Source organism: Mycolicibacterium pulveris, from assembly GCF_010725725.1.
Taxonomy (GTDB): Bacteria; Actinomycetota; Actinomycetes; order Mycobacteriales; family Mycobacteriaceae; genus Mycobacterium; species Mycobacterium pulveris.
In genome coordinates, this window is the sequence record NZ_AP022599.1 from 1,812,732 (window position 1) to 1,928,074 (window position 115,343).

Genomic DNA, 115,343 nt, shown 5'->3' on the forward strand with positions numbered 1-115,343 from the left:
TGTTGTAGAAGCTGCGCCATCCGCCGGCGGTCGTCGAAAGCAGGTCATCGGCAAGGTACGCCGACATCGCCACTTGTGAATCGTCCTCGGATTCGACTTGCACCGAAGGTTCGCCAGGACGTTCCATCGCCGTCATAGCACCCAACTCCGCATGGATTCTCCGATCATTGTGTGGGCTCGGATGAACCGACGGAATCCGAATCCTTGAACTCCGGCATCTGAGCCGCCAGGTATTCGGCGAGCGACCCGATCGTCGGGTAGTCGAACACCGCGGTGGCACTGATGGTGACCGCGCCGCCGAACTGCGGCAACAACCGGTTGCTGAATTCGACCGCCATCAGCGAATCCGTGCCCAACTCGAGGAACCTGCTGGTGGCCGCCGGGGGCTGCGCAAGCCGAAGGAAGTTCTGTACCTCGTACCGCAGGTACTCGGTGAGGAAGTTCCCGCGTTCTTCTTCGGGCACGTCGTGCAGTTGCCGGAGCAACTCGCTGTCGCCGCGCGTCGCCGCGACCGTGCTGGGAAGCAGATGGTCGAGGATGAACGGTCGAGTCCCGCCCAGCCCCTTGGCCGCACGCTGCCAATTGGCCTTGAGAACGGTCACCTGCCCCGTTCCGTGGGCGACGATCTCGTTGAGCGCGTTGAGCGCGGCAGCGGGTTCCAACGGAATCAGCCCTTGCGCGCTGAGGTTGGCGCGCGCGGCGTGCGATGTCGCCATGCCGCCCTGCGCCCATGGCCCCCAGTTGACGCTGGTCGCGGGCAGTCCCTGCGCGCGACGCGCCGCGACGAGTCCGTCGAGCAGCGCGTTGGCCGTCACGTAGTTGGCCTGGCCCGGAGAACCCAGCACGCTGGCGGCCGACGAATACACGATGAAGAATTCCAGTTCGTCGCTGTTCGTCAACCGGTGCAGGTGGTGTGCCCCAAACGCCTTGGGCGCCAACACCGTCCGGAACCGCTCGACGTCCTGCTGAGTCAGCAACGCGTCGTCCAGCACACCCGCGCCGTGCACCACTCCCGCCAGCGGCGGGAGCTCCGCGCGGATCCGGTTCAGCAACTCCGCAACCTGGCCCTCATCGCCGACATCTGCGGTGAACGTGTGGATCTGGCACCGATACCGCTCCATGATGTCGGCAATGGCGCGTTGCGCCTCCGCGTCGGGCATCCGCCTGCTGGTCAACACGACGTGTCCTGCGCCGAGCTGGGCCAGGTGCGCCGCCGTGTGCAGGCCGAGCGCACCGACGCCGCCGGTGACCAGGTAGGTCCGATCGCCACGCGGCTGAAGAGGTGTCGGCATCTGCAGCACGATCTTGCCGATGTGCCGCGCCTGCTGCATGCGGCGGAACGCGACCTTGGCCTCCGTCAGCGGATAGACCTCGGCGGGAAGCGGCAGCAGCTCGCCGCGGCCCATGCTGTCGGCCAACTGGGCCAACAGGTCGCCCACCCGCTCGGGCTCTTGCTCGATTGTCGCGTCCAGCGCGACGATCTCGTAGGCGATGTCGGGGCGGACCGCGGCCATCTGCTCGGGAGACCAGATGTCGCGCTTGGCGATCTCGACGAACCGACCACCCTTGGCGGTAGCCCGCACTGTCGCTTCGATGAAACCCTCATTGGTGAGGCTGTTGAGCACCACGTCCACACCGGCACCGTCGGTGTCGGCGAGGATCTGATCCGCGAAGGCCGTCGTGCGCGAGTCGTAGACGTAATCCACGCCCATCTCGCGCAGCGTCGCCCGTTTGTAGGTGCTGGCGGTGGCGAAGACCGTCGCACCGGCCTGGCGGGCCAACTGGATCGCGGCGAGCCCCACGCCACCGCTGGCAGCGTGTATCAGCACACGCTCACCCGGGCGGATCTTCGCCCAGTCGAACGCCAGCCGCGTCGTCAGCGCCCCGGCGGGTATGGTCGCCGCTCCCACCGCGCTCACCCCGTCGGGCAACGGCGACAGGAACTCGGCCGGAATGTTGACCCGGGACGCGAACCCGCCCTGCATGAAGCCGAAGACGCGCTGACCGACCTCGAAGCCGGTGACGCCGTCACCCACCTCGGTGACGATGCCCGCCAGGTCGCCGCCGATCCGTCCCGGATCGCCCGGGTACAGGCCGAGCACGTTCAGCACGTCGCGGAAGTTGAGACCCGCGGCCTCGACGCGGATCTGCACCTGACCCGCCGGTGGCGGCGGCACGTCGATCTCCACCAGACGCAGGTTGTCGATGGCGCCGCGTTCGGTCGGCTCGAGAATGTAGTCGGTTCCGCGGGGCACCGACAGCGGGCCGCCACGCGCCCACGGCAGCACCCGGGGCACCAGGTACTTCCCTTGCCGCAGAGCCAGTTCGGGCTCTTCGACCGATGCGCCGATCAGACCTGGCAGCGTGCGCACGACGTCGTCGAGTTCGTCGAAGTCGACCAGTTTGCAGCGCAGCGCCGGTTGCTCGGTGATGATCGTCCGCCCGAGCCCCCACAGCGCCGACTGCACCGGGTCGACCGGCTCGCCGGATTCGGTGGCCACCGCTCGTTCGGTGACGATCCACAGCCCTCCGGTGAGTTTGACGTCCTCGTGCGCCTGCAGCGTGCGCACGACGGTGAGCAACTGATCGATCTCGCTCTCCAGCCGCGCGGCGAACTCACCGGCCGACTCCTCGGCGCCCGGTTGTCCCAAGCAGCGCCAGACGATGCCGCTGATCGGGGCCCCGCAGTCCTGAGCCTGGGCGATCAGCCGCTTCCAGGACTCTGGATCCGAAGCCGAATCCCGGTCCAGCACGACCGAACCCGCCAGCGCTGCCGACAGTTCGTCGAACCCGGCGACCACCCAGGTGCCGTCGGGTGTCCCGGCGGCATCGCTTTGCGCCGGCGACGGCATCTCCTGCCAGCCCATGGTGTAGAGGTTGCGGGTTGCATCGCCGCCGAGCCCACGCAGCAACGCTTCTCGGGGTGCGCGTTTCACCGCGAACTCGCGGATTTCGCCAAGCAGCCGACCGTCCCGGTCCACGAACTCCAGGTCGAAGACCTGCGTCTCGCTCTCGGCGCTGCCGGTCTGCCACTTCGCGCGGCAGTAGAACCGCTTCGGCATCTTCTCCCGGAGCACGACCCGCCCATACCGCAGCGGCAGGAACAGATCGGCCATGGGACCGCCCTCCTCCGTCGCTGCCAGCACCGCGGGGAATGCCGGGAAAGCCACCCCGGTGCACAGGTCGAGCAACACCGGATGGATCGGCTCGCTGCCGAGCTGCTCGGTGAGCTCCTCGCCGATCGTGACGTCGCCGATCGCTTCACCGTCACCGGCCCACAGCGATTTCAGCGAGGTCGCCCAGGTCGGGCCCCAGATCAGCTCCATGTCGGCGAAGGTGTCGAACAGCTGCTGCGGTCGGGTCCGCCGCAACCGTTCGCACGCGGCCTCGATGGTTTCTGACGAATCCGGCGCCGGCACGTCGTCGATGCTGGTGACGATCCGGCCGTCGGCGTTCAAGGCCCACTCGGCGTCGCGCTCACCGTAGGGCCGGCTGTGCACATGGAAAGTGGAACCACTTCCGTCCTCGAGCGGACGCAACGTCAACTGGACCTCGCGAGAGGCCTTCACGGGCAGAATGATCGGCTCGTAGAAGAAGACGTCACGCACCTGCGCGGGCACTCCGGCCGCGGCCAGCGCCATCGCGGCGTACGTTGCGCCCGGAACGACAACGGTGCCGTAGATGACGTGATGAGCCAACCACGGCTGCGTCTTGACCGACCAGCGGCCGGTGTAGACCGTCTCGCCGGACGCGAGATCCTTGACGCTGCCCAGAATTCCGGACTCGAATACGCCCTGGCCGTCGATGTCTCGGATGTCGACGGTCTTGGGCCAGAAACGCCGCCGCTGGAACGGATAGGTGGGCAGTTCGACCCTGCGGCGCGGCCGGTGATGCACCGCGGCGAAGTCGGGCCGATGGCCGGCGACATAGACCGCGGCCAGCGCCTCTGCCATCTGCCGCCGATCATCGGTGCCCTTGCGCAGGCAGGCGACGGCGCGCGGAGCGGGCGAGGACTCCGGCCAGGCCTGCACCGCGGCCCCGGTCAGGATCGGTTGCGGGCCGATCTCCATCAACACCGAGCACCCCAGCTGGGCCACTGTTTCGATGCTTTCGGCGAACTGCACCGGCTGCCGGGAATGGCGACGCCAATACTGCGCGTCCAGCGGGGTATCCGCCGTGAGTACCGCGCCGGTGCGATTGCACACCAACGGCAGCGTCGGGGTGGCGAACTCGAATCCTCTTGCGAAAGCCTCGAATTCGTCGAGTGCCGGCTCCAACAACACCGAATGGAAGGCGTGGCTGGTGTCCAGCCAGGTGCACCGGGTGCCGTCTTCACTCAGCTTGGCCACGATCTGTTCCAGATCCCCGGCCGGACCCGACAACACGGTGTTAGGGCCGTTGTAGGCGGCGACCGAGACCTGCGGGAAGTTCTCGGCGGCGCGCTCGACCTGCGTGGGGGCCGCGAAGACCGCCACCATCCGGCCGCCCTCGGGCAGCTCCCCGAACAGGCGGCCACGCTCGGCGATCAACCGCGCCCCGTCCTCGAGGCTGAACACGCCGGCCACGCACGCCGCCGCGTACTGACCCACGCTGTGCCCGAGGACCACGTCGGGCTCGATGCCCCACGATTGCCACAGCCGGGCCAGCCCCATTTCGACGGCGAACAGTGCCGGCTGAGCGAACGAGGTGTGGCCCAGCGACTTTCCAGCCTTGTCGCCGGCGTCGCCGTCGGTTTCGAACATCACCTCCAGCAACGGGCGCGGCAGCATCCCGTCGACGGCCTCCGCGCAACGGGTCACCGTTTCGGCGAACACCGGCTCGGTGTCGAACAGTTCGCGCGCCATCCCGGGGTACTGGCTGCCCTGTCCGGTGAACAGCCACGCTGTCTTCGGCGGGTCACCGCACTCGCCTCGGACCGCACCCGGCCCCAACCGGTTCTCGGCCAGTTCGGCCAGCAGTTCGCGCGCGTTCGACACCGAGTCCACCACCATCGCGGCCCGGTGCTCGAAGTGCGAACGCCCGGCACCGGCAGTGAAACTCAGGTCGGCGATGTCGACGTCCGGATGGCTGTCCAACCATTCGGCGTACCGCTGCGCCAACGCCGCCAACGCCTGCGGCGACCGCGCCGACAGCGGCAGCACACTCACCGATTCGTCACCGGTGGTCGGCTCGGAAACCGGTTCTGCCGCAGCAGACTTCGACGGTGCTTCTTCGATGATGACGTGGGCATTGGTACCGGAGAACCCGAACGAACTGGTCCCTGCGCGGCGCGGTCGGCCGTCGGCCTGCCACGGAATCGGTTTGTCGACCACCTGCACCGGCAGCGAGTCCCACGGGATGTTCGGCGACGGGTTCTGGAAGTGCAGGTTCTGCGGCAGCATTCCGTGCTGCAACGACAGCACGACCTTGATCAGCCCGGCGATGCCCGCCGCGGATTCGAGGTGGCCGACGTTGGTCTTCACCGATCCGATGAGCAGCGGACGGTTCGCATCCCGACCGTTGCCGTAGGCGGCCGCGGCGGCCTGCACCTCGATCGGGTCACCCAGCGAGGTGCCGGTGCCGTGCGCCTCGAGATAGTCGATGTCTCCGCCGACGAGACCGGCGCGAGCCAGCGTGGCGGTGATAAGCCGTTGCTGCGCACCACCGTTGGGCACGGTCAGGCCGCTGGAGGCGCCGTCCTGGTTGACGGCGCTGCCCCGGATGACCGCGCAGATCTGGTCCCCGTCGCGCTCGGCGTCGCTGAGTCGCTTGAGCACCAGGATGCCGCAGCCTTCACTGCGCGCGTAGCCGTTGGCGGCGGCGTCGAAGGTCTTGCACCGGCCGTCTGCCGACAGCATCCTGGCGCGCGAGGTCGCGACGATGGATGCCGGGCTGACCAGGACGTTCACCCCGCCGGCCAGCGCCATGTCGCAATCCCCGGAGTGCAGCGCTTGGCAGGCCTGATGCACGGCCACCAGCGATGCGCTGCACGCGGTGTCCACCGCCATCGCCGGGCCCTCGAGTCCGAGTGCATAAGCCACCCGGCCTGCGATGACGTTGAGCGCGTTGCCGGTGATGAAGTGGGCCTCGATGGTCTCCACCGAGTTGGCGTTGAGCAGCTGTGAGTACTCGTTGGCCGCCACCCCGACGAACACGCCGCTTCGGGTGCCGCGCAACGAATTCGGCGCGTATCCGGCTCGTTCCAGGCCCTCCCAGGCGATTTCGAGCATCAACCGCTGCTGGGGATCCATCCACACCGCTTCGCGCGGCGAGATGCCGAAGAACTCCGGATCGAATCCGTCGACGCTTTCCAGGTATCCGCCGTAACGGGTGTAGATCTTGCCCGCCGCTTCGGGATCCGGGTCGTAATACTCGTCGACGTCGAAGCGATCGTCCGGAATCTCCCGGATGGCGTCGACGCCGCCGGACAACAACTCCCAATACGCCTCGGGATCGGGCGCCCCCGGGAAGCGGCAGGCGACGGCGACGATCGCGATCGGTTCGTCGCTGCGCACCGGCGCCACCACGGCCGGTTGGACCGGCGCCGGGGCGCTGGGCGCCGGGGTGTCGATGCTGAGGACATCGCTGAGCAGGAAGTCCGCCACGTCGACGAGGCGTGGGTAGTCCATCGCAAGCGTCGAGGGCAACCCCTTGCCCACGGCCTGCTCGACCCGGCGCCGAAGTTCGACGGCCATCAGCGAATCCATGCCGACGTCGAAGAAGCCCGCCTCGTCGCGGATCTCGGAGGCGTCGATGCGGGTGACCTCGGCGACGACGTCGCGCAGGTAGTCGACGACGAGTTTCTTGCGCTGACCCGCCGGCGCCCGGGTGACCCGTTCGACCAGCTGGGTGCCCCCGGCGTCCGACGCCGCAGCCGGTGCCGACTCGGGCACCTCCTGCTGCAGCTGCGCGAAGAAGGACCGCTTGCCGGTCATCTGGTACACGGGCAGGAAGCTGGCCCAGTCGATCCGGGCCACCACCCCGTGTGAGGCGCCCTTGTTCGACGACACCATGAGCTCGGCCATCCCCGCCAACGCGTCGGCAGGCGACAACGGCCGGACACCGCGCTTGTCCAGTTCGGCGCGGGCAGCCTCGTCGGCCATGCCCGCGTTCAGCCACGGCCCGAAGTTGACGCTGATCCCGGGGACGCCGCGCTCACGTTGCTGCCAGGCCAGCCCGTCGAGGAAGGCGTTCGCCGCGCTGTAGGCGGTCTGACCACCGGCACCCCATACGCCGGCGATCGAGGAGGTGCTGAGGAAGAAGTCGAGCTTCATGCCCGTCGTCGCTTCGCTCAGATTCCAGGCGCCCCAGACCTTTCCGCCGAATACCCGGCCGACTTCGGCGTCGTCCAGGCTTTGCAGTGGGGTGGTGCTGATCTCGCCCGCGGCGTGTACGACGCCGGACAGCGCGGGCAGTTCGGCCCGCACGGCGGTCAGGACGCGAGCGACGTCGTGCGGGTTGGAGACATCGGCCGTGATGACCCGGACATCGCAGCCGGACTGTTCGCGTATCGCGTCGATCCGCTGCTGGGCGGCGTCGCTAGGAGCGCGTCGGCTCGTCAGCACCAGGTGCCGTGCGCCGTGTGCGGCCAGGTAGCCGGCGACTTCCAGGCCGATCGCGCCCAGACCGCCGGTGACCAGATACGTCGCGTCGGCACGGAGTTGCAGCGGCGTCGCGATGGGCTGCCCTGCCCGGCGGGTCAGTCGCGGGGCGTGGACCGCTTGGTCGCGAAGCGCGATCTGGTCTTCGCCGGACGGTGCTGCCTCCAGGTGGTCGATGAGCCGCGACCACTCGCCGTTGTCCGGGGTGCCCGTTGCCGGCAGATCCGCCAACCCGCCCCACAGCCGGGGATGTTCCAGCGCAGCGGCGCGGCCGAAGCCCCACAGCGCCGACTGCGCGGGCGATACCGTGTCCGTACCGGTAACGCGTTGTGCACCACGGGTTATCAGCCAGATCGGTGCGCGGAGTTCGGCCGCAGCGGCCGCGCGGAAGAGCCGTCGCGTCCCGCTGAGCACCTCGTGTTGCATCCGCAACAGCGACTGTGTCGATGCGGTGCCGTCCGCCTCGAGTGCCGCGAGGTTGAGGATGCGGGCCGTCGGCTCGTCGGCGACGGCGGTGCGCAAGGTGGCCGTGAGCCGCTCTTCGTCGGCGTCAGACATCGGCAGGCCGAGGATCTGATGCCGGTGGCCACGCGCGGTCAGCGCGTCGACCAGTGGCGCGGCCGTGGTGGGGTCAGCGCAGACGAGCAGCCAGGAGGCGGTCTCACCACGCACCGCGCCCGTGGCCGCGGCGAGCTTCTCCCAGCGGATCTCATAGCGGGAGTCGGTGATCGTCAGCGCCTTGCGCTGCTGATTATGTTGCGCGGCAAGCTGTTTCAGCAGTTCAACGGCCTGCTGGTTGCCCTCGGCACCGCCGAGCCGCGCGACGAGTTCCTCGATCCGGCCGTCCTCGAGAAGCTGGACGGTTTCGGTGCGCGCGGCTTGTGTCTCGTCGACGGTCTGGGTGGGCCGGACCCGCTGCTCACGGAACCAGTACTGACGATGCTGGAACGGATAGGTGGGCAGGTCGACCTTGCGCGCCGGGCCGACCAGCGCGGCGAAGTCCGGTCGATGGCCCGCGACGTACGCGTTGGCCAGCGCCTCGGTGATCTGCCGGTGGTCGGCGACGTTTCGGCGCAGCGAGGCGATCGCCCGCGGCGCGGTCGCCGGGTCCGGCCAGGCACGCATGGCCGCGGCGGTGAGAACCGGCTGTGGTCCGATCTCCAGCAGCATCGTGCACCGGAGATCGGCCAGGGTGCGCACGCTCTTGGCGAACTCGACCGGCTGGCGGGCATGGCGCCGCCAGTAGGCGCCGTCCAGTTTGGCGCTGCGGCCCAGGGCCGCGCCGGTGCGGTTGCAGATCAACGTCTTTCGTGGCGGGTTGAACTGGAACCGGTTCGCGTACGCTTCGAATTCGTCGAGGACCGGGTCCAGCAGCGCCGAGTGGAACGCATGGCTGGTGTCGAGCCAGTCGCACCGCACGCCGTCGGCGTCCAGCCGGGTCACCACAGACTCCAGGTCCTGCGCGGGTCCGGACAGCACGGTGTTGGCGCCGTTGTAGGCGGCGACCGACAAGCTCGGGAACTCGTCGGTGAAGCTCTCCACCCGTTCGGGGGCGGCGAAGACCGCGACCATCCGGCCGCCGTCGGGCAGGCTGCCGAACAGCCGGCCCCGCTCGGCCATCAGCCGCATTCCGTCTTCGAGGCTGAAGACGCCTGCGACACAGGCCGCCGTGTACTGGCCGACGCTGTGCCCGATCACCACGTCGGGCTCAAAGCCCCACGACTGCCAGAGCCGCGCCAGACCCATTTCCACCGCGAACAGTGCGGGCTGGGCATAGCTCGTCTGCCGCAGGGTGTCCTGGGCATCCGGGCCGTCACCGAAAATGACGTCCAGCAGCGGCTTTTCGAGCATGTCGGCAACCGCCGCCGCGCACTGGTCGACGGTCTCGGCGAACACCGGCTCGGTGGCGTACAGCTCTTTCGCCATGCCCGCGTACTGGCTGCCCTGACCGGTGAACAACCACGCGGTCTTCGGTTTGTCCGCGCATTCGCCGCGCACCAGGCCCGGCGCCGGGCGGTCTTCGGCCAGCGCCCGTAGGACTTCACGGGCGGACTCGGTCGAGTTCGCCACCAAGGCGGCGCGATGCTCGAGGTGCGAGCGCGCGACCCCTGCGGTGAAGCACACGTCGGCCAGCGAGGCTTCGGGGTGGTCGGCGAGCCAGGCGTCGTATCGCTGCGCAAGCTCCACCAGCGCGGCCGGGCTGCGCGCCGACAGCGGCAACACCGCGAAGCGTCGGTCGTCGTCCGGCGCCTGCGTGGCGGCCGCGGACGGGGCCGCCGCGACGGGGGCTTCCTCGAGGATGACGTGAGAGTTGGTCCCGGAGAAGCCAAAGGAACTGACCCCGGCGATACGCGGGCGGCCGTCCCGGCGCCACGGCACGTTCTCGTCCACCACCCGCACCGGGAGCCGATCCCACGGGATGTGCGGTGACGGGTTCTGGAAGTGCAGTTGCTTGGGCAGTTCCTCGTGCTCGAGCGAGAGGACCACCTTGATCAGACCGGCGATTCCGGCGGCCGCCTCCAGATGGCCGATGTTGGTTTTCACCGAGCCGATCAGCAGCGGGCGGTCAGCGTCGCGTCCGTCGCCGAGCACCGCACCGGCGGCCTGAACTTCGATCGGGTCACCCAACGAGGTCCCGGTGCCGTGCGCCTCGAGGTATCCGACATCGCAGGCGGCGACGCCGCCGTTGGCGAGGGCTTCGCTGATGACGCGTTGTTGGGCAACGCCGTTGGGCACCGTCAAACCACCCGAGGCGCCGTCCTGATTGATCGCGCTGCCCCGGATCACGGCCCTGATCCGGTCACCGTCACGGACCGCGTCGGCGAGGCGTTTGACGACGATGACACCGCAGCCCTCGCCGCGCACATAGCCGTCCGCGGACGCGTCGAAGGTCTTGCACTTGCCGTCGGGGGCCAGCATCTTCGCGCGCGCGAAGGACATCACGCTCTTGGGGCTGAGCAACACGTTCACGCCGCCGGCCAGGGCGACGTCGCATTCCCCGAGGCGCAGTGCCTGGCACGCCTGATGGACGGCCACCAGCGACGAGCTGCACGCGGTATCGACGCTGACCGCCGGGCCCTGAAGCCCCAGCCCGTAACTGATCCGGCCCGCGCCCGCGGCCGACGACGACCCGATCGCCTGATACGAGTCGATCTCGGCGTACGGGATCTCTTCCGAGATCAGCTGCAGGTAGTCGTGGGTTCCGATGCCCACGAACACACCGGTCTTGGTGTTCGCCAACGCCGACGGCGCGGTCCCGGAGTGCTCCACGGCCTGCCACGCCGTCTCCAGCAGCAACCGATGCTGCGGGTCGATGAGCATCGTCTCCCGCTTGGACAACCCAAAGAACTGCGCGTCAAAACCCGTCGCGTCGTCGATGAAGCCGGCCCGGCGGGTCACGATCTTGCCCGGCGCATCGGGATCGGGGTCATAGAATTCGTCGACGTCCCAGCGGTCGGCAGGCACCTCCGACACCGCATCGCGGCCGTCGTGCAGCACCTCCCAGAACTCGTCGGCGTTGGCGGCGCCCGGAACACGCAGCGCGTAGCCGACGATCGCGAACCTCTCGCTGTGGTGCGTGGCCGCGTTGTGGAGGTCCGTCATTTCCGATCACCGCCGGTGAGCGTGTTTTCGCGGTCAGGGTCCACGGCGATGCTCGTCGGTACCCGCTCCATCAGATCTGCGATGGTCATCACGGGGTCGTCCTCTCTACAGGGGTTTTCCGAAGGGTGTCGGCGCGGGTGAAGGTGTGCGGGCGTGCGCGCATCAGCTGCAGCGCGCTGTCGATAAGGCCCATCCGATCCTCGAACCCGGGTGCTCTAGTTCCATGTGTCCGCGATGGTCCGCGACAGGCTGCGTGGTTTTTCGTCGGCAAATGGGTAGCTACTCAACCCGGGTCTCTCCAGCTCCACTAATTGACGCTTCTGTCAGAATCTGTAACCTTACTGCTCCGGCGCGGACCCTGTCACGGGGTTGGCCGCGAACCCTTCAGCGAATGCCGGCGGCGGTGTGCGAGGTCCTCCAATCGATCGGCGGCGGCCGCTGCGCTCTGCGCCGGCGAGGTGATGCGAGTGGCCAGCTCACGGGCCCGTGCGACGTACTCCGGCGCGAGGATGCGGCGCAGATCTGCCACCAGGGATTCCTCGGTGGCGGTCGAGAAGCGTCGGGCGGTGCCCACCTTCAGGCGTTTGACCGCGGCTCCGTAGACCGCGTGAACCATGTCCCAGTAGAGGATCAGCTGAGGAACGCCGGCGCGCATCACAATCGGTGTGGTGCTCGAGCCGCCGTGGTGCACGACCGCGCGGCAAGCCGGGAAGACGGTCGAGTAGTTCAGCGTGCCGACGACCTTGACGTGATCGAACTCGGGGACATCCGCGAAGTCGGTCCCGGCGGCGCCGATCAACGCTCGCTCGCCGAGCCGCGCACAGGCTGAGGCGATCATGGCCAACGTGTCGCGCGGGGACTCGACCGGAATGCTGCCGAACCCGAAGAAGATCGGCGGCGTTCCCGCCGCGATCCATGACGCGACCTCGTCGTCGGCGTCGGTGGACAACTCGAGCGTGAGCGTGCCGACGAAGGGGCGCTGGTCCGCGAACTCCGACCATTCGGCGGCCAGCCCGGGGAAACAGGCCTCGTCGTAGGCCTGGATCTCCAGCGAGCCGCGTTCGGTGATCCGCCGCGGCGCGGAGCCTTTCACCGCAGGCAGGCCCAGTTCGCGGCGTTGGGCGTGCTCGACCTTCTTCATCACTCGCCAGGACAGCCACCAGAAGGCGGCCACCGCCGATCGCCGCATTCTCGCCGGCAGAAACCTCAGGACCTGGGCGTTGGGGCGCAGCGGGAAGTAGTGCAGCGTCGCCAGCGGGATGTCGTAGTACTCGGCGACGTTGGCCGCAGCGTCCTCGAAGTTGATGCCGGTGAAGATCAGGTCGGCCCCGTCGGCGATCGACCTCAGGGTCGTGCTCATTTCCTGCCAGCCCCGTAGCAGGGGGGCACCGATCTCGACCCGCGCCCTGATCATCGTCCGGAGCTTCCAGGGGGCGCCGAAGAAGCAGGTCCAAAAGTCGCGGTGGGCGTCGAGGATCGAGCGTGAGTTCGGGCCGAATCCGACGGCCTTGAGCCCCGCCGCCTCGGCGAAACTCACCAGGTCGGGCGGCACGGCCATCCACACCTCGTGGCCTCGTCCCACAAGTTCGCGTCCGACGGCGGCATTGGGTTCGACGTCGCCACGACTTCCCCAGCTCGCCAGCACAAATTTCATCGCAGGCCTAGGCCGTTACTTCGGGGAGGCGGTGCTGGCAGCGAGGAATTCGTTCAGATATCGGGCCGGCTTCAGGTTGAGCAGACGTCTGCGGTCGGCCTTGAGGTCTGCGTAGGTGAGCGCCTCGATCTCCTCCACCGAATACGACAGCGTCGATTCCGGAGACCCCTTCCGGAGGAACCCGACGCCCTGATCGCACTTGAGCACCCCCACCAAGAGATCGGGCCGGGTGCTGCGCAGTTGGACGATCGCCTTCCACACATCGCCGTTCCAGATCCCGATCAGCAGCGGCCCCTTCTGCTGGGCCATGAACTCCTCCCAGGAATCCGCCCGGCGACCGGCCAGCTCGAACGGCGGGTTGCAGTCGTGCAGGAAGATGACGCCGTCGTCCTTCAGGTAGCGCACGGTGTTTTCGACGTCGCGCACCACCTGCTCGTAAGTGTGCAGGCCGTCGATCAGCGCGACGTCCACGGGATGCCGTTCGAGCAGGGCGGTTTCGTTCGCGAAGAAGGCGTCGCTGGTCGTTTCGAAGTAGCGAGTGACGCGGCCCTTGGCGTCGGCGCGTTCGCGGACGCGGTCGGTGAGCCTGAAGGCCGGGTCGACCGCGATCTTCACATCGGCGCTGATCCGCTGGAACGCCTGTCCGCGTGAAACGCCGATCTCCAGATAGACAGGCTCCGACCGCATCGCGAGCGCCCGTTGCACGGCCCTGATCCGGTTCATCCCCGGCAGCGCGTCCGCGAACGCCACCAGCCCGTCGTTGAAGCCCACGCGACGATCCTGCCCACAAAGGAATTTATTGACAAGGGGGTAAATCCGCAGGCTGAAAACTGTCCGCGTCCGTCTGGGCTGCGGTAAGAATGGTCTGCTATGTCGCATTCCTTCGACATCGTGACCGAATCACCTGTCAGCGTTGAGCAAATCCATGCTGCGTTCGGCCGCGAGGACTACTGGCAGGCCCGCCTGGCCGACGGCGTCGGGACCACGCTGGATCTGCTTCGCGTCGACGACGACGGCGCGGTGAACGTGAGCATCACCCAACACCTGGGTCGCCAGGTGCTGCCGGGCGTGGTCGCCAAAGTGGTTCCCGCGGATCTGAAGCTCCGGTACCGCGAGACCTGGCGGCCCGTCGGTGACGGCAGCATGCGCGGGGTGGCCGAGGCCTCGGCGTCGGGCGGGTTGGGATCCAGCCGTGCCGAGAACTGGCTGGCCCCGTCCGGCGGCGCGTCGCAACTGCGCTCCGCGGTCAGGGTCGATGTCAAGATCCCATTGATGGGACGCCAACTGGAGAAGGCGATCGGCAGCAGCCTGGCCGACAGCATCCCCGCGGTGCTGCGCTTCACCACCACGTGGATCGAACGCACATGCATGAGCTAGGGCCGGTGCGATCGGCCGCAGAATCGGAAAGCGGGCAGGTGGGCACGGTAAACAGGCTCGCTGCGGACCGGACCACGATTCACAAGATCTGGAAAGCGTTTCTGGTCGGGATCGCGGTCGCCCTGGCCATCGCCTGCTACTTCGTGCCGGTCCTGCTCGTGGTGATCGGCGTGGCCATCCTGTCCGTTCTGATCGGGCGACTCGTGTACCGGGCCCGCGGCCGCTATGTCCCGACCCAGTACAGCAAGGACATCAGCGAATACGACGAGGAATATCGCACCTTCATCGAGAACTCGCTTTCGGACCTGCGCCGGCGCAGGATTCGCGGACACACGCTGCTGTGGGAGGCCTCGCGCCTGCCCAATCCACATGACGACGGCCGTGACGAGCTCCTGCTCGATCTGGGGGTGTGGATCGGCTGGTCGACCAGGCTGACGTCGGACTTCTGCGGGCGCAAGGTGTATGGCTTCGACACCTTCGAAGGCCTTGTCGAGGATTGGCTGATCGAAGGTCAACAGCTGATCAAGCGGGGCACCTTCGCACTGTCAGATCCGTTCGCGAAACGTGTGATGCGCGATACCCGGGTGAGCATGCAGGACGGCAAGCCCGTCGCGCTCGGCCGCCGAGTGGAGTTCATTCGGGGTAGCACCTATGACACATTGGAGCCGTTCCTGGCCGACCGGCCGACCGCGCCCATCAGGCTCTTCCACATGGATCTGGATTCCTACGAAAGTTGCCTGCACGCACTGGAGACGTGCAAGGACCGTTTCGTGGAGGGGTCGATCCTGGTCTTCGACGAATACCTGATCACCAACAGCGAGATGCGGGCGTTCTATGAGTTTCAGAAACGTTACGGCCTGCAGTGGCGCTACCGGGCGTGGGGTCTGGAGATCTGGGAGATGAACTTCGCGATGGTGACCGCGCGTTGGAAGCGCCTGGTCTACTACCTGGGCACCATCGCCCTCTATTGGCTTGATGGCCGCTTTCTGTGGAAGTTCTTCCGGCCGCGGTTCTGGCGGTTTTGGCTGGGCGCCCCGCTCGGCGACATTCTCTTCTTGCTCGGGGCCGCGGGGCAACGGCAGTCGGTCAGCCTCGAAATCACCGGGCTCGGAAAGCTCGCACGGAATCCTTAGCGCTGTCCTTTTGACTGTTCAACTCTGGAGCAGATCCACCGACGACGGCGACGCCGCACCGCGGCGACATGGGGCCTGGGTTGAAACCGCTCTAGCGGGTGCGACCGGGTGTAAGAATGCCTCGACTCAATTGACGTATCCGTAGAACGCGTAGGCAGGTGTCTTGTCCCAGGCAGAACGTCTTGGCGCTACCGAGGCACAGCAGAGTCCGCGCTCCGAACAGAACCGGTTCCGTCCCGATATCGAGGGCTTGCGTGCCGTCGCGGTGCTGGCCGTTGTCCTCTTCCACGCTGCCCTGCCAGGGTTCGGCGGCGGATACGTCGGCGTCGACGTGTTCTTCGTCATCTCGGGCTTCTTGATCACCGGGTTGTTGTGGCGTGAGCTGAGCACGACGGGAACCGTGCGGCTTCGCAGCTTCTACGGCGCACGGGCCCGCCGCTTGCTGCCGGCCTCCGCGGCGGTCGGGGTCGTCACCATGATCGCCTCGGCAATTCTGTTGCCGCCCTTGCAGGTTCGGCCGGCACTCAGTGACGGCATCGCCAGCGCGCTGTATGTCAGCAACTACCAGTTCGTGTTGCGAGGCGTCGACTACTTCGCCGACCGCATGTCGCCGTCGCCTTTCCTTCATTACTGGTCATTGGGTGTCGAGGAGCAGTTCTACCTCGTGTGGGCGCCGATGATCCTCGGCACGGCGTGGCTGGTCCGACTGGTACGCCGCCGCACTGGATCAGAGGCGGCTTCCTCACGACGCCCGTATCTGGTGCTCCTCGCGCTGGTCGCGGCGGTTTCGTTCGTGCTGTCGTTTCTCACGACGTACCTGGTGCCCGCTGCAGCGTTCTATTCGTTGCCGACCCGCGCCTGGCAGCTCGCCGTGGGCGGGCTGATCGCCCTGACGGCGGGCCATTGGCGTCGCGTGAAAGCGATACCCGCCGCGATCATGGGCTGGGCGGGGCTGGCCCTGATCCTGTTGGCCTGCACGTCGTTGAGCCCGACCACGTTGTATCCCGGTACCGCCGCCTTGCTGCCCACCCTGGGGGCCGCGCTGGTGATCGCCGCCGGCTGCGCGCGACCCGATGAGGGCTGCGGGCGCCTGCTTGGCTTGCCGTCGGTGCGCGCCATCGGCCGCATTTCCTACTCGTGGTACCTGTGGCACTGGCCGGTCCTGGTACTCGCCCCGTTCCTGCTGGGCCACCACCTCAGCCTGCCCGCCCGGTTGGCTGCTGCGCTGGTGTCCGCCGGGTTGGCGTGGCTCACCCTGCACTACCTCGAAAACCCACTACGGTTCGCTCCCAAGATCCGCACCTCACCCCGGCGCAGTCTCGGGCTGGGCGCGGCGGCCACCGTGATCGCAGTAGCCGTCGGCGTCGGCCTCCTCAGGGTGGTACCGATCCCGGTCGGCCAGGGCGTACCGGCGAAGCCGGTCACCCTCACCGCAGCCCTCGTCCCGGCAGGGTCCGACATCAGCGCGTATGACGCGGCGGTGCGGCACACCTTCGCCCAAGCACACGCGGCGGTCGCCGCCTCGACCGATCTGACGGCCGTTCCCTCGAATCTCACTCCGCCACTGGCCGAGGCGTGGGCCGACAAGGAGGCCATGTTGTTCGACGGCTGCCTGCGCGAACCGTTCCAAAGCGGGCAGCCAGAGTGCGCGATGGGCGACACCGCCTCGACGACGACGGTGGCCCTGGTCGGAGATTCCCACGCAGCAATGTGGACCACTGCATTTCAGCAAGTGGCCTTCGAGCGGAACTGGCGACTGGAACTACTCGCCAAGGGTGCCTGTCCATTGCTGGACTTACCGTTGACCAGTCCCTTGGGTCGGCTGGCCGACTATCTGGGTCGCTGTGGAGAGTGGCGCGCGCAGATCCTCGACCGGCTGGAAGCCGATCCCCCTCAACTGGTCGTATTGGGGCTGTGGCGCGGCTACGGGACAGAGGAGTCGCTGTCGGGGTACCGCGCATACGACACCGCCTGGACCGATGCGTTGACCCACTTGGTGCAACGTCTGCGTGCCACCGGTGCGCAGGTGCTGGTGCTGGGGCCGATCCCAAGTCCCGGCTTCGTGGTGCCGGTGTGTCTGTCCGGTTACCTCGATGACGTGCCGGCGTGCACGCCGGAGCGGTCATCGGCGGTCAACGAATCAGGGATCGCCGCGGAGGCCGCGGCCACGACCGCCGGCGACGCACAGTACGGCGACGTGACCGAGTTGTTCTGCACTACCGACCTATGCCCGGTCATCGTGGGTAACACCCTGGTCTATTTCGACTCGACGCATACGACGCTGGAGTACGCGAGGCTGCTCGCCCCGGCCGTCGGCGCACTCGCCGACCGGGCGCTCGCCGATGACTAGTTAGATCCCCGAAATGAACGCCTGGTGCGCGCCCGAATGCAAGAATGCTTCGACGAAATTGACGTACCCGTTTATACCCGAGTGGGTGCTCGTACCGCACCCAGCGCCTTTCGCGCTGGTCACGGTTTCATGACCAGGAGTCTCGACATGCCGAAGTCTGTCCTCATCACCGGCGGGGCCGGGTTCATCGGGTCAGCGCTCGCGCGCCGTCTCGTCGAGGACGGTTACGACGTCGGCGTCCTGGACGTTCTGCATCCTCAGGTGCACGGCGCGCACGCCACTCTCGACCTGCCGGCATCGGTGCGGTTCTTCAGCGGCGATGTCACCCATGCGCCCGACTGCGATGTCGTGCTGCGGCTGTTCAAACCTGCACAGGTCGTGCATCTGGCGGCCGAGACCGGCACGGCGCAGTCCCTGTCGGAGGCCAGCCGACACGGCTCGGTCAACGTGGTCGGCACCACCCAGTTGCTCGACGCGTTGAGCCGCTGCGGGTACGTACCCGACCAACTGGTACTGGCATCGTCACGGGCCGTCTACGGAGAAGGGGCCTGGCAAGCGGGCTCCCACATCTTCTATCCGCCGCCGCGCAGCCACGCCCAGCTCGCCGCAGGCAGCTGGGATCCCCCGAGCCCATCGGGCGAGCCCGCCGCGCCACTGGCGAGCAGCGCCGGTCGAACCGAGCCTCGGCCCACCAACATCTACGCCGCGACCAAGCTGGCCCAGGAGCACATCATGGCCGCCTGGGCGGCAGCCCACGACACCCGGCTCAGCGTGTTGCGCCTGCAGAACGTCTACGGCCCCGGCCAATCGCTGACGAACTCCTACACCGGAATAGTGGCGCTGTTCGCGCGTCTGGCACGCCAGCAGCAGATCTTGGAGGTCTACGAAGACGGCCGCATCGTGCGCGATTTCGTGTACATCGACGACGTGGTCGAGGCGCTGTTCTCGGCGATCGAGGAGCCCGCGGGCCAAGCACGCTGCGTCGACATCGGTTCGGGTGTTCCCACCACCATCCACGAACTCGCCCGACAACTGGCATCGATCTGCGACGCACCGGAGCCGGTCGTCGTACCGAAGTTCCGCGACGGTGACGTTCGCGCCGCCCGCTGCGACACCGAGCAGGCGATGAAGGAACTCAACTGGCGCCCGAAATGGTCGCTCGACGAGGGGACGCGGGCGCTGCTGGACTGGATCGGCACACTTGTCCCGAACGGACACCGCTAACGCTATGGTCAATATCCGTGATCGAGCTTGACGGCATAGCCAAGACGTTCGACGGGACGATACTCGCCCTGCAGGACGTCAGCTTTTCCGTTGCCGCAGGGTCGGTGTGCGCACTGCTCGGCCACAACGGCGCGGGCAAGACGACCACGATCAACATCCTGTCCACCTTGATGCGACCCACCTACGGCAAAGCCGTCGTCGCAGGGCACGACGTCGTCAAGGACCCCGCAGGGGTACGCGCATCGATCGCGACGACGGGCCAGGTCGCCGCCATCGACTGGCAGCTGAGCGGGCGGGAGAACCTGGTGATGTTCAGCCGGTTGCGTGGCATGCGCCGCAAGGCGGCGTACGCGCGAGCCGACGCCTTGATCGAACAATTCGATCTGGTCGATGCCGCCGACCGGAACGTGGTCACCTATTCCGGTGGCATGCGGCGCCGCATCGACATCGCCGCCGCCCTCGTGGTTCCGCCGAAAGTGCTCTTCCTCGACGAGCCGACGACCGGCCTGGACCCGCGTAGCCGCCGCGGCGTGTGGGACCTGGTGTCGTCGCTGGCCGCCGAGGGGGTGACGGTGCTGCTCACCACCCAGTATCTCGAGGAAGCCGACGTACTCAGCGATTCGATCGTCGTCATCGACCACGGTCGGGTCATCGCGACCGGAACCGCCGAGGACCTCAAGAGCCGCGTCGGTATCAGCTACTGCACGGTCAGCCCCGTCAACCCCGCCGACCTGACCAAAGTCCTCGCCGCGGTGGCAGACCTCGAGGATGCCCAGGCCGACGAGGAGGCCAATACCGTTACAGTGTTGGCGCCCAACGGGATCGGTACGCTCAGCGAGGTGTTCCGTCGAGTCGACCAGCTTGACGTCGAGCTCGCCGACATCTCACTGCGGAAGCCGTCCCTGGATGAGGTATTCCTACATCTCACAGGCAGTATGACCGCGTGACCGCTGTTGCCGTGCTCACCGAACGCATGGTGCGGGAGACACTGCGCAGCGATCTGCCGTTCGCGGTGTTGGCGCCCGCAGGCATCTTCGTCGTGTTCAATCTCGCGCTGCGCAACGTGATCGACACCGGTGGGATCGGCTACCCCCAGTACCTGTTGCCCGTCATCATCGTCCAGGTGACGCTGCTCGGTGCGCTGACAACCGTCGACCGTGCTGCCCGAGACCACCAGTCCGAACTGGGTCTTCGGTTCCGCACCATGCCCCTCTCCACGCTGACGCCGCTAACCGCCCGCATGCTGTACTGCCTTATCCGCGGCACGATCGCCCTCGTCGTCACGATCGGCATCGGATATGCCTTCGGTTTTCGAATGCTCGGCGGCCCAGGCCATCTCGTGGCCTTCACGATTTTTGTGCTGGCGTTGACGCTGGCGCTGTCGCTTGCCGCGGATGCGACCGGGGTGAGCATCTCGGGCGCTGCGATCGGCAGGTCCGGGGGGGCCAGCCAGGTCCTCCTCGTTCCGCAGATGATGCTCATCATGTTGTCGACGGGGATGGCGCCCGTCGATTCGTTTCCCGAGTGGCTGCACGGGTTCGTTCGATACCAACCGGTCTCGCAGGTCACCGACGCCTTGCGGGGACTAGCCGCGGGACAGGTGCCGATGGGCAGCGTGATGAGCAGCGTGGCATGGTGCCTCGGCATGCTTCTGGTCTTCGGGGTGATCGCGGTGCGAATGCAGAGGCGGACGCTATGACCACGGCGACACCCTTGCGAAGCTCGCTGCTCTCCGAAAGCCTGATTTTCGCGGGACAGCAATTCACCCATTGGCGGCGCGATCCGCTGGTGCCGATCCAAGCGCTGGTGTTTCCGACCTTCCTGCTGATCACCTATTACTTGCTGATCGGCAAGTCGGTCATGAGAATCACCGGGACGGACAGCCTTTACGGTTTGGTGCCCACCTGTGCGATCGCGGGGGCCTTCTCCGGGGCGATCGCGGTCGGGCTCACCCTCTCGTTCGAACGGGACATCGGCATGCTCAGCAGGTTGTGGGTGCTGCCCGTGAACCGCGCCAGCGCCCTGACCGGTCGACTCATCGCGGAAGCCGCGCGGACATTGGTGAGTACTGCCTTGATCACGGCGGTCGGTATCGGGTTGGGGCTTCGTTTCGAGGGCGGCCCGTTGGCCCTGCTCCTCTACCTGCTGGTGCCGGTGATGGTGGTGCTGGTCTTCGCGATGGCGGTGATCGCAGTCGCGGTACGCGCCAAGGACGGCACCGTGCTTATTTGGCTGGGTCTGCCCGCGATCACCGCGGTGTTCGCCAGCTCGGGCTCACCGCCCGTTGAATCGCTGCCCTCGTGGATGTGGCCGCTCATCCGATTCCAACCGATGGATCCGATCGTCGAGTCGATGCGGACACTTGCTCAAGGCGGCATTCCGTGGTGGCCCCTGCTGTGGGGCGTGGTCTGGACCGTCGGCCTCGGCGCGGTGATCGGGCCGCTGACCGTCCGCAACTACCGGATAGCCGCCGAGTCGGGCGGGGTCCGCGGTTGATTCAGCCGCGACGCGAGAGAGCGAAGCGCTCCGCCAGGTCGGCCGCCGCGGCGACGCTTTCGCCAGGTTTGGTCATCTTGGCCGCGAGCTGTTGGGCACGTGCGACGCAATCGGGGGCGAGGATGGTCCGGAGGTCTGCGACCAGAGTCTCCTCGGTGGTGGCCGAAAAGCGCCGCCCGGTGCCCACTTTCAGTTTCTTGAGTTGAGCTGCCCAGCAGGCTTGATCGGGCAGCATCCAGAGGATCATCGTCGGTCGCCCTGAGCGCAGCCCCGCGTTGGTGGTGCCCGAGCCACCGTGGTGAACGATCGCGCGGCACGCCGGAAAGATTTCCGCGTAGTTCACCGCGCCCACGATCTTGACGTGCTCGTACCGCGGGACGCTGCCGAAATCCGTCCAGCCCGCACCGATCACCGCCCGCTCGCCGAGCTGGGCGCAGGCGCCCGCGATCATCGCGATCGTGTCGGCCGCGGCAGAATCGAGCGGCATGCTGCCGAAGCCGAAGAAGATCGGCGGAGACCCTTGGGCGATCCATGACGCGATCTCGGCGTCGTCATCGGCAGGAAGCTGCATCGTCAGCGCTCCGACGAACGGCCGTTTGGGGATCTGCTGGTCATTCCAAGCGGCCCATTCGTCCGCGAGCCCGGGGTAACACACCGCGTCGTAGGCCTGAATTTCCATCGCATCCAGTGCGGCGATTCGCTTCGTCCAGTGACCGGTCGTCTTCGGCAAGCCGAGTGCCATGCGCTCGGCGTCGTCGTCGGCCTTGTGTCCGCGCCAAGTCAGCCATTCGGTCGCCGCCATTGTCGCGCGGCCCAGACGCGCCGGCAGAAACGGCACGAGAGAACCGTTGGTGCGAAGCGGGAAATGCTGCAGTGTGGCCAACGCCGTACCGCAACACTCGGCCACGTTGGACGCCACTTCCTCATAGTTCATCCCGGACAGCAGAAGATCGGCGCCCGTGGACAGCGTCAGCAGTGTCTCTCGAACCTGGTCTCGGCACTGGCTGAGGGGGCTCGCGAAATCGTTGAGCAACCTGTTCAGTTCCCGCAGTTGCCAGGGTTTGCTGAAGAACAGGTTCCAATAGTGATGGTGCGGCTCGATCACCGCGGCCAGCGGCGGTCCGAATGGGACCGCCTCGGCACCCGCGGATTCGGCGAAACCGACCAGCTCGGGCCCGACGACCAGGTGGACGGCGTGCCCGCGGCGCACGAGTTCGCGGGCAAGCGCGGCGTAAGGTTCAACTTCGCCGCGAGTCCCCCAGTTCGCCAACACGAACTTCATCAGGTGCGCTGACCCTGCCGGTCCCCGGCCTCCTCGAGGTACCACGGGTTGGCCCGTGCCCATTCGATGGTGCGGCGCAGCCCCTCTTCCAGGTCGACTTGCAGGCGCCACCCCAGCACGCGCTGCGCCTTGGTCGAGTCAGGCACGCGACGGGGGATGTCCTCATAGCGATCCCCGTAGCTCACGGCGGTGTCGAAGGCCTCGGTGCTCGACACCGAGTCGACCTTTGCGATCTTGATGGCCAGGTCGACCGCGTCACGCATGGTCGTTTCGGTCATGCTGCCGATGTTGAACGCCTCACCGATGCCCGCATCGCTGTCCGCGGCGAGCAGGGTGCCTGCCACCGCGTCATCGACATAGGTGAAGCATCGGGTCTGGTTTCCGCTGTCATACAGCAGCGGCTCACGACCGTTGAGAATGCGGTGAATGCTCTTGGAGATCACGAAGATCGGGTTCTGCCGCGGCCCGTATACGTTGAAGAAGCGCACCACCGTGACCGGCAACCCATAGGCGTCGTGCATCGCGAAGACCATGTGCTCGGCCATGGCCTTGCTGGTGCTGTAGCTCCAGCGCGCGGTCCTCGTCGAACCGACAACGCGGTCGTCATCCTCGGACCACGGTGTGTTCGGGTTCTTGCCGTACACCTCCGACGTGCTGGTGAACACGACGCGGGCCCCGTGCCGGTGGCTCAACTCCAACACGTTGCGGGTGCCGATCACGCTGACGTCGACGACCCGCAGCGGATCCTCGACATACTTGTTGACACCGACGACCGAGGCCAGATGGAACACCTTGTCGACGTCGGGGGTGATGGCCGCTTCCAGGGCGGTTCGGTCGGTGACGTCGCCCTGTACGAATCGGAAATTGGGGTGCCGGTCGAAGTCGATACTGGTGTCGCGGGTGTTCCTGGCGAAGTCGAAGACCGTGACCGTGTCACCGCGGTTCAGCAACGCGGTGACCAGGTGTGACCCGACGAAGCCGTAGCCTCCTGTCACCACGACATTGGACATGGTCTGCTCTCTCTGTTCGCTGCAGGTGCGGACGCCGCTCGTCGGCCGATTACCGGCCGACCCCCTTGTAGACGAAGCCGGCGGCGCGCACGGCCGCGGGGTCGAAGCTGTTCCGTCCGTCCAGGAACACGCATCCGGCGGTGGTCAGGTCGGCCAGCCGGGTCAGCGGGACCTGATGGAACTGGCGGTGTCCGGCAAGCACCACCAGGGCGTCGGCGTCCTTGACCGCGGATTCGATGTCGGGCGTCAGCGGGATTTTCGTCACCTCGTGGGCCTCCTCATCGGGAACCCACGGATCGTGGACCGAGAGCTGGCATCCGGATTCTTCGAGCATGGCGATGACGTATTTCGTCGGGGTGAGGCGGCAATCCCCGGTGTTGTTCTTGAACGCGATGCCCAGCACGGCGATCTTGCTCGCCTCGATCGTCTTGCCCTGTGCGGCGAGGAGTTCGGTGAGCAGCCCGTAGGTGTAGCCGGGCATGGTGTCGTTGACGGTCCTCGACGTCCGCGGGATGGCCAGGTCCAGCCCGACGGACTCGCCCAGGTGGTTGAGGAACCATGGATCCTTGGTCAGGCAGTAGCCGCCGACGCCCATGCTCGGCCGCAAGATGTTGACCGGCCCACCGCCTTTCGGCATGGTGTTGGCCGCCTCGATGACCTGAAGGGCGTCCATGCCGAGCTTGTCGCAGAGCTTGGCAAGCTCGTTGGCGAGTGCGACGTTGAGGTCCACCCAGAGGTTGTCGGCCAGCTTGACCATCTCGGCGGTTCGCGGGTCGTCGACGATGACCGAGTCCACTCCGAGGGCGTGTCGCCACAGCGTGGCGCAGGCGCGGGCGCTGCGCTCGTCGACAGCTCCGACCACGACGGGGATGGACGTCAGCTCGTGGATGGCTTGGCCTTCGGCGATCCGTTCAGGACAGAACGCCAGCCCGAAATCGACCCCGGCCCGAAGCCCGGAGGCCTCCTCGAGGATGGGCCGGACAAGGTTTTCGGTGGTGTCGGGCGGCACCGTGCTCTTGAGCACGACGAGATGGCCTTGGCGCAATTGCTCCCCGACGGCCCGCGCCGCGGCCTTGATGTCGTCGACGATGGGCTCGTAGTCCGGGCCCAGCGGGGTGCCGACGGTCACGATGACGAAGTCGTTGTCGGCGATGGCGCCGAAGTCCGCGGTCGCGCGAAGCCGTCCCATTCGGACGCTGTTGGCGACAAGCTCGTCGAGCCCCGGCTCCGGCACGGTGGTTTTGCCCAGGTTGATCTCGTCGACAACGTTCTGCCGCACGTCGATCCCGGTGACCGGCCAACCACGATCGGCCAGCACCGCACCGATCACCGTACCGATGTAGCCGAAGCCCACGATCGCGATGCCGGACCGCATGCCGCGCACCAAAAGGTCGATCTCAGCGTCGCTCCGTCCGAACGCACCTCTTGCCATTGCGGTACCAAGCCCTCCAATTGCCGTGCACGTCCGGTGTGTCAGCGAGCACCCCCCGGTCCCCGCTGACGGGCGCAGTCTAACTAACGCTCGCGTCAACCACCTGGAAACCCCCGGTTTGGGCGTCAGGTCCGATACCTCGTCCCTCGGCCGAGCCGGCAGAGTGCAGCCATGGGGTACGCGCAGGTGCCAGGAGCGAGGCATCGGCCGCTGGCGGGTGTGTCTGTGAACCTCAGCCGCAACGCTGGCCCGCTCGTGCTCGACGGGTGTCGATCCGGTTAGCGTCTCGCGCGCAGCCGAGCGAAATCCTCCACCAAATCAGCAGCGGTCGAGGCACTCTTTGAGGGTCTCGTGATACGCGGAGCGATCTGCCGTGCATGCTTGCGGTACCGAGGAGCAAGGACCCGGCGCAGGCCGGCGTACAGTGACTTCTCGGTAGTGGTCGAAAACCGCTGCCCGGCACCGACTTTCAATCGCTTGAGCTGCGCGGCGAAGAACGGCTGATCGGGCAACGTCCAGAGGATCAATTGGGGAACCCCCGCGCGTAGACACGCTGCCACGGTGCCCGAACCGCCATGGTGCACGACCGCGCGGCACATCGGGAAGATCGTCGCGTAGTTGACCTGGCCCACCACCTTGACGTGGTCGAACCGGGGCGCGGATGCGAAGTCGGTTCCGCCCGCACCGACCAGCGCGCGCTCACCCAGCCGCGCACAAGCGGTGGCGATCATTTCGACCGTTTCTGCCGGTGAGCCGATCGGAACGCTGCCGAACCCGAAGAAGATCGGCGGCGATCCAGCGGCGATCCACTGCGCCACCTCCTCGTCGGCGTCGGTCGGCGACTCGAGCGCCAACGCACCTACGAACGGCCGCGTCTCGTTCCATTCCGCCCACTCGACCGCCAACCCGGGAAAGCACACCCGATCGTAGGCCTGGATCTCCAGCGCACCACGGTCGGCGATGCGCCGCGGAGCGGGCGCGGTGGCCGGATCCAGGCCCAGCTCACGACGCTGCGCGTTCTCGTCATCCCGCGTCCCGCGCCAGGCCGCCCAGTCGTTCACCGTCATCACCATGCGGCTCACTGGCGGCGGCAGAATCGGCATGAGCTGACCGTGGGCGCGGCACGGAAAGTAGTGCAACGTGACCAGCGGCAGATCGAGAGCCTCGGCGACGTTGGCGGCGGGCTGTTCGAAAATCAGCCCGGTCAGGAGGACATCTGCCCCATCGGCGGCCGCCGCCAGCGACGTGGTCATGGCCGCCCAGCAATCGGCGGCGAACTGCTCGGTTTCGCGCGCCATGCTCCGGAGCTCCTTGAGCTTCCAGGGTGTGCGCGAGTAGCAGGTGAAGTACTTGCGTTGCAGATCCAGGATCGGCGCCGAATCCAGGCCGTAACCAATCGCCTCGAGCCCGGCCGAGGCGGCAAACCCGATCAGGTTGGGCGGGACGGCCATGCATACGTCGTGCCCCCGACGCTGCAACTCGCGGCCGACGACGACAGCGGGTTCGACGTCACCGCGCCCGCCATAGCTCGCCAGCACAAATCTCATCGTCGAATCGGCCTTTCAGTCCGTCTTGCGCGCACCGGCAGGAGCACCGGTCATTATTACCGCTTTTTGACGCACTCGTCAGCGTTCGTCGTCTGGGCTGCGCCCACGGTTGATAGGCTGCCGAATCGCCCAGACCCGACCCCGCCGAGCTGGGCCATGCCGCTGAGGAGTTCGGTCTTGGTAGACGGCGAGCTGAGTTCGCGCGAAGCCGAGCGCATCGTGTGGGACGCGATCGTCGTGGGCGCCGGCATGGGCGGCGGCATGTTCGGCTACTCGCTGGCCCGGTCGGGCCGGCGAGTGCTGTTCGTCGAAAAGGGCCGCTCGACGTTGCCCGGCACGCCGGGGACCATCCGGGCCGCCATGCCGGAGCTGGCCGAGCCGACGGCGGCTCGATCCCCCGAGGCCTACTACGCCGCGTTGGCGCGGGCCGGCCGCTCGACCGACGAGGTCGAAGACATCAGCGGCCGCTTCCCCAGACGGTTCGTGCCGTTCATCGGTAGCGGAACCGGGGGATCTTCGGCGCTCTACGGAATGGTCTGCGAACGGTTGTTCGTCGACGACTTCACGCCCCGACAACACTTCTCCGACCCCGGCGATTCCACGGTCCCGGAAGCGTGGCCGATCACCTACGACCAGATGGCGCCCTGGTATGCCGAGGCGGAGAAGCTGCTACGCGTACGCGGCCAAGCCGACCCGTTACGGCCGGAGGCCGCTGCGGTGGGATTGCCCGCCGCGCCGCCGTTCTCGGCCGACAACCGGCCGCTGGTCGACCATCTCTCAGGTCTGGGATTGCATCCCTATCACCTGCCGATGGCCTGCGACTACACCGACGGGTGCGCCACGTGTCAGACCTATCTCTGCGCACGGCCGTGCAAGAACGACGCCGCCCGCAACTGCGTGCTGCCTGCCGTGTCGAATCACGGCGCCGGCTTGTTGACGGAGTGCCGGGTGGTGGGCCTGGACGCCGACCGCACCCGGGTCCGACGGGTGATCTGCGAGCACCCGACGGGTCGCCTGACATTGACGGCGAAGGTGGTGGCGCTGGCCGCGGGTGCGCTGGCCACCCCGGTGCTGCTCCTGGGCTCCCGCTGCGGCGACTGGCCGCGAGGGTTGGCCAACGGGTCAGACATGGTGGGGCGCAACCTGATGCGCCATCTGCTCGATCCGATCGAGATCTGGCCGCGGCCCGACAGCACGATCACCGCCGCCAACAAGGAGATCGGCCTCAACGATTTCTACTTCTTCGAGGGCCAGAAGTACGGCACCGTTCAATCCTTCGGTGCGATACCCCCGATGGAATGGCTCATCAACCGGCCGGGCCCGCGAGGAACGGCCCTACGGCTCATGCTTCCAGCGGTGCGTCACGTTTACGAGAGGTTCTTCACCGGGGGGCTGATCCTCGCCTCGATGATGGAAGACCTGCCCTATTTGGACAATCGGGTGATGCTGCCGGAGAACCCGAGGCCCGACGGCCGCCAGCGAATGCGAATTCAATATCGACTGCGCGCTAACGATCTTCGCCGCCACGCGACCTTTCAGCAACTTTTCCAGGAGGCTGTGAAGCCGTTTCGCAAGCGGAGGTTGGGCAGCGGCAGAGACAACTCCAATATGGGACACGTCTGCGGCACCTGCCGATTCGGCACCGATCCGGCCACCAGCGTGCTGGACCCGCAGAACCGGGCGCACCAAGTCGAGAACCTCTACGTGGTGGACACGTCGTTCTTCCCCTCCAGTGCGGGCTTGAATCCCAGCCTGACCGTCGCGGCCAATGCCTTGCGGGTGGCCGCCCATGTGAACGGGACGCACTTCGCCAACTGACCCGGTTGAACGGAACCGGTCATTCGCGCCGAACCGGGCGGGGCTTGTCTCGGGCGGGCGACCGCTGGAACAAGGAGCCGGGCTAAATTATCAACATCGTCAAAATTTCGGAGAGGAGGAATACTATCCCTGCCATGACACGCCCCTCAACGCCGCGCGCTGACGCCGTCAGGCGGTTGATTACCGCGGACGCTGCGCTCGGTCCAGTCGTGCGGAACACCGTCCAAGGCATCAACAAGCGGCTCTATCCGTACTTGACCCGACGGGTCGACGACAACGTCTTCTTCCTCAATTGGGGTTACGAAGAAGACCCGGCGATGGCCATCCCGCTGGAGGCCTCGGATGAACCCCACCGATACCCGATTCAGCTGTACCACAGCACCGCCACCCAGGCCGGCGGCCTTGCCGGAAAGCAGGTGCTCGAGGTGGGCTGCGGGCATGGCGGCGGCGCCTCGTACCTCGCTCGCGCGCTAGGCCCGGCCTCCTATGTCGGGTTGGATCTCAACCCGAAGGGGATTGAGTTCTGCCGTCGGAACCATCAGGTGCCCGGCCTGGAGTTCGTCCAGGGCAACGCCGAGAGCCTGCCGTTTCCAGCGGAGTCGTTCGACGCGGTGATCAACGTCGAATCGTCGCATTGCTACCCACATTTCGACCGGTTCCTCGGGGAGGTCGAGCGGGTGCTGCGGCGTGGCGGCGCATTTCTGTACACCGACGTCCGACAGCGCTACGAGTGCCCGCGATGGGAAGAGGGGCTGGCCAGCGCGACCGGACTGCAGCTCGTCTCATGGCGGGAGATCAACACAGAGGTGCTGCGGGGCCTCGATCTCAATCCGACCCCGTGGGGTGGCCAGGTGATGGACAGCCTGGTGCCGAAATTCATGCGGCGGGTAGCCCGCCAAGGGGCGCCGGTCCGGGAGTCGTGGATCTACCGGAACCTGGAAAACGGGCGGATGTCTTACCGGATGTATTACTTCGTCAAGGGCTGATCCGGTCCTCGAAGGAAGCCCTGTGCCAGAGCCTCACGAGCCGCATGCTCGCATGGCCACGAGCGAGCTGGGCTAGAAACCACCGCTACCAATCGCCGCACCGTCCCTGCGTCGAGGATAGGAATCGTATGGCGAGCCAACAACAGTCCGCACCAAAGCGGTCGCCCCTGGCGACCAAGCTGCGGATTCTGAACCAGATTGCGTTTGACCGACGCAATACCCGCCTATTTTCCCAGCTGTTCTACCGCTCGACTGGGTCAGAGCCTGAAGAGTACGCCAAGTGGTACTTCAACAATCTGGTGTGGCAGGACACCACCTGGATGGGAATCGAGACGTACAAGTCGCCCTGCGATATGTGGAATTACCAGGAGATCTTGTTCAGCCTCAAGCCGTCTCTGGTGATCGAGTTCGGCACAGCTTTCGGCGGCTCCGCGATCTACTGGGCCAGCGTGATGAGACAGATCGGCAATCCGTTCAAGGTGCTCTCGGTCGATATCGACCACAAGTTGCTGAGGCCACAGGCACGGCGTGATCTGGACGTGGAATTCGTCGAAGCATCATCGGCATCACCGGAGGTTGCCGAACGTATTCGGCAACTCAGAAGCGAGTATCCCGGCAAGGTTTGGGCCATTCTGGACAGCGATCACTCGATGGATCATGTACTCGCCGAAATGAAACTCCTGCGACCGTTGCTGTCGAGGGGGGATTATCTCGTGGTTGAGGATTCGCTCCTCAATGGGCACCCGGTCGCGCCTGAATGGGGGCCCGGTCCATACGAAGCGATCGAAGCGTACGAGAAGGAATTCCCCGACGACTACACGCATGACAGCGCTCGGGAGAACAAGTTCGGCTGGTCGTTTGCGCCGTACGGATTCCTGATCCGCAACTGAAGACGGATTGAGACCTCTCTTGACTCGATCGCTGAAAAAGCGCGGCCTCAACAGTCCCCGTCGATATGAAGTAGGCGGCCTTGGCTCCGGCTGACGGCGTCAGCTCTACCCGAGAGCGGGAGGGTCGTGTCTCTGTTCAGAGCGCGTTCCGACCCGACATAGAGGGCTTACGCGCAGTCGCCGTGGTGGCAGTGGTCGCCTTCCATGCGTCGATCCCCGGCATGGGCGGCGGGTACGTCGGCGTCGACGTCTTCTTCGTCATTTCCGGTTTCCTGATCACCGGGCTCCTGTGGCGGGAAGTGAGCACCACCGGCTCCGTTCGACTACGTGCGTTCTACGGCGCACGGGCGCGTCGATTGCTGCCGGCCTCCGCCACGGTCGGCGTGATCACGATGGCCGCCTCAGCGGTTCTTCTTCCTCCGCTGCAGGCGACATCAGTTCTTTATGACGGCATCTTCAGCGCGCTGTACGTCAGCAACTATCGGTTCGTGCAGGATGGCGTCAACTACTTCGCCGCCGACGATTACCTATCGCCATCGCCATTTCTGCATTACTGGTCGCTCGGCGTTGAAGAGCAATTTTATTTCGTATGGGCACCCCTGTTCCTCGGCACGGCATGGCTCGTCCGACTCATGCTCCGAGCGCGGCGCGAGCCAACGCGCCACCGCGTATCAACGCAACGCCCGTATGTGGTCACCCTTGCCCTTGTCGCGGCCGTCTCCTTTGGAATCTCGATCGCACTCACCAACGTGGCTCCTGCCGCGGCCTTCTATTCCTTGCCCACTAGAGCCTGGCAGTTGGCGACCGGGGGTCTGGTGGCCCTGACCATCGTCCGGTGGCAGCGGTTATCCGCGAAGGGCGCCGCCGCCATGGGATGGGCCGGATTGACACTGACCCTGCTGGCCTGCACCCTCTTCAGTCCGACCACACCCTTTCCAGGCACCGCAGCATTGCTTCCCACCCTCGGTGCCGCGCTGGTCATCGGGGCCGGCTGCGCCGCCCCTTCGCAGGGCTGCGGACGCCTGCTGGGCCTTCCGTCGATGCGGGCTGTCGGCCGCATCTCCTACTCGTGGTACTTGTGGCACTGGCCGGTACTGATCTTCGCTCCGCTTATAGTGGGCCACCCACTGGGGCTGGGCGCTCGAGTGGCGGCCGCTCTGATCTCTGCGGGGCTGGCCTGGCTGACCCTCCGGTTCATCGAGAACCCACTGCGCTTCAACCCGGACATTCGCGATTCGCCGATGCGCAGCCTAGCCCTCGGAGGTGTCGCCACCGCGATCGCGGTGTGCGCTGGGCTGGCGCTTATGAAGACCGTTCCTGCTCCATTGGGACGGGGCGCCCCCGCGCCACCGCTGATTATCAAGGCAGCGCACATCCCCGCAGGATCCGGATCCGGTACGGACGCCTACGAGAGCGTGGTCAGCGAAGCGTTCTCCCAAGTACAGGATGCCGTCGCCGCTTCCGCCGGCCTCGAAGCCGTGCCGTCAAGCCTGGAACCGCCGCTTGTCAATGCCGCAGCCGAAGACAAAAGTGTGTACCTCAACGGCTGTATGCGCACGTTCTTTCAGACGGGGCACCCTGAATGCGCTTCGGGCGATACCTCCTCGACCACCACCGTCGCCCTGATCGGCGACTCGCATGCCGCGATGTGGTACCCGGCTTTACAACGGCTGGCCGAGGAGCGGCGCTGGCGACTTGAGACCTTGGCCAGGGCCGGCTGTCCGATACTGGATCTACCCGTGTACAGCCCTGTGCTGCGTCGGGAGTACACCGAATGCCACCAATGGCGTGACGACATCATCGCACGGCTACGTGGCGATGCCCCGCGGCTAGTCGTTCTCAGCAATTGGCGCGGTTATGGTTCGTCCGGTTGGGAGTCGGGTTTCGTTTCCTATGACTCGGCGTGGCTGGACAGCCTGACGCGGACCGTGCAGAGACTGCGTGACAATGGATCACAGGTGCTGGTGCTCGGTCCAATCCCCGACCCACAATCAGTGGTTCCCATATGTTTGTCCGGCCACCTCGACGACGCGACCGCATGTGCGCCTTCACGATTGACCGCGGTCAACGCTTCAGGTATCAGTGCGGAAGCCGCCGCTACCAATGCGGCCGGTGGGCAATATGCCGATCTCACCAACTTGTTTTGCGCCTCGGAACGATGCCCCGTGATCGTCGGCAACACGCTGGTCTACTTTGACCGGAACCACATGTCGCTCGAGTATTCGCGCGCGTTGGCCCCAGTAATCGGCGCCCTGATCGACCTCGCTTTAGCTCACAAGTGATGGCTGCTGGCGTCGCAGTTGGCGACCACGGCCATGGCACAACCGATACGGCTCATTCCAACTGCTCGACCCGTGAAACCTTACGTCTGAGACGCGATTTCAACGACATCGCAGGCTTCTCGACAAGGAACCAACTCAAGGCAGCCAACGGCAAGGTGATCGCAGCGGCGATGATCCCGAAGACGGGAGGCGCGAGAAAGCCAAGCCCGCCGATCACCAGTATTTGCTGCATCGGAAACGCGTAGATATAGACGCCATAGGACAGATCTGTCCGCAGCCGGAATCGGGGGTTGCGAATCAGAGCACCCGAAACGACAAGCGCGTACGCCAGCGAGAAGGCGGCAATCCACCGGTAATTCGGCAGCAGACTGGCCACGAGCACGATCGCCACGCTCAGCCCGACGTAAGACCATCGTGCGGGTATGACGTTGCGGACTTGATAGAGCAACGCACCGGCTAGGAACATGACCGCGAACCGTGCGGCCGCCCCTTGCGCTATCAGCATCTGCGTCGCCGCATCCAGGGGAGGGCGCTCGTCGGGGGGTGCTTCGACGATCGCGCTCATTGACGGCAGCCTGGTGGACCAGAGCACCGCCAACGCCAGCAGCATGGGGATCACCCACCGCCGCCGCAGCAGCCCGGTGATTCCAAGAATTGCAATTGCGATGTAGCACAACGCTTCCCAGTACAGAGTCCAAAGAGAACTATCCCATTCTCCCGGCATTGGAACATCCAGCGGCGTTCCAGAGATGTCGCTTTGTTTGATCAGGAGTGCGCAGTTGTTGACGACGTAGCCGATCGGCCCGGACGACAGCAGCAATTTGCCTGGCGAGCCACCCTGCATCGCGACGCCGATAGGTGCGATGACGAATGCGACAACGATCAGGCATACCCAGAATCCCGGAAGGATGCGGAGCCCTCGAGCGACGAAATATTCGCGAATCCTAGGTCTTTTGAACCAGCTCCAAGTGATGAGAAATCCGGAAATGGCAAAGAACCCGTCCACCCATACATCTCGCATCAGCTGGTGGGCCGGTTCAAACGATATCTGACGACCGGTGACAAGCCAGGAGTGCCACAGTATGACGCCCGTCGCCATCACCAATCGCCATGCATTCAGCGCGTTGTTGCGGGGGTCGAATTCGTCTACCAGCGTCCGCTTTCGCCGGCGACTGACGTGTTCGCCTTCGTTGTCACCGATGACCCTCGGGTCGGCGCTCAATTCCGAACCCCGTTCACTATGGCCGCCTTCCGCTGCTAACAAACACGGCTGGCGTGTACGAAGTTCTCGACGAGGTCGGTGGCGGTGATAGCGCTGTCTGCCGGCTTCGTCATTTGGGCCGCCAGCGCGCGTGCCCGGTTCCGGTAGTCCGGGGCCAGTATCAGTTGCAGATCCGCAACCAATTTCCGCTCCGTAATGGTCGAGAACCGCCGCCCGGTACCAACTTTCAAGCGCTTTAACTGAACGGTTCGCAACCATTGGTCGGGCAGCGTCCAGAGACCCACCTGCGGTACTCCGGTACGCAGGCACGCGGCGATGGTCCCGGCACCACTGTGATGGACCACCGCGCGGCAGGCGGGGAAGATCGTTGCGTAGTTCACTTGGCCCACCACTTTGACGTGTCCCGGACAGGTGGTCGCGCCGAAGTCGGTCGAGCCCGCGCCCACCAATGCCCGCGCACCCAGCTGCTCGCACACTGCGCTGATCATCGCGACCGTATCCGTTGGCGATCCAACCGGAACGCTGCCGAAGCCGAAAAAGATCGGCGGCGTTCCCTCGGCGATCCACGACAAGACCTCATCATCGGCGTCTGTCGGCGCCTCCAACGTCAGCGTGCCGACGAAGGGGCGTTGCTCGCCCCAATTCGCCCACTCAGCCGCCAGCCCCGGAACCACCACCTCGTCATACGCCTGGATTTCCAGGGAGCCACGGTGTGCGATCCTGTGCGGCCAGGGCTTTGTCGCCTTCGGCAGACCCAGCAATCCGCGCTGGATCTCCTCCACTTGTTTGACCGGACCCGCCCACGAAACCCACTCGTATCCCTTCATGACCGCACGACCCAACGGGGCCGGAATCAGAGGCAGGATCTTGCCGTTGGCGCGGGTCGGGAAGAAGTGCAGGGTCGCCAGCGGAATGTCGTAGTACTCAGCAACGTTGGCAGAGAACTGCTCGAAACCGAACCCGGCGACGATCGCGTCGGCCCCCTCCGCTAGGGAGGTGAGAGTCGAGAACGCTTCCTCCGTCCAGCACTGAGTCACGATCCGACCGATATCGCGCCCCAGCCTTTCGAGATCTCTTGATTTCCAAGGGTGTTGGAAGAAGCACGTCCAGTAGTCGCGTTGCGCGTCCATCATGACCTGCGAGTCCTGACCCCAGGGAATCGCCGTCAGCCCGGCCGCCTCCGCAAAGGCGATCACGTTAGGCGGGACCGCAATGCTCACGTCGTTGCCCCTTCGCAGCAACTCGCGGCCGACGACGATGGAAGGCTCGACATCGCCGCGAACGCCGTGGCATGCGAGCACAACTTTCATAGCGGATCAGCCTTTCGCCTCATGCGCGTAGGCAACGCCTGAGCAGGGTCATTATGGCGTCATTTTTGACGTTAGCGTAAGCGTTGTCAGACGAATCCCGGGCAGGAATCGTGCGGGCCAATCCAGCCCGGCGGCTGACGACATCGCGGCCCATCTCCTGCTTTCAACTCGGCTGCCGGATGGGCAGGCCCGCCGCGCGATAAACGGCGTCGATGACGGACATGTTCTCGACCGCGTCCTCCGGGGTCGTCCGTACCGGTTCCCCGCGCAGCACCGCTGAAGCAAAGGTGTCCAGCTGGTAGGAGTAGGTCGCTCGGCGGGGGAAGCGCTCAACGCGCCTGCCGTTGGCGGATCGGATCGACAGCACAGGGAAAAGGTGGGGTGCAGCGGGGCTGAGCACCCTCAGCCTGCCGGCATCGCCCACCACGCTGGCCGTCGCCCAGAACAGATGCCCCGACCACAGCGCGCAGCGGAGCCGGCCCGTGTGCCCGGCGGGGTAGCGCAGTTTTGCCGACATCGCGCGGTCGACACGCGGCTTCTGCAGCTTGGCTTGCGCTGACACGACCTGTGGGGTGGAGCCGCCGAAGGTGCGTGCGATATTGGCGACGTAGCTGCCGGCGTCCATCATCGCGCCACCAGCGAGCTCGTAGTTGTAGCAGTTGGCGTTGAAGGTCGGCAGCAACACGCAAAGGCTGACGTCGACGTGCTGCAGTGTGCCGAGCTCCCCAGAGGCGATGATCTCCTCTACGCGGCGAGTCAACGGATGGTGACGGAACTGGATGGCCTCCATCACCACTCGATCGGATTTCGCTGCCAGATCGGCGATTTCGCGGGCTTCGGCGGCATTGGCGGTGAACGGTTTCTCACACAGCACGTGCTTGCCCGCGGCGAGGGCCGCCTTGGTCCATTTGCCGTGCATGCTGGTCGGCACCAGCACGTAGATGGCGTCCAGATCAGGATCGTCGACCATCGCCTCGTAGCTGCCGTATGCCTTTGCGATGCCATACTTGGCCGCGAAGGCCTCCGCGCTCGGAACATCGCGCGACGCGGCAGCCGCGATCACGACCTCGGGGTTTCCCTTTGCCGGGTTGATGATCGTCGTCGGTGCAAAGCTCGAAGCGCCCAAGATCCCGATCCGTATCGGGCCCGCCTTGTCGGGCATGGCTTCACTCTCCTATGTCAAGCCGTGCAGTCTTGCTGACCGAGTCCGGCTACTGCGACCGGTCCGCCTTACGCGACCCAGAGAGCGCAGATCCCCGGTCGCCGTTGCCGCCGCCAGCAACGGTCGCGGCCGCGCTAGGCGATACTAGAAGACCTTCTAACTACTACGTCAGAAATTGACAATATCGTCAATAGCGTCGGCGCGGTAGCAGTGCCGGTCGACATCATGTGACCCGGCATTCCTCCCTCAGCATGGCTCGCGAACCGGAAGGCCCGCGGCGCGGTAGATCGAGTCGATGACGGTCATGTTCTCGACGGCGTCCTCCGGCGTGGTCGGCACCGGCTCGCCCCGCAGAACCGCCGCCGCGAAGGCATCCAGCTGGTAGGCGTAGGTCGGCCGGCGCGGAAATCGCTCCACCCGATTTCTGCCATCAGCGCGTACCGAGAACCGGTGGAAAACGTGGGGCAAAACCGGGTTGAGGACCCGCAGCTCGCCACGATCACCGACCACGTTGACGCTTATCCTCAGCAGGTCGGAGGACCACATCGAACAACGAAGCCGGCCGATGTGGCCCTCGGGAAATCGCAACTCGGCCGTCATCGCCCGGTCCACCAGGGGATCACGCAATTTGGCGTGCGCCGAAACAACCTCCGGCGTCGAACCGCCGAAGGTCCGCAGCATGTGCACCGCGTAGCAGCCGGCATCCATCGTCGCGCCCCCGGCCAGTGCGTAGTCGTAGCGGATGTTCGAAAACCGCGGCAGCGGAAAGCAAAATGCGACGTCTACGCGTCGCAGCGTGCCGAGCTCACCGGCGGCGATGATCTCCTCCGCACGCAGTGCGAAAGGGTGATAGCGATAATGGAATGCCTCCATCACCACCTGATCCGACTTCGCCGCCAGATCGGCGACCTCGCGGGCTTCAGCCGCATTCGCCGTGAACGGTTTCTCGCACAGCACATGCTTTCCCGCTTCCAGCGCAGCCCGAGTCCATCTGCCGTGCAACCCATTTGGCAAGGGGATGTACACCGCGTCGACATCCGGATCGGCGATCATCGCCTCGTAGCTGTCATGTACCCGGTTGATCCCGTGCTTGGTGGCGAACTCCTTGGCACGTTCGACATCGCGCGCGGCCACCGAGCCCACCACGACGTCGGGGTTGGCCTTCGCCGGGTTGATCAGCGCCGCCGGAGCGATCTGGGCCGCTCCGAGCACGCCGATCCGCACCTGTTCTTTCACTAGCCGTCGAACTCCAGCAGCGTCAAGGACGCAATCGTTGGCCAGTTGGCACCAACCCACCACCGCAGCAACCGATGGAGCGGCGACACCCGAGTCTTCGACAACAGCGTGTCGAACAACGGTCCGCGGCCGCGCGGCAACCGAACGTCGTGCACCGCACGAACCCCGGGCACACTGTCGGCCAACCTTGCGCGCTCACGCCCGGTGAGGCTGAACGGCGTCAGGGGCCAATCTCCACGCAAAATCTTCCACAGCCGTGGACGGCCGGCCAGCAACGCCTGCGACTTGGGCGGCAGGTCGAACATCAGCTGCCCCCCGGGGAAGCGGCGTGCACATTCTCCGATCAGGTCCAGGGCCTCACCGGGCTCCAGGTACGGCAGTAAGCCTTCGGCGGTGACGAACACGCCGTGCCGAGCATCCACCTGATCCATCCAGGTGAAATCCAATACCGACTGGGCGCATGCCGCCATCCGCGGCGAAGTCGGTAGCAGCCGCTTCCGTAACTCGATGATCGGCGGCAGGTCCACCGTCAGCCAACGAAATTCATCGCTGTCATCGGCGGCATCGACGCGCCAGAAGCTGGTCTGCATTCCTTCGCCGAGGGCGACCACGGTGGCCCTGGGGTGGTCCGAAAGATAGGCGTGAGCTGCACGGTCGAATGCCAGCGCACGCAACGCAAGGTCTTGGCGGTCGGCGGAAAGCTTGAATTTGCTGAAGTCGTACTCGATCGAGTCGACCACGCTGACGGCCAACGGGTCATCGATGATCGCATCGGCGCGGCGTGCTTCACTCGCACGGCACCACAACGTCACCAGCGCTGTATCGGGTAGTGGCATGACCTCAGTCATCGAACCGGTGATCTCTGCATAGCTCATCCACTCCACACGCTCAATTCGCCGAGCCTAGGCCGCCAACGTGGCCGTGATGAAGGGTACGTCAAGCACGCGATCGGTAGACCCGTTACGAATCATGGGTTGTGGGTTGTCACCTAGACTTTGGCCCGTGTGTGCCGCTGGGCTCTGGCGCCGGGTGAGGATCCGGCCTCGCGCGACCAAGGCACCGGCCAACCAGAGTGCGCGCCCCAGGGTTGTGATGATCTCGAACGTCGCCACTTTCGGCGGCGGCGGAGTCGTCGGATTTCGGGACATGCTGTTGGCGGTGCGAACAAAGCGGCCGGACGTGGATCTCGTCGCGGTCATCGGACAGAAGGGCGACGTCGCACAGCGCTGCGTCGACGACGGCATTGACACCAAGATCGCCTTGACGCCCTGGTGGGCCTTCGGCAAATGGTGGCGCTTGCGCGGCATCGAACCGCACGCGCTGATCGGCTGGCTGCCCTACACCGTGTTGCTTCTGCCGGGCATCGCGCAGGCACTGGTGTTCTTCATCCGACACCGTCCGACGGTAGTGCTCACCAACACCATGACCGTGCCGTCGCACGCCATCGCCGCCAAGATTCTCGGCATCCCGCATTACTGGATGGTCCGCGAATTCGGCCGAGACGACCATGGGCTGTGGTTTCTGTTCGGATATCGCACAACGATCCGCCTGGTCGGCCGGCTTTCGGAATCGGTGCTCTGCAACTCACACGCCGTCGAGCAGACAATGCTCGCGCTGGACCCCGCGATGACAACACATGTGCTCTACCCGGTCGTGGACACCGCGCTGGGCACACCACCGCAGCGGCATCCCCACGAGCGCATGCGCACGATCCTGGTCGGCTACTTCTCTGCGGCCAAGGGACAGCACCTGGCCGTCGAGGCCATTGCCAACGCCCGAAGCGCCGGTGTCGACATCGAGCTGACACTGGTGGGCGCCGGAAGCCACGAACCACTTCGCCGCCTTGCCCGCCGCCTGGGCGTCGACGACCTGGTGACCATCCACCCACCGACGCGCGATCTGGGCCCCTTCTGGGCGGCCGCGCACGTCGGCCTGATGTGCAGCCAGCGTGAAGCATTCGGCCGCGTGACCGTCGAGGCGATGAGAGCCGGCCTGCCGGTGTGCGGAACCAACTCCGGCGGCACCCCAGAGATCATCAAACCCGGCGTGGGCGGGTTGCTCAGCCCGCCGGGAGACGCGCACGCTCTCGCCGTCAACCTGATGACCCTCGAGGCTGACGAAGACCTGCGCCGCAGCCTGGCTATCGGTGCCCTAGAAACGTCGCAACGCTTTGAACGCGACCATCACGACAGCGAACTCGTCGCCATCCTCGGCTTGTCTTGATCGGCGGCGTCCCGACGGGCACCGCGGTCACCGACGAAGTCCTGATCGGTATCCGTCGACTCAGTCGACCTGCCGGCAACGGATGCGGACCGCAAGGCAGGGCTGGGATCGACATCGGTCGTCGACGAGGCCTTCGCATCAGCGTCATCCGGAAAGGTGTCATCCGCGAAACGTGAGTCGGGAGACCCGGTATTTTCGCTGTCCGATGACGACTCCACCGATTCGGTTTCGTCAGTCGACTCCGTGATCTCCGCGTCGGCATCGCCCGCCGATTCAGACGACGTCGGCTCCCCGGTGACCATGTCGGCTGCATCGATGGACGCGAATTCCGGGCTGTCCGATGGCAATTCCGCGGAGGTCGGGCCAACTGGTGGATCCACACTCTCCGCGCCGGCAGTAATGGCGGCAGGTTCGGGAATCTTGAGACCTCCATCCGATCCGCCGACGCCGTATGGGCCCGGCCTGAGAGTCCCCAGTGGACGGACTCCGAAGAGCGACTCGATCCCGTTGTCCATGCCGATCGGGACCGCCAGGAGGAGGTTGGTGGCCAGTTTGATTGGATTCTCGAAGTACAGGACGTCGAACGGGGTCGGTACTCCTGGACTGATGCCGCGGTTGTAGGCCGACTCGATCATCACGCGCAGCACCGGATCCCACGAGTCGGCCAGTGCGGGGCCGATGACGGGGATGCTCTGGATCGGCTTCAGCACGGGGAGAATCTCGGATGGGAACAAGTAGAAGCGGGTGTCTCCGTATTGCCCCTGATCTATCACCCCGGGGTCGTCGAGGCTGTGATCACCGTATGTCGTGTGGAAGAGGAGCACTCCCATGTATGCGTTGACGGTGGCGAGCAGGTTCAGCGGATTCAATGGAAAATCCGAGAAACCGTCGTACTGAATCACGGCATTCGCCGTGAAGTGCTGAGTGTCAGTCGGAATGGGCATGTTGATCAGGTCGGCGTCGGGCCAACGTCCGAACAAGAGGAATGTCATCAATCCGGTCGTGTCTCGTGCGCCCAGTCCGCCGTTCGGCCGTGGGGCGCCGATCACCACGAACGAGACGTCGGGGCCTTCACCCTCACCGTACTCGGCGGCCAGCCGCGCTTTTTCCAGCATGGCGATGGCGGCGCTCTGCGAATACCCGAAGACCACAAATGTGTCAGAGGGAGACGGCGCTGTGGACTCCATTTCTGTGTTGTAGTCACAGACGTTGGAGCTGATACAGCTGTGGAGGCTCGCCAATCCTTGGCTGATCGACTCAGAAATCGGCAACTGCCCGTAGTTCGGCCAGTCTTGCTCTGGCGTGATGACGGCGACGCTGTTGTATGGCCCTTGGGGGATCCCGGTGGGGATCGTTGCCGCCGACGCGGGCGACACGAAGTTGTTGACCGCGTCGTCCATGTACTGCTGCACGTACGGAGCAGTGTCGGGTGGTGTCGACAGTGGGTGTCCTGTGCCACCCATGATGAGAACGGTGGTACTCGCCAGCGCGACGAAGGCGAATGTCATGGACGCGACGAGAACCACGACCGCGGTCGCCAGGACTGCGGGAACGGTCGCCGCAGCGGCACGAAGGGCTACGCGCATCCTGAGTTCCCCTAGTCTCAGCGAATCCCCCGCGACTTGCCATCACGCGGAGCAGCGACCATTATGGCGCATTATTATCGATCGCGTAAAATACTCTGTTGCTGCTCCGCCCTCGTGTAGACGTTCGGTCGTTGAGGCTGCCTCGGCGTTGATAGCATCCCGAATCGCCCAGACCAGGCGAGTGTTGGGCCATCACCCTGAGGAGTGGTTGTGCCTGACGGCAACGTGACAGGCCGGGACGCAGAACGCATCGAGTGGGATGTCATCGTCGTGGGTGCCGGTATGGGCGGCGGGATGCTCGGGCACCGGCTGGCACGGGCAGGCCGCCGGGTGCTGTTTGTCGAAAAAGGACGCTCCACCCTGCCGGGGACATCCGGAACGATCCGCTCGGCGATGCCCGAAGTGGCCGAACCACAGGCATCCCGATCCAAGAAGACCTACTACGACACGCTGGCCCGCGCCGGCCGCAGCACCGACGAGATCACCGATATCAGTGGCCGCTCACCCAAGCGGTTCGTGCCGTTCATCGGCAGTGGAACCGGCGGATCGTCAGCACTCTACGGCATGGTCTGCGAACGGTTCTTCGTCGACGATTTCACGCCCCGCCAACACTTCACCGACCCGGGCGAGTCCACGGTGCCGGAGTCCTGGCCGATCTCCTACGACCAGCTGGCACCCTGGTATGCCGAGGCGGAGAAGCTGCTTGGGGTGCGCGGCCAACCGGATCCCCTGCGACCGGAGGCAGCGGACGTCGGCCTGCCCCCGGCCCCGCCCTTTTCCCCCGACAACCAGCCGCTGGTCAACTATCTAGCAGGACGCGGTCTGCATCCTTATCACCTGCCGATGGCCTGTGACTACACCGACGACTGCCCGACGTGTCAGGCCTACCTCTGCCCGAAACCGTGCAAGTACGACGGCGCGCGAAGCGGTGTACTGCCCGCCGTCACCGAGCACGGCGCCCACCTGCTGGCCGAATGTCGGGTCGTGCGGCTCGAGTCAGACCGCAGGCGGGTACAGAGGGTGATCTGTCAGCACCGCTCCGACATGCTCGCGCTCCGAGCCAAGGTGGTGGTGCTGGCGGCCGGCGCGCTGGCCACTCCGCTGCTGTTGCTCAACTCCCGCGATGGAACTTGGAGCCGTGGGCTGGCCAACGGGTCAGACATGGTGGGCCGCAACCTGATGCGCCATGTGATGGACTGGATCGCGGTCTGGCCGCAACGCGGGTGGAAGATCACGGCGGAGAACAAAGAAATCGGGTTGAACGACTTCTATTTCATGGACGGCGAGAAGTACGGCACGGTGCAGTCCGCCGGTTCGATGTCCTCGCTGGCGCCCCTGGACATGATGATGAACCAACCCGGCTTGGCGCCAAGCGTGCTGCGCATGACGAGGGCGGCCGCGCGGCCGATCTACAACCAGTTCACCGGTGGCGGACTGGTGCTGGCCGCGATCATGGAGGATCTCCCGTATTCGGACAATCGCGTCCTGCCCAGCGATCGGCCGAGTGTCGACGGCCGCCAACGCCTGCGACTTCAATACCGCCTGCACCCCAACGAGATCGACCGTCGCACGGTGTTCTTGCGCCGGCTCAAAGAGGTTCTGCAGCCCTTCCGTACCCTCACGCTGCGCACCGGCGCGAACAACGCGACGCTCGGGCACGTCTGCGGTACCTGTCGCTTCGGTACGGACCCCGCCACCAGCGTGCTGGACCCGCAGAACCGTGCACATGAAGTGGACAACCTCTATGTGGTTGATGCTTCCTTCTTCCCGTCCAGCACAGGCCTTAACCCCAGCCTGACCATCGCAGCCAACGCCCTGCGGGTGGCCGAGCACCTCAACACCGCACATTTCGCCACATGACCGGATCGTCGAAGCAACAACCTCGCGAGCGCCGATAGCATCGAAAACGTGGATCTGTTCGTGCGCGAATCCGGTCCGGTCGATGCGCCAGCCATCGTCTTCCTGCACGGCGGGCTCATGAGCGGCTGGACGTGGGCACCCGTGGTCGAACGACTGCCGCGATATCGCTGTCTCGTGCCGGATCTGCCCCAGTACGGCAAGAGCGTCGACCTGGGACCGTTCGAAATGGCCCGGGCTGCCGACGCGGTTGCTGAGCTCATCCGCACCCGGACCAGCACCGGCAGAGCGCACGTGGTGGGGTTTTCCCTCGGCGCCCAGGTGGGCCTTCAGTTGCTGGCTACCCAGCCGCAGACGGTCGACCGGGCGGTGTTCACCAGCACCTTCGTCAATACGATGCCCGCGGTGCACCTCGCTCGGCGCCTGGCGGGACTTTTCGCCCGCACTACCGTGTTCCGCTGGGCCCTGATCTCCCGCTATTGGGATGCCCACGACGCGGCCCAAAACGAGGGCTACAGGCGGGACGCGCGTCTCAATTCGGGTAGGCAGTTCGCCCACATTGCCGTGGCATCCGCAGGATTCACCGTCCCCCTGGGACTTGAAAAGGCGTTCGCGCCTGCACTATTCGTTACCGGTGACAAGGAGTTGCGGCTCCTCCGTCGCTGGGCTGCGGTGCTGACGCGGTCAATGCCCAATGCAGTGGACAGACTCGCGGCCGGTATGGGCCACAACTGGCCGCTTCGCAATCCTGATCTCTTCTCCCACGTCGTCGATGCCTGGCTCACCCAGACCGCCCTGCCCGCTGAGATCGGGCCGGCGTCGCCGCAGCAACCGGTTGGCGACTACGCCGGCTCCCGGACGGGAAGGCCGGCAGCGCGATAAACGGCATCGATGACGGTCATGTTCTCGACCGCGGCCGCCGGTGTCGTCTTCACCGGCTCGCCGCGCAGCACCGCCGAGGCGAACGCCTCCAGCTGGTAGTCGTATGTGGTCCGGGGCCGAAAGAAGCGCTCCACACGTCGGCCGTCCGCGGATCGAACCGAGAACTGTTGGAAAGGGATCACCGGGTGAAGTCGCAGCTCGCCCCTGTCACCGACCACCTTGGCGGTGTAGTGCGGTGGGGCGCTGGACCACAGCGAACAGCGCAGGCGGCCAGTGTGTCCGTCGGCGAAGCGAACCTCGGCCGTCATCGCCCGATCGATCTTGGGGTCTCGCAGTTTCGCCTGCGCCGAAACAACTTCCGGGGTGGAACCGCCGAAGGCGCGGAGCATGTCCACCACATAGCTCCCGAGATCCATGAGCGCGCCGCCGCCAAGAGAGTAGTTGTAGGCATTCGATGAGAACTTCGGTAGCCAGAAGCAGTCAGCGGCCTCGATGCGCTGCAGTGTGCCCAGTTCACCAGAAGCGATGATCTGTTCCACACGGGACGCAAAGGGGTGATAGCGGTAGTGAAACGCCTCCATCACCACACGGTCCGACTTCGCGGCCAAGTCGGCGATTTCGCGGGCTTCAGCCGCATTGGCCGCGAACGGCTTTTCACACAAGACATGCTTACCCGCCTCGAGCGCCGCCCGGGTCCACCTGCCGTGCAGCGCATTCGGCAGCGCAATGTAGACCGCGTCCACTTTCGGGTCATCGATGAGCGCCTGGTAGCTACCGTGTGCCCGATCGATGCCGTGCTTGGCGGCGAATCGTTGCGCACGTGAGAGGTCACGTGCAGCGATGGCGGCGACGACAACCTCGGCATTTTTCTTTGCAGGCTTGACAATTACGGCAGGCGCAACGCGGGCAGCTCCCAGAATGCCGATCGCTATTGGACTTCCGTTGTCAGGCATAGGCCTGGTGCCACACCGAAAACAGCTCGACGTCAACTATTTTCGCCAAAATACGCCCGTTCCGTCGATGTCGACGATCTCCGCGGATATCCCGTGTTTTTCTCGGTAGTCAGTCACGGCTTTCTCGCACGCCTTCACCGCCAGGTAGTCGTCGACGATGCAGAAACCCCCGGGCGACAGGCGCGGATACAGCGCATCCAGAGCCTGGATCGTGGATTCATAGAGATCCCCGTCCAGTCGCAACACCGCGATGCGTTCGATCGGGGCGTCGTGCAGGGTGTCCTTGAACCACCCCGGGAGAAACCGGACTTGGTTGTCCAGCAGCCCGTATCGCTCAAAATTGGCCCTGACATCAGCTTCCGACACCCCTAAGATGCCGGCAGCGAACTCGGCCCTGATCCCTTTGTCCGCCTCGTAGTTCTTGGTGTCAGAGCGCGGGACACCTTGAAAGGAGTCGCACAGCCACACGTTGCGCGTCGTGTCCCCGTACGCCGCCAAGACGGCCCGCATCAAGATGCACGCACCGCCTCGCCATACTCCGGTTTCGACGAGGTCGCCGGGGACGTCTTCGTCCAAGACCGTTTCCACGCAATGCTGCAGGCTGGTGAGCCTCTTCATGCCGATCATCGTCTCGGCCTCAGGCGGCCAGTCCAGCCCGGCGTCGCGCACATGCTGGCCCCGCACGCCCGCCCCTCTGAGCATGGGGCCGACCGTGTTGACCGCCTTGAGAAGCAGACGCCGCCGCAGCGGCCAATCTGACGGCATCCGCTCGTGCATTCCAAACCGGGTCAGGTTGCGTCGAAGCAGATCAAGGTACAACGAGCGCACGTCGTAGTCGGTAACGGTCAAAATCGCTCACTCTCGCACACCAGCATTTTCGGCGCTGAGTCTAGACTTACCTTGGCGTCAATTTTTGTCGTTTCCGGCAGAACTCGACTCTCAGTCGACCCGCTTGCGGCGGGCGTAATCCTCCATCAGATCGGCGGCGGCCGCGACGCTCTCGGCGGGTTTGGTCATTCGTGTCGCGATCTGACGTGCGCGCGCGAGGTATTGCGGTGCCAGGATTCTCCGCAGGTCGGCGACCAGCGTTTTCTCCGAGGTGGCCGCGAACCGCCGCGAGGTGCCGACCTTCAGGCCCTTGACCGCGGCCCCCCAGATCAACTGCACATCCGCCATCCACAGAATCAGCGTCGGGACTCCCGCGCGCAGTCCGGCCGCGGTGGTGCCCGCACCGCCGTGATGCACGACAGCGCGGCAGGCCGGGAAGATCGTCGCGTAGTTCACCGCACCCACGACCTTGACGTGGTCGAACTGCGGCACGTCGCTGAAGTCGGTCCAGCCGGCGCACACCAGGGCGCGTTCGCCGACCTGTGCGCAAGCCCCCGCGATCATGGCGATCATGTCGGCGGGTGACTCCACCGGAATGCTGCCGAAGCCAAAACAGATCGGCGGCGGCCCCGCGGCGATCCAGGACATGACGTCCTCATCCGATTCGGTCGGCAATTCCAGCGTCAGCGTGCCGACGAAGGGTCGCTGGCCATCCCATCTCGCCCACTCGGTCGCCAGCCCGGGGAACAACACCTCGTCGTATGCCTGGATCTCCAGCAGTTCTCGCTCGGCGATCCGACCCGGTACCGGGCCGGTCGCCCGTGGTAAGCCCAGCTTCCGCCGCTGCGCGTCGACGACCTTCCGCACGCCGCGCCAGATCAGCCACTCGTACATCTTCATCGCCCAGCGGACCGCAGGCGCGGGCACATTCGGCACGAGCCGGCCGTTGACGCGCATCGGGAACCACAACACGGTGGCCAACGCGACACCGCAGTACTCCGCGACGTCGAACGCGAGTTCCTCGTAGCTGACGCCGCTGACCAGTAAGTCGACGCCTTCCGCGACCGTGGCCAAGGTCTTGGTCATCTCTTCCCAAGCCCGGATGCCGGGCTCGCGTGACTCGCGGAGATACTGCTGCAGATCTCGGACCTTCCAGAAATTGCGGAAGAAGTAGCCCCAGAAGTCGCGCGTGTCCTCCAGCCACGCCTGCGTCTCTGGACCGTAGGAGACCGCCGAAAGGCCGACCGACTCGGCCGAGCCGATCAGGTCGGGAGGGACGGCCATGAGCACCTCGTGTCCCCGCCGCATCAACTCGCGGCCGACCGCGATGCCCGGCTCGACGTCTCCGCGAGTTCCGTAGAACGCCAGCACGAACTTCATCGGATACTCCGGCCTCTCCATCCCCGTAAGCGCCGGCCAACCGCCCCAGGCTCAGCGGCCGGACGGGCTAACCCGGCCAGCACGTTCACCTCGCCGATTGACCGCGGCGCGGACTCCAGATCGCAAAAGCATGTCAGTTACCCTGACGCTCGTGTCAAATAAGGTCGTTCTGTCGACACCGACGCCGTAGCGGGAGCCGCGCGCGACCCTGTGCCACCGGAGGCCATCTGTGACCACTCAGGACCCTGTACGCACATTGACCGGTGAAACCAGGCCGGACAACCGGCTTGCGCTGATGGACCAGGCGTTCTACGCGGGGCATCGCGCCAGCGGCCAAAAAGAGGTCATGCAGGTGGCGTGGCTCTACGACCGCCCCATCGACCTGGATGGGCTGAAGCGGTTTCACCAGATGATGAGCCGTTCGTTGTGGGGCCGGCTGATCGAGCGTTCACCTCTGCCGTTCGGTCGGTACCGATGGGTCGCAGCTCAGCGCTCGGCGCCCATCGATATCGCTGAGACTCCGCGTCCACGCGCCGAACTCGGCGACTGGTTCGACGAACGCGCACAACTGCCCGTCGACCCTGAACAAGGACCCGCCTGGCACGTCGGCGTCCTTCCTCTGACTGACGGCTCCACGGCGATCACCATGATCATCTCTCACTACGTGCTCGACGGCCTTGGCAGCGTCGTCGAGGTCGCCAAGGCGATCATGGGTCTTGCTCGCGACCACGACTATCCGCCCCCACGGTCACGCAGTCGCTTGCGCGCGTTGGTTGAGGATGCCGGTCAAGCCGCCCGCGACATGCCCGAGGTCGCGCGGGCTCTCGTCGCCGCGGCCAAAGAGGCCCGGCGTCGTCAAAACGACGACACCCGAAAAGCACCGAAGCCGACAACCGTCCGTCGCGGAGGAGATCACCACGTCGTCGTGCCGGGTGTCTGGGTCCTGATCGACTCGGAGGTTTGGGATGCGCGCGCGGCGGCCCTTGGCGGGGCGAGCAACACCCTGGCAACCGGATTGGCTGCGAAACTCGGCGAGTATCTGGGTCGTCGGCATCCCGATGATGGCACCGTCAAAATGCAGGTCATCGTCAGCGATCGCACCGAGGACGACACACGCGCGGTTGCGGTGTCTTTCGCCCGCACGGGGATCGACCCGACGGAGGTGACGAAAGATCTCAGTACCGCCCGCGGCGCGATAAAGGAGGCACTGAAGACCCTTCGGGACACGCCGGACGAAGCATCGCCGCTTCTGCCGTTGACCCCGTTCACACCGCGACGGACGTGGAAACAGCTGATGGAATGGGCGATGGACGACCCGGACCAGCCGGCGGTCATCTCCAATTTCGGTGACGTCGGCTCGGCGGTGACCTGTCCGGACGGCACCCAGTGCCAGGCCGCGTGGGCGCGCGGGACGAACCAGCACATCACCGAGGATCGACTCGAGCGAACCGGCGGTCTGTTGCAGGTGTTGTTCGGTCGGCTGCCCACGGTCGGCAAGATCTCCATGAGTATTCAGGCCTACCAACCCGGGGGCGTGACCACCAAGGCCGCTCTGCGGGATCTGGTGGTGAGCACGTTGGCCGAATTCGACCTGGCCGGCGAGATCGACTGACGAGTCGTCTGTTTGAGGGACCACGCCGGAAACGCCGCAGAGCAGGAGGTTTGCTGATCAGGCCACCGCAACTTCCGCCGCGTGCTCAACAGGGGGAAATCCCCCGGATGCAACACAGGATCATGCATTACCATCCGTCGTTACGGAACCGTCAATATGAATACGGCCTACATGGTTAGGTGTTCTCAGAATCGGTCGCGGTGCCAGCGTGGTGCGTCATCCCGTTCGGCAGGCATGGCTTCGGGTGAATCGGCGGAAAGGGAAAGGAATGGGTGTGGTGGTCGACGGCAGTACCTACGACGTTGAGCCCGCCCGATCCGACGTCGCCGTCGAGGACGGCCCTAGCCAGACTCGCCGCAAAGGTTTCCTTCGGCGACGGGCGCGTCAGCCGTCACCCACGTCTCAAGTAAAGCGGCCGGCTCGCGCCAAGCGCCGTACCCCAGCGTCGTTGATGTTCCGCCTGTTGAGGCGGGTGTGGCTTCCGCTGGTCATAGTCGCTGTGCTCGTCGCTGGTGGATTCACCGTGTCACGGCTGCACAGCATCTTCGGCAGTGTGAATTCTCTGTCATATGGCGACACGAAAGTAGACGAAACCCCCATCAACCCCAAGTACTTGAAGTACGAGATCTTCGGGCCGCCGGGAACTGTCGCTCAAATCAGCTATTTCGACGAGAACGGCAGCCCGAAATTCATCAAAGACGTGCCGTTACCGTGGTCGCTCGAATTTCCTATCACCACCGCGGCGGGTGTCGGCAGCATCGCGGCAAACGGGGATAGCGAGAGTCTCGGTTGCCGCATCTTGGTGGACAACGTCGTGAAATCCGAGAACATAAAACAGCACGCGGTGAGCACCTTTACCAGCTGCATGCTGAAGGCCGCATGAGCAACCACCTGCTGCACAACACTCGACCGCTGGCGGCGCAGACCATCCGGCGGTTTGCGGTGCCGATCATCTTGGCGTGGTTGGTGGTCGTCGCGATCTTGACCGTCGCCGTTCCGACGCTCGAAGAGGTCGAACAACGGCAGGGCTTGTCGCTGAACCCCACAGACGCGCCGTCATTCCAGGCTGCCGAGCGGATGAGCGAAGCCTTCGACTCCCCCGACTCGGGTGGTGCGGTGATCATCGTCCTGGAGGGCGACGAGCCGTTGGGCCAGGCCGCGCGCGATTACTACGACCATTTGATCGGTGAGCTGCGAGCCGACCACCAACACGTGCAGGGTGTCCAGGATTTCTGGGGTGACGAACTCACCCGGGGAGCCGCGCAAAGCGCTGACGGCAAGGCCGCCTATGTCCAAATAAGCCTCGTCGGTAGCCAAGACCAAGACCTGGCCACCACGAACGAATCGGTCGCAGCCGTTCGGGGCATCGTCGAACGGATCCAACCCCCCCCAGGGGTGACCGCCTACATCACCGGCCCTTCGGCGATCGCCGCTGATATCAGCGCAAGCGGGAACCGGACCGTCATCCTGATCACGGTGGTCAGCATCGCCGTGATTCTTGTGATGCTGCTTTTCGTATACCGTTCGGTCGCTACTGCTTTCCTGTTGTTGGCGGTGGTGGGGATTCAGTTGCAGGCCGCGCGTGGAATAGTCGCTTTCCTTGGCCTGCACGACATTATTGGCCTGACGACTTTCGGCGTGAACCTGCTCGTCGCGCTCTGCATCGCCGCGGGAACTGATTACGGAATATTCTTCTTCGGCCGTTATCAGGAGGCACGGCAGGCCGGCGAGGATCGAGAAACCGCCTTCTATACCACTTATCGAGGGGTTGCCAAGGTGGTCTTGGCCTCCGGGTTGACGATCGCCGGGGCGCTTTACTGCCTGAGCTTCACGCGGTTGCGGTTCTTCAATCTTTTGGCGCTGCCGTGCGCCGTGGGTGTCTTGGTCGCAATCGCGGTCGCGCTCACGCTCTTTCCCGCGATCATCACGGTGGGAAGCCGGTTCGGCTTACTCGACCCGAAGCGCACCCTCAGCACCCGCGGGTGGCGACGGGTCGGCACCGCGATCGTGCGTTGGCCGGCGCCCATTCTCACCGCGACCATGGCGGTCACCCTTATCGGACTGCTCGCACTGCCGGGTTTCAAGCCGAGCTACAACGATCAGAAATATCTTCCAAAAAACATTCCCGCTACTCAGGGCATGACGGCGGCAGCGCGGCATTTTCCCGAGTCGGTGATGATGACGCCCGAGATCTTGATGGTCGAAACCGACCGCGATCTGCGCAATCCAACCGATTTCCTGATCCTGAACAAGCTGGCCAAATCCGTGCTCGCGGTTCCGGGGGTCGCGAAGGTGCAGGCGGTGACTCGACCCGAGGGAACCCCGATCCCGCACACCACGATTCCGTACATGCTCAGCATGCAACAGGCAGGCCAGCAGCAGTACATGTCTTTCCAGAAACCCCAGATGGACCAGATCCTCGAGCAGGCCAACATGCTCGAGGAAGCGATCAACATCATGCGGCATATGTACGGCCTGATGGAACAGATGGTCACGACGATGCACGACATGACCGCCAAGACTCATGAAGTACAGGAAATCACCGAAGAACTGCGGGACAGCATCGCGAATTTCGATGATTTCTTCCGACCGATCCGCAATTACTTTTACTGGGAACCGCACTGTTTCAACATTCCTATTTGCTGGTCGTTGCGAAGCATATTTGACGTGTTCGACGGGGTCGATGTACTCACCGAAAAGCTCGATGCCCTGGTACTGAATATCGACAAAATCGACATCCTCATGCCGCAGATGGTCGCCCAGTTCCCGCAGATGATCGCGATCATGGAAAGCATGCGGACGATGATGCTGAGCATGCATTCCACCATGAGCGGGGTCATGGGTCAGATGGACGAGGCCAACGTCGACCCGACCGCCATGGGGAAATCGTTCGACGCCGCGCAGAACGATGATTCGTTCTATATCCCGCCGGAAGTCTTCAAGAACGAAGATTTCAAACGGGTCATGGACATTTTCATTTCACCGGACGGCAAAGCGGTGCGGATGCTCATCACCCAGAAAGACGATCCCGCATCCCCCGACGGCATCGCGAGGGTAGACGAGATCAAGCTCGCTGCCGAAGAAGCCCTCAAGGGCACACCGCTGGAAGGTTCCTCGATCTATCTCAGCGGGACCGCGGCCATGACGAAGGACATCGTCGTGGGGTCGCAATTCGACCTGATGATCGCCGTAGTCGCGGCGATCTGCCTGATCTTCATCGTCATGCTGATCATCACGAGGAGTTTCGTTGCCGCCCTCGTGATCGTCGGCACGGTTCTGGTGTCGCTTGGCGCCGCGTTCGGAGTGTCGGTGTTTGTCTGGCAGTACCTACTCGGCATACCGATCCACTGGGCAGTTCTCGTGATGGCGGTGATAGTCCTCCTCGCCGTCGGGTCCGATTACAACTTGCTTCTGGTCGCGCGGATAAAGGACGAGCTGGGCGCGGGCATCAACACCGCGATCATTCGCGCGATGGCGGGCACCGGCAAGGTCGTGACCACCGCGGGGTTGGTGTTCGCCGCAACCATGGCCTCCATGGCGATCAGCGACCTGCTCAGCATCGGTCAAATCGGCACGACGATCGGACTGGGTCTGCTGTTCGACACGCTGGTCGTGCGCGCGTTCATGACCCCGTCCATTGCCGCGCTGTTGGGCCGCTGGTTCTGGTGGCCGCAACAAGTGCGGCAACGACCGGCGAGTTCGTTGCTGAGGGCCACGGGGCCGCGCCCGTTGGTACGGGCCCTGCTACAGACCCCACCACCGGACGCGGCCGGCGTCACGGCCCGCGCAGGCAACACCGGAGAGCACCGTGACACACGGCGATGACGTCGGTGTCGGCTGCCGCCTAGTAACCACCGCATGAACACCGACCGTCGAGCCCCATCGATGGCACGGGCGATCCGCCGACTCGCGCCGTTGATCATCCTGGCGTGGATAGCCCTGACGCTGCTCGTGACTTTTGCGGTCCCGTCGCTCGAGCAGGTCGGCCGGGAACAGGCCGTGCCGATGAGCCCACGCGACGCACCCTCGGTCGAGGCGATGCTCCGCATGGGCCAGGTGTTTCAAGAGGCCGATTCCGACAGCATGGCAATGGTCGTCCTGGAGGGCCAGCAACCTCTCGGTGACGAAGCCCGCGCGTATTACGACGGCTTGATCCGCGCGTTGCGAAACGACCCCCACGTCGAGCACGTGCAGGATCTGTGGGGCGATCGACTCACGGCGGCAGGCGCACAAAGCCCCGACGGCAAAGCCGTTTACGTGCAGTTGAATCTGGCTGGCGATCAGGGAACGCCGAAGTCACAAGAATCCGTGAAAGCGGTGCGCGACATCGTTGATCGGACACCACCGCCCCCCGGTATCGAGGTCCACGTCACCGGCTCGGCCTCGCTTGTCGGGGACATGACGCACAGCGGTGAAAGATCCATTCTGAGGTTGACGTTCGTAGGCGCACTGATCATTTTTCTGGTGCTGCTCATCGTCTACCGGTCGTTCGTCACGGTGATTCTGCTGTTGGTCACGGTGGGCATAGAGGTATTCGCCGCGCGCGGGATTGTTGCCTTCATCGGCCATCAGGATCTGGTCCTGCTCTCGACGTTTTCCGTCAATCTCCTGGTGGCTCTTGCGATGGCGGCAGGCACCGACTACGGGATCTTCTTCTTCGGCCGCTACCAGGAGGCCCGTCAGTCCGGAGAGGACAGGGAGACGGCGTTCTACACCACGTACCGCGGGGTGGCCCCGGTGGTGTTGGGATCGGGTCTGACGATCGCTGGCGCATTGTTGTGCCTGAGCTTCACCCGGATGCCGATCTTCCAGACCGTGGGCGTGCCGTGCGCTGTGGGCATGGTCGTCGCGGTCGTCGTCGCGCTCACGCTGGTTCCGGCCGTATTGACCGTCGGAAGCCGGTTCGGCCTGTTCGATCCGAGACGCAGAATCGGGACCCGTCGGTGGCGGCGGGTCGGGACAGCCATCGTCCGCTGGCCCGGCCCCATTCTGGTCGCGACATTGGCGGTCACGCTGGTCGGCCTGGTTGCACTGCCGGGCTACCGAACCAGCTATGACGACCGCCAATACCTACCCGGCGACGTCCCGGCCAACCTGGGCTACGCCGCTGCTGACCGTCACTTCTCCCAAGCCCGGATGATGCCCGACATTCTCATGATCGAATCCGATCACGACATGCGTAACCCGAACGACTTTCTGATACTGCACAAATTGGCAAAAGCGATCTTCCAGGTGCCCGGCGTTTCGCGCGTGCAGGGCATAACCCGGCCCGAGGGCACGCCGATCGAGCGCACCTCAATACCTTTTCTCATCAGCATGCAGAACGCCGGCGTGGTCCAGATGATGAAACATATGCGCGCCCGCGTTGACGACATGCTGAAACAAGCCGAGTTGATGGACAAACAGATCGCTCTGGCGAAGGTCATGTACGACATACAACGGGAATTAACCGACATCGCCCATGACACAACGAATTTGACCAAAGACATGTCCTTTGTGGTCGCTGATCTACGAGACCACCTCGCCGATTTCGACGATTTCTTCAGACCGATCCGAAACTACTTCTACTGGGAGCCGCACTGCTTCAACATCCCGGTCTGCTGGGCACTGAGAAGTATCTTCGATGCACTCGACACCGTCGATTCACTCACCTTCAAGATGCAGGACCTCGTAAAGGACCTGGAACAACTGGATGCCCTGCTGCCGCAACTACTCGCCTCGTTGCCACGCATGATCGCCATCATGACCACCATGCGGGATATGTTGCTGAAAATGCACAGCACCATGGGCGGTCTGTTCGACGTGCTGAACGAATCGACCGAGGACGCCACTGCCATGGGCCAGGCGTTCGATTCCGCCAACAACGACGATTCGTTCTATCTACCCCCGGAGGTGTTCGACAATCCCGATTTCCAGCGCGCAATGAACTCTTTCCTTTCCCCGGACGGAAAGGCGGCGCGATTCATCATCTCCCACAAAGGCGATCCCGGATCGCCTGAAAGTATCGCGAACATCGATCGCATAAGGATGGCGGCCGAGGAAGCGCTGAAGGTTACCCCGTTACAGGGTGCAGACGTTCATCTTGCGGGTGCCGCGTCGACATTTCAGGACCTGCGGGACGGCTCCAAATATGACCTGTGGATCGCGGCGGTCAGCGCACTCTGCTTGATTTTCATCATCATGCTCGTCATCACGCGGAGCATCATCGCGGCCCTGGTCATCGTCGGCACGGTGGCACTTTCTCTGGGCGCATCGTTTGGGATGGCGGTGCTGATCTGGCAGTACATTCTGGGCATCAATTTGCACTGGATGGTGCTTCCGATGGCCGTGATCATCCTTCTCGGTGTCGGATCCGACTACAACCTGCTGCTCGTATCCCGGATAAAAGAAGAAATCTCGGCCGGCATAAACACGGGCATCATCCGCGCCATGGGCGGCACCGGCAAGGTCGTGACGAACGCCGGGCTGGTGTTCGCGTTCACGATGGCCGCGATGGTGGTCAGCGATTTGAGGATCATCGGACAGGTCGGCACCACCATTGCTCTGGGCCTGATGTTCGACACGTTGGTCGTGCGCGCGTTCTTGACTCCGTCGATCGCCGCGCTTCTCGGACGGTGGTTCTGGTGGCCGCAGATTGTGCGCCCACGCCCGGCAAGCCACATGCTGCGCTCCGAAGGTCCGCGCCCACTGGTGCGCGCCTACCTGCTGCCGAGAGACGATTCCGATGACGCGATCACGACGCCGCTCGAGCCTGTGAAGTCATAGCGTCAACGTGAACGAGCCGTCACGCACTTCCAAAGCGTCTGGTCAACGGTATTGCGCCACGCCAATTGAGCCGGGGTGGCGGTCCGTGGCCACCACGGCCATCCCAGGCCAGGGTTGATATTGTCCGCAAAGTAAATTACGTTCCGAGAACGGGTCAGACCTGTGCGGTATGACAGAAGGGCCCCGAACTGGCAATGTCCGTCAAATCTAGGGTGTCGATGGGTCAGCTTCGAGCTAAAAAAGGCGGCGCCATGGTCGGCGCGTTGGTCGTCTCCAGTGCGCTTGCCACCGGGGGGTTCAACGGCGCGCCAGCCGCCAACGCAACTTGTTTCTCGGCCTTCGGGATCGGTAACGGTAACGGTTGCACGAGCAACCTGACCACGATCGCGATCGGGATCGGCCCCGGGGCGGTCGCGAACGCCTCGTTGGGAATCTTCAGCAGCGCCGTGGCGATAGGTGCCGGCGCCAGTGCGACCGCCGGCCTGAGCGCCTTCACCAACGTGACCGCGTTCGGCGACGGCGCCACTGCCGGGGCGCTTTTCTCCATCCTGGGAATGGTTACTCAGATCGGCCCGGGGACTGCCGCAGCGATCGGCGGACCCAACATCGCCATCAGCCTCGCGCCGCTTGTTGGGAGCCCACCGGCTAACTCGGGCGCCTCCGGCGGCGGCAATATCGCCTTCCAGTTCGGTCCGGGCACCGCCTCAGCCATCGGTATTGCCAATTTCGCCATCGGCATGTCACCTTGGGGCGACGGGTCGCAGAACACCGTCGCAGGTTTCGTCGGCACCGCCGCGTTCAACCTTTACAACAACAGCGTCGCCGCCGCGCAAGGTTTCCTTGCACTGGCCGTGAACGTTCTGAATTTCCAGCTGTGGCCGTTTCCGCCGCTGGTCAACTTGATGAACTCGATTGTCAACGGCATCGAAGCCATCCTGAGGTTTTTCGGATTCAACGCACCGCCCCCTGCGGCTGCGGCCGATGCCTCAACGTTGGCTGCGGGGGTCGACGAACCCGAGAGCCCTGCGCCCGCCCCCGAGTTGCAGATGGCAGCAGCGGCCGACGAGGGCGCTGAGTCCGGATTCACCATGGCGGCGGCCGCCACGGGAGTCGACGGATCGACTATCACAGACGAACCGGAAGCCGTTGAATCACCAGTCGAGGACGCAGAACCCGGCGAGTTGGTGGATGCCACCGCATCTGAGGACGAGACCGAAGTCGAGGCGGAGGAGAGCGTCGGTATAGAAACCGAAACCGACACCGACACCGACGTCGACACCGACGTCGACGTCGACACCGACACCGACGTCGACACCGACACCGACCAACTTGACGACGCCGACGCTGTCGCAGCGGTCAAGACCGATGACGAGGCGTCCACGACCACCACAACCGGATCGACGGTGACGTCGAGCGGCAACGACGGGAACGAGACGTCGACGACCGCCACCACCTCGGCCGACACCGGTTCCGGCGGCGTCGACAAGGCGTCCGCATAGCTGGCACGGTCGGTGATCGACAGACTTACGATGGCGCCATGAAAGGGATCATCCTGGCGGGTGGCTCAGGCACGCGCCTGCATCCGATCACACTCGGGGTCTCCAAACAGTTGGTCCCTGTCTATGACAAACCGATGGTGTACTACCCGCTCTCCACACTGATGTTGGCGGGTATCCGTGACATCCTGGTGATCACCACGCCGCACGACGCGGAGAGTTTCGAACGACTCCTGGGCGACGGGTCGCAGTTCGGAGTATCGATCACGTTCGCCCAGCAGCCCTCGCCGGACGGGCTGGCCCAAGCGTTCACGATCGGCGCGGATTTCATCGGCACCGAGAAGGTCGCGCTGATTCTCGGTGACAACCTCCTGTACGGGCCCGGCCTGGGCAGCCAACTCAGCCGCTTCGACGACGTCGACGGCGGCACGATTTTCGCCTACTGGGTGGCCGAACCGTCCGCATACGGCGTCGTCGAATTCGATGCCGGCGGAACCGTGGTGTCGCTGGAGGAAAAGCCCAAGCAACCGAAGAGCAATTTCGCGGTGCCGGGGCTCTACTTCTACGACAACGACGTTGTCGCAATCGCGCGTGACCTCGCGCCGAGCGCGCGCGGTGAATACGAGATCACCGATGTCAACCGGGCCTACCTGGAACAAGGCCGGCTGCGGGTACACGTGCTGCCCCGCGGGACCGCGTGGCTGGACACCGGAACCTTCGACCAGATGACCGACGCCGCCGACTTTGTGCGCACGATGGAACGCCGGACCGGCTTGAAGATCGGCGTCCCCGAGGAAATCGCTTGGCGGCAGGGCTTTCTCAGCGATGACGAATTGTGGGAACGGGCCACGCCGCTGGTGAAGTCCGGGTACGGAAAGTACCTGCTGGATCTGCTCGAGCGGGGCGCCTAGTGGGCCGGATTCTCGTCACCGGGGGTGCGGGCTTCATCGGCTCCAACTTTGTGCACTACTTGGTCGACCACACCGACCATCACGTCACCGTCTTGGACAAGCTCACCTACGCAGGCAACCTCGCGTCGCTGTCGGGCCTGCCGGAATCGCGGATGACATTTGTCCACGGTGATATCGCCGACCCGGAGCTTGTCGACGAGCTCGTGGCATCAGTCGACGCGGTCGTGCACTATGCCGCGGAATCGCACAATGACAATTCCCTGCATTTCCCGCAGCCGTTCGTGCACACCAATGTGATCGGTACCTTCACGCTGCTTGAGGCCGTGCGTAAACACAGGGTCCGCCTCCACCATGTCTCCACCGACGAGGTGTACGGCGACTTGGCGCTCGACGATCCGGCCAGGTTCACCGAATCCACTCCGTACAACCCGTCCTCGCCGTACTCGTCGACGAAGGCCGGCAGCGACATGCTGGTGCGGGCGTGGGCCCGCTCCTATGGGGTCGAGGCGACCATCTCGAATTGCTCGAACAACTACGGTCCATACCAGCACGTGGAAAAGTTCATCCCCCGGCAGATCACCAATGTGTTGTGGGGAATTCGTCCCAAGCTGTACGGCGACGGCCGTAACGTCCGCGACTGGATTCACGCCGAGGACCATTCATCGGCGGTACTGCTGATCTTGGAAAAGGGGCGAGTCGGCGAAACGTACCTCATCGGCGCCGACGGCGAGAAGGACAACAAGACGGTGGTCGAACTGATCCTGACCATGATGGGTCAGGATTCCGACGCGTACGAGAACGTCGCGGATCGGATGGGCCACGATCTGCGGTACGCCATCGACTCCACCAAGCTACGAAACGAACTCGGGTGGCGCCCACGGTATGGCGACTTCGAGGAGGGGCTGTCGGCCACCATCGACTGGTATCGCGAGCACGAGGACTGGTGGGCGCCCGCCAAGGAAGTCACCGAAGCGTTCTACGCCCAACTCGGGCAATAACGGAAAAGCCGAGCGATGACGGAGGCCGGCAAGATCTTGGAAGCTCAGCACACGCCCATTCCCGGGCTGACGGTATGGCAGTTGCCGCTCCACGGCGACAACCGCGGCTGGTTCAAGGAGAACTGGCAGCGCGCGAAGATGGTCGCGGCCGGCATGCCGGACTTCGGGCCCGTCCAACACAACATCGCGTTCAACGAATCGGCAGGAACCACGCGGGGCATCCATGCCGAACCTTGGGACAAGTTCGTCTCCGTCGCGGCCGGACGGGCTTTCGGGGCGTGGGTGGATCTGCGCGCGGGCGCGACGTTCGGAAACGTGTTCACCGTCGAACTGAATCCGTCTCGCGCCGTCTTTGTGCCCCGCGGAGTCGGCAACGCATATCAGACGCTCGAGCCGAACACGGTCTATTCGTATCTCGTCAACGATCACTACTCGCCCGGTGCGAGTTACACCTCGGTGCACCCCGCTGACGAAAGCGTCGCGATCGACTGGCCGATTCCGTTGGACCGGGCGGTGATGTCGGACAAGGACCGAGCCCAGCCAAGGCTGACCGACATCGATCCCGTACCGCCGACCAAGATCTTGGTGCTCGGCGCCGACGGGCAGCTGGGCCGCGCGCTGCGCGAGGCCTACGCCGGCATGTCGCATGTCGAGTTCGCGACCCGATCCGACCTCGACCTGGGTTCCGGTGACCTCGGTTCCGCACGCCCTTGGCGTGACTACGACACGATCATCAATGCCGCGGCATACACGGCCGTCGACAAGGCCGAGACCGCCGAAGGGCGCGCTGCTGCGTGGGCGACCAACGTCGCCGGGGTGTCGGCGCTCGCGCGAGTCGCCGCCCCGCATGGCCTCACCGTTGTGCACATCTCCAGCGACTACGTGTTCGACGGCACCAGCACACGGCCATATCGAGAGGACGACGCGTTCGCGCCGCTCGGCGTGTACGGACAGACCAAGGCCGCAGGCGACCAGATCGTGGCCACGCTGCCGCGTCACTACATCCTGCGCACGTCATGGGTGATCGGCGACGGACGCAATTTCGTACGGACCATGTTGTCGTTGGCCAACAGCGACGTGAACCCGTCCGTGGTCAACGATCAGTTCGGACGCTTGACCTTCACCTCGGAACTGGCCCGAGCGATCCGGCACCTCACCGAAACGGACGCACCCTACGGCACCTACAACGTGAGTTGCGCGGGATCAGTCGGTTCGTGGGCAGACATCGCGCAACGCACGTTCTCACTGGCCGGTCACGATCCGAAGCGGGTGACCGGGGTGGCCTCGGCCGTGTACTTCGGGAAGGTCGAAGGCCCGGTTGCGCCGCGCCCGGCCAACAGTGTTCTCGACCTGGCCAAGATCGAGGCCACCGGCTATGTCCCGGCCGACGCCGACGAGATGCTGGCGAACTACGTCAAGCTCGAGAACCGAGGAACCGCCGGCATGACGGCTCCTTAGCGATCGACACCGCATAGCGGCCCTGCGGGTGGAGGAACGACGAAACGCCGTCAAGGCGTCACCAGCAAATAAAACATAACGTCAATTAGGGCCCGCAACTCGGCTTGCGAATGCAAACTAGCAGGTACAGTGCTCTGAATGGCTGCGAGACATTGCGCCACCAAGAAGGCGAAGAGGAAGGCAAAACGCCGCGCCGGCCGCCACCGTCAGCAGCAACGTCGCAGTGACGTCAGCCTATGGCTCGGAACGGGGGCGGTCGCCCTCGGCGTTTGCGCCGGACTGGCCGTCGGAACCGGGGTCGCCCAAGCCGACACCGCGAGTGACGATTCCGCCGCTACAAGCGACAGCAAACCCGACAGCTCCGCCGCGAGCGACAGCAGCACCGGTGCCGAAAGCCCCAGCGCGCCTAGAGCCACTTTCGGAGCGACCGGCACGAACAGCGACGGTGACCTCACCGACGACCTCACCGACGACCTCACCGACGACGACCTCACCGACGACGACCTCACCGACGCCGACCTCACCGACGCCGACGAAGTCATCGACGAGGACGGAGCCGACGACGACCTCACCGACGAGGACGTCATCGAAGACATCACCGACGACGACGGCGACGACACGGGCGACGCCACCAACGAGGACGTCATCGCGAACCCCCCGCCGGAAGATCCCGTAGAGGACGACTCCGTCCCCGAAGCTCCTGTGACGGATGACCTCGCCGAGGAGGTTGTCCCGCCAGGCACGTCGGAGCCGGAGGTCACCACCGTCGATCTGGAAACCCTGGTCGACGAGACGGCTTCTCAGCTTGGGGCGCCAGCCTCCGAGCCACCGACCGCCGTCGCCGCAGCCGCGGAAGTCACCCCGATGGCAGGCGAAATCGACTTCCTGCTCTCGCTTCCCGGCGTGGCGCTTTCCCTTCTCTCCCAGGTCCAGGCCGCCGTCGCGCCGCTCGGCATCCTCGACTTCCCGATCCTGATACCGGTAAACGAATTTTGGATCCCCTGGGAGTTCGTCGTCGCGGTCGTCAACAACGAATGGCGCGGGCGCCAGATCATCGGCCACGGAGCCGACGGGACCGCGGACAGCCCGGACGGCAAGCCCGGTGGCTGGCTGTTCGGCAACGGTGGCAACGGCTACTCCCCACCCCCAGGCTCCGGCCAGGCCGGCGGTAACGGCGGCGCCGCGGGGTTCATCGGCAACGGCGGCAACGGCGGCGACGGCGCATCCGGCGGCACGTTCCCGGTGATCGCCCCCTCCGGCGGTAACGGCGGGGCCGGCGGGTCCGCGTTTCTCTTTGGCAACGGCGGCAACGGCGGACGGGGCGGCGACGGCGGCAGCAATCTGACCGGGACCGCGCGCGGGCCCGGCGGCACCGGGGGGGCCGGCGGCAACGGCGGGTTGTTCAGCGGCAATGGCGGCAACGGCGGCCGGGGCGGCGACGGCGGACCCGGTGGTGACGGCGGCAAAGGTGGTCAGGTCCTCAGCTTCGGGGTCGGATACTTCAACGGGATCTTCCTACCCGGGGCCGTGAAGGGCGGTGACGGTGGTGACGGCGGCAACGGCCTACAGGGCGGTGCCGGCGGCAACGGCGGGCACGGCGGCCTCGCACTCAACTTCGAGTACCCTCCCACCAGCGCTCTTTTCGACGTCTTCGCGCTGCTTTTCGGCACCAACGGTGATCCGATGCGGGCAATCGGCGGTAACGGCGGCAACGGCGGCACCGGGAACGGCCTAGGCTCCGGCGGCCAGGGCGGTAACGGCGGCACGGCGTACTCCCTGCTGGCCGATGCAACCGGTATTCCCGGAGCGGCAATCGGTGGCCGGGGCGGCGACGGCGGCACCGGTGGTCTTTTGGGGCTGCGCGCTAGCGGCGGAAGCGGCGGCGACGCCCTGGCATTCGATATCCGCATTCCCGGACAGCCTGGCGCCGGTGGGAGCTGTGTGCTCGGCTTAGGGACCTGCCCCGGCAGCACGGGAACCCCGCCTGTCCTGCTCACTTTCATGATCGACGTCATCCGGTGGGTTCTCTCCGAGTGGTAGGCGACGTCCTCGCCTTCACGCCGTAGCAGTCCCGCGAACCCCGATGCGGCCGCCGAGCAGGTGCGCTCGCGACACTGTTTGCCCACAGTGAACTACTTGTCGATCGTCTCGCAGACTATCCGATAAACGACATTGGACGGCAGTCGGCTGAGTAAGCCAGGCTGATTTCTAGCCGGACAAATATCCGGCGCAGTTATCCGGCCTGGACGTCGTCGATGAACGTTCAGGTGCCTATTCGCGTCCTACTCGATTTCGATGCAGTCCAACTTCTGAGACTTTCCCCCGTGGGTAGCGTCAAATCCGTTGTCAATCAATGTGTTTAGCTGATAACACCAATACGGAGCCGCCCAAGTAGTCGACAACTTGTGTCGGCGTTTTGCCTCCATCGATCGACCGAAGATGTGTACAGTAACAAGTTAAGCAACCTGCTCAGAAAATGACGTTGGCGAAAATTCGGGGGAATCAGGCGCAGGGGTCATATTGCAGGAGTACGTCTGGGGGGACGGCTATGTTGTGGGACATAGAACAAATGGACGACGATGACTTCGCGGTTGCTGTGGGTGCAGCCGCGCAGCACGCCGTCTGGAGCACCGAGCACCCGCTGACCCACCACCTGGCAGAGGATGACCCGCGTCGGGAGAAGTACCTGCGCGAGTACCACTCGTCGGTGGGCCGCCAAGTACTCGATGCAATCGCGCACCTTGCGGCTCCCAGCCAGTGCGCCAGGCGCTCGGGCTATCGCCACCGCTAGCGCTGGTTGCGCGGCTGCCACACCACCAGCGCGGTGCTCTTGGGCCGTGGCTGCGCCCGCAATTCCTCGACCTCGCGGGTCAACTCCTTGACCCGCGCTTGCAGCGCCTCGACCTGGTTGGTCAACTCGATGATGCGTTTGATCCCCGCGAGGTTCACACCCTCGTCCTGAGACAGCCGCTGCACCTCCCGCAACAGCTCCACGTCATGCTGCGAATAACGCCTGCCGCCGCCGGGCGTGCGCTGCGGACGCACCAGACCGAGCCGGTCGTAGGTGCGCAGCGTCTGCGCGTGCATGCCCGCCAACTCGGCCGCCACAGAGATCAGGAACGTGCGGGCTTCGTTGCTGGAACGCTTGGCCGCCATCACGCACCTGCCCATCCCGCCCGCGGGTCGAATCCGCTGGCGCGCTCGGCCTTTGCGTATGCCTCCAGCGCCTCCACCGCCTCGGGCGGCAGGTTCGGCGGCACCGCCACCTTGACGGTGACGAGCAGGTCGCCATGGCCACCCGAGCGTTTGGGCACCCCACGTCCGCGCACCCGCAGGATCCGTCCGTCAGACGTCCCCTTCGGCACCCGCACGCCGACCCTGCCGTCCAGCGTCGGCACCGAAAGCGTTGTGCCCAATGCCAGTTCGTGGAAGCTCACCGGCACGGTGACGGTCAGGTCGTCGCCCTTGCGGCCGAACACCTTGTCCGGGCGGACATGGACGGTCACATACAGGTCCCCCGACGGTGCACCGCGTAGTCCCGCTTCGCCCTGACCGGGCAACCTGATTCGCTGGCCGTCCTCGACGCCCGGCGGAATCCGGACGTTGATCGTACGGGTACGGGTGGTGACGCCCGTGCCCTTGCACTCCTGACACGGGTGCTCGATGATCGAGCCGCTGCCCCGGCATTCGGTGCACGGCTCGGAAAAGCCGAACGCTCCCTGGTTGCGGCTGATCACACCGGCCCCATTGCAGTTCGGACACACCTTCGGGCTGGTGCCCGGGCGTGCGCCGCTGCCATGGCAATTCGTGCACGGCGCAGGGCTGGTGAGGCGCAACGGCATCGCGACACCCTTGGTCGCCTCGAGGAACGACAGCTCCGTCTCGGTTTCCAAGTCGTTGCCCCGCCGCGGCCGGCTCGGCCGGGTCTGCGCACCGCGTCCGAACAGACCGCCGAACAGGTCACCGATGTTCGCGCCGCCGGTCTGGCCGGCGGCATCGAACAAGTCGTTCAGGTTGAACTCGACGCCGTCGGAAGCGAATCCGCCGAAACCACCGCCACCGAACCGGCTGCGACCGAAACCGCCGTTGGCGAAAAGCCGTCGGGTCTCGTCGTATTCCTTCCGTTTGACCGGGTCGGTCAGCACCTCCTTGGCTTCCGAGACGGCCTTGTACCGTTCCTCGGCCGCCGGGTTGCCCGGGTTGCGGTCGGGATGGTTCTCCGCGAGCAGCTTTCGCGCCGCCCGCTTGATCTCCTGTTCGCTGGCGTCAGAGGAGACGCCGAGCTCGGCGTAGAAGTCCTTCTCGACCCATTCACGTTGAGCCATGTCGCGTCACCTCCTCACCGTTTGTCGCGTCCTTCTCTCTAGGATTCTGCGGGGTTCTCCGCCGATTCGTCGTCCTTATCCGCCGTGTCGGCCCCATCGGGGACGGTGTCGACGACACCGACCATGGCGTGCCGCAGCACGAGATCGCCCACCTTGTAGCCGCGCCGCATCACGTTTCCGACGATGGGATGTGTGCCGTCGCCCTCATGCTGAACGGCCTCGTGCAGCTCGGGGTCGAACTCCTCGCCCTCCTCACCGAATCCCGAAAGGCCAAGGCCCTCGAAGATGCCGATCAGCTTGTCAGCGACCACCTTGAACGGTCCCGACTCCAGATCACCGTGGCTGCGCGCCCGGTCGAGGTCGTCGAGCACCGGCAGCAGCTCGGTGAGGACGGCGGCCTTGGACCGCTCGGCGATGACCTGCTGGTCCCGCAGCGTGCGCTTGCGGTAGTTGTCGTACTCGGCCTTGACGCGTTGCAGCGTCGACTTCAGCTCGGTGAGTTCCTCCGGCGAACCCCCGGCTTCCGGCGCCGGCCCGCTGGGGGCCGGCCCGGTCGCCTGTTCACGAACTTCACCAGTTTCGGGGTCGATACGCCGCTTGTCGGTGACGGTCACCGGCTCGTGCGAATCGTTCTGGCTCACTTGTTCTCCTGGTCATCATCGACAACCTCGGCGTCCACCACGTCGTCGGCCGACGAGCCCGTGGCGCCGCCTTCGGCGGCACCGCCGCCGGCGGCCTGTGCGGCCTGGGTCGCCTCGTAGATCGCCTGGCCGAGTGCCTGGCTTTCGACGCCGAGCTTCTCCATCGCGGACTTGATCGCGGCGATATCGGTGCCTTCCAGCGCCTTCTTCGCGTCGGCGATCGCGCCGTCGACCTTGCTCAAGGTGTCCTCGGGGACCTTGGACCCGCCTTCGGCCTCGCGCTGTTCCTTGACGAACTTCTCCGTCTGGTACACCAGCGACTCGGCCTGGTTGCGGACGTCGGCCTCCTCGCGCCGCTTGCGGTCCTCCTCGGCATGCGCCTCGGCATCCTTGATCATCCGGTCGATCTCCTCCTTGGAGATGCCCGAACCCTCCTGGATGCGGATGGTGTTCTCCTTGCCGGTGCCCTTGTCCTTGGCGGTGACGTGCACGATGCCGTTGGCGTCGATGTCGAACGTCACCTCGATCTGGGGCACACCGCGCGGAGCCGGCGGGATACCGGTCAGCTCGAAGCTGCCGAGCAGCTTGTTGTGCGCGGCGATCTCACGCTCACCCTGATAGACCTGAATCTGCACCGACGGCTGGTTGTCGTCGGCGGTGGTGAACGTCTCCGACCGCTTGGTCGGGATCGTGGTGTTGCGCTCGATCAGCTTGGTCATCACGCCGCCCTTGGTCTCGATACCAAGCGACAGCGGCGTAACATCCAGCAGCAGAACGTCTTTCACCTCGCCCTTGAGCACACCGGCCTGCAGCGCGGCGCCCACCGCGACAACCTCGTCCGGGTTGACGCCCTTGTTGGGTTCCTTGCCGCCGGTCATCTCCTTGACCAGGTCGGACACCGCGGGCATCCGGGTCGAACCGCCGACCAGCACGACGTGGTCGATGTCGGACACCGAGATACCGGCGTCCTTGATCACCGACTGGAACGGCTTGCGGGCCCTGTCCAGCAGATCCTGAGTGATGCGCTGGAACTCGGCGCGGCTCAGCTGTTCGTCGAGGAACAGCGGGTTCTTGTCCGCGTCGACGGTGATGTAGGGCAGGTTGATCGACGTCTGCTGGCTCGAGCTCAGCTCGATCTTGGCCTTCTCCGCGGCCTCACGCAGCCGCTGCATCGCCATCTTGTCCTTGGTCAGGTCGATGCCGGAGGTGCCCTTGAACTTCTCGACGAGCCATTCGACGATGCGATCGTCCCAGTCGTCGCCACCGAGGTGGTTGTCACCGCTGGTGGCGCGGACCTCGACGACGCCCTCACCGATCTCCAGCAGCGAGACGTCGAACGTGCCGCCACCGAGGTCGAAGACCAGGATCGTCTGTTCCTTCTCGCCCTTGTCCAGCCCGTAGGCCAGCGCCGCAGCGGTGGGTTCGTTGACGATGCGAAGCACGTTGAGGCCGGCGATCTGGCCGGCGTCCTTGGTGGCCTGCCGCTGGGCGTCGTTGAAGTAGGCGGGCACGGTGATCACCGCGTCGGTGATGTCCTCGCCCAGGTACGCCTCGGCGTCACGCTTGAGTTTCATCAGCACCCGCGCGCTGATTTCCGGCGCGGTGTACTTCTTGTCGTCGATCTCCACCGACCAGTCGGAGCCCATATGGCGCTTCACCGATCTGATGGTCCGGTCGACGTTGGTCACCGCCTGGTTCTTGGCGGGCTGGCCGACCAGCACCTCGCCGTTGCGAGCGAACGCGACGACGGACGGCGTGGTGCGGGAGCCCTCGGAGTTCGCGACGACGACGGGGTCGCCACCTTCCAAGACCGCGACGACGGAGTTGGTGGTCCCGAGGTCGATTCCGACCGCACGAGCCATAGTTCTGCCTCCTGAGATAGTCCTGCTAGGGGTCTGAGTGCACCGCACTCAAGACTGCTCCGACCAACCCTGTCATGTCAAACCAGACTTGAGCCTATGTCACTCAACTGTCGACCCGGTCAACGGCATCTGCCGCAGGTTTGTTCCCGGGATGAGCCTGGCTCCTGCTCGAAACCGACGCAATGGCGGCTTCACCTGCCGCGAATCGACCATAGCGTCGGCTTCGCGGCCCTGTTCCTAGCATTGAGGCATGTGCCAATACTGCGGTTGCCGGGATATGCCGCTGATCCGTGACTACATCAGTGAGCACGCCCATGTCCTCAACCTCGGCGGCGAGGCGGTCCGCGCGATCGACCGCGGTGACTTGCCGACCGCACGGGACCGATTGAACGCGATGGCCGAGGAGCTGCAATCGCACTTCAAGGGCGAGGAGAACGGGCTGTTCGCGGTCATGGCCGCCGACGAGCTGTTCGCCGAGCACATCGAACCGCTCGTGCGCGAGCACCGCGAACTCGAACACCTGCTCGCCACCGTGGACATCGCCGACGCCGACGGCCAGCAAGCCATCCGCGACGCGGTGGAGAACCTGTTCGAGCACACCCGAAAGGAAGAGGACGGGCTCTTCCCTGCCGCGCTGACCTCGCTGGACGGCGACCAATGGGACGCCGCGATCCAGGCGTGGCATGACGCGCACCCCGGCCGCGAAATGGTGCGCTGGGCCTGAGCGAGCGCCGCCGTCCTAGCTCACCGGCGGCGGGTTCACCCCGAACGGCTCGGCCGTGCGCGCGGCCAGGTACTCGGGCCGCGGGCGCGGCGCCGCGAACGGCTCGGTGAGCGCGTTCTCGATTGAGTTGAACACCAGGAAGACGTTCGACCGCGGCAGCGGCGTGATATTCGACCCGGAACCGTGCAGCAGGTTCGAGTCGAACCAGATCGCCGTGCCGGCGGGTCCGGTCAACTGCTCGATGCCGTATTCGCCGGCGGCCTTGGTCAGCGTGTCGTGATCGGGCACACCGGTCTCCTGCCGCACCAGCGAGGAGGTGTGGTGGTTGTCCGGGGTGGCGCCGACGCACGGATAGAACACCCGGTGTGATCCCGGCAAGACCATCAGCGGACCGTTGTACGGGTAATTGTCCGTCAACGCGATCGAACACGAGACGGCACGCATGGCGGGCATCCCGTCCTCGGCATGCCAGGTTTCGAAGTCCGAATGCCAGTAGAACCCGGTGCCGGTGAACCCCGGCATGAGGTTGATGCGGGCCTGGTGGATGTAGACGTCGCTGCCGAGCAGCTGCCGCGCCACCGGGATCACCGTCTCCAACCCGACCACCTCGGCGACGAGGTCGCTGATCAGATGCGGCTCGAACACCGACCGGATGCTGCCGCCGGGTTCATAGATCACCCGCGGGTCGTCGCGGTCCAGTTCGGCGCCCATGCGCTCGAGCTCATGACGCAGCGGCGGCAGCCAGTCCTCGCCGAGCGTGCCGGGCCGGATCAAATAGCCCGCCTGCTCGTAGCCGTCCAGCTCAGCCTGGCTCAGCGGACCGTCGTGCGGGCCGCCCCACACCGTCGGCTCGGCACGGGGGATCGGTGCGATCGCGTGGCCCAGCCGCGTCGGATACGGATCGTGTACGCGGGGCATCGTGACTGCACTCATGCTATCTGTGGCGGCGGATAAGCGCCGGTCTCGTCGTGGACCTCGGTACCGGTCACCGGGGGGTTGAAGACACACAGCATGCGAAGCTGCTCGTCGCAGGTGACCCGGTGCCGTTCGTGGCCGTCGAGCAGGTACATCGTGCCCGGGCCCAGCGGCCACGTCTCACCGGTCTCGAGGTTCGTCACCGAGCCCCTGCCTTCGACGACCCAGACGGCCTCGACGTGGTGTTGGTAGTGGAACTCGCTGACCGAGTTCGGCCTGATGGTCGTCTCGTGAAACGAGAATCCCACACCGTCACCGGCGAGGATGATCCGTTTGGACCGCCACGCGCCGTCGGCGACATCGCGTTCGGTGCCGGTGATCTCGGCGGTAGTGCGCACAATCATGGTGGATCACTTTCTATGCGGAGACCGTCGCGGTGACGGCCTCGGCGAGGATGTCAAGGCCGGTCTCGAGCTCGTCACGCGAGGCGGTGAGCGGCGGCAGCAGCTTCACCACCTCGTCCGAGGGGCCGCTGGTCTCCATCAGCGCACCGCGGTCGAATGCGGCACGGCAGACCTGCGACGCCAGCTCGGTGGCCTCGAACTTCAGCCCCTGCGCCATTCCGCGACCGCGCGCGGAGACGCCGTCGTGCTCGGCCGCGATCTCCTCGAGGCGGGCCCGCATGAACTCGCCCTTGCCCACCGTGGCGTCGGTGAAATCGGAACTCTGCCAATAGGTTTTGATCGCCTGGGTCGCGGTGATGAATGCCGGGTTGTGGCCGCGGAAGGTGCCGTTGTGCTCGCCGGGTGCCCAGACGTCCAAATCACGACGGAACAACGTCAGCGCCATCGGCAACCCGTAACCGCTGATCGACTTCGACAGCGTCACGATGTCGGGCACGATGCCGGCCTCCTCGAAGCTGAAGAAGGGACCCGTTCGGCCGCAACCCATTTGGACGTCGTCGACGATCAGCAGGATGTCGCGCTTGTGGCACAGCTTCTCCAGCGCCTGCAACCACTCGATACGGGCGACGTTGAGTCCGCCTTCGCCCTGCACGGTTTCGACGATGACCGCGGCAGGCCGGTTGAGCCCGCTGCCGGAGTCGTCGAGAACCCGCTCGAACCAGTGGAAGTCCTCGGTGACACCGTCGAAGTAGTTGTCGTACGGCATCGGGGTGGCGTGCACGAGTGGTATGCCCGCGCCCGCGCGCTTCATCGAGTTGCCGGTCACCGAGAGCGCACCCAACGTCATCCCGTGAAAAGCGTTGGTGAAGCTGATGATCGACTCGCGGCCGGTCACCTTCCTGGCCAGTTTCAGCGCCGCCTCGACCGAGTTGGCGCCGGTCGGGCCCGGGAACTGCACCTTGTAGTCCAGCCCACGCGGCCGCAGGATCTGGCGTTCGAAGGCCTGCAGGAACTCCGTCTTCGCGCTCGTGGCGACATCCAGGGAATGCACGATCCCGTCGGACGCCAAATACTCGAGAAGCGGGCGCTTCAGAGCCGGGTTGTTGTGTCCGTAGTTCAAAGCCCCTGCGCCGGCGAAGAAGTCGAGATACCTCCGGCCCGAGGTGTCGGTGACCCAGGATCCCTGGGCGCTCTCCATCACGGCCGGCCAGCCGCGGCAGTAGCTTCGCACCTCGGATTCCACCGAGGCATAAACCTCGGGAAGGTCGGCTTCGGACAGGGGGGCCATTATTGCCAGCGACATGCAGTCAATCCTCAGTTTCGATCAATCAATTTACGGTTTCGGTCATTTCATGCGGTTAGCGCTGCCGTGATCGGGCCGATCCGCAACAGCGGCTCGTCCTCGTGCTCCCCCGCCGCGGAAAGGAGCGCGGAGCTGAAATGCGGACTCTCGGCCAACGGCACCCCGTGGCGCCGGGCGAACGCTCCGAAAAACGCCCGGGACGCCGTGTTGCTCGGGGCCACCGTGGTCTCCACGGTGACGGGGTGACCAAAGCGGTCGCGCCGCACGCGGTACACCAGCGCATCGAGCATTGCGCTGGCCAGACCCTGCCCACGAGCGGAGTCGGAAACCGCCACCTGCCAGACGAACAACACATCCGGTCGGGCCGGCGGGTGATAGCCGGTGATGAGCCCGCACAGTTCGCCGTCCCGATCCGCCACGATCGAGGTGTCCGCGAAATCCGTCGCCATCAACAGGTACGCGTACGACGAGTTGAGGTCAAGTACACCGGTCGCAGCAACTAATTGGTGCATTGCGAGCGCATCTGCAGCCACCGGCGCGCGTAGGGAATCGGCCCACGGATCCGGGGCAGAGTTCAGAGCGGACATAACTTAGTTAGCAGTCACCACCGAGCAGTTGTCGACCATCGCTAGTTCAGATCTTCGGTGTTGCCGACCGTAAGCCAGCCTCACTAGCCGATCAAGCGCCCCGACCGGCCCGATAGGCGAGCAGAACTTCGAATTCACCGCGCAACCCTGCGCAAACACGAGGACACGCCGCGCCCGATCGCCCGGCCGCAGCGTTATCAAATCGTTACCAAATACGCCGTCGACGTGAGCTGCGCCACTACCTGGCTCTACGCTGGCGTCCGTGAACTCACTGTCGAGCTTTCGGGTCTTCGTCGAACCCCAGCAAGGCGCCTCCTACGCCGATCAACTCGCCGTCGCCCTCGCCGCCGAGCAACTTGGTTACTCGGCGTTCTTCCGGTCAGATCACTGCCTCGCGATGAGCGGTGACGGTTTGCCCGGTCCGACCGACTCGTGGGTCACCCTGGCGGGCATCGCCCGCGAGACGTCTTCGATTCGGCTGGGCACCCTGGTCACCTCGGCGACGTTCCGGTATCCCGGACCGCTGGCGGTCTCGGTCGCCCAGGTCGACGAAATGAGCGGCGGGCGGGTCGAATTCGGCATCGGGGCCGGGTGGTTCGAGGCCGAACACACCGGCTACGCCATCCCGTTCCCGCCGGTGCGTGAGCGGTTCGAGCGGCTCACCGAACAGCTGCACATCCTCACCGGGATGTGGACGACGCCGCTGGGCAACACCTTCGACTACACGGGCACCCACTACACCGTGACGAACTCGCCGGCGCTGCCCAAACCCGCGCAGTCGCCGCATCCGCCGATCATCATCGGCGGCACCGGCGCCAAACGCACGCCGGCGCTGGCGGCGGAATTCGCCGCGGAGTTCAACGTTCCGTTCGTCTCGCTCGACGTGGCCACGACCCAGATCAACAGGGTCCGTACGGCTTTGGCCGACGCCGGGCGCTCGGTGGACTCGCTGACCTTCTCGGCCGCGTTCGTGGTCTGCGCGGGCCGTGACGAGGCCGAGATCGCCCGGCGCGCGGCGGCGATCGGTCGTGAGGTTGACGAGCTGCGCAGCAACTCCCCCCTGGTGGGCACCCCCGCAGAGATCGCCGACAAGCTCGTCGGCTACACCGACGCCGGAATTCAGCGGGTGTACCTGCAGCTTCTGGACATGTCCGACCTGGACCACCTGGAGTTCTTCGCCCGCGAAGTGGTTCCCGCGTTGCGCTGAACGCGCGCCGGCAGCAACCCGCGGCTACGATGCGTGCCGTGACCCGCCGGGACGACGATGGCGCCGGGCAGCCGTGGTACAACCGGACACCTGCGGTGCTCGGGGCGAGCATCGCCGGACTGGCGGTGATCGGTCTTCTGGTGTTCGTGGTGTCGGCGGCAGCCGGCCAGTTCGGCGAGCCCGAACAAGCCCCGCTTCATTTCGTCGAGCCCAGCTACTCGACGCCGACCACCCCAGCCGCGACCACGACGGCCACCACCGCGACGGTCACCACCACGAGCCCGCCGCAGACCACCGACCTCTCGGCGATCGAGACCACCTCGACCTCGGAAACCACGTCGGAGCCCGGGACCTCCAGCGCCGAGCCGACCAGCGAGGCTGACGACGAGGACGAAGAGGAAGACGAGACGACGGAGCGCACCACCCGCCGCCCGCGCACGAATGTGACGCGCACGCTCTATCCGTTGCCCTGAGCGCCTACTATCGATTTTCGTGGCGCGCTACGGACCTCCCGACGACCCGAACTATCCGAATGACGACCCGACCGCGTACGTCGACTACGGCGACGGCGGCCCTCCGCCCCCGGAACCCACGCCGTGGTACCGCAAGCCCGCCGCGCTGGTGGCGTTCGGCGCGCTCGGCGCGGTAGTGATCGCGCTGATCGTGTGGGGCCTGGCCCAGTTGATCACCGGCGGTGACGAGCCGACCGACTCCGAAACGCTGACCCCGCTGACCACCACGTCGCAGTCGGTGGTGACGACCGTGCCGCCACGGGAAACCGTCACGGAGACCGTCACTCCCACGACCACCGAGCCGCAACCGACCACGACGACGACAACAACGACACCCACCACGACGACCACTACGACCACCGTCGAGCCGACCACGACGATCAGCACGACGACCGAGACGGTGACCGAGACCGTCACGGCGCCGCCCGAAAGCGAGTAGCTAGGCGTCCGCCGGTGATCCGCGATCGACTCTGCGCTCAGAGCGCGATTTCAGCCGATTTCACGCTCTGAGCGCAGAGTCAACGCTGAGACCGCAGCTGGTTTGGCCGCTCAGCGGCCGCAGCTGGTTTGGCCGCTCAGCGGCCGCGGGCCGCGTATTCGGCCACCAGCGCCTCGGCGCTTCGCACCGCCGCTCGGCACGCCCGCGTGGTGAACGGGTCGTTGAGCGGGTGATCGGCCCGGCGGCGCCAGCGCTGCGCCGCCGCGAACGCCGCTCTCGGCCCGTCGTGGGGCGCATCGGGTTGCAGGCCGAGCCTGCTGGCCGCGTCGGTGCCCGAGCCACCGATGATCCGCCGCAGCGACGCCATCTCGTCTTCGTTCAACGTCGTTGGCCGCGAGTGCAATTGGGAAAGCAACCGCAGCTCTTCGAAGGCGTGGGTGTCGGCGAGCAGCGGGTCGATGTCGGCGATGATGTACGGCGTGGCGTAGATCGGATTGTTCTGCACGAACTGCCGAAGCGACCGCAGCGCCGTGTGAGCCTTGAGCAGATCCGAGCGTTGCGCGAACTGTTGATCGATGACTTCACGCAGCGCCACCAGGCCGCTGCGCTCCAGCAGTTCGTCGGCCAATGCCACCGAATCCGTGACGCCGGCACGCAGCACCGCGATCGAGATCCTGATCCCGAACATGCCGAACCGGTCCAGCAGCGCGGCCCGGGTGGCGGCGTCGACCGGCAGATCACTGTCCTCGCGCACGAACCGATCCACCGACAGCATCGCCTTGGTGAGTTCGGCGGCGTCCACCGCGGCGAGCTTCTCCAGCGCGACGAACTCGCTTTGGCGCAGGTTACGGGCCGTGAACGCCAGCAGACCCGACACCGGGACCACCGCCTGGCAGATGCCGGTCCGGTCCATCTCTTTGGTGAACCGGGTGGCCACGTCCTTGGCCGACAGCATCGCATCGATTCGTCCGGCGCCGATCTCGTCGGCGCGCGAGACCACCCCGATCACGCCGAGCGCCCCCGCGGAGCCACCCACCAACTCACCGATCTGCTTGAGCAGCGCGATGTCTGGGGCATTGAGCGTGCGCAGCAGGAACACCACGGCGTCGACACGGGGCACGCCGTCGTCGGGCACCAGCAGCTGCAGTGTGCGCTCGGAGACGTCGCGGTTCAGCGACGACGTGCCCGGGGTGTCGATGATGGTGGCGTCGATCAGTTCGGCGGCGGGCCACTCGACGTCGAGGTCGACGATGTCCTCGGGGTCGAGGCTGGCGAAGTCGAACGTGAGGCCACCCTCGGTGGGGTCGCGGCCGATGGGCACGTTGGAGCGTCGGCCGCCGACGTGGTTGGCCGTCACCTTCGGCGTCGGGCCGTGCCGGAACCACGTCACGATGCGGGTCGCCTCGGTGGCGTCGGTGGGCGCAATGTCCTCTCCCACAAGGGCATTCACCAGGGTGGACTTACCGGCCTTCAGCGTTCCCGCCAGCGCGATGCGGATCGGCTGGTTGAGCCGGCGACCGATACGGTCCAGTTCGTTGTGCACGTCGGGGCGGTTCCGGTAAGCGGGATCGGCGCGGTAGGCCTGGATGGTTCCGCCCAGGATCGCGCGCACCTGATCGCTCGTGCTCATCTCGAGCTACCTCGACGTCCTCCCGCTCGGCAATGACTCGACAAAGATCGGAAGAACCAGCTTAGGCCCGCCGGGTGGCAGCGGCGCCACGCCGCACCCCGATTCGGGTCAGGCGGGCGTCAGCTTGGTCGCGTGCTCAAGCACCTGTCTGAGAATGTTGAGCTGACGCTCAAGTTCACGGATCCGGTTGTTGCGTTCGGCTTCCTCCAGCTTGGCCGCCGCGATCGTGGCCTGCAGCGACTCGTTGAGCGACCGCGTGGTCTGATTGGCGATCGCGCGGTAATGGTCGCGCAACTGCCGCTGGATGGCCTTGAGCCGGTCACGGGACTCCTTGCTCACCACGAACTGGGTGTCGTCGATGAACCGGCGGGTGTTCAGCTTCGCCTCGTTGCGCACCCGCAGCATCCGGTTCTCCATGTTCTCCTTGTAGGCGGTGCGTCCCATCAGCAGCCCGGCACCGATGGACAGCGGGTTGAACATGCCCAGCCCGGCGAACGACGTCATCATGCCGAACATCAATACCCCGCCGTAGGAGCCCTGCATCCCCATGGTGAGCTTGCGGCCCTTACCGATCGGCTTGGCCTCGAGGTTGGCCAGCGACTTGATCTCGCCGAGACTGGCGCCCATCTGGCTGGGGTCGATCTGCGGCATCTTGACCGCCTCCAGGCCCGCCTCCACGAACGTGCGCGCGACCTCGGCGGCCAGCACCTCCGCGCGCTGGTAGGCCCACACGAAGTTGTCACCCACCGCGGTGGCGACCGCCTCCTCCAACTCTGCGCCGATCTCGGCCCAGTGATGGGTGGGATCGCAGTGGTCGATCACCTGCTCGATGTGTTGGCTGATCGCCCGGAACCGGTTGCGCAGATCATGGTCGACATCGGCGGTCAGGTCGGAGATCCCGTCGTTGAGTACCTGCTGCCACAACGCGGTCTGCTGCAACGCGTCTTGAGCTTCCTGTTTGCGTTGCTCGAGTTCGTCTTTGAGCCGATCCCGGGTCTCGGGGTCGTTCAACGCCGCCAGTTCGGATTCCACCGCCATCGTCAGATGCTCTGCGGCCGAACGGACCTCGTTGACCACCAGATCGCGGATCCGGTCGTTCTGCTGAGCCAGCACCTGTTCGCTGAGGAACCTCACGATGGCAGGGAAGTTCGACTCCTCGTTGAGCTCTTTGTCGTTGAGCTGGATGGCATGGCTGCGCAGCAGCGACGACGACGGAATGATCGGGATGTCCAGTCCCACGCGTTGCAGATGGGCCATGTTGGCTTCGACGATCTGGCGCCAATGCGGGTAGAGGTCGGTCTTGGTGGCGATGATCGTTGCCAGCGGGCATATCTCGAAGGCCTGCCGCATGAACGTCATCTCGGGTTCGGTGAACTCCTGGCTGGTGTCGCTGCACATCAGCAGCGCGTCGGCGTCCGGCATCAGGCCGAGCGTCGCCGACAGGTGAGGCTGGCCGTGACCGCCGACGCCGGGCGTGTCCACGAACGACAACCCGTTCTTCAACAATGGACTGGCCGCGGTGACCTCGACCCGCAGCACCTCTCGGCCACCCGCCTGCGGAGCGCGGCGCAGGTCATTGGTGATGTCGGCCATCGGGATCTCGATCTCATCGGGCTCCTCCCCTTCGCCCCGCGCGACAACGAGTTTCGCGGTCGCGGTCTCGCCGTAGGTCACCACGGTCGGCAGCACCGTGCTCTCGTCGTCGCCGACCCGCGCCACCGGCACGTTGAGCAGTGAGTTCAGCAGCTGGCTCTTGCCCTGCTTGAGTTGACCGGCGACCACCACCCGGATCTGCGGGTCCAAAACGCGCTTCTTCGCCCTGGCCAACCGGTCGGCCAGGTCACCCCGTTCGTGCGCATCGGCGATCCTGCTGGTGTGGTCGATCAGTTCGACGATCACCTTTGTTGTTTTGGCCGGCCCGCCGGCCGGTGCCGCCCCTGGCTTGCGCGGATCGGTGGATTGCGTCATGGATTCCTCTTGTCGAAAGGCGCTGTCTACTAAAGGTAGATGCGCCAACTGGCGGGGATCAGATTTTGATCCCCGCCAGCCGCGCCATCCGGTTGGGTCAGAACAGGCCCACGTCGGTGCTCACATCGACGTCGGTGTTGACCTGGCCGGAGTTGTCGGTGGAGTTGTCGACCGAGTTGTCCTGGCCGGAGTTGTCCACCGAATTGTCGACGGAGTTGTCCACCGAGTTGTCCTCGACGCTCGAGCCGCCGGAGATCCCGCCGGACACCGAGCCGTCGATGTCTCCGACGGTGGTCTGGTTGCCGTCGACGTTGGTGGTGTCGTTGTCGTTGATGACGATGCCGCCACCGCTGCCGCCGGCTCCGCCGGTGGCGTTGCCGCCGTCGTTGCCGACGCCGATCAGGCCACCGCCGCCGTCACCGCCGACGGCACCGCCGCCGTCGCCGCCGCTCATGTCGACGTCGTTGATGACGGGGCCGTCGTTGTCGGAGATGATGTCGCCGCCCGCGGTCTGGTCGCCGCTGTCGTCGATCTCGTTGTCCTCACCGATGTTGACGTTGGAGTCGTCGATGTCGCCGGTGTTGACGTTTTCGTTGTCGTCGCCGACCACGTTGCCGTCGCCGTCGACGTTGGTGGCGTCGATATCGCCTGCGGTGCCCGTGTTGACCACCCCGCCGTCGGTGGCGGTGTTGGTGGTCTTGTCGCCGAAGGTGATGTCGCCGAAGTCCAGGCCGACGTTGACCGCACCCTGCTGCTGGTCCTGGCCGGCGATGTTGTTGACGTCATACTCCGGGCTCAGCAAGCGGGTGTCGTTGTTCGACAGCAGATCGGTCTGGCGCTGCGGCGCGAACGCGATGGCGTGGGTCTGGGCAACTGCCTGCTGCAACCCGACGACCGGGTCGCCGCCGCCCTGCAGCACCGCGGCGGGCGCCACGGTGGCGGCCACCGACTGCACCTGCGCGGCGGTCAGGTTCTGCACGCCGGCGTTGGACATGGCTCGGTCGGGGTCTGCGATGAACTCGTGCGCCCGAACCGGGTCGCGAAACAGGCTGAGGATCCAGTCGATTACGTTCGTCATTTCTTCGGTCCTTTCACTTGTGAGGGGAGCTGGTTACCGGGCTGTCCGGCGAGCTGACAACCACGTTATGGAGCCGGCGACCCCTGCGGAACGGGGTCTGAACCCCTCCCTCGGAGCCACCATCCGGGGCTGCCCCAACACCACCCGTTAGGGGATTAGGGGGTCTATAGGGGGCTGCGCGTGACCAGGGCGGACAACGAAAAACTGCGCGGCCGGGACACCGGCCGCGCAGTCGCGGGAGGGCACCGCAGAGGGCGTCAGAAAATGTCGAAGCCCGACGCTGGGGGACCCACGTCGTCGACGGCGTCGTCTCCATCGCTGCCGACGTGGGTCTCGGCGATCGGGATGTCGTCAATCTCGTCGATGATCGGTGCGTCCGTAATGTCGGACGTCTCGTCGAGCATGTCGAGCCCGGACCGCAGCACCTCACCGGGCTCCTCGATGACGTGAGCCTGATCGGCGATCAATGCGTGCGTGTCGTCGATCACCGGAGCCGGTACCTCGTCACCGAATGCGTCGAAGGCAGCGGTGGCCGCACCGCTGGCCCACACGTTCGTCGCCGCCTCACCAAGCCCGTCCAACGCGGCGGTGGTGGGCACATCGGTCACCAACGACGACATCGACTCGGCGACCACCGGAATCAGGGCTTCGACGTCGGCGCTGGTGACATTGGTCAGGTTGGCGTCGGCAATCGCCTGATCCGGATCGGCGGCGAAGCGGGCAGCGGTGTCCGGGTCCCGCACCACCGACATCACGAAGTCGAGCAACGAGTTGGCCATGAAACACCCTCCCTCCCAGTACAGATATATGCGGTGACAGCGCTACGGTTCGCGCCTGTCGTTGGCTTGATTTCGATGCTATCGACGGCGAACCCACCGGTGATCGGTGCCGAACCCAGCTCTACCGAGCCCCCGTTAGGGGGATCGGCGTTAGGGGTTTTCGACGCACTAGGGGATGTGCCGTAGCTTGGCGCGCCGAACCATTATCGTGAGACACGGCCAAACGTAGAGGTGAAGATGAGCGACTCACTCGGGTTGTCGATCGGAATGACAAACCTGGTGGCGGCCCGGATTGGCCGTCCCCCGGTGATGCGCCGCTCGGTTCTCACCCTCTTCAACAACCGACCCGCCGAAGTGGGGTTGCCCGGCGAATATGCCCATGACCCAACCCAACCCGGCCTGGTGCTCAGCGGGTTCGTCGAGCGGGTCGGCGACCCGGTCCCCCTGGTGGCCGCCGACGGCTCGGCGCATCGCGGGGAATACGTGCTCGTGGAGGCGCTCGACGCGATGGCCCGCACCGTCGGCGGCGGTTCCCCTATCGCGATCGCCGTGCCGGCGCACTGGGGACCGGGCACCGTCGGCGCGCTGCGCGGCGCGCTGCGCAGCAAGCCGAGCCTCATGCCCGACGGGCAGCCACCGGCGCTCATCCCCGATTCGGTCGCCGCGCTGGCGTCCCTGCAGGCCGCCCCGGGGCTGCCCGCCGAAGGCATCATCGTGCTGGTCGATCTCGGCGGCAGCGGTACCAGCATCACCCTGGCCGACGCCGGGTCGAACTTCGGCGCCGTCGGCGAAACCGTGCGCTACGCCGAGTTCTCCGGCGACCAGATCGACCAGGCGCTGCTCAACCATGTCACCGCCAGCATCGCCGAGTCGGCCAACGCCGACCCGACCGGCACATTGGGTCTCAACGCGCTGGCCCGGCTGCGCGACGAGACCAGGCGAGCCAAGGAACGGTTGTCGTCCGAGACGGCCACCGTGGTTCCCGTCGAGGTGCCCGGGTTCAACTCCGACGTTCGGGTGACCAGAAGCGAGCTCGAACAGCTGATGTCCGCACCGCTGGCCGGTCTCCTCGATACCATCGAAGAAGCCTTGCAGCACAACAACATTGCGCCAGCGCACATCTCCGCCGTCGCCACCGTCGGCGGTGGTGCGAACATCCCGCTGGTCACCGCTCAACTGTCGGAGCGACTGCGCGCGCCGGTGATCACCACCCCGCAGTCTCAGCTCAACGTCGCCGCGGGCGCGGCCCTGGTCGCCGACCGCGGGATCGCCGCGGACGCGCCCACCGGGTTGGCGCCGGCTGCCGATGCACCGACGAGCATGGCGGCCGCGGCGTGGGCCGCGGGTGCGGCGGGCATGGCCGCGACCGAGTCGGCCTCCGACGGTGCCGCATCGGCGACGTTCCGCGCGCTCGCCTGGTCGCAGGACGACTCGCCCGGCGGCGACCCCGTGCCCTACGCCGGCGAGGACTACACCTTCGACCAAGGTGCCACCGGCGCGCGCCCACCGATGGCATTCGCCCACGAAGAAGAGGGCTTCGAGCCCGAACCCGAACCGCTGCCGTGGTACAAACGCCCGCCGCTGCTGTTCGGCGCAGCGGCCGCCGCCGCTCTGCTGGCCGTCGGCGGGCTCGCGGTCACGCTGACCAACACCAGCAGCGACACCAGCCCGGTGACCGAAACCGCGACCACCGTCGAAACCGGACCCTCTCCGGAGGGCCCACCGACAACGGTTGCGCCCCAAACGATCACAGTGACCGGAACCGACGGACAGCCCACGACGTCGGTGATACCACCACCAGCGACCACCACGACCACGACGCCGACCACCACGAGCCCGACGACGACCACGACAACGACGACCACAACCACCACGACCACCACGACCACTACCACCACCACGGCACCGACGACCACTCCAACGACCATCACCACGACCTCACCGCCTGCACCCGAACCAGAGCCCGAGCCAGAGCCCGAACCGGAACCGGAGCCGGAGCCGGATCCAGGAGCGTGACCCATGGCCAGACCGGCGCCGGAACGACTCACCGACATCCCGCCGGGCGCACGGCAGGTCGTCGCGGCGCTGATCGCCGCGCCGACGACCCCGGTCAAGCTGCTTGTGTCGGGAGGCATCGGCACCGGCAAGAGTTCCGTGCTGGCCGGCATTCGGTCGGCGCTGCGAGACGCTGAACTCCCGGTGCTGACCAGACCCCCGCGCGACGGTGACGATCCGCGCGCCGCGGCGGTCATCGACGACGCGCACCTGCTCGGCGACGACGAACTCGGCCGACTCACCGACCGCGTCGCCGATCCGGACGCCACCGTCATCGTGGCCACCGAACCGCTGGCACATCGGCCGGCCCTGCGCGCGCTGACCACTGCGCTCGAGCGGGAAAACCCTACGGTGTCGTTGAGCGCGCTGAGCCCCACCGACGCCACCCAGGTCGCCACCGAACTGCTCAGCGCCACACCGACTTCGGAGTTCATGCGCGCACTGATGGCGACGACGGCCGGGCTGCCCTTCCTGCTCCACCCCGCGATCGCGGCCGCGGCGTCCCCCGACTCTGAGATACCTGCCACCGCCATGGCCGACGCGGCCAGATTCACATTGATCGAACGGCTGCGTCAGGTCGACGAACCGGTCCTCAACACGCTGCTGGTGTCATCGCTGAGCCGCGACCTCGGACCCGATGACGTGGCAGCGACGTTGCGGCTCAACGCCGATGACGCACAGCACGCGGTCGACCGTGCCCGCGCCACCGGGTTGATCGACCCGTCACGCAGCCATGCCTTCCTACGCACGCTGCACCGCTGCATCGCCCAGGTTCTCGGCGCAGTGCGTCACCACGAGATCGAGGTGTCGCTGCTGACGTCGCAGCTCGAATCCAAAACGCTGTCAGGCGATCTCGCGTTACAGCTGGCCGAACACGGATTGCGCGACGACCGGCTCTCCGCCGCGCTCACCGAGCTGGCCTCACGACATCGGACCCAACCGGCCAGGGCGGCAAGGCTGTACCGCGCCGCCGCCGCGGCCGGTGCGACCAGACCGACCTCCCAGCTTGCCGATGCTCTCGCGTTGACCGGTGACTGCACGACCGCCGCCCGGCTGGCCGACGAGCTACTCGGTTCCGAGGACGCGACGGAACGCGCGGCGGCCGTGCGGATCGCCGCCAGCATCGCGGTCCATGACGGCAGCGCCGCGCAGGCCGCCGATCTGTTCCGGTGGCTCGGCCCCTATCCGGACGCCTTCGTGAGCGCGGCCGCTGCGATCACCTTGTTCGCCGCGGGCGACCTGCCCAGCGCGCGTGCGGCGCTCGACGTCGAAAGCGCCGGGCCGCCGACGTCGACGGCGCGGGCGGCCCGCAGCCTCGCCGAGGGAATGCTGACGTCGGTGGAGGCGCCCTACTCGACGACGGTCGCCCGGCTCGGACAGGCCCTCGCCGCCGAGCACTTCCCGGCCGGCGTCACACCCGACACCCCAGCGGCGCTGCTGACGCTGACGGCCCTGCACGGCGGGGATCCCGTGCGGGCCCGCAGCGTCATCGCCAGGGCGGTGCGCGCCGGCCTCGAGGCAGGCACCGAGAACGTCGCCGTCGCCGCACGCCGACACCGACTGCTGCTGGGCTGGGCACGCCTGCAGGACGGCCACCTTTCCGCGGCGAGCGCCGACGTGGCCGCTGTCTTGACCGATCCGCCGTTGCACCGTCGCGATGCGCTGTGGGCGGCGGCGCTGCAGACGGCCATCGCCAGGCGCAGCGCTGACAGCGGAGCGATGCAGAAGCACTGGTATGCCGCGCTGGAAGTGCTCGCCGAATACTCGGTGGACTTGTTCTCACTGCTGCCGGTGGGCGAGTTGTGGGTGGCCGCCGCCAGGCTGGGCCAGGTCGACCGGATCCGACACACCCTCGACGAGGCATTCGGGCTCCTCGACGCGCTCGGCAACCCGGTGTTGTGGTCGGTGCCGCTGCACTGGGCCGGCGTGCACGCCGGAATCCTCGCCAATTCGCCGGACGCGGTGGCCCCGCACGGGCACGCCCTGACCGCGGCCAGCCGGGCAGACGGACCCGGGTCCACATTCGCCAAGGCATTGGCCACGGCGGGGCGGACCTGGCTGCGGGTGCTCGCCAACAGCGTCGACGTCGAAGAAGTCACCACGGCGGCGCGGCTGCTGTCGCAGTCCGGTCTGACCTGGGACGCCACCCGCCTGGCCGGCCAGGCCGCGCTGCAGACCCCTGACGGCCGGGTCTCCGGGGCGATGCTGCAGCTCGCCCGCGACCTCAAGCAGACCGCGACGCTCGACGACGCGCCGGGCCCCGAGCTCGGTGCGGCCCGCGAGGCCCGGGGCACGGGTCCGACCCGCCCGGCCGCGATGCGCTTGTCCGACCGTGAACGCGAGGTCGCCGAGCTGTTGTTGCTGGGCATGCCGTACCGCGACATCGGCGCCCAGCTGTTCATCTCCGCGAAGACCGTCGAGCACCACGTCGCCCGGATCCGCAGGCGCCTCGGCGCCGAGTCGCGCTCGGAGATGCTCTCGATGCTGCGGGCGATGTTGACGCCGCAGGGCTGACACCCACGGGCGCATCGGCGGCGTGAACGGGTATAGCCGGGTATAGCTAAGCCACCGGTCACCCCAGGGCACCGGGGTGCGGCGGTGTAGTTAGGCAAGCCTTCGTAGCGCTCTTTCTTCGTGGAGTGCGACGATGAGCCCGGCTTGAGCTGGCACTGAGCGAAAGCTACTGGCCGGTAACATGCGGTAAGTTACCCTCCGGTAACTTCAACACGGGAGGCACGTGGTGGAAACGCAGATGCTGATAAGGCTCGTCGTCGGCCTTGGCATGACGGCGATCGTGCTGGTATTCGCGGCCAAACGTGTGCTCTGGCTGACCAACCTGATCCGGGCGGGCGCGCGCACCAGCCCTGAGAACAACCGCAAAGACAATCTCGGCACCCGGATTTTCACGCAGATCAAAGAGGTCTTCGGGCAAACCCGCCTGCTGCGCTGGTCGATCCCCGGTCTCGCGCACTTCTTCACGATGTGGGGCTTCTTCATCCTCGCATCGGTCTACCTCGAGGCCTACGGGTACCTGTTCGACCACGACTTCCACATCCCGCTCATCGGCCGGTGGGATCTGCTCGGGTTTTTGCAGGACTTCTTCGCGGTCGCGGTGCTGCTTGGGATCATCACCTTCGCGATCATCCGGTTGCGCACCGAACCCAAGGAACACGGCCGCGACTCGCGCTTCTACGGCTCCCACACCGGTGGCGCCTGGCTGATCCTCTTCATGATCTTCAACGTCATCTGGACCTACGCGCTGGTCCGCGGCGCCGCGGTGAACACCGGCGCCCTGCCCTACGGCGACGGCGCCTTCTTCTCGCAGCTCATGGGCTGGGTGCTCAACCCGCTGGGGCTCGAGGCGAACGAGTGGATCGAAACCATCGGGCTGTTGCTGCACATCGGCGTGATGCTGGTCTTCCTGCTGATCGTGCTGCACTCCAAGCACCTGCACATCGGCCTGGCGCCCATCAACGTGACCTTCAAGCGGCTGCCGGACGGGCTCGGGCCGCTGCTGCCCGTGGAATACGAGGGCAAGCGGATCGACTTCGAGGATCCGCCGGAGGACGCGGTGCTGGGCCGCGGCAAGATCGAGGACTTCACCTGGAAGGCCTACCTCGACATGGCCACATGCACCGAGTGCGGCCGCTGCCAGTCTCAGTGCCCGGCGTGGAACACCGGCAAGCCGCTGTCGCCCAAGCTCTTGATCATGGACCTGCGCGACCACCTCTTCGCGAAGGCCCCCTACGTCCTCGGTCAGAAGGAATCGCCGCTGGAGAACACCCCCGAGGGTGGCCTCGGCGAGGAACTGCGCGGTGAGAAGCACGCCGAACAGCACCACGTTCCGGAGTCGGGCTTCGGCCGGATCACCGGGTCGGGGCCCGCGCAGGCCACCCGCCCGCTGGTGGGCACCGCCGAGCAGGGCGGCGTCATCGACCCCGACGTGTTGTGGTCCTGCACTACCTGCGGTGCCTGCGTCGAGCAGTGCCCGGTGGACATCGAGCACATCGACCACATCGTCGACATGCGCCGCTACCAGGTGATGATGGAGTCCGACTTCCCCGGCGAGCTCGGTGTGCTGTTCAAAAACCTTGAGACCAAGGGCAATCCATGGGGGCAGAACGCCAAGGACCGCACCAACTGGATCGACGAGGTCGACTTCGACGTGCCGGTCTACGGCAAGGACGTCGAGTCCTTCGACGGCTATGAGTACCTGTTCTGGGTGGGCTGCGCCGGTGCTTTCGAGGACCGCGCCAAGAAGACCACCAAGGCCGTCGCCGAGCTGCTGGCCACCGCCGGGGTGAAATACCTGGTGCTCGGTGAAGGCGAGACCTGCAACGGTGACTCGGCTCGTCGCTCGGGCAACGAATTCCTGTTCCAGCAGCTGGCCGCGCAGAACGTCGAGACCCTCGACGAGCTGTTCGAGGGCGTCGAGCGGCTGGACCGCAAGATCGTCACCTCCTGCCCGCACTGCTTCAACACGCTGGGCCGCGAATACCCGCAGGTCGGCGGCAACTACACGGTGCTGCACCACACCCAGCTGCTGAACCGGCTCGTCCGCGACAAGAAGCTGGTGCCGGTCAAGCCCGTCGACGGCGGACGCGAAATCACCTACCACGACCCCTGCTACCTGGGTCGGCACAACAAGGTCTACGAGGCGCCGCGAGAACTGGTCGGAGCCTCCGGCGCGAAGCTGACCGAGATGCCGCGCCACGCCGACCGAGGCCTGTGCTGCGGCGCGGGTGGTGCGCGGATGTGGATGGAGGAACACATCGGCAAACGCGTCAACCACGAGCGCGTGGAAGAGGCCATGGACACCGGCGCCTCCGCCATCGCCACCGGCTGCCCGTTCTGCCGCGTGATGATCACCGACGGGGTGGACGACGTCGCCGCCGCCCGCGAGGTGGAGAAAACCGAAGTGCTCGACGTGGCGCAGCTGCTGCTGGACTCGCTGGACAGGAGCAACATCAAGCTGCCCGAAAAGGGCACGGCCGCAAAGGAAGCCGAGGAGCGCGCCGCAAAGGCCGCGGCGGCTGCCCCCGCGGTGGAGAAAGCCGCACCGAAGCAGGAGCCACAGCCCGAGGCGGCGCCGGCTCAGGCGCAAGCCGCGCCGGCCGCGGAGAAGCCCGCGGCTCCGGCCCCCGCCAAGGGCCTCGGCATCGCCGCGGGTGCCAAACGGCCCGGGGCCAAGAAACCCCCAGCCAAGCCAGCGGCCGCCGACGCGCCCGCCAAGGCGGAACCGGAGGTCAAGGGCCTCGGTATCGCCGCGGGCGCGCGACGTCCCGGCGCCAAGAAGGCCGCGCCGAAGGCGTCGCCCAACGAGGGTGCGGCGTCCGTCACACAGCCGCCCAACGCAGACCCCGACCAGGCCACACCGGAGACCAAGATTGACACCGCCGATTCCGACCGCGGCGTCGAGCAGGCACCGGTCAAGGGACTCGGCATCGCCCCCGGTGCCCGGCGTCCGGGCGCGAAGAAGTCGGCGGCGCCGGCGAAACCCGCTGAGCCGCAGTCGAAGCCAGAACCCGCCAGCGAATCCAGCGCTGCGCCTGAGGCTTCCGCCGACGACGGCGGTGACAAGCCGGCACCCCCGGTGAAGGGTCTGGGAATTGCGAAGGGTGCGCGGCCGCCGGGCAAGCGATGAGCCAACTCACGCACGGCTGACCAGCGATTTTAGATAATCGTTGGACAGCAGTGAGAATATTGGGAACGTGACTACGCACCACCTGCCGTTCCATGCCACCGGGCATCCCCCGCGGCAGCGCACGTTCACGCAGTCATCCAAGCTGCAGGACGTGCTGTACGAGATCCGCGGGCCCGTGCATGAGCATGCGTCGCGGCTGGAGGCCGAGGGGCACCGGATCCTCAAGCTCAACATCGGCAACCCGGCGCCGTTCGGGTTCGAGGCGCCCGATGTCATCATGCGCGACATCATTCAGGCGCTGCCCTATGCGCAGGGGTACTCCGACTCCAAGGGCATCCTGCCGGCGCGGCGCGCGGTGTTCACCCGCTACGAGTTGGTAGAGGGCTTCCCCCGCTTCGACGTCGACGACGTGTACCTGGGCAACGGGGTCTCCGAGCTGATCACGATGACGTTGCAGGCGCTGCTGGACAACGGCGATCAGGTCCTGATCCCGGCCCCGGACTATCCGCTGTGGACCGCGTCGACGTCGCTGGCCGGCGGCACCCCCGTGCACTACCTGTGCGACGAAACCCAGGGCTGGCAACCGGACATCGCCGACCTGGAGTCCAAGATCACCGAACGCACCAAGGCGTTGGTGGTGATCAACCCCAACAACCCCACCGGCGCGGTCTACAGCCGTGAGGTGCTGACCGAGATCGCCGAGCTGGCACGCAAACACCAACTGCTGCTGCTGGCCGACGAGATCTACGACAAGATCCTCTACGACGGCGCCGAACACATCGCGATGGCCTCGGTGGCCCCCGATTTGTTGACGCTGACCTTCAACGGCCTGTCGAAGGCCTACCGGGTGGCCGGCTACCGCGCGGGCTGGCTGGTCATCACCGGTCCCAAGGAACACGCCGCGAGCTTCATCGAGGGCATCAGCCTGCTGGCCAACATGCGGCTGTGTCCCAACGTGCCGGCGCAGCACGCCATCCAGGTCGCGTTGGGCGGCTACCAGAGCATCGACGATCTGGTGCTGCCCGGTGGGCGGCTGCTCGAACAGCGCGACGTGGCCTGGGAGAAGCTCAACGAGATTCCCGGGGTGTCCTGCGTCAAACCGCAGGGGGCCCTCTACGCGTTCCCGCGGCTGGATCCCGAGGTCTACGACATCGTCGACGACGAGCAGCTCGTTCTCGACCTGCTGCTGCAGGAGAAGATCCTGGTCACCCAGGGCACGGGCTTCAACTGGCCCACCCCGGACCATCTGCGCATCGTCACGCTGCCCTGGGCGCGTGACCTGGCCGCCGCGATCGAACGCCTCGGCAACTTCCTCGCCGGCTACCGCCAATAAGGCTCTCGGGCAGACTTTCGTTCCCAAGATCGCGCGGATGCGCGAGACTGAGACGATGGCGGCTACCGACCGGGCAGCCATCGCGTTCGAGCGCCACGCTTGGACCGACGTGTACAGGTGCCTCACCGACACCACTGAGTCGCTCACCGCCGATGACCTCGAGCGCCTGGCGGTGGCGGCCTATCTGATCGGTGAGGACCTGCAGAGCGTGCATGCCTGGGAGCAGGCCTACGCCGCGCGCCTGGCGGTCGACGAAGCCGCCCGGGCAGCCGAGTGCGGGTTCTGGTTGGCGCTGACCCAGCTTCTGCACGGCAACACCGCCCGCGCCGGCGGATGGCTCGCCCGGGTGGGCCGACTGCTCGACGAGGCGAACCTTGACTGCGCCGCCAGGGGCTACCTGCTGGTTCCTCCGGCCCTCGGGGCATGGGCCAGCGGCGATTCCGCCAAAGCTGCTGAGTTGTGCGGCGAGGCAGGGCGCGTCGCGGCACGCTTCGGCGACCGCGATCTGGCGGCGATCGCGTTGCTGGGCCAGGGCCAGGCAGCGGTCACCGCGGGGGAGACAGCGCGCGGCGCGGCGCTGCTCGACGAGGCGATGGTGAGCGTCACCGCCGGCGAGGTGTCGCCGATTCCGGCCGGGATCGTCTACTGCGCCGTCATCGAGACCTGCATGGGCGCCTACGACCTGCGCCGAGCAACGGAATGGACCATGGCGTTGAGCGCCTGGTGCGAATCCCAACCCGATCTGGTGCCCTACCGCGGCCAATGCCTGGTGCATCGCTCGCAGATCCTGCAGATTCACGGCGAATGGTCCCAGGCGGGCAAGGCCGCCCGGCAGGCGTGCGAACACCTGGCGCATCCGACCCCACACCCCTCGTTGGGCATGGCCGCCTACCAGCGCGCCGAATTGCACCGGCTGCACGGCGAATTCGACGCCGCTGACGCCGCGTACCGGCAGGCTCACCAGCACGGCAGGGAGCCGCTGCCCGGCTTGGCGCAACTCCGACTGGCCGAGGGACACATCGACGCCGCGGTCGCCGCCGTCCGCCGCGCCTTGGACACCAACCCAGACCGGTTCGCCCGGCCCGCGACCCTCGCCGCTCACGTCGACATCATGATCAGCGTCGGTGATGTCGCCGCCGCGCGAACGAGTGCCGACGAGCTCTCCGGGCTTGCCACCACCGTCGACGCCCCGTACCTGCATGCCGTCGCCGCGCACGCCGACGGGTCGACGCTGCTCGCCGAAGGCGACGCCACCGCGGCGTTGAAGACGCTACGCCGAGCCGCCGCCGGCTGGCGGGAGTTGTCGATGCCTTATGAAGCCGCCCGCACCCGGGTCCAGACCGGTCTTGCCTGCCAAGCACTCGGCGATTCTGATTCGGCGGCAATGGAATTCGACTCCGCGCGGGACGCCTTCGGCCAGCTCGGCGCCCAACCCGACATGGACCGGCTGGCTGACCTCGTGGCGCCCAAGCGCCGGTCGGCGGGCGGGCTGACCGAGCGGGAATGCGAGGTGTTGCGGCTGGTCGCCGCGGGCAAGACGAACCGCGAGATCGGTGCGAGCCTGACGCTCAGCGAGCACACGATCGCCCGGCACCTGCAGAACATCTTCGCCAAGTTGGGGTTGTCCTCGCGGGCCGCCGCCACCGCCTACGCCTACGAGCAACACCTGGTGTGACCGACCGCGGTGGTCAGAACTGACCACCGCGGCGCGACCAATATGGTGGATCCGGTCGACGCGACAGCAGCGGCCGCAACCCTACCGTTGCACCATGTCTCAGCACGTTGACTACCGCAACCTCCGACGCATCGAAGCCGAGAACTACGCCCGCGATTTCGTCCCGGTCATCCCCGCACCGCTTGCTGCCGACCTCATCGCGGCGGCCGACCCCGTGCCAGGCGAGTTCGTCGTCGACGTCGCATGCGGTACCGGCGTCGTGGCCCGCCTGGCGGCCCAAAGAGTCGGAGCCACCGGCAAAGTCGTCGGAATCGATCTGGTCCCCGAGATGTTGTCGGTCGCCGAGCAAGCCACCGCGTCCACCGATACCCCGATGGAGTGGCGGGAGGCCCGTGCGGAGGCACTTCCCCTTCCCGACGAGTCATACGACCTGGTGCTGTGCCAGCTCGGGCTGATGTTCTTTCCCGACCGCTCCGCAGCGGTACGGGAGATGCGACGGGTGTTGTCGCCTGGCGGTCGTGTCGCGATCAACGTGCCGGGAACCATGCCACGGCTGTTCGAGGTGATGGCCGACGGGCTCGCTCGCCACATCAACCCGGACCTGCCCGGGTTCCTGCGCGGTGTCTTCTCGCTGGGCCACAGCGAGCTTCGCCGGCTGTTACAGGAGGCAGGCTTTCACCATGTGGCGGTCGACACCACGACGAAAACGCTGCGGCTGCCCCCGCCGAACCAATTCCTTTGGCAGTACCTCCAAGTCACTCCGGTGGCAGAACGTGTCATGGCTGCCGACGCCGAGCGTCGACAGGCACTCGAGAAGGATGCGATCGCGGGCTGGCAGGAGTTCCTCGACGGCGACAGCCTGGTCGTGGAATTGCCGGTCATCACCGCGACCGCTAAAACAATCCCGGTGTAGATCTCGGCGATCGCTCGATGATCACGTATACCTCTAGTGTGTGTGGCCGTGGGGCATTCGCACGGACACTCCCACTCCATGAGCGGCCCTGCGCCGCTGGGCCCGCTGGCCGCGAAGGTGGTCGTCGGGCTGCTGATCCTCATCGGCATCGCAGTGCTGGCCGGCACGGTGTGGCTGTGGCCCAGCCAGCAGAAGACCGATATCCCCCTGCCGTTTCAGAACGCGGCCGGCGGCGCGGTCACCACCGAAGCCGGGCACGTCATATCCAGCAGCGCCGCCGCCTGCGGCAGCGCCTCGGCCGGACGTGTGCTGACCGCGGCCCCTGTGCCCGCCCGCGGCGACGGCGGCACCTGTGTGCAGGCGCTCATCGCGATCGACTCCGGACCCAACACCGGCGCCCACACCCTGTTGGAGTTCAGCGGCGGGCCTGGGCAGCCCGATCTCGCCGTCGGCGACCAGGTTCGCATCAGCAGACAGATCGACGAGGCCGGCACCACCACGTACTCGTTCTACGACTACGAGCGGACGTGGCCGTTGGTCGCGCTTGCCGCCGTGTTCGCGGTCGTCGTCGTCGCCGTGGCCCGATGGCGCGGGCTGCGCGCGCTGATCGGCATCGTCGTCGCGTTCGGCGTGCTGGTTGTCTTCCTGCTGCCCGCCCTGCGCGACGGCGCGGCCGCTGTCCCTGTCGCGCTGGTGGCCTCCGCGGCGATTCTCTACGCGGTGATCTACCTGGCGCACGGGGTGAGCCTGCGCACCAGCGCGGCCCTGCTCGGTACGCTGACGTCGCTGCTGCTGGCAGCGGTATTGTCTTGGACTGCCATCGAATTGGCGCATCTCACCGGTCTGTCGGAAGACCAGAACAACACCGTCGCCGCATATCTGGGCGACGTGTCGATCACCGGTCTGCTGCTGGCCGGGTTCATCATCGGCTCGCTCGGTGTCCTCAACGACGTCACCGTCACCCAGGCGTCCACGGTGTTCGAGTTGGCTGAGCTGCAAGGCAGTTCACGCCGGGCGGTCTTCGTCGGCGCCATGCGGGTGGGCCGCGACCACATCGCCAGCACCGTCTACACGTTGGTGCTGGCGTATGCGGGCAGCGCACTGCCGCTGCTGCTGTTGTTCAGCGTCGCCAACCGCTCGCTCGGCGACGTGCTGACGAGCGAGAGCGTGGCCATCGAGATCGCCCGTTCGGCGGTCGGCGGCGTCGCGCTGGCGCTGTCGGTTCCGTTGACGACGGCGATCGCGGCAGTGCTGGCCACCCCGCGCGCCGCTAGCGGTCCTCCAGCAGCTGCAGCAGATATGCGCCGTAGCCCGATTTGAGCTGCGCGTAGCCCTGCTCGGCCAACTGCTCGTCGTCGATGAAGCCGAGCCGCCACGCCACCTCCTCGGGCACGCTGATCTTCAGACCCTGGCGCCGTTCGATCGTCCGCACGAAATCGCCTGCGTCCAGCAGCGAATCGAATGTCCCGGTGTCCAGCCACGCCGTGCCGCGGGCAAGCACCTCGACGGTCAATCGACCTTGGTTGAGGTAGGTCCGGTTGATGTCGGTGATCTCGTACTCGCCGCGCGCCGAAGGCTGTAACGAGCGGGCGATCTCGATGACGTCGTTGTCGTAGAAGTACAACCCGGGCACCGCGTAGTGTGACTTCGGCGTCGCGGGCTTCTCCTCCAGCGACAGCGCACGGCCGTCGTCACTGAACTCGACCACGCCATAGGCGGACGGGTTGGCCACCCAATAGGCGAAAATGACGCCGCCGCTGACGTTTTGGAACCGGCTCAGCCCGGTGCCCAGGGCGGGACCGTAGAAGATGTTGTCGCCCAACACCAACGCGACCGGACCGGTTCCGATGTGGTCCGCCCCGATGATGAATGCCTGGGCCAGACCTTCGGGGCGCTGCTGGACCGCGTAGGTGATGTTGATGCCGAACTGCGAACCATCGCCGAGCAACCGATGAAACGCCGGGGCGTCCTCTGGCGTGGTGATCAGCTGAATGTCGCGGATACCGGCCATCATCAGCGTGGACAACGGGTAGTAGATCATCGGCTTGTCGTAGACCGGCACCAGCTGCTTGCTGGTGCCCATCGTGATCGGATAGAGCCGGGTGCCCGACCCGCCGGCAAGGATGATGCCGCGCATCAGCTCTTGAGGTCTTTTTCGGTCAGTTCGGTGGCGGCCAACGCCGAGGCGAGGTCGCCGTGGTGAAACACCGCCGTGACGTGGTCGTGCACGACGCGGAATGCCGACGCCGTCACCACAGCGCCGGGGTCGGCGGGCAGTTCCTCGGCCACCACGACGCCGTCGTGCACATACATCCGGCCGGTCTCGACCTTGATGGCGGGCTGCTGCTGCGCCCATCGCCGCAGCGCGGTGTGGCCCTGGCTGGCCCCGTCGGTGTCACCGAGTTCGATGTCGTCGCTGGACAGCGCCACCAGCGTGTCGAGGTCTCGCTCGTTGAGCGCGTCATACCAGGCGAGGACGGTGGCGATCTCCGAAGTGCTCATGGTCGTGAAGGTACTACGCCACCTAGAACGGTGTGCGCTCCAGCCAGGCGTCCCAGACCTTCACATCGCCGAAGACCTCCAGTCCGGCGTCGGCTGCGCTGCGCCGACGCATGATCGCCAGCAGCAGATCCTTGACCGGGCCGCGCAGCGCGACGTCGCCCTTGCCGTGGTCGTGCGTCCAGCTCATCCCGTGTTCGTCGTTGACGACGGTCCACTCGCCGGTGGGACCGAGCCCGTCGTCGGTGGCGTGCAGATGCATGGTGCGGCCGAAGTCGACGGGCGCTGCGGCCCGCGTGGCCTGAACCGACATCAACTCGATCCACTCGCTGATGCCGTCGGCGGCCACCTCGACCGGCACGTCGAAAGGAGCGCCCAAGGCGAGCGCGGCGTCGGCGCGGTGCACCACCACCTCATGCAACAGGCGGCGGATCCACCACCCCGCCGGGCGCGGCCCCGCGGCCGTCCACACCCGTTCCGAGCCGACCCGGTCGACCGCGGCGATGACGGCCCGCGGACCGGCGTTGAGCCAGTCGATCGCGGCGTCGGGATCGTCGGGCGGCTTGCCGTCGCGCACCTCGCGCGGATCAACAGGCGTGGTCCGGCGCTCGGCGATGATCTGTGCGGCCCAGCGGCTTCCGCGCCCGACGTGGCGGAACAGCTGCTTGAGTGTCCAGTCCGGACAGGTCGGTACGGGCGTCGACGGGTCTGCACTGCGGATCAGCTCCCCGAATTCCCGGGTCTGGTCGAGCAGCGCTGCTCGGAAATCCACGCCCCGAACTTAACCCAACTGATCGGACTTGACCGCAGAACCGATCGAGGCGGGCGCTTTACCGAGCGTGACCGGCAGTGACGACCAGCCGCGCAGCACCCGGGTTTCACGGCGGCTGCCGCCGCCGGCCAGGCGCGCGTCGGGGAAGCGTTCGAAGAAGGTGCGCAACCCCACCTCACCTTCGGCCCGCGCCAACGCGGCGCCCAGGCAATAGTGTCTGCCGCCCGAGAACGACAGGTGCTTGCCCGCGTTCTCGCGTTCGATGTCGAAGCGATGCGGGTCCTCGAAGACGTTCGGGTCGCGGTTGGCGCCGGCGAGATAGAGGATGACGACGTCGCCGCGACGCACCCCGGTGCCCGCAATGTCGGTGTCTTTCCCCGCCATTCGCGCGCTGAGCTGCACCGGCGAGTCGAGGCGCAGGATCTCCTCGACGGCGTTGGGCCACAGTTCGGGTCGGTCGGCCAACGTCTCGAGATGCTGCGGCGAGTCCAGCAGCATGCGAATTCCGTTGCCCAGCAGGTTGACCGTCGTCTCGAAGCCCGCGGCCAGCACAAGGCCCGCAGTGGCCATCAGCTCTTGTTCGTTGAGCCGGGCGCCTTCGTCGCTGGCCTGGATGATCTGGCTCATCAGATCCTCGCCGGGGTTGCGGCGCAGCTCGGCCAGGTGGTCGACAAGCCAATCGTTGAAGCCTTCGACACCGCGGTTGACCTGGCGGTACACCTTCCACGGCACCCCGATGTCCAGGCTGGGCGCGCCGAGCTCACCGAACTCCAGAATGCGCGGTCGCGCTTCGTCGGGCACGCCGAGAATGTCGCCGATCACGGTGACCGGCAGCCGCGAGCAGTAGCGCTCGACGATGTCGACGGTGCCGGAGGCGTCGGCGATCTCGTCTAGCAACGCATCGGCGGACTCTTGCACCCGGTCCTTCAGCGCGGCAACGGCTCTGGTGGTGAACACCGACGACACCAGCTTGCGGTAACGGGTGTGGTCCGGCGGTTCGACCGACAGCATCGAGGGCGGCTCCAGCGGATGCAGCATGTCGGTCTTGGTTCGGTCGGCCACCCACCGCAACGGTTTGGGCAGCGTCGACCCCATGGCGAAGACCCGGAAATCCTCCGAACGCAGGAGGTCGTTGACGATCGTGTGGTCGACGGTCAGGTAAGCGGCCCGGCAGCGCACGATGGGTCCGAGCGCGCGCAGTTCCTCGGTGAACGCGACGGGGTCGGTTCGGACCACCGGATCGGCGATCAACCTGGCCTGCGGGTCACCGCGACGGACGCCCAGCCACGAGAACAGGCGCACCACCCCGTGCATGGCCGCCCACCGAACCCGTTGCTTGATCGGGCCGTTGCGTCGAGGCGAATGGCTGTTCTGCACGATGGCCACAGCCTACCGAAATCCTCGGCCCGGCCACCGGGCGGTGAGCACCGCCCTTCAGACGTTGCGCCTGCCGAGGCCGTACACCTGCCAGCCGGCGTCGCGCCACCGGGCAGCCTCAAGGCAATTGCGGCCGTCCACAACCACTTTGGCCCGTACGGTGGCCGCCAGCGCGGCCGGATCCAGTTCGGCGAACTCACGCCATTCGGTGAGGACAAGGACCGCGTCGGCGCGGTCGCAAGCCTCCACCACTGACGTCGAATAGTTCAACGTCGGAAACACCCGCCGGGAGTTCTCCAACGCCCGCGGATCGTAAACGTTGACCGTCGCGCCGTTGAGCTGCAGCATGCCTGCGACATCGAGGGCAGGCGAGTCGCGCACATCGTCGGAATCGGGTTTGAACGCCGCGCCCAAGACCGCGATGTTCGACCCCGGCAGCGAGCCACCGCACGCGGTGGTCGCCAACTCCACCATGCGGGTCCGACGACGCATGTTGATGTTGTCCACCTCCCGCAGGAAGGTCAGCGCCTCGCTGGCGCCCAATTCGCCGGCGCGGGCCATGAACGCCCTGATGTCCTTGGGTAGGCACCCGCCGCCGAACCCCAGGCCCGCGTTGAGGAACCGCCGCCCGATCCGGGGGTCGTGCCCCAACGCGTCGGCGAGCACGGCCACGTCGGCGCCGACGGCCTCGCACACCTCCGAGATCGCATTGATGAACGAGATCTTGGTGGCGAGAAAGGCGTTCGCGGACACCTTAACCAGTTCGGCGGTCTGCAGATCGGTCACCAGCAGCGGTACGCCGTCGCGCAGCATCGCCGCGTACAGGTCCCGGATCGCGGGTTCGGTCCGCGTCGAGTCCGCTTGCACACCAAGCACAATCCGGTCGGGATGCAGGGTGTCGTGCACGGCGAAGCCCTCCCGCAGGAACTCCGGGTTCCACGCGATCTCGACGTCCACACCGGCGACGGCCAGCGGCCGCGCCCGGTCCGCCAGGTCGGCGGCCGTGCCCACCGGCACCGTCGACTTGCCGACGATCACCGCCGAACGCCGCAGTCGGGGCACCAACATGTCGATCACCGAGTGCACATGGGCCAGGTCGGCGCCGTAATCACCCTTCTTCTGCGGGGTTCCGACGGCCAGAAAATGCACGTCGGCGAACTCGGCCGCCTCATCGTATTCGGTGGTGAAGTGCAGTCGTCCGGCAGAAAGGTTGTCGCTCACCATCTTTGGCAGGCCGGGTTCGTAGAACGGAACATCTCCGGCTGCCAGTTTGGCGACCTTCCCCGGATCGACGTCCACGCCGAGCACCTCATGCCCGATTTCGGCCAACCCCGCGGCGTGGGTGGCGCCGAGATATCCGGTACCGAACACCGTGCATCGCATACTGCCTCTATAGGCAGCCGCGGTGAGCTATCCGCTACGCGACACTGAGCGGCCGGCCAACATCAGGTGACCAGCGTGGTGGCGTCAGCTGCAGAAGATCAGGAAGCAGTTGCCGCCCGACCCGCCCGAACCGCCGCGCCCGGACGGCCCCTGAGAACCACCGGAACCACCGGAACGACGTGACCCCGGTCCGTAGTCATCCGAACCGCGGGATCCCGACGAGCTGCCCGAGCCCGAACCCGAACCGTTCTCCCACGGCGGCCACTGCGGGCTCTGCGGCTCGTCGGGCTCCTCCCACGGCGGGTTCCACGGCTTGGGCGGCGTCCACGTCGGGGTGGGCGGGTCATACGACGGCGGCGCCGGACGCCACGGCGGCAGCCACGGGTTCCGCGGCCTCGGGTACCACACGGCCGGCGGCTCATACACCGGCGGCGGGATGTACACCGGCGCCGGAACGGGTGCGGGCGCCACCGGAGCAGGCGCGGGCGCGGCGGGCGGCGGTGGCGGCGGTGCCGCCGGCGCGGGAGCGGGCGCGGGCGCGGCGGGCGCCTCGACGTACACCGTCCGCGGCGGAGCCTGCGGAGCCTCCTGCACGACGGGGATCGGGGCCTTGATGGTCTCGGCCGGCGGCGGAGGTGGTGGCGGCGCCTCGACCGGTTGGGCCTCCTGGCGCACCGGCGGGGGCGGTGCGGGGGCGATGGTGCTCGGCACGATCGCGCTCTGGCCGGGGCTGGGCCGCTGGTCGGCCGTCGGGCGGATGCTGACCGCCAGCGAGATGACCAGGGCCACCACGCCGATGACGAAGATCGACGTCAGCGCGCTGCCGACGAGAAGGAAGGGCTTGCGCTCCTCACCGGCCAGCTGAATTTCGGTCTGCGGCTCGTCGTCGGAGAACGGGTCGGCGCCGTCGAACGGCGCCATCTGGGTCTGGGCTCCGGCCAGCGCGGCGTAGGCACTGCCCGCCGTGGGGCCGTCGGGGTCCTGGGAGTAGGCCAGCCCGACGGTGGACGCCTCGAACGCCGGGGCGTTGGCGGCGGCCAGCGCCGCGCCGCGGGCCGCCGCGAGGTCGGGTTCGTCCGGCGCGCTCACGGGCAGGCTGACGAGATTTTCGAGGTGGTTCTTCACCGACGCGATGTCGACGCCGGAGCCGACGACGAACATGGCCTGCGGTCGCGACTCCTGCGCGTCGACCGCGGCGGCCATCTCGGCGAGCACGGCCATCGCGTCGCCGCTGTGCAGGGTTCGGCTGAGCACCTTGACGACCGACCCGTCGTCGGTCTGCACGACCGACAGCGTGGCGGTGTCGCGGTCGATGAAGAACAGCGCGGTGGTGTCGTATCCGACCGCTCGGCCCACCGCCTGCGCGAGCGCCGCGGCGGCGTGGCCGTCGGAGACCAGCATGACGTCGTCGATGCCGCGGGCGGCCAGCCCGTCGCGCAGCGCCGAGGCTTCGGTGTGGTCGCTCCAGGTAACCCCGATCGCTTTGAGATGGTGTCCGCCGGTTTCGGCGCTCTCCTTGGTGCCCAGCACGGCGTCGATCACTTGGCTAGGTGCGCTCGACGTTGCCGAGCCGGGTTCGTTCGTCACGTCGAAGACGTCGTGATCGACGGTGAGGCCGTCGGCCTTCTCGCCCTCGACCAGCACCAGGCGGACCGTCGTGGGTGTCATAGACACACCGAGAACGATGTCCACTGACCCTCCAAAACTGTTTGCTACGCTGTCTAGGTCTTCGCTCTGCCCCGCTTTTCACACAAACCGGCGACTAGTACTTAATCGGCCGAAACAGACTCGGCGTTACGTTCCAATGCGCCATTAGCTGATGGCGATTAAGTTGGGGTCGCCACTTCGACCCTACTCGGATCAACGGGCGTGCGCGCCGGTCAGTTCACTCAGCTTGCAGGGCGCCGAAAATGGCGCGCCGGGCTCAGCTCGATTTGAGGAAGTTCTGATACGACCGCGACGGTGTCGGGCCACGCTGGCCCTGATATTTCGACCCGACTTTGGCGCTGCCGTAGGGGTGCTCGGCCGGGCTGGTCAGCCGCAGCAGGCAGAGCTGGCCGATCTTCATGCCCGGCCACAAGATGATGGGCAGGTTGGCGACGTTGGACAGCTCGAGGGTGATGTGTCCGGAGAAGCCGGGGTCGATGAAGCCCGCGGTCGAGTGGGTCAGCAGACCCAGACGGCCCAGCGAGGACTTCCCCTCGAGGCGGCCGGCGAGGTCGTCGGGCAGGGTGCACAGCTCCAGCGTCGAGCCGAGCACGAACTCGCCGGGATGCAGCACGAACGGCTCGCCCGGATCGGGTTGCACCAGGCTGGTGAGCTCGTCCTGCTGCAGGGACGGATCGATGTGGGTGTAGCGGGTGTTGTTGAACACCCGGAACAGGTTGTCCAGACGCACGTCGATGCTCGACGGCTGGATCAGGCTGTCGTCGAACGGGTCGAGGCCCAGCCGCTCGGCGGCGATTTCGGCGCGGATGTCGCGATCGGAGAGCAGCACCCGACGAGCCTAGCCGCTCGGATGTTAGCCTTCGTGCTCAAACAGGCCGGTGTAGTTCAATGGCAGAACATCAGCTTCCCAAGCTGAGAACGCGGGTTCGATTCCCGTCACCGGCTCCAGTGTCACGGCCGGCCGAGGGTCGTTAGCCTCGGCGATGTGGCTACCCCGGCGCTCGATCTGCTGCTCGGTCCGGAAGGCCCGAACGTGCTCGCCGCCGCGATCGCCGAATACGACTGCCAGCTGGAGGACCTCCGCGCGGCCGAGGTCAACGTGGACCCCTCGGGTGCCGCGATCGTGGCATACGAGGCGGGGGTGCGCCGCGCCGACGGCACGTTGACGGCGGAATTTCTCGGCGCCACAACCGGAAAGCGGATTCCGCCGGGCGCGGCCGTCGTCGCGGGCGAGTACCGCGGCGAGCAGGTCGAGGTCGGAATCTGGGCCTGGCCTCGCGATCCCGCGCTACCCGCACTTCCGACGGCGAGCGCCCCGTCCCTGCTGGCCGAGCTGTTTCGCGAGTTCGGGTTGAGCAAGGCGGCGTCCCTCGACATCCGCCCACTGCGGTACCTGCCGTCGCGGCACGCCGTGCTCGAGGTGCACGACGGCCGTTTCCGGTGGTTCGTCAAGGTCGTGCGGCCCACAGCGGTGGCCGACCTCTGCCGTCGCCACGAACTCACATACCGCCACGTTCCCGTTCCCCCGGTTCTCGCCTCGACCCCGGACGGCGTGATCGTGCTGCCCGAAGCGCGGGGAACGCCCCTGGACACCCTGATCACCGACGGCGGCGCCGCGCTGCCCGCACCCGAGGCGCTGGAATCGGTCCTGGACGCGCTGCCGGACGAACTCATGTCGCTCGAGCGGGAACCGTCACATCTGGAGCTGGTCGAATACCACGCCGGCGCGTTGCGGTGCGCGGCCACCGACGAGCCCGCGGTGCTGGCCCGGCTCACCGACGTGGTGGACGCCCTGCTCGAGGTCGAAGCCGAGCGGGAGGAGGTGGTGCCGGTGCACGGCGACTTCCATGAAGGCCAGCTCTTCGTCGAGAACGGGGTCGTGACCGCGGTTCTCGACATCGACAGCGCGGGGCCCGGGGAACGCTCTGACGAGTGGGCGACGCTGCTCGCGCATTTGTCGGCGGTAGCGCTCGACGAGACCAGCACCGAAGTGGCCACCCGGTACGCGGACGCGGTCCTCGCCCACGCGGAGCGGCGGGTGGCGGCTCGGCACCTACGAGAGCGGACGGCGGCGGCGCTGGTCGGGTTGGCCACCGGGCCGTTTCGCCTGCAACATCCCCAGTGGCCCGGGCACACCGTGGACCTGCTGGACGTGGCGATGCGATGGCTGTCGGATACGACCTAAAAGGCCCAATCTGCGCCTTGCGGCCCTTGGTGATTCGCGCAAAACTGGACAGTGGGCCGGGGAAGCGAAACGAACGGGAACCGAAGGGAAAGATCAGTGGAACGACCGGCCACCTGGAAAGTCGTGACCCTCGGCGCGGCCCTCACCAGCCTGAGCGTTGCGGGTGTCGGCACCGCTCAGGCAGACAATGGAGCTAGCGTCCCTGCCCCCGCTTCGGTGAGCGCGGGCGAACTCAACGCGCCGCTCCGCCCGCACGGGACCCCTCATTGGTCACCGTGGAGACCTCACTGGACCCCGTGGAAAATCGTGAGGAGCCCGTGGAAGTGCGTGCACAGCCCGTGGAAGTGCGTCCCACGCTGGTGACAACGGGCCGATCGGCGCGGCGGTGACATCGTCGCCATCGCGTAACCTCGTAGCGTCGATCTACGGTTGACCGCCGAAAACCCAGCGGGCAGTACATTTTCCGGGCAGTGCATGTTCGAAGATGCATCCCGTCGTCCGCGGTAATCAGAGGGTTCGCTGAATCTCGGCAGGAAGTTGCCTCTGCGGATGAGTCGCCGAACCCGTCATCGACGGCTCTGCGCTCTTTAGAACTCGGTGCCAGCGCCCCGGCTCCGCGGATATCGATTCGGCCACGCGGGCGCGTCGCTGACGCCGCAGTGCTGACGCGACCGTTAGATTCCTGGTCACTATGACAAAGGTTCTGCACCTGGTGGTTGCCGCCGCCACGCCTGCGATCGCGGGCGTCGCACTCGCCGCCCCGGCACTTGCCGCCCCGACACTGCTCAACGGCAGCTACAGCGAAGTCGACGGCGACCCCATGAACGTGTGGACCATCTCGACGAGCTGCGGCCCCGCCGGTTGCACCGGCACGGTCTCCAGCAACGAGGGCTGGCAGACCCCCACCACGTATACGGGCGGCCGCTGGGTCTTCACGGTCTCCAAGCCCGGCGGCCTGATCTGCGACGACGGGCACTACGAACCGGCCGTCGTGTCGATGTCGGTGGACCCGGTGACGCTCAGCGGAGTGATCTCGTCAGATTCCAATTACGGCTGCGCGGGCGGAATCGTCACCCACGCACCGTTCCAGCTGCAGAAAGTGGGCTGACCCCGCAGGCCGAGAACTACGCGGGCGCGCACCGGTGTAACGAGCAGTTCAGACCCGATACCAGAAGGTCATAAACGGTGCAGCGGCGGCCTTCTCGTACCGGGTTTCTGCTGCGTAAATTTTAGGAAATTGCCCCACTGGGCTTTTCATCGCCGATAGTCTCGACTCCTCGATTTGAGAGGTGCGAAATGTTCGATCTGCCAAGGTCAACCAGTCGATTTCTCGGCGCTGCCGCGATCGGTGTCGCGCTCGCTGCCGGGCCCGCCATGGCCGCGCTGAACCAGTCGCCATCGCAGCCACTGGCCGAACCCGCGTGTACGGGAGCCGAATCCATCGTCGACGGCACGCCGACGTGTGTGCCCGCCCCCGCTCCGCCCACGGCCCCTGAGGCGCCCAGCAATACCGGGGTGGACTCCCAGGAGCACGACGCCGGACATCACTGAGTCCACGCGTCAGCGGAGATAGACCTCGTCGCCGGCGGGGTATCCGCCCCCGATCGTGGTGATGTGGACGTGGTCGTAGTGCCCGTGCCCGGACCCCTTCGCACCGTCGGGTGTGTAGTACACACCGCGCCAGATCACGTCCTGCAGCCCGAACCGCTTCGCGTTGCGCAGCGCGTACCAGACGATCTCGTTGCCCAGCGCGATGCCCGCGGTGCTGGTCGGGTTGGGGATCATCACGTCGAGCGCCAGACCGTTGGGATGCCACCGCAGTGAATCCGGTCGAACGCCACCGATATTGCTGATCTCGGGGAAGGCCTCGCTGATGGCGCGCGCGGTCAGGATCGTCTTGACCTGCAGCCCGTGCTCGGGCGCCACGCCCGCGGGCAGGGACCGGTCGACGATCCGTAGCCGCGACGCCGCGAACACCTGACCGGGCGGCGGCGTCGCGTCCGGCTCCTCGACGATGAACGGCGGCGCGGTCGGCGGCGCGGCCACCAGCTCGACGCAGCACGGCTCGGCCGTCTCGACGTGATCCGCGACCGGTGCGGCGAAGACCGGCTCGGCGACGACGGGTTCGGCGTCGCGGCTGGTCTCGGCAGGTGAATGCGCGTCGCCCCCCACCGCGAACAACACAGCGGCTGGGGCGATGATCGCAGCCACGCCCATCGGCGGCCTCCGCCGCTTCGTGGCTAAGGAATGGCGGCCCACGGGGGGCAGCCTATATCAATTCGTTACATTTGCTGCAACCAGTGACACCCTCTATACACAAACGCGCAGGTCAGGCAGGGGACGATCGACGGATGGCGGGTCTGCTCGAGAACAAGGTCGTCATCGTCGCCGGTCTCGGCGGCATCGGCAACGGCCTGGCGCGCCGCTTCGTCGAGGAGGGCGCGTTGCTGGTGGTGGGCGACCTTGACGCGGACCTGGTGGACCGCGTCGTCGCCGACCTCGACCCGGCGGGCCGGCGGGTGCGGGGCGTGCCCCTCGACGGCGCCGACGACGACTCCGTTGCCGCCATCGTGAAGTTGGCCGTGGACACGTTCGGCCGCCTCGACGGCATGCACGTCAACTTCGCCAACACCGCCGACGCGTACCTTCCCGGCGGCGTGGTCGAGCTGCCGCTCGAAGTGTTCGATGACGTGATGCGGGTCAACGCAAGAGGTTTCGTGATCTGCGCCAAGCACGCGATACCGGCGATGATCGACAGTGGTGGTGGCTCAATCGTTTTCACCGCGTCAGCCGACGCCTACAACGCTGCCAGCACCCGGGTCTCATACCAGATGAGCAAGGCCGCCCAGCTCGCGTTGATGCGCCACATCGCCCGCCGGTACGGGCCAAAGGGCATCCGCGCCAACGCGATCGCTCCTGGCCTGATCTGGCACTACAAGTTCGACGAGCAGCCGATGCCCGACGGCGTCGTGGATCAGGCACGCGCCCGTCAGATGATCAAGTCACGCTTCGGCTCGCCTGACGACATCGCCGCGTTGGCGGCTTTGCTGCTCTCCGATGACGGCAGCTTCATCACGGCCCAGACGATCAGCGTCGACGGCGGCGTGACGTTTCGGCCCTGACGGCCCTGGATACCGCCACTGAGATGAGGGGTAATCTCTGTTCCGATCGCCAGCGGGATGGGGGCTTGACCATGAACCTCGTGCTGGGTCTTTCGATGACTTCCAGCGCTGTTCGATGGGTGCTTGTCGAGGGCACGACGGGCGACGGTGACACCGTCGACCGCGGCGCCTGCGACCTCGCCGAGGCGGTCGAGCCCGCGGACCTGCTAACCGTCGTCCTAGCCAACGATTTCGACGGTCCCATCCACGCCATCGGCGTGACCTGGACAAACGAGGCCGAAGCGGCGGCCTCCGGCGTGCTGGACGCCCTCGCGGCGCGTGGTTTCGCCCATGTCATCGCGGTCTCCGAGGTCGAGGCCGCCGAGGAGCTGGCGGCCGGGCTCGCCGACATCGGCGGCTACGACGACCTCGCCGTCTATGTCTGTGAACCGGATGCCGCGGTGGTCGCGGTGGTCACCCCCGGTGGTGTGACGGTCGACCGCGTCGACGCGACCGAGCGGGCGCCGGCGCTGTCGCCGCTCGACGAGTGGACCCCGGATGCGGTGTTCGTCCTCGGGTCCGCCGAGGACCTCGACGCGACGATGGCCGCGCTCGCCGAGGCGACCGAGGCGCCGGTCATGTCGGCGGCGGGCGCCGACGTGGCCTTGGCCCGCGGCGCGGCGCTTGCGTCGGCGCGCGCGGTCACCGCCATGGCCCCGGCCGGGCCGAGGCTGCCGTCGAAGGTCGGGGCGTTGGCGTCGGTTCTCGCGGCCGCCGTGGTGACGTTCGTCGTGTCGCTGTCGGTCGCCGTCGGGCTGAGCCTGTCCGGCGGCGCGCCGTCCGAGCCGGCGCGGGCCGCGAGCGCGACGAATCCGGTCGACGAGCCCGAGGGCGCACCGTCGCCGTCGGAGAAGAAGGTGTCGACGCCGGCCGAGGCCCGCAAGGTGGTCGCGCAGACCATCGCCGTCGCGGTTCCGCCGCCGCCGGCCGCACCTGTCGCCGAACCCGTGTACGAACCGCCGGAATACGTGGCGCCCGCCCCCGAGTACCCGCCGCCGGCCCCCGAAGCGGCGGTCGAGCCGGCTCCGGCCCCGGCGTACGTGCCGCCCCCACCGCCGCCGGCCTACGTTCCCCCGCAACAACCGGCGTACGTGCCGCCCCCCAAACCGCGGCTTCGTGACCGCATCATCGAGCGGATCCCGATCATCAACCGGTTCCACGAACCGGAATATCCGTACCCGCGCTAACCCTCGGGGCAGGCCGCTGGCGCGTCGTCGCGGATCGGCCGGTCGGCGGGCAGCGTGTAAGTGACCACCGCTTCGGCGTGTTGCGCGGTCTCGTTGGAGACGACGTGCGGGACGCCGGCTGGGATGAAGATCGCCTGACCGGCGCCGAACGCCGTCGGCACACAGTCGGACGCGGTCCGCACGTGCATGGTGCCCTCGTTGATGACCGAGTACTCCGGGCCGGGGTGGGTGTGCCATCCGCTGCTGGCCGCGGGCCCGAGCACGATGTTCTGCACATACAGCGTGGTCGGCTGGCCCACCGCGACGATTGCGATCGGGACGTCCGTCGTACCCTCGGCCAGATCGGTGCGCTCGATGTCGCCGTTGGCCGGGGTGGCACCCGCCGTCGGTGACATCGCCACCGTCAGCATGATCGCCGCACCCGTGAGGACGAAGCGTTTCGCCAGCATGCGTCGGCCTCCTAGGGCACCGGCGGGTTGGGGTTGTTGGGCACCGGGATCGGGATCGATCCGATACCGGGCACGACCAGGTGCGTCGTCGTCACCGGAGGAGCGGTCGTCGTGGTCGTCGTGGGCGTGGTGGTGGGCGTGGTCGTGGTTGTCGTCGTGGTGGTTGTCGTCGTGGTGGTTGTCGTCGTGGTGGTCGTCGTTGGCGGCGTCGTGGTGGTGACCTGGGTCGTCGTCGTCACCGGAGGCGGCGGTGCCTGGGTGGTCTCGGGTGGCGGCGGCGGGTCGCTGGTCACCGTGACGGTCTCCGGCGGGCCGGGCGGTGGCGGCGCGCTGGTCGGGGGCGGCAGCGGCGACGCGGGCGGGTTGGGCGATGCGGGCGAGGGCCGCGGTTCCGGGGCGCTGTTCGTCGCGCTGGTGAGCGCGATCGCCACCCCGCCGACGGCGATCAGCGCGACGGCGGCGGCCACACCGAAGACCAGCGTGGGCAGCCGTTGCCAGGTGCGGGGCTCTTCGATCGGGCCGGTCGGCGGCACGTACTGCACCGGCGGGCGCGATGCCGTCAGACCGGTGTCGTAGGGCTCCGCGCCGGTGTATGCCACCGGCTCTTCGGCGCCGGCATCGTCCTGCGACCAGGCCAGCGCCCCGATCGTCGATGACCCCGGTGCGTCGACCGGCGGCGCCGGGGCCACCCCGGTCTGGGCGTCCCCCAGCGGGACCGGCGCGACCCCGGTCTCGGCGTCGGCGGCCACACCGTATGCGGCGTACAGCGCGGCGCCCACCGCCGCGTCCAGCGCCGGCTGAGCCGTGGTTAGCACGGGCGCACTCGTGTGCTCGGCGAGGCGCTGAGCGATCAGCGGAATGCCGGCTCCCCCGCCGACCGTCGCCACCGCGGATAACTCGTTCCAGCTGATTCTGTTGCGCTGCAACGTATTATCGAGCGCCTCCAGAACACCGCTCAGCGGTTCGGCGAGTATCGACTCGAGCGCAGAGCGCGTCACCTCAACGGTCGACCCGTATCCGGGTAGCTCCGCGACAACCTCGGTCACCGTCTGCGTCGACAGCCGCTCCTTGGCGCGCCGGCATTCGTCGCGCAGCGCGGTGAGCGATCCCACCGCGGCCGTGCCCGCGGGGTCGACGTCCCCGGTTTGCCCGATCTCGTCGAGGACTCTGCGCAGCAGTGCCTGGTCGATTTGGTCACCGGAGAACTCGAGGTAGCGGGTGGTCTCGTCGATCGGTTCGAACCGCGCACCCGCGTCGGCCAACGTGATGCTGGTACCGCCGCCACCGAAGTCCAGCAGCGCCACGACTCCCTGCGCCGTGAAGCCGGGGTTGACGTTCAGCGCGGTCAGCGCCGCAACCGCGTCGGAAAGCAGGCGTGCGGGCCTGCCGTTCGGTGCCAGCACGGGATTGGCGCGCATCGCGGTACGTAGCGCACGCAGCGACGCGGGTCCCCAGTGCGCGGGCACGGCGATCGCGATGTCGGCCGCCGCCGGCTGACCCCCGCTGGCCTGGACCATCTCGGTCAGCGCATCGACCAACAGTTGTTCGGCCGGAACAGGCGTCCCGTCGGCGGCCACCAGAGGCACGGCGTCGCCGACGCGTTCGACGAAACCGCTCAACACCGTGCCGTCGGGATGCGCCAGCACGGATCGTCGTGTCACGGGTTGATTGCCGACACGCGCCGCGACCAAGTTCGTCGTCCCGATCGACAACCCCAACGGGTCGCTCATAACGGACCACACCATAGCCGCCGAGCCTGGAGAAACCCGTCCGACACTCCGGTCCAACACCCTTCGGCCGTCACGGTTTTGGACCACCGTGAACGGGTACTAGGCAAGCCATGACGTCACTGTGGCTAGCAAACCGAGGCAACCGGGCGATCCCGGCCAATCCGATGGTCGACGCCGACCGTTCTGCCGACGTCGCGGTCGTCGGCGCGGGGATCACCGGGCTGATCACCGCGGTCCTGCTGGCACGGGCCGGCAAGGACGTCCTGGTGCTTGAAGCCCAGTTTCCGGGCGCCGGAGCCACCGGCAACACCACGGCCAAGATCTCGTTGCTGCAGGGCACCAAGATGTCCAAGATCGTCGGCAAGCACGGCGTGGACAGGGCCACGCAGTACCTCGAGGGCAACCGTGAGGGTCAGGAGTGGTTGACCCAGCACTGTGAGGCGCACGGCATCTCGGTGCAGCGCGAAGACGCCTACACCTACGCGCAGTCCGAGAACGGGCTGTCGTCGGTGCGGGAGGAGCTGACGGCGTGCAAGTCCGTCGGGCTGGACGTCACGTGGGTGGACGAGGCCAGCGACGAGGCCGGGGTGCCGTTCCCGTTCGCCGGTGGCGTGCGGTTGCCCGATCAGGCGCAGTTCGACCCGATGCCGCTGCTGGACAGCTTGATCATCGAGCTCGACGAGCGCGGCGGGCGGCTCGCGCAGGGCGTGCGGGTCCAGAAGGTCTCAAGCAAGGGCGACGGGCTCGTATTGAGCGTGCGCACCAACGACGGTGCCGAATTCGACACGCACGCAAAGCAATGCGTACTCGCGACGGGCATTCCGATTCTCGACCGTGGCGGGTTCTTCGCGCGCCTGCAGCCGAATCGTTCGTACTGCATGGCCTATCGGGTGCCCGGCGACATCACCCGCGGCATGTACATCTCGGCCGACTCGCCCACCAGGTCCGTCCGCTACGCACCGACCGCCGAGGGTGACCGGCTGCTGGTCGGCGGCGCAGGCCACCCCGTCGGCCACCGCAAGAGCCCCGCGTCGTCGGTGCAGGAACTCGACGCGTGGGCCAAGCAGCACTACCCCGGCGCGATGCAGACGAACTACTGGTCGGCACAGGATTACACGCCGATCGACGAGTTGCCGTATGTCGGGCCCATCCTGCCCGGCAACGACAAGATCTTCGTGGCAACGGGTTTCGACAAGTGGGGCATGACCAACGGCACGGCCGCGGCGCTTGCGCTGTCGAGTCGCATCCTGGGCGGGCGGATGGACTGGGCCGAGGCGTTTGCCAGTTGGAGCCCGCACGAACTGTCCGGCATCCCGAAAGCCATGCAGCTCAACCTCGAGGTGGGCCTGTATCTGGCGCGGGGCTGGATCACCCCGGCGACACGGATCGGCGACCGCACTCCCGACGAGGGCGGCGTGGTCAGCGGCCCGCCGTGGGATCTGGAGGCCAGAAGTGTCGTCGACGGTGTCGAGTACCGGGTGTCGCCGGTGTGTCCGCATCTGGGCGGGATCGTCAACTGGAACGACGCCGACGAGTCCTGGGAGTGCCCGTTGCACGGGTCACGGTTCGCCCCCGACGGCACCTTGCTCGAAGGCCCGGCGACGCGCAACCTCACTGCGGCGCAATAGGTTCTGTTTCATCGGGCTTGTCGGGGACCAGCTTGCGCATCACTGCCGAGCCCACCGCCCCGACGACGATCAGCGCGATCGCGGCCGCGTCTGGTAGCGCGTCGCTCACCCAGCCGACGATGCCGACCACGGTGACAAACGGGGGAAACCAGTCGAAGGCCTCGGCGATCGAGGTCTTCTCACCGGTGGCGTAGTCGGGATAGAACTCGGTGAACGACAGGGCGAAGATCATCGCGCCGATCGGCAGGATCCACGCCGTCCAGAAGTTGTCGTTGTCGCCCAGCACCGCGTCGCCGTACACGCCGACGACCGCGGAGAACAGGAACGCCCCGGCCCACGCCGCCGAGATCATGTAGTTGATCCGGAGAAAGACCGGGCTGTCCCAGAACTCCTGTGGCGTGGTGTCCTTTGCGTACGCCAGCGTGAAGGGTCTGCGGATCAGCAACGTGATGATCGCGAACGCCGCCAGCGCGACACTGCTCAGCGCACCGGCCCACAGCTGCAACCACTCGATGGCGCGGTCGGAGGCCACCAGCCCGAGCACGGCCAGCACCCCGAAGAAGGCCACGGTGAACGCTTCCAGCAGATGCACGGGCACGCCGCGGCGGGCACCCACCCACAGCGTCAGCAACGACAACGCCAGCGCGACAGAGGCCGCCTCCTCGAAGCGGCCGGGACCGTTGAGGACCCCCATCAAAATCCACGGTGCGATGCCCGCGAGGGGCGATTTCACGTACCCGTCGACGAATTTCATGGTGGCACCTTATGCGGCGATGAGCGATTGTGCTGCAATGTCGGCCATGGGTGACATCGACGAGATCAAACTAGTCAAGTACCGGTACCTGCGTGCACTGGACACCAAATACTGGGACGACTTCGCCGCCACCCTCACCGAGGACGTGGTCGGCAGGTACGGCGAGTCCATCGGCGAGGAGCACCACTTCACCAACCGCGACGAGCTGGTGACGTTCATGCGCAACTCCCTGGGCCCCGAGATCATCACCGAGCACCGCGTCACCCACCCGGAGATCCACGTCGACGGCGACGAGGCGACGGCGACCTGGTACCTGCAAGACCGGGTGATCGCACCGGACTTCAACTTCATGCTGATCGGTGCCGGCTTCTACCACGACCGGTACCGACGCACCGGCGACGGCTGGAAGATCTGCGAGACCGGCTACGACCGTACCTACGACGCGTCGATGTCCACCGAAGGGCTGAACTTCAAGGTGAAACCCGGTCGGGCACTGAATATTTGACGGCTACTTCGAGATCGCGATCAACGCGCCCGGGCGCAGCCAAGCCATGATCTTGACCAGCGTGGCGTCGTCGATCGCCACGCATCCGGCCGTCGGGCCGCCGTCGGTGGCGTGCAGGAAGAACGCGCCGCCGTTGCCGGGCACCCGGGCCTTGTTGACGCCCATCACGACCGCGTGCACGTACTGCGGGATGTCGAGGTTCTCGGTGCCGCTGGCCGGGTCGGTGTCGAACGGGCACTGCGCCTTCTTGCACACCTGCATGGTGTTGTAGGTGGGGCTTTTCATGTCGCCGTCCCACCAGTGGTCCGGGCCGACCTGGACGTAGGGCAGACCGCCGCCGGGATTGGGCGCGGTGCCGAACGCGAAGTCGAGCGTGAACACACCCATCGGGGTCTTCATCTCACCGTCGTGGGTCTGTGGCGCCATGCCGTTGGCGCCGATCCAGGCGGGGATGCCGACGCCGATGGGCTGCCAACCCGCCGGGGTGCGCTGGTAGACGTCCATCTTGGCCTTCGAACCACCCACGCCCACAACGGAAATCACCTGGGTAGCGGCGCCGACGGAGTCGGCGAACCACGGCTGGGTCTGTGCGTGCGCGTGCGGGGCGGTGCCGATCACGGCGGCCAAGGCGCAAATCAAGACGAGCAGCCGGTGGTGCACCAGTTCATGCTAAGTGGCGACGCTCGCGGTATCGAGCACGCCACGCAGCCAGTGCGCCCATTTCGGTTGTTCGGCGGCGGCGACGTCGGCCGCGTCCTGCCCGTACAGGTAGACGGTGGCCATGACGCGGGCCTGCTCGCCGACCGTGCAGGCGCCGATGATCGCGACGCCGGGTGCGGGTTCGCCGATCCGGAGCATGACCTCGCGGACGTTGGCGTCCTGGTGGATCCGGTTGACCACACCAGTCAGCCGGGGCGCGCCCGACGGGGCTTGGCAGCGGTCCCCGACGTCGGTGCCGGTGATCCCCAATGCCTCGGTGAGCCTCTTCCACGCCTGCGACTCCCCGCCCGCAGGCGTCGCCGTCGCGTGCACCAGGGCCGAAGGCGCGCCGGGGAAGTCGGCCAGATACACCCGCAGCACCTCGAAGAAGCCGGGCCAGCCGGTCTCGAAGCTCTCGAGTTCGTCGTCCCAGTCGTCCTTTTCGGTGAACAGGCTGTGCACCATCCGCACGACACAGCGGTCGCCGGAGCGGCTGGTGATCGTGACCTCGGTCGCCACCGGCGGCGCGTCACCGCTCCAGCCGTACTCCTCGTAGGCGAACCTGGTCGGCGGGTCCCATCCGGTGACGGTTCCCGGCTGGGTCTCCTGACCGCAGTTCTCCTCACCGAAGTCGAATGTGATTGCGCCTCCGACTCTTTCCTCGACGGTGGTCGGCGTGAACCAGGCGGTCATGCCCGCGCCGGTGGCGATGGCCTGCCATACCTGCTCCGGTGTGCCGGGCACCAGGAACTCCATTTCGACCCAGCGGCGCCCGGAATCGTCCCTCTTCAACGGCATTACGCGTCCTCCTCGGGTTTCGGATAGGCCGCGACCAGCAAGCGGTAACCGCGGCTACGGGTATCGGATTCGTCGTGGTAGCGGGCCACCAGGGACGTGACGGTGTCGGACAGCTCCTGCGTGAAGGCGGCACGGTCGGCCGGCGAGCGGAACCGGATCGCGGTGTCGATCGACAGGGTCGCCAACCGCTTGTCGGCCTTGCGAGCGGTCGCCCACAGCTCCCCCACTTCGCGCACCGCGCGGGCCGCCAGCGCGATGAGATAGCTCGCCGACAACCGGTCGTTGGTGCGGCCGGGGTCGGTGGCCACTGGCCCCAGCGCTCTCGGAGAGACCACATACGACATCGCGGTGGCCACCAGCAGGCGTTCCTTGAGCCCACCCCACCGTCGTTCGCCCGCCTGCCGCACCAGCCGGTGTCCCTCCAGCGCACGCAGGTGATAGTTCACCTTCTGCCGGGAGATCCCCACCCGCGACGCCAGCGCGGCCGCCGAGGCGGGTTCGGTCAACTCGGCCAGCAACCTGGCCCGCACCGGGTCCAGCGCGCTGACCGCGGCGGCCGGGTCGGCGATCACCTCCACATCGAGCACGAAAGCCATCCTCGTTATTGACAGGATTATTTGTCAATAGGTCTGGATAGGTTCAACCCCATGAACTTGCTGCCCGCACGACGGCACCGCGGCATCCGGCAGATCGGTCAGGGGCTCGGCACGCTCGACCGCGAGGTGTTCGAGGCGATCGCGGACTCGCCCAGCCCGCTGCTCGACGCGGTGATGCCGAGGCTGACCCGGGCCGCGGACTACTCCAGGCTGTGGTTGGCGATCGCGGCGGTGCTCGCGGCCGTCGGCGGGCCGTCGGTCAAGCGCGGGGCCGTCCGCGGGGTGGCCAGCCTCGCGGTGACGAGCCTGCTCACCAACCAGGTCGCCAAACGGGTGTGGAAACGCCCGAGGCCGAACTGGGCTCTGGTGCCGTTGGCGCGGCGCTCCCGACGCACGCCGACGTCCAACTCGCTGCCGTCGGGGCATTCGGCGAGCGCGGCGGCGTTCGCCGTCGGCGTCGGGTTGGAAAGCCCACCGCTAGGGCTGGTGCTGGCGCTGCTGGCGGGGCTGGTCGGGATGTCGCGGATCGCGACGGGTGCGCACTATCCCGGTGACGTCCTGGCCGGGTTGGGTCTGGGGGCCACGGTCGCTGTGCTGGGCGCGCGGGTGGTGCCGCCGGTGGTTCAGAGCGAGGTCCCGGCCGCCGACCCCCTGTGGGTGGGGGCCGCCAAGCGCCCAGACGGTGCGGGCGTCGTGCTCGTGGTCAACCCCGCATCGGGCGGCGGCACCGGGGCGGACGTCATCGAAGAGGTCCGAGAAGCCCTGCCCCGCACCGAGATTGTCGAGCTGGGCGATGACGATGACATCGCCGAAGCGTTGCGGTCAGCCGCCGAGCGGGCTGAGGTGCTTGCGGTGGCCGGCGGCGACGGCACGGTGTCGTGTGCGGCCGGCATCGCCGTCGACACGGGCATCCCGCTGGCCGTGTTTCCCGGCGGAACCTTCAACCACTTCGCCAAGGACATCGGCTGCGACACCGTGGCCAAGACCGTCGCGGCGATCCGGCGGGGCACCGTCGCGTGCGTCGACCTGGTGTGCCTCAACGACGACCGCATGGTGATCAACACCGCGAGCATCGGCGCGTACCCGTCTTTCGTCGAGACCCGCGAAAAATACGAGCACCGCATCGGTAAGCCGCTGGCCAGCGTGTATGCCATGTATCACACGCTGCGGCACGACGATCCCGTCCGCATCCGCTACGACAACAAGACACTGCAGACGTCGCTGTTCTTCCTGGGCAACTCGACCTATCTGCCGTCGGGGTTCGCTCCGGCGCGACGCACCCGCATCGACGACGGGCTGCTCGACATCCGGATCCTGGAGACCGGCCGCCCGTGGGCCAAGCTGCGCATCCTCGCAGCGCTGGCGACGGGACGGCTGGAACGCAGCCCGCTCTACCACGAGCTTCGGGTGCCCGAGTTCACGTTCACGGTGGTCGACGGCTCGACGGTGCTGGCCCACGACGGCGAGGTCGGAACCGAGTGCGCCGAGGCCAGCTTCACCGTGCGATACCGGGTGCTTCCGGTATTTCGTCCGGCTGCGTGATCGGCCGCGTCGGCGCCACCATCGCGAGGCAGACCGCGAAATAGGCGTAACCCAGCGCCCATCCGGCCAGCACGTCGGACAGGTGATGCACGTTCAGCACCACCCGGCCCAGGCCGATCAGGACCACGATCACCGCACCGAGGACGACGAGCCACCCCCGAAGCGGCCCGCGCACGACAGGCAGCACGACGGTCAGCAACGCGAGCACCGCCACCATCACGCCAAGCGCATGGCCCGATGGAAACGAGGCGCCCACCGCGTGCACCAGCGCGGTGTCGGGGCGGGGCCGGTCGGCGGCCCGCTTGGCGGCTTCGGTGACGAGCCCGCTGACCTCAACGGTGATGAGCAGAAACATCGCGATGCGCACGTTGCGCCGCAGCAGCGCAACCACGATGACGACCAGGGTGATCACCCGAAAAGCCATCGGCCCCAACACGGTGCAGAACACGTGCCATCCCAGCACCCAGCCGGGATGGGCGTCGCCGTAGTGATAGAAGCCGTCGAGAAGCGCGGTGTCGAGCGCAGTGAGCCACCGCCACTGCTGGGCGATCCACAGCAAGGCGTACACCGCGGTCGCTGCGACGGCAGAGCCGATCAGCCAGCGTCTGTGCTGGGTCACAGAACAAGCTCTACCATGGCTGCACATGGCCGTGTTTCTGCGCAGGCTGCTGCGCATCGGTGGGCTGCCGGCCGACATGCGCGCCGAGGTCGAGGCCGAGGGCATCCTCCACCTCGCCGAATACGTCCCGGTGACCCGCCGCTTCAGCGGAAAGATCCCCGGCAAGCGCGCCAGTGGCGACATCGCCAGCTACGTGGGCTCGCTGGTGCTGACCAACGAGCGGGTGCTGGCGACGTTGTCGACGGTGCCCAAGCTCGCGGGCCGCACGGTCGACCAGCGCTGGGACGCGGTGCAGGAGGGCACCGTCACCGCCGAGTTGTCCGAGACGGGCCTGTTCATCGAGGTCGACATCCACGCCGTCGATTCCCGGTGCGAGGGGCAGCTGTCCATGCACTACAAGGAGCGGTTTCCCGAGGACCTGTTGCTGCGCCTGCCGCGGCGGTCCCTGGCGTTCGATGTGCCGCCCGAGTACGTCTTCCGCGCGGTCGGCGTGCCCTACCACCCCTGACCTATTGCGCCGAGTGTGGGCTTGTGCCACGCCAAAGCGCGCTGAGGCGTGCCGCGACCCCACACTCGGCCGTGGCGCTATCCGACTTGCGCCACCACGAAGATCCGCCGAAACGGAAAGAACGTCCGGCCGTCCGGGCGCATCGGATACGCCGCATCGAGCAGGGGAATGAGCTCCTCGCGAAACCGCTGCCACTGCGCGTCGGTGAGCCGGCTTCGCACCGGCCGCAACGCGGTGCCGGTGAGCCACTCCGACACCGGATGTGGGCCCGTCAGCTCGTGCAGGTAGGTGGTCTCCCACGCGTCGACGGCACAGCCCGCGTCGGTGAGCAGCCCCGCGTACCGCTCGGGATCGTCGACGGGCGCGTCCGGAAAAGCCACGTCACCCAACAGCGCGGACCAACTCGGCCCGCGCGCCAGGTCGCGGATCGCGCGGTGCGAGGGCGCATCGAAATTTCCCGGCACCTGCAACGCCAGCCACGAGCCGGTTCCCAGCAAGCCAGCCCACCGCACCAACAGCTCCCGGTGCTGCGGAACCCAGTGCAATGTCGCGTTGCTCACGACCACGTCGGTGTCGGGTTGCGGTGCCCAGTCCGCGACGTCGCCGACATGCGCGTCCAGCCCGCGTCCACGCGCCTCCTGCACCATCTCCGGCGAGCTGTCCCACGCCTCGATGACCGCCGAGGGCCAACGCCGAGCCAGCGTCGCCGTGAGATTGCCTGGCCCGCAACCGAGATCGACCACCCG

At 66.4% G+C, this 115,343-nt stretch carries 89 protein-coding genes and 1 tRNA gene (2 of these 90 cut by a window edge); 45 read left to right on the top strand and 45 right to left on the bottom strand.

Annotated elements, in window-relative coordinates; translation table 11 throughout:
* The 4 genes from G6N28_RS08920 to G6N28_RS08935 form a co-directional block, all read right to left on the bottom strand.
* Positions 1-136: the 5' portion of a class I SAM-dependent methyltransferase gene (locus G6N28_RS08920; RefSeq protein ID WP_163899503.1), read on the bottom strand. The gene continues 743 nt to the left of window position 1, outside the view; 136 of the gene's 879 nt are visible here — the first part of the coding sequence; it begins with the start codon at positions 134-136; its stop codon lies off the left edge, out of view.
* A 28-nt stretch (positions 137-164) separates the two neighbouring features.
* Positions 165-11,183, bottom strand: coding sequence for a type I polyketide synthase (locus tag G6N28_RS08925; protein ID WP_163899505.1), 11,019 nt, complete (start codon positions 11,181-11,183; stop codon positions 165-167).
* Between the two features lie 361 nt (positions 11,184-11,544).
* Positions 11,545-12,837, bottom strand: coding sequence for a glycosyltransferase (locus G6N28_RS08930; RefSeq protein WP_163899507.1), 1,293 nt, complete (start codon positions 12,835-12,837; stop codon positions 11,545-11,547).
* 15 nt (positions 12,838-12,852) lie between these two features.
* On the bottom strand, positions 12,853-13,560 hold the full coding sequence (locus G6N28_RS08935) for a class I SAM-dependent methyltransferase (protein WP_163906010.1): 708 nt from the start codon (positions 13,558-13,560) through the stop codon (positions 12,853-12,855).
* A gap of 147 nt (positions 13,561-13,707) precedes the next feature.
* Between G6N28_RS08935 and G6N28_RS08940 the strand changes: the two genes are divergently transcribed.
* The 7 genes from G6N28_RS08940 to G6N28_RS26720 all read left to right on the top strand — a co-directional run bounded on the left by G6N28_RS08940 (position 13,708) and on the right by G6N28_RS26720 (position 21,417).
* Entirely contained in the window at positions 13,708-14,214 is a 507-nt protein-coding gene (locus G6N28_RS08940; RefSeq protein WP_163899509.1) for a DUF2505 domain-containing protein, read from the top strand.
* Between the two features lie 38 nt (positions 14,215-14,252).
* A complete protein-coding gene (locus tag G6N28_RS08945) occupies positions 14,253-15,347 on the top strand; it encodes a class I SAM-dependent methyltransferase (protein ID WP_235674516.1) in 1,095 nt (364 codons plus the stop codon).
* A gap of 163 nt (positions 15,348-15,510) precedes the next feature.
* Positions 15,511-17,697 carry an acyltransferase family protein gene (locus G6N28_RS08950; RefSeq protein ID WP_163899513.1) on the top strand — a complete coding sequence of 729 codons (2,187 nt, stop codon included), beginning with the start codon at positions 15,511-15,513 and terminating at the stop codon, positions 17,695-17,697.
* Between the two features lie 147 nt (positions 17,698-17,844).
* Positions 17,845-18,921, top strand: coding sequence for an NAD-dependent epimerase/dehydratase family protein (locus tag G6N28_RS08955; protein WP_163899515.1), 1,077 nt, complete (start codon positions 17,845-17,847; stop codon positions 18,919-18,921).
* 17 nt (positions 18,922-18,938) lie between these two features.
* A complete protein-coding gene (locus tag G6N28_RS08960) occupies positions 18,939-19,868 on the top strand; it encodes an efflux ABC transporter ATPase subunit, DrrA-related (RefSeq protein ID WP_308207202.1) in 930 nt (309 codons plus the stop codon).
* Positions 19,865-20,620 (top strand): ABC transporter permease, encoded by a 756-nt coding sequence (locus tag G6N28_RS26715; RefSeq protein WP_170307889.1) that lies wholly within the window; start codon positions 19,865-19,867, stop codon positions 20,618-20,620. Before G6N28_RS08960 ends, G6N28_RS26715 begins: the two co-directional genes overlap by 4 nt.
* Positions 20,617-21,417, top strand: a complete 801-nt coding sequence (locus G6N28_RS26720) for an ABC transporter permease (protein ID WP_170307890.1) — start codon at positions 20,617-20,619, stop codon at positions 21,415-21,417. Before G6N28_RS26715 ends, G6N28_RS26720 begins: the two co-directional genes overlap by 4 nt.
* 1 nt (position 21,418) lies before the next feature.
* Here the strand turns inward: G6N28_RS26720 and G6N28_RS08970 are convergent, their stop codons facing one another.
* From G6N28_RS08970 to G6N28_RS08985, 4 genes are all read right to left on the bottom strand, one after another.
* Positions 21,419-22,699: a glycosyltransferase gene (locus G6N28_RS08970; RefSeq protein WP_163899520.1), complete on the bottom strand. Its 1,281-nt coding sequence runs from the start codon at positions 22,697-22,699 to the stop codon at positions 21,419-21,421.
* Positions 22,699-23,709 carry an NAD-dependent epimerase/dehydratase family protein gene (locus tag G6N28_RS08975; RefSeq protein WP_163899522.1) on the bottom strand — a complete coding sequence of 337 codons (1,011 nt, stop codon included), beginning with the start codon at positions 23,707-23,709 and terminating at the stop codon, positions 22,699-22,701. Before G6N28_RS08975 ends, G6N28_RS08970 begins: the two co-directional genes overlap by 1 nt.
* A 49-nt stretch (positions 23,710-23,758) precedes the next feature.
* On the bottom strand, positions 23,759-25,084 hold the full coding sequence (locus G6N28_RS08980; RefSeq protein WP_235674517.1) for a nucleotide sugar dehydrogenase: 1,326 nt from the start codon (positions 25,082-25,084) through the stop codon (positions 23,759-23,761).
* 335 nt (positions 25,085-25,419) lie between these two features.
* Positions 25,420-26,688: a glycosyltransferase gene (locus G6N28_RS08985; protein ID WP_163899526.1), complete on the bottom strand. Its 1,269-nt coding sequence runs from the start codon at positions 26,686-26,688 to the stop codon at positions 25,420-25,422.
* A 156-nt stretch (positions 26,689-26,844) separates the two neighbouring features.
* On the opposite strand from G6N28_RS08985, the gene G6N28_RS08990 reads away from it, so the two are divergent.
* The 4 genes from G6N28_RS08990 to G6N28_RS09005 all read left to right on the top strand — a co-directional run bounded on the left by G6N28_RS08990 (position 26,845) and on the right by G6N28_RS09005 (position 32,664).
* Entirely contained in the window at positions 26,845-28,506 is a 1,662-nt protein-coding gene (locus G6N28_RS08990; RefSeq protein ID WP_163899528.1) for a GMC oxidoreductase, read from the top strand.
* A 209-nt stretch (positions 28,507-28,715) separates the two neighbouring features.
* Positions 28,716-29,492, top strand: coding sequence for a phthiotriol/phenolphthiotriol dimycocerosates methyltransferase (locus G6N28_RS08995; RefSeq protein ID WP_235674519.1), 777 nt, complete (start codon positions 28,716-28,718; stop codon positions 29,490-29,492).
* 128 nt (positions 29,493-29,620) lie between these two features.
* On the top strand, positions 29,621-30,382 hold the full coding sequence (locus tag G6N28_RS09000; protein WP_163899532.1) for a rhamnosyl O-methyltransferase: 762 nt from the start codon (positions 29,621-29,623) through the stop codon (positions 30,380-30,382).
* 80 nt (positions 30,383-30,462) lie between these two features.
* The gene (locus tag G6N28_RS09005; RefSeq protein WP_163899534.1) at positions 30,463-32,664 is read left to right on the top strand and encodes an acyltransferase family protein; all 2,202 of its coding nucleotides are present in this window, start codon (positions 30,463-30,465) and stop codon (positions 32,662-32,664) included.
* 52 nt (positions 32,665-32,716) lie between these two features.
* Here the strand turns inward: G6N28_RS09005 and G6N28_RS09010 are convergent, their stop codons facing one another.
* The 5 genes from G6N28_RS09010 to G6N28_RS09030 all read right to left on the bottom strand — a co-directional run bounded on the left by G6N28_RS09010 (position 32,717) and on the right by G6N28_RS09030 (position 38,469).
* The gene (locus G6N28_RS09010) at positions 32,717-33,763 is read right to left on the bottom strand and encodes an acyltransferase family protein (protein ID WP_235674748.1); all 1,047 of its coding nucleotides are present in this window, start codon (positions 33,761-33,763) and stop codon (positions 32,717-32,719) included.
* Between the two features lie 158 nt (positions 33,764-33,921).
* On the bottom strand, positions 33,922-35,196 hold the full coding sequence (locus G6N28_RS09015; RefSeq protein WP_163899536.1) for a glycosyltransferase: 1,275 nt from the start codon (positions 35,194-35,196) through the stop codon (positions 33,922-33,924).
* 163 nt (positions 35,197-35,359) lie between these two features.
* The gene (locus tag G6N28_RS09020) at positions 35,360-36,358 is read right to left on the bottom strand and encodes a Gfo/Idh/MocA family protein (protein WP_163899538.1); all 999 of its coding nucleotides are present in this window, start codon (positions 36,356-36,358) and stop codon (positions 35,360-35,362) included.
* A gap of 246 nt (positions 36,359-36,604) precedes the next feature.
* Positions 36,605-37,594, bottom strand: coding sequence for a Gfo/Idh/MocA family protein (locus tag G6N28_RS09025; RefSeq protein ID WP_163899540.1), 990 nt, complete (start codon positions 37,592-37,594; stop codon positions 36,605-36,607).
* Positions 37,594-38,469 (bottom strand): class I SAM-dependent methyltransferase, encoded by an 876-nt coding sequence (locus G6N28_RS09030; protein ID WP_235674521.1) that lies wholly within the window; start codon positions 38,467-38,469, stop codon positions 37,594-37,596. The genes G6N28_RS09025 and G6N28_RS09030 overlap by 1 nt, the downstream gene beginning before the upstream one ends.
* 217 nt (positions 38,470-38,686) lie before the next feature.
* On the opposite strand from G6N28_RS09030, the gene G6N28_RS09035 reads away from it, so the two are divergent.
* Positions 38,687-39,817 (top strand): glycosyltransferase family 4 protein, encoded by a 1,131-nt coding sequence (locus G6N28_RS09035; protein ID WP_163899543.1) that lies wholly within the window; start codon positions 38,687-38,689, stop codon positions 39,815-39,817.
* Here G6N28_RS09035 and G6N28_RS09040 read toward each other — a convergent pair.
* Positions 39,778-41,325 (bottom strand): PE-PPE domain-containing protein, encoded by a 1,548-nt coding sequence (locus G6N28_RS09040; RefSeq protein ID WP_163899545.1) that lies wholly within the window; start codon positions 41,323-41,325, stop codon positions 39,778-39,780. The genes G6N28_RS09035 and G6N28_RS09040 overlap by 40 nt on opposite strands.
* A gap of 288 nt (positions 41,326-41,613) precedes the next feature.
* Here G6N28_RS09040 and G6N28_RS09045 point away from each other — a divergent pair, with 288 nt between their 5' ends.
* Complete coding sequence (locus G6N28_RS09045; RefSeq protein ID WP_163899547.1) at positions 41,614-43,263, top strand: GMC oxidoreductase; 1,650 nt, start codon at positions 41,614-41,616, stop codon at positions 43,261-43,263.
* A 48-nt stretch (positions 43,264-43,311) separates the two neighbouring features.
* Positions 43,312-44,142, top strand: a complete 831-nt coding sequence (locus tag G6N28_RS09050) for an alpha/beta fold hydrolase (RefSeq protein ID WP_163899549.1) — start codon at positions 43,312-43,314, stop codon at positions 44,140-44,142.
* Here the strand turns inward: G6N28_RS09050 and G6N28_RS09055 are convergent.
* The 3 genes from G6N28_RS09055 to G6N28_RS09065 form a co-directional block, all read right to left on the bottom strand.
* A complete protein-coding gene (locus tag G6N28_RS09055; protein ID WP_163899551.1) occupies positions 44,103-45,095 on the bottom strand; it encodes a Gfo/Idh/MocA family protein in 993 nt (330 codons plus the stop codon). The genes G6N28_RS09050 and G6N28_RS09055 overlap by 40 nt on opposite strands.
* Before the next feature lie 36 nt (positions 45,096-45,131).
* Positions 45,132-45,944: a TylF/MycF/NovP-related O-methyltransferase gene (locus G6N28_RS09060; protein ID WP_163899553.1), complete on the bottom strand. Its 813-nt coding sequence runs from the start codon at positions 45,942-45,944 to the stop codon at positions 45,132-45,134.
* A gap of 90 nt (positions 45,945-46,034) precedes the next feature.
* Positions 46,035-47,303 carry a glycosyltransferase gene (locus G6N28_RS09065; RefSeq protein WP_163906017.1) on the bottom strand — a complete coding sequence of 423 codons (1,269 nt, stop codon included), beginning with the start codon at positions 47,301-47,303 and terminating at the stop codon, positions 46,035-46,037.
* Between the two features lie 256 nt (positions 47,304-47,559).
* Here G6N28_RS09065 and G6N28_RS09070 point away from each other — a divergent pair, with 256 nt between their 5' ends.
* From G6N28_RS09070 to G6N28_RS09115, 10 genes are all read left to right on the top strand, one after another.
* Positions 47,560-48,915 (top strand): condensation domain-containing protein, encoded by a 1,356-nt coding sequence (locus G6N28_RS09070; protein ID WP_235674522.1) that lies wholly within the window; start codon positions 47,560-47,562, stop codon positions 48,913-48,915.
* 463 nt (positions 48,916-49,378) lie between these two features.
* Complete coding sequence (locus tag G6N28_RS09075) at positions 49,379-49,798, top strand: MmpS family transport accessory protein (RefSeq protein WP_163906021.1); 420 nt, start codon at positions 49,379-49,381, stop codon at positions 49,796-49,798.
* On the top strand, positions 49,795-52,740 hold the full coding sequence (locus G6N28_RS09080) for an MMPL/RND family transporter (protein ID WP_163899555.1): 2,946 nt from the start codon (positions 49,795-49,797) through the stop codon (positions 52,738-52,740). The genes G6N28_RS09075 and G6N28_RS09080 overlap by 4 nt, the downstream gene beginning before the upstream one ends.
* Before the next feature lie 33 nt (positions 52,741-52,773).
* Positions 52,774-55,680: an MMPL/RND family transporter gene (locus tag G6N28_RS09085; protein WP_163899557.1), complete on the top strand. Its 2,907-nt coding sequence runs from the start codon at positions 52,774-52,776 to the stop codon at positions 55,678-55,680.
* Between the two features lie 251 nt (positions 55,681-55,931).
* Positions 55,932-57,179, top strand: coding sequence for a hypothetical protein (locus tag G6N28_RS26820; protein ID WP_179962043.1), 1,248 nt, complete (start codon positions 55,932-55,934; stop codon positions 57,177-57,179).
* A 38-nt stretch (positions 57,180-57,217) separates the two neighbouring features.
* On the top strand, positions 57,218-58,087 hold the full coding sequence (gene rfbA / locus G6N28_RS09095; protein ID WP_163899559.1) for a glucose-1-phosphate thymidylyltransferase RfbA: 870 nt from the start codon (positions 57,218-57,220) through the stop codon (positions 58,085-58,087).
* Entirely contained in the window at positions 58,087-59,085 is a 999-nt protein-coding gene (rfbB, locus tag G6N28_RS09100; protein WP_163899561.1) for a dTDP-glucose 4,6-dehydratase, read from the top strand. The genes rfbA (G6N28_RS09095) and rfbB overlap by 1 nt, the downstream gene beginning before the upstream one ends.
* 15 nt (positions 59,086-59,100) lie before the next feature.
* Positions 59,101-60,543, top strand: coding sequence for a sugar nucleotide-binding protein (locus G6N28_RS09105; protein WP_163899564.1), 1,443 nt, complete (start codon positions 59,101-59,103; stop codon positions 60,541-60,543).
* 138 nt (positions 60,544-60,681) lie between these two features.
* Positions 60,682-62,583, top strand: coding sequence for a PGRS repeat-containing protein (locus G6N28_RS27270; protein ID WP_163899565.1), 1,902 nt, complete (start codon positions 60,682-60,684; stop codon positions 62,581-62,583).
* 508 nt (positions 62,584-63,091) lie between these two features.
* Entirely contained in the window at positions 63,092-63,334 is a 243-nt protein-coding gene (locus G6N28_RS09115; protein WP_163899568.1) for a hypothetical protein, read from the top strand.
* Here the strand turns inward: G6N28_RS09115 and G6N28_RS09120 are convergent.
* From G6N28_RS09120 to dnaK, 4 genes are read right to left on the bottom strand one after another with little or no spacing between them, the layout of a single operon-like run.
* Positions 63,331-63,699 (bottom strand): heat shock protein transcriptional repressor HspR, encoded by a 369-nt coding sequence (locus G6N28_RS09120; RefSeq protein ID WP_163899570.1) that lies wholly within the window; start codon positions 63,697-63,699, stop codon positions 63,331-63,333. The two genes, G6N28_RS09115 and G6N28_RS09120, sit on opposite strands and share 4 nt — an antisense overlap.
* The gene (dnaJ, locus tag G6N28_RS09125) at positions 63,699-64,868 is read right to left on the bottom strand and encodes a molecular chaperone DnaJ (protein WP_163899572.1); all 1,170 of its coding nucleotides are present in this window, start codon (positions 64,866-64,868) and stop codon (positions 63,699-63,701) included. Before dnaJ ends, G6N28_RS09120 begins: the two co-directional genes overlap by 1 nt.
* A gap of 38 nt (positions 64,869-64,906) precedes the next feature.
* Positions 64,907-65,509 carry a nucleotide exchange factor GrpE gene (grpE, locus tag G6N28_RS09130; protein ID WP_163899574.1) on the bottom strand — a complete coding sequence of 201 codons (603 nt, stop codon included), beginning with the start codon at positions 65,507-65,509 and terminating at the stop codon, positions 64,907-64,909.
* Positions 65,506-67,371 (bottom strand): molecular chaperone DnaK, encoded by a 1,866-nt coding sequence (dnaK, locus tag G6N28_RS09135; RefSeq protein WP_163899576.1) that lies wholly within the window; start codon positions 67,369-67,371, stop codon positions 65,506-65,508. The genes grpE and dnaK overlap by 4 nt, the downstream gene beginning before the upstream one ends.
* Positions 67,372-67,621: 250 nt before the next feature.
* On the opposite strand from dnaK, the gene G6N28_RS09140 reads away from it, so the two are divergent.
* The gene (locus G6N28_RS09140) at positions 67,622-68,095 is read left to right on the top strand and encodes a hemerythrin domain-containing protein (RefSeq protein ID WP_163899578.1); all 474 of its coding nucleotides are present in this window, start codon (positions 67,622-67,624) and stop codon (positions 68,093-68,095) included.
* Between the two features lie 15 nt (positions 68,096-68,110).
* Here the strand turns inward: G6N28_RS09140 and thpD are convergent, their stop codons facing one another.
* Genes thpD through ectA form a run of 4 tightly spaced genes read right to left on the bottom strand, consistent with a single transcriptional unit; the run spans position 68,111 to position 71,304 of the window.
* Entirely contained in the window at positions 68,111-69,013 is a 903-nt protein-coding gene (thpD, locus tag G6N28_RS09145; RefSeq protein ID WP_407664947.1) for an ectoine hydroxylase, read from the bottom strand.
* Between the two features lie 11 nt (positions 69,014-69,024).
* Positions 69,025-69,414, bottom strand: coding sequence for an ectoine synthase (locus G6N28_RS09150; protein ID WP_163899582.1), 390 nt, complete (start codon positions 69,412-69,414; stop codon positions 69,025-69,027).
* A 13-nt stretch (positions 69,415-69,427) separates the two neighbouring features.
* The gene (ectB, locus tag G6N28_RS09155; protein ID WP_163899584.1) at positions 69,428-70,717 is read right to left on the bottom strand and encodes a diaminobutyrate--2-oxoglutarate transaminase; all 1,290 of its coding nucleotides are present in this window, start codon (positions 70,715-70,717) and stop codon (positions 69,428-69,430) included.
* A 47-nt stretch (positions 70,718-70,764) separates the two neighbouring features.
* On the bottom strand, positions 70,765-71,304 hold the full coding sequence (ectA, locus tag G6N28_RS09160) for a diaminobutyrate acetyltransferase (RefSeq protein ID WP_163899586.1): 540 nt from the start codon (positions 71,302-71,304) through the stop codon (positions 70,765-70,767).
* Between the two features lie 262 nt (positions 71,305-71,566).
* On the opposite strand from ectA, the gene G6N28_RS09165 reads away from it, so the two are divergent.
* Genes G6N28_RS09165 through G6N28_RS09175 form a run of 3 tightly spaced genes read left to right on the top strand, consistent with a single transcriptional unit; the run spans position 71,567 to position 73,462 of the window.
* On the top strand, positions 71,567-72,511 hold the full coding sequence (locus G6N28_RS09165) for an LLM class F420-dependent oxidoreductase (RefSeq protein WP_163899588.1): 945 nt from the start codon (positions 71,567-71,569) through the stop codon (positions 72,509-72,511).
* Positions 72,512-72,540: 29 nt separating this feature from the next.
* Positions 72,541-72,984, top strand: a complete 444-nt coding sequence (locus G6N28_RS09170; protein ID WP_179962044.1) for a hypothetical protein — start codon at positions 72,541-72,543, stop codon at positions 72,982-72,984.
* A gap of 19 nt (positions 72,985-73,003) precedes the next feature.
* A complete protein-coding gene (locus tag G6N28_RS09175; protein WP_163899592.1) occupies positions 73,004-73,462 on the top strand; it encodes a hypothetical protein in 459 nt (152 codons plus the stop codon).
* A gap of 136 nt (positions 73,463-73,598) precedes the next feature.
* Here G6N28_RS09175 and G6N28_RS09180 read toward each other — a convergent pair whose 3' ends face one another.
* The 4 genes from G6N28_RS09180 to G6N28_RS09195 all read right to left on the bottom strand — a co-directional run bounded on the left by G6N28_RS09180 (position 73,599) and on the right by G6N28_RS09195 (position 78,917).
* The gene (locus G6N28_RS09180) at positions 73,599-75,092 is read right to left on the bottom strand and encodes a dynamin family protein (RefSeq protein WP_163899595.1); all 1,494 of its coding nucleotides are present in this window, start codon (positions 75,090-75,092) and stop codon (positions 73,599-73,601) included.
* A gap of 108 nt (positions 75,093-75,200) precedes the next feature.
* Positions 75,201-77,060, bottom strand: a complete 1,860-nt coding sequence (locus G6N28_RS09185) for a dynamin family protein (protein ID WP_163899597.1) — start codon at positions 77,058-77,060, stop codon at positions 75,201-75,203.
* A 97-nt stretch (positions 77,061-77,157) separates the two neighbouring features.
* Entirely contained in the window at positions 77,158-78,138 is a 981-nt protein-coding gene (locus G6N28_RS09190; RefSeq protein ID WP_163899599.1) for an IniB N-terminal domain-containing protein, read from the bottom strand.
* Between the two features lie 257 nt (positions 78,139-78,395).
* Positions 78,396-78,917: an Rv0340 family IniB-related protein gene (locus G6N28_RS09195; RefSeq protein ID WP_163899601.1), complete on the bottom strand. Its 522-nt coding sequence runs from the start codon at positions 78,915-78,917 to the stop codon at positions 78,396-78,398.
* A gap of 237 nt (positions 78,918-79,154) precedes the next feature.
* Here G6N28_RS09195 and G6N28_RS09200 point away from each other — a divergent pair, with 237 nt between their 5' ends.
* The 7 genes from G6N28_RS09200 to G6N28_RS09230 all read left to right on the top strand — a co-directional run bounded on the left by G6N28_RS09200 (position 79,155) and on the right by G6N28_RS09230 (position 91,857).
* Entirely contained in the window at positions 79,155-80,933 is a 1,779-nt protein-coding gene (locus G6N28_RS09200; protein WP_163899603.1) for an Hsp70 family protein, read from the top strand.
* A gap of 3 nt (positions 80,934-80,936) precedes the next feature.
* A complete protein-coding gene (gene iniR, locus G6N28_RS09205; RefSeq protein ID WP_163899605.1) occupies positions 80,937-83,486 on the top strand; it encodes an isoniazid response ATPase/transcriptional regulator IniR in 2,550 nt (849 codons plus the stop codon).
* Positions 83,487-83,712: 226 nt separating this feature from the next.
* On the top strand, positions 83,713-86,616 hold the full coding sequence (locus tag G6N28_RS09210; RefSeq protein WP_163899607.1) for a heterodisulfide reductase-related iron-sulfur binding cluster: 2,904 nt from the start codon (positions 83,713-83,715) through the stop codon (positions 86,614-86,616).
* Between the two features lie 58 nt (positions 86,617-86,674).
* Positions 86,675-87,949, top strand: coding sequence for a pyridoxal phosphate-dependent aminotransferase (locus G6N28_RS09215; protein WP_308207203.1), 1,275 nt, complete (start codon positions 86,675-86,677; stop codon positions 87,947-87,949).
* A gap of 37 nt (positions 87,950-87,986) precedes the next feature.
* Positions 87,987-89,624, top strand: a complete 1,638-nt coding sequence (locus G6N28_RS09220) for a LuxR family transcriptional regulator (RefSeq protein ID WP_179962045.1) — start codon at positions 87,987-87,989, stop codon at positions 89,622-89,624.
* Positions 89,625-89,718: 94 nt separating this feature from the next.
* Positions 89,719-90,537, top strand: coding sequence for a methyltransferase domain-containing protein (locus G6N28_RS09225; protein ID WP_163899611.1), 819 nt, complete (start codon positions 89,719-89,721; stop codon positions 90,535-90,537).
* A 48-nt stretch (positions 90,538-90,585) separates the two neighbouring features.
* The gene (locus G6N28_RS09230; protein ID WP_163899613.1) at positions 90,586-91,857 is read left to right on the top strand and encodes a YibE/F family protein; all 1,272 of its coding nucleotides are present in this window, start codon (positions 90,586-90,588) and stop codon (positions 91,855-91,857) included.
* Here G6N28_RS09230 and rfbA (G6N28_RS09235) read toward each other — a convergent pair.
* The 7 genes from rfbA (G6N28_RS09235) to dcd all read right to left on the bottom strand — a co-directional run bounded on the left by rfbA (G6N28_RS09235) (position 91,808) and on the right by dcd (position 99,065).
* Positions 91,808-92,674, bottom strand: coding sequence for a glucose-1-phosphate thymidylyltransferase RfbA (gene rfbA, locus G6N28_RS09235; RefSeq protein ID WP_163899615.1), 867 nt, complete (start codon positions 92,672-92,674; stop codon positions 91,808-91,810). The genes G6N28_RS09230 and rfbA (G6N28_RS09235) overlap by 50 nt on opposite strands.
* A complete protein-coding gene (locus tag G6N28_RS09240; protein WP_163899617.1) occupies positions 92,674-93,039 on the bottom strand; it encodes a nuclear transport factor 2 family protein in 366 nt (121 codons plus the stop codon). Before G6N28_RS09240 ends, rfbA (G6N28_RS09235) begins: the two co-directional genes overlap by 1 nt.
* Positions 93,040-93,061: 22 nt before the next feature.
* A complete protein-coding gene (locus G6N28_RS09245) occupies positions 93,062-93,808 on the bottom strand; it encodes a maleylpyruvate isomerase family mycothiol-dependent enzyme (protein WP_163899619.1) in 747 nt (248 codons plus the stop codon).
* A 9-nt stretch (positions 93,809-93,817) separates the two neighbouring features.
* A complete protein-coding gene (locus G6N28_RS09250; protein ID WP_163906026.1) occupies positions 93,818-95,122 on the bottom strand; it encodes a cytochrome P450 in 1,305 nt (434 codons plus the stop codon).
* A 120-nt stretch (positions 95,123-95,242) separates the two neighbouring features.
* On the bottom strand, positions 95,243-96,568 hold the full coding sequence (locus tag G6N28_RS09255; RefSeq protein WP_163899621.1) for a UDP-glucose dehydrogenase family protein: 1,326 nt from the start codon (positions 96,566-96,568) through the stop codon (positions 95,243-95,245).
* 84 nt (positions 96,569-96,652) lie between these two features.
* Positions 96,653-98,260 (bottom strand): DUF7159 family protein, encoded by a 1,608-nt coding sequence (locus G6N28_RS09260; protein ID WP_163899624.1) that lies wholly within the window; start codon positions 98,258-98,260, stop codon positions 96,653-96,655.
* Positions 98,261-98,492: 232 nt separating this feature from the next.
* Positions 98,493-99,065 (bottom strand): dCTP deaminase, encoded by a 573-nt coding sequence (gene dcd / locus G6N28_RS09265; protein WP_163899627.1) that lies wholly within the window; start codon positions 99,063-99,065, stop codon positions 98,493-98,495.
* Positions 99,066-99,110: 45 nt separating this feature from the next.
* Here dcd and G6N28_RS09270 point away from each other — a divergent pair.
* From G6N28_RS09270 to G6N28_RS09285, 4 genes are all read left to right on the top strand, one after another.
* Positions 99,111-99,184: transfer RNA gene (locus G6N28_RS09270), tRNA-Gly, on the top strand.
* Positions 99,185-99,221: 37 nt separating this feature from the next.
* On the top strand, positions 99,222-100,421 hold the full coding sequence (locus G6N28_RS09275; protein WP_163899629.1) for a phosphotransferase: 1,200 nt from the start codon (positions 99,222-99,224) through the stop codon (positions 100,419-100,421).
* A 691-nt stretch (positions 100,422-101,112) separates the two neighbouring features.
* Positions 101,113-101,529: a hypothetical protein gene (locus G6N28_RS09280; protein WP_163899631.1), complete on the top strand. Its 417-nt coding sequence runs from the start codon at positions 101,113-101,115 to the stop codon at positions 101,527-101,529.
* 188 nt (positions 101,530-101,717) lie between these two features.
* Positions 101,718-101,972, top strand: a complete 255-nt coding sequence (locus G6N28_RS09285; RefSeq protein WP_163899633.1) for a hypothetical protein — start codon at positions 101,718-101,720, stop codon at positions 101,970-101,972.
* 9 nt (positions 101,973-101,981) lie between these two features.
* On the opposite strand, the gene G6N28_RS09290 is transcribed toward G6N28_RS09285, so the two are convergent.
* On the bottom strand, positions 101,982-102,680 hold the full coding sequence (locus tag G6N28_RS09290) for a VldE C-terminal domain-containing protein (protein WP_235674523.1): 699 nt from the start codon (positions 102,678-102,680) through the stop codon (positions 101,982-101,984).
* A 92-nt stretch (positions 102,681-102,772) separates the two neighbouring features.
* Between G6N28_RS09290 and G6N28_RS09295 the strand changes: the two genes are divergently transcribed.
* Positions 102,773-103,543, top strand: a complete 771-nt coding sequence (locus tag G6N28_RS09295) for an SDR family NAD(P)-dependent oxidoreductase (RefSeq protein WP_163899638.1) — start codon at positions 102,773-102,775, stop codon at positions 103,541-103,543.
* 71 nt (positions 103,544-103,614) lie between these two features.
* Positions 103,615-104,769, top strand: a complete 1,155-nt coding sequence (locus G6N28_RS09300; protein ID WP_163906028.1) for a DUF7159 family protein — start codon at positions 103,615-103,617, stop codon at positions 104,767-104,769.
* Here the strand turns inward: G6N28_RS09300 and G6N28_RS09305 are convergent.
* Positions 104,766-105,218 (bottom strand): cupin domain-containing protein, encoded by a 453-nt coding sequence (locus G6N28_RS09305; protein ID WP_163899640.1) that lies wholly within the window; start codon positions 105,216-105,218, stop codon positions 104,766-104,768. The two genes, G6N28_RS09300 and G6N28_RS09305, sit on opposite strands and share 4 nt — an antisense overlap.
* A gap of 11 nt (positions 105,219-105,229) precedes the next feature.
* On the bottom strand, positions 105,230-106,948 hold the full coding sequence (locus G6N28_RS09310; protein WP_163899642.1) for an Hsp70 family protein: 1,719 nt from the start codon (positions 106,946-106,948) through the stop codon (positions 105,230-105,232).
* Positions 106,949-107,058: 110 nt separating this feature from the next.
* Here G6N28_RS09310 and G6N28_RS09315 point away from each other — a divergent pair, with 110 nt between their 5' ends.
* Positions 107,059-108,576, top strand: a complete 1,518-nt coding sequence (locus G6N28_RS09315; RefSeq protein WP_163899644.1) for an FAD-dependent oxidoreductase — start codon at positions 107,059-107,061, stop codon at positions 108,574-108,576.
* Here the strand turns inward: G6N28_RS09315 and G6N28_RS09320 are convergent.
* The gene (locus G6N28_RS09320) at positions 108,560-109,330 is read right to left on the bottom strand and encodes a DUF3159 domain-containing protein (protein WP_179962046.1); all 771 of its coding nucleotides are present in this window, start codon (positions 109,328-109,330) and stop codon (positions 108,560-108,562) included. The genes G6N28_RS09315 and G6N28_RS09320 overlap by 17 nt on opposite strands.
* 46 nt (positions 109,331-109,376) lie before the next feature.
* Between G6N28_RS09320 and G6N28_RS09325 the strand changes: the two genes are divergently transcribed.
* Positions 109,377-109,835: a nuclear transport factor 2 family protein gene (locus G6N28_RS09325; protein ID WP_163906030.1), complete on the top strand. Its 459-nt coding sequence runs from the start codon at positions 109,377-109,379 to the stop codon at positions 109,833-109,835.
* A 3-nt stretch (positions 109,836-109,838) separates the two neighbouring features.
* Here the strand turns inward: G6N28_RS09325 and G6N28_RS09330 are convergent, their stop codons facing one another.
* The 3 genes from G6N28_RS09330 to G6N28_RS09340 are packed head-to-tail and all read right to left on the bottom strand — an operon-like array spanning position 109,839 to position 111,919.
* A complete protein-coding gene (locus tag G6N28_RS09330) occupies positions 109,839-110,495 on the bottom strand; it encodes a L,D-transpeptidase family protein (protein WP_163899646.1) in 657 nt (218 codons plus the stop codon).
* A 9-nt stretch (positions 110,496-110,504) separates the two neighbouring features.
* Positions 110,505-111,332, bottom strand: coding sequence for an SRPBCC family protein (locus G6N28_RS09335; RefSeq protein ID WP_179962047.1), 828 nt, complete (start codon positions 111,330-111,332; stop codon positions 110,505-110,507).
* Positions 111,332-111,919, bottom strand: coding sequence for an ArsR/SmtB family transcription factor (locus G6N28_RS09340; protein WP_163906036.1), 588 nt, complete (start codon positions 111,917-111,919; stop codon positions 111,332-111,334). The genes G6N28_RS09335 and G6N28_RS09340 overlap by 1 nt, the downstream gene beginning before the upstream one ends.
* 60 nt (positions 111,920-111,979) lie before the next feature.
* Here G6N28_RS09340 and G6N28_RS09345 point away from each other — a divergent pair, with 60 nt between their 5' ends.
* A complete protein-coding gene (locus tag G6N28_RS09345) occupies positions 111,980-113,470 on the top strand; it encodes a bifunctional phosphatase PAP2/diacylglycerol kinase family protein (RefSeq protein WP_163899648.1) in 1,491 nt (496 codons plus the stop codon).
* Here the strand turns inward: G6N28_RS09345 and G6N28_RS09350 are convergent.
* Positions 113,424-114,089 carry a phosphatase PAP2 family protein gene (locus G6N28_RS09350; protein ID WP_235674525.1) on the bottom strand — a complete coding sequence of 222 codons (666 nt, stop codon included), beginning with the start codon at positions 114,087-114,089 and terminating at the stop codon, positions 113,424-113,426. The two genes, G6N28_RS09345 and G6N28_RS09350, sit on opposite strands and share 47 nt — an antisense overlap.
* 25 nt (positions 114,090-114,114) lie before the next feature.
* Here G6N28_RS09350 and G6N28_RS09355 point away from each other — a divergent pair, with 25 nt between their 5' ends.
* Complete coding sequence (locus tag G6N28_RS09355; protein ID WP_163899653.1) at positions 114,115-114,597, top strand: hypothetical protein; 483 nt, start codon at positions 114,115-114,117, stop codon at positions 114,595-114,597.
* A gap of 77 nt (positions 114,598-114,674) precedes the next feature.
* Here G6N28_RS09355 and G6N28_RS09360 read toward each other — a convergent pair whose 3' ends face one another.
* Positions 114,675-115,343, bottom strand: the 3' portion of a protein-coding gene (locus G6N28_RS09360) for a trans-aconitate 2-methyltransferase (protein ID WP_163899655.1). Its footprint extends 93 nt past the window's final position; the window shows 669 of its 762 coding nt (coding positions 94-762); the start codon falls outside the window, past its right edge — the gene reads right to left on this strand; the stop codon is at positions 114,675-114,677.

Excerpts from the sequence above, each read along its gene's own strand:
- G6N28_RS08940 (WP_163899509.1), top strand. The coding sequence starts at position 13,708 with ATGTCGCATTCCTTCGACATCGTGACCGAATCACCTGTCAGCGTTGAG.
- G6N28_RS26820 (WP_179962043.1), top strand. The coding sequence starts at position 55,932 with ATGGTCGGCGCGTTGGTCGTCTCCAGTGCGCTTGCCACCGGGGGGTTC.
- G6N28_RS09200 (WP_163899603.1), top strand. The coding sequence starts at position 79,155 with ATGAGCGACTCACTCGGGTTGTCGATCGGAATGACAAACCTGGTGGCG.
- G6N28_RS09280 (WP_163899631.1), top strand. The coding sequence starts at position 101,113 with ATGACAAAGGTTCTGCACCTGGTGGTTGCCGCCGCCACGCCTGCGATC.
- G6N28_RS09080 (WP_163899555.1), top strand. The coding sequence starts at position 49,795 with ATGAGCAACCACCTGCTGCACAACACTCGACCGCTGGCGGCGCAGACC.
- rfbA (WP_163899615.1), bottom strand. The coding sequence starts at position 92,674 with ATGCGCGGCATCATCCTTGCCGGCGGGTCGGGCACCCGGCTCTATCCG.
- G6N28_RS09180 (WP_163899595.1), bottom strand. The coding sequence starts at position 75,092 with ATGAGCACGAGCGATCAGGTGCGCGCGATCCTGGGCGGAACCATCCAG.
- G6N28_RS09000 (WP_163899532.1), top strand. The coding sequence starts at position 29,621 with ATGGCGAGCCAACAACAGTCCGCACCAAAGCGGTCGCCCCTGGCGACC.
- G6N28_RS09065 (WP_163906017.1), bottom strand. The coding sequence starts at position 47,303 with ATGAAGTTCGTGCTGGCGTTCTACGGAACTCGCGGAGACGTCGAGCCG.
- G6N28_RS09335 (WP_179962047.1), bottom strand. The coding sequence starts at position 111,332 with ATGCCGTTGAAGAGGGACGATTCCGGGCGCCGCTGGGTCGAAATGGAG.
- G6N28_RS09085 (WP_163899557.1), top strand. The coding sequence starts at position 52,774 with ATGAACACCGACCGTCGAGCCCCATCGATGGCACGGGCGATCCGCCGA.
- G6N28_RS08925 (WP_163899505.1), bottom strand. The coding sequence starts at position 11,183 with ATGACGGACCTCCACAACGCGGCCACGCACCACAGCGAGAGGTTCGCG.
- G6N28_RS08970 (WP_163899520.1), bottom strand. The coding sequence starts at position 22,699 with ATGAAGTTCGTGTTGGCGAACTGGGGGACTCGCGGCGAAGTTGAACCT.
- G6N28_RS09320 (WP_179962046.1), bottom strand. The coding sequence starts at position 109,330 with ATGAAATTCGTCGACGGGTACGTGAAATCGCCCCTCGCGGGCATCGCA.
- G6N28_RS09015 (WP_163899536.1), bottom strand. The coding sequence starts at position 35,196 with ATGAAAGTTGTGCTCGCATGCCACGGCGTTCGCGGCGATGTCGAGCCT.
- G6N28_RS09225 (WP_163899611.1), top strand. The coding sequence starts at position 89,719 with ATGTCTCAGCACGTTGACTACCGCAACCTCCGACGCATCGAAGCCGAG.
- G6N28_RS26720 (WP_170307890.1), top strand. The coding sequence starts at position 20,617 with ATGACCACGGCGACACCCTTGCGAAGCTCGCTGCTCTCCGAAAGCCTG.
- G6N28_RS08955 (WP_163899515.1), top strand. The coding sequence starts at position 17,845 with ATGCCGAAGTCTGTCCTCATCACCGGCGGGGCCGGGTTCATCGGGTCA.
- G6N28_RS09055 (WP_163899551.1), bottom strand. The coding sequence starts at position 45,095 with ATGCCTGACAACGGAAGTCCAATAGCGATCGGCATTCTGGGAGCTGCC.
- thpD (WP_407664947.1), bottom strand. The coding sequence starts at position 69,013 with ATGCCCCGCGTACACGATCCGTATCCGACGCGGCTGGGCCACGCGATC.
- G6N28_RS09345 (WP_163899648.1), top strand. The coding sequence starts at position 111,980 with ATGAACTTGCTGCCCGCACGACGGCACCGCGGCATCCGGCAGATCGGT.
- G6N28_RS08930 (WP_163899507.1), bottom strand. The coding sequence starts at position 12,837 with ATGAAATTTGTGCTGGCGAGCTGGGGAAGTCGTGGCGACGTCGAACCC.
- G6N28_RS09105 (WP_163899564.1), top strand. The coding sequence starts at position 59,101 with ATGACGGAGGCCGGCAAGATCTTGGAAGCTCAGCACACGCCCATTCCC.
- G6N28_RS09140 (WP_163899578.1), top strand. The coding sequence starts at position 67,622 with ATGTGCCAATACTGCGGTTGCCGGGATATGCCGCTGATCCGTGACTAC.
- G6N28_RS08935 (WP_163906010.1), bottom strand. The coding sequence starts at position 13,560 with ATGAACCGGATCAGGGCCGTGCAACGGGCGCTCGCGATGCGGTCGGAG.
- G6N28_RS09305 (WP_163899640.1), bottom strand. The coding sequence starts at position 105,218 with ATGCTGGCGAAACGCTTCGTCCTCACGGGTGCGGCGATCATGCTGACG.
- G6N28_RS09310 (WP_163899642.1), bottom strand. The coding sequence starts at position 106,948 with ATGAGCGACCCGTTGGGGTTGTCGATCGGGACGACGAACTTGGTCGCG.
- G6N28_RS09195 (WP_163899601.1), bottom strand. The coding sequence starts at position 78,917 with ATGGCCAACTCGTTGCTCGACTTCGTGATGTCGGTGGTGCGGGACCCG.
- G6N28_RS08980 (WP_235674517.1), bottom strand. The coding sequence starts at position 25,084 with ATGCGGTCCGGCATCGCGATCGTGGGCTTCGGCTACATCGGTACGGTG.
- G6N28_RS08985 (WP_163899526.1), bottom strand. The coding sequence starts at position 26,688 with ATGAGATTTGTGCTGGCGAGCTATGGCGGGCGCGGTGACGTCGAACCC.
- G6N28_RS09170 (WP_179962044.1), top strand. The coding sequence starts at position 72,541 with ATGCGTGCCGTGACCCGCCGGGACGACGATGGCGCCGGGCAGCCGTGG.
- G6N28_RS09325 (WP_163906030.1), top strand. The coding sequence starts at position 109,377 with ATGGGTGACATCGACGAGATCAAACTAGTCAAGTACCGGTACCTGCGT.
- G6N28_RS09295 (WP_163899638.1), top strand. The coding sequence starts at position 102,773 with ATGGCGGGTCTGCTCGAGAACAAGGTCGTCATCGTCGCCGGTCTCGGC.
- G6N28_RS09150 (WP_163899582.1), bottom strand. The coding sequence starts at position 69,414 with ATGATTGTGCGCACTACCGCCGAGATCACCGGCACCGAACGCGATGTC.
- G6N28_RS09190 (WP_163899599.1), bottom strand. The coding sequence starts at position 78,138 with ATGACGAACGTAATCGACTGGATCCTCAGCCTGTTTCGCGACCCGGTT.
- G6N28_RS09315 (WP_163899644.1), top strand. The coding sequence starts at position 107,059 with ATGACGTCACTGTGGCTAGCAAACCGAGGCAACCGGGCGATCCCGGCC.
- G6N28_RS08975 (WP_163899522.1), bottom strand. The coding sequence starts at position 23,709 with ATGTCCAATGTCGTGGTGACAGGAGGCTACGGCTTCGTCGGGTCACAC.
- G6N28_RS09115 (WP_163899568.1), top strand. The coding sequence starts at position 63,092 with ATGTTGTGGGACATAGAACAAATGGACGACGATGACTTCGCGGTTGCT.
- G6N28_RS09255 (WP_163899621.1), bottom strand. The coding sequence starts at position 96,568 with ATGCGATGCACGGTGTTCGGTACCGGATATCTCGGCGCCACCCACGCC.
- rfbA (WP_163899559.1), top strand. The coding sequence starts at position 57,218 with ATGAAAGGGATCATCCTGGCGGGTGGCTCAGGCACGCGCCTGCATCCG.
- G6N28_RS09185 (WP_163899597.1), bottom strand. The coding sequence starts at position 77,060 with ATGACGCAATCCACCGATCCGCGCAAGCCAGGGGCGGCACCGGCCGGC.
- G6N28_RS09010 (WP_235674748.1), bottom strand. The coding sequence starts at position 33,763 with ATGGCGACGGGCGTCATACTGTGGCACTCCTGGCTTGTCACCGGTCGT.
- dnaK (WP_163899576.1), bottom strand. The coding sequence starts at position 67,371 with ATGGCTCGTGCGGTCGGAATCGACCTCGGGACCACCAACTCCGTCGTC.
- iniR (WP_163899605.1), top strand. The coding sequence starts at position 80,937 with ATGGCCAGACCGGCGCCGGAACGACTCACCGACATCCCGCCGGGCGCA.
- G6N28_RS09120 (WP_163899570.1), bottom strand. The coding sequence starts at position 63,699 with ATGGCGGCCAAGCGTTCCAGCAACGAAGCCCGCACGTTCCTGATCTCT.
- dnaJ (WP_163899572.1), bottom strand. The coding sequence starts at position 64,868 with ATGGCTCAACGTGAATGGGTCGAGAAGGACTTCTACGCCGAGCTCGGC.
- G6N28_RS09035 (WP_163899543.1), top strand. The coding sequence starts at position 38,687 with ATGATCTCGAACGTCGCCACTTTCGGCGGCGGCGGAGTCGTCGGATTT.
- G6N28_RS09040 (WP_163899545.1), bottom strand. The coding sequence starts at position 41,325 with ATGACATTCGCCTTCGTCGCGCTGGCGAGTACCACCGTTCTCATCATG.
- G6N28_RS09285 (WP_163899633.1), top strand. The coding sequence starts at position 101,718 with ATGTTCGATCTGCCAAGGTCAACCAGTCGATTTCTCGGCGCTGCCGCG.
- G6N28_RS09250 (WP_163906026.1), bottom strand. The coding sequence starts at position 95,122 with ATGCACGGGGTGGTGCGCCTGTTCTCGTGGCTGGGCGTCCGTCGCGGT.
- G6N28_RS09030 (WP_235674521.1), bottom strand. The coding sequence starts at position 38,469 with ATGAGCTATGCAGAGATCACCGGTTCGATGACTGAGGTCATGCCACTA.
- G6N28_RS09020 (WP_163899538.1), bottom strand. The coding sequence starts at position 36,358 with ATGCCCGACAAGGCGGGCCCGATACGGATCGGGATCTTGGGCGCTTCG.
- G6N28_RS09300 (WP_163906028.1), top strand. The coding sequence starts at position 103,615 with ATGAACCTCGTGCTGGGTCTTTCGATGACTTCCAGCGCTGTTCGATGG.
- ectB (WP_163899584.1), bottom strand. The coding sequence starts at position 70,717 with ATGTCGCTGGCAATAATGGCCCCCCTGTCCGAAGCCGACCTTCCCGAG.
- ectA (WP_163899586.1), bottom strand. The coding sequence starts at position 71,304 with ATGTCCGCTCTGAACTCTGCCCCGGATCCGTGGGCCGATTCCCTACGC.
- G6N28_RS09240 (WP_163899617.1), bottom strand. The coding sequence starts at position 93,039 with ATGAGCACTTCGGAGATCGCCACCGTCCTCGCCTGGTATGACGCGCTC.
- G6N28_RS27270 (WP_163899565.1), top strand. The coding sequence starts at position 60,682 with ATGGCTGCGAGACATTGCGCCACCAAGAAGGCGAAGAGGAAGGCAAAA.
- G6N28_RS09355 (WP_163899653.1), top strand. The coding sequence starts at position 114,115 with ATGGCCGTGTTTCTGCGCAGGCTGCTGCGCATCGGTGGGCTGCCGGCC.
- G6N28_RS08990 (WP_163899528.1), top strand. The coding sequence starts at position 26,845 with ATGCCGCTGAGGAGTTCGGTCTTGGTAGACGGCGAGCTGAGTTCGCGC.
- G6N28_RS09220 (WP_179962045.1), top strand. The coding sequence starts at position 87,987 with ATGCGCGAGACTGAGACGATGGCGGCTACCGACCGGGCAGCCATCGCG.